Genomic DNA, 115,343 nt, shown 5'->3' on the forward strand with positions numbered 1-115,343 from the left:
AGACAGATGCCTTAACAGCGATTCAATTTCTGATGCGACAAAAGTAATTTTAGGGTCAGCAAAAAATTTACCTTTATGCAGCGTTGCCCATGTTGCCTTTAAACTCTCACTTAAAGCATTCACCGAGGGGTTTGCCGCAAGGCTGTCACTTATTTGATCGGTCAGCCCTTTAATCGTTTCGCGCTCAGCATCCCAGCGAACAGCGCGAAGTAAACGCCCTAGTAATGCATTCGCACCGTAAGTAATATGGTCAGCGGGATCGCGTCTGGCAGGCAGATAGTGTACCTGGATATGATTACGTTCAGCGCGTGGAACCTGAGCGACATTCAGAGGCAAGTCATCTCCATCAACGTCCAGGACATATACCAAAGCGTCTTCAATATCTCCATCCAGCCCTATAGTCGCATTAAGGCGAAAACGCACGCGCGGAACCCCATCCGGCTCGTCCAGTCGCATATGACTAAAGTGAGGAGCTACGGTGCTGTTGTCCTCGTCATCTTCCAATTCGGGAAATAGAAAATTAGCCTCTATCCACAGCTGGCGCTCAAGCGGAACCTCCTCCTCATCAAAGGGAACGTGGAAATCTGAACGCTGGATCCGCCTTAACGCAGGGTCGAATGCAAAAAGTCGACACAAAGCCTGAAGCACTGCGGTTTTACCTGAACCATTAGGGCCAATGATATATGTTATATCTTCAAGGCTCAGTTCGGTTGATTCTTGTCCAAACGACTGAAAACCAGATAAACGAATCGTTTCAAGCTTCATGCGCCTCCCTACACAGATTAATTAAATTTATAAATCAATTATTTAATCTACTTACCCTCTAACAGCAACATTCTGTTAAACTCAGACAGAAATATGATAATTACAGAAATTTCTTATTCCTTATGCTTAATAAATTTTAATACCAGTTTTAATGAAAACATTAAAGTCATTTTTGTTAATCCAGTCATTAGGTAATCTCGCTCCCCGACAGCAGAGCTGACACTCGGGTTAGGGCAGAACGCAAATAGGCCGAAGCCGGGGGAACTGAGTGCTAAAATTAAGCAAAGCGACTCTTGCATAAGGTCGCCCGGGTGACAGATTTCTGCACGGCTTAAGGCCGGGAAACGAAGCAGTATGCAGAGATTTCAACCATGTAAAGCCCCGGATCGCGTCAGTGTTTTGGTTCAGTCCTTAGTAGCCACTTAATTCGCTACCAGGAAGTTAGCTGCATGCGAGTTATTTACCAGCAGACGCAAGCCACTAGCCACTAGCCCCGAAATGTCGGCTCTGGGTGGTCCAGCATCGCTTACCGACTTTACGGTTAGTGGAATCGGACTGACGACTCGAAAGTTCAGGGAATCTAGGGTGGCAGAGAAAAAAGGATGTGTAACCGAGTCCCTTCTACCAAGTTCAGGTGACCTGCTCCCTATGACTCAAGACACCTTGATGTAAGTATGCATTCCGAACTTCCGCTTCTAGCTCGTTGCCGTCTATCAGGTTAAATCGTGTTCTAACAGAGAACACTGCCAGATCAAGTCTGCTCTAATGCTTCTAAAAGGAATGAGCGGGCTCTTTGCCGCCCACCCCGCAGTCTGCGAATTTTCCTGACACTGTATGCCAGGAAAATTCGCAGTGGAATTATACACCCTAACACCACTGCTACTCCTCTCACCGCTATGTAAGGTTAAAGCCACATTTCTTTGCGGCTTCTTGCCCCTGCCCTCAGGCTTTATCCATTAAATAACTATGCGCTTTTGAGGCGGCGCTGACCGCTTTGAAAACATAGCGCTTGTCGTTTTTTAGCGCCTGGAGCCATGAGGCAATATAGTTTTCATGCTGCACCTCTCCGACAATCCCCAAATCCGCCATCAGAAAAGCACTTCCCAGCTCCGCCACTAATTCCTCCTCCGCATAATCTGCACTGCCGAATTTCCCTTTCATTTCACGGTTAAGGCGTTTTTTACCACCGCTCCAGTGAACCAGCTCATGCAGGCCGGTAGCATAGAAATTAGCTGCATCAGAAAACAGATGGCGCTCTGGTAGCCATACTTCATCAGTTGAGGGTTGGAAAAAGGCGTTTTGTCCTTTCTCAATGATGTTTGCGCCGCTTTTTCGGATAAGATTTTCAGCCTCCGGCAACGGGTCAAAGGTTGCATCCGGGCTGATGGTTTCAGTTGTCAGCGGAAGACCATCAATTTGCTGAACGTTAAACACGGTGAAGGTTTTCAGCATTGGTATCTGGACAATTTCGCCGTCTTCGCTTTCCTTCTCTAAGGTTGCATAGAAAATGGCTGTCGTGCCGTGCTCCCCTTTGCGCACTTGCCCGCCTTCCGCTTGCGCCTGTTTATAGGTCATCCAGCGTGAATCGTTGAATCCTTGCTCTGACGCACTGCCCCACAACAACATGATATTCATCCCACTGTAAGCAGTACCTGTCGCGTAATTTGTAGGTAATCCTGACATACCAGGTACGCGCTGCCACGGGCATGACCACGGCTTAACTCCTGCTTCAAGTGCAGAAATGATGTTGTCAGTGACAGTCTGATAAATATCGGTTTTGGTTTTGGAAAACTTCGTTTTTGAGGAGCCTGACTGCTCCAGCGGGGATACGCTGGTCGCCGATGCGGTGCTAGGGGCGCTAGTCTGGGTATGAAGGGAAATAGTCATGGTTTTTCTCCATCAGTGGTGTGATTTTCGTCTTCGTATCGCCTGACGGTTCGCTTTCCCGGCATCGTTCCAGCCAGCAAGGGCGCAGCATGCGTGCCATTTACCCTTGCGGGACGGGTTGTGTTGGGAAACGATTAACCGGAAACAGATACGGGGAACGAAAAGCACGCAGGAGAAAAAATCAGTCCTTCATAAACGGATGTAGCGCCCCCTTGCTTCGCTGAGGTGAAAAGGGTTGAGTGCTGATGTTTAGAACTCGAATTTAGCTGTGTCAGTTCAGACATCAGTTGGCTGTAATCGAGGTAATACACGCCAAGTCTGACATTCTTATTTAGCGGAGGCGGACGTCAGAGATTACTGGCTAGGCATAAAGCTCCCCCAAAGGCTATGCCTCTTGAAGAATAGTGAGATCTGCCCAGAAAACAGATAGGTTTGCCTGTAAGTGCAAAGGTCTTGTTCGATCTGCATCTATTTAGCTAATGGCTTTATGGATAAAATCAAATGGGCAAATTTGGTCATGTTTTGGTTTTAACCCTCGCAATATAGAAGTATTATTTTAAGATTAATCTACTTCCCCTCCTTTCCCTCGCCATTCTTTCGGCGTATGCGAAAAATCATGTTTAAGGTTATTGCCCATGGAGTTATGGATATTTATAGCGGCGATTTACGTAATTTACTTATTGTTTTTCAAGAAGAAAAAGAATAAATCCGCAGGATCTTATGCCTCCAAAACCGTGAAAGCGCCACCTAAAGAATGGCTTGCTGATATCAAGAAAAAAGAGGCTGTTGTGAGAAACGATGACAGTGAAGATGATGTTCTGGCGAGCTTTACGCTGAGCGGCGATCGGAGTGTCGATTACAGAGCAGCAACGATTCAACGTCGGAGCCCTTCAAAAACGACGGGGACTTTGGCTCGATGGGTGCTACCTGGTGAGGTGACCATTGTAGGTGGTGTGGAGATCACCGGTGGTTACTTCTATTTAGGTCAGCGGATGAAGCCCACCGGGCAGAGCTTAAGCGAGTATTATGATGATGGCACTGAGGCATCATTAATTGACGACACGCTCAACATTTACCCAAAACATTATCTTTACGAAGATACTTCATTGGGATATTGGCCCAGTTATTCCTCGCTTTCACCTGATGCGCGCGGTGCGTATCTCAGTTGGCTGTCCAGCGACAGGCGTGACGCGTCATGCTCAGTAGGTTACGTTTTTATCTATCTGTATGGCCTAGAGAGAAAAGCACTGGTTGACAGCCGGGATGGTAATACACCTGACGCTGAGTTCCGCAATCTGTTTAATGAAGTCTGCCGGTTAAGATCGGTATTCATTGAGAATCGCTCCTTCCGGAATTACTCGTCCCAGTTACTTGAAGCAATGTCTATTCTGCGCCCGGACATTGGTCTGGTCGCAGATCTTGGCCAAGGTTCGAGTTTCAGCAATCTTATGCTGTTTAAGTTAGCTTTAGCAAAGGCTGTGGACGCTGGAGTTCCTGTATCAGCCGATCTGGCGCTGAGGTGGATAATAAATCATACAGAGTATGCGTTGCGAACTCCCGCCCGCCGCTGCGCGAATGAATTTGCTGCGCTTTTCAAACGGCGCTATACCCTCAAATACGGTGAGGGGATGGTTGTCAAACCTAATAAAACACGACTACGATTGGATTACACACCAGCAAGCCCCAGTCTGCGCGGCTTTCGTCTTCCTGTTCCAGACTTGCCTGATCCTAGTGCATTGAAGGGCCCAGTCCAGAAAATCATGACACTTGCAGAGATCTGTACAGATGAACTGGATGCTTACAGCCGCTACCTTGGCAGAAAAGGTACGTCAGAAAATGACACTGCTGCAATTATGTTGCTGCCAGTGGAAATCATTAACGAAAGCGCTGGAAAAGTTTTAAATACATTCAAACGCTGGGCTGATGAAGTGATCGCGAGTCGCAAGGGGTTAACCACCGCTGCTGACTTCTGGGTACACATGGGAGCCAATTGCCCGGCAAAAATTAATAAAAAAGAGGCCGACCTGATGCAAGCCTTTGCCCTGAAAATGGGCTATTGCCTGGCACCGGATCCGTTTTACCACCATGTGAAAGCAGAAGCTGACGGCGCGCTGGTTTTATTTGCCGCTAGTGAGGGTGCGCGCTTCTCACCATCTCCGGCATTTCTCTCAGCGGTAATGACACTAAGACTTGGGTCAATGGTAGCCTTAACCGACAATAGCCTTGATCAGGCCGAGCAGAAAGTGCTGGAAAATGCGATCGACCATAATTCTGGCTTTAACGAAAATGAAAAACGCTCCTTACATGCGTATTTAACGTGGCAGCTTCATACCCCGGCCAATATGACGGGAATGAAAAATAGAATAGCGCCGCTGAGTACGATGGAAAAATTAGCAGTAGGTAAGGTTATCGTCGGAGTAGCCTGCTCTGATGGGAGAATTGAGCCTGCCGAAATTAAACAGTTGGAAAAGATTTATTTGAGCCTGGGACTGGATCCATCAACTATTTCCGGCAACATCCATCAGCATTCGACGACAGAGGTAATCCCGCAATCGTCCGCATCAGCAAGTCTTGGGGCCACTGAATTCACGCTGGACGCCAACGTACTGGCCCACCATGAATCGGCTACAAACGATGTTCGTAAATTACTTAGCGCAATTTTTACCGAGGACGAGCCGGAATTTCGTGAGAGCGCTCCCGTAACCGGGGCGCAAGAGGGTGGCCTTGACAGTGCACATAAACAACTCTACCACAGCCTTCTGGAGAAGAAGCAATGGCCCCGGAAAGAGGCGACAGAACTTTGCGAAAATCTTAATTTGATGCTCAGCGGTGCGCTTGAGGTTATCAATGACTGGTCCTATGCAGTGGTTGATGCACCAGTAATGGACGATGCCGATGATGAGATCTGGGTAGACCTGGAAATTGCCAAAGAACTAGAGGGATAGTTGATGTCTGTGACACGCATAAGAGTTAAAGAACGGGATGCTATTATCCAATCACTGAAGTCTGGTGTAACGCCAAGAATAGGCATTCAGCACATCCAGGTGGGCCGGATGAATGAGATAACGGCCCTCCACAAGGATATTGAGCGGATAGCGGACGGCGGCGCAAGCTTCAGACTTATCATCGGTGAATACGGATCGGGCAAAACGTTCTTTCTGAGCGTGGTACGTTCTATTGCACTTGAAAAAAGGCTGGTAACAGTCAGTGCAGACCTTTCCCCCGACAGGCGCATTCACTCATCGGGAGGTCAGGCGCGCAATCTCTACTCAGAGCTTATGAAAAACATGTCCACCCGCAACAAACCTGATGGTAATGCGTTACTCAGTGTTGTGGAGCGGTTCGTCACGGAGGCGAGGAAGGAGGCTGATGCGGATGGCGCTCCAGTCTCGTCGGTTATTCACCAACGCCTGGCTGCTCTGTCAGACTTGGTGGGGGGATATGACTTTGCTAAAGTCATCGATGCCTTCTGGCGCGGACATGAACAGGATAACGAGACGTTAAAATCCAATGCCATTCGCTGGCTGCGGGGCGAATACACCACAAAAACCGATGCCCGCAACGATCTCGACGTCCGGACGATTATCTCAGATGCCTCGTTCTACGATTCACTGAAGCTGGTAAGCCTGTTTGTCCGTCAGGCAGGCTATGCCGGATTACTGGTCAACCTCGACGAGATGGTAAACCTTTATAAGCTGAACAACACTCAGGCGAGGACGGCGAACTATGAACAGATCCTGCGGATCCTGAATGACTGTCTGCAGGGTTCTGCAGAGAATATTGGTTTTGTTCTTGGAGGCACGCCAGAATTCCTGTTTGATCCGCGTAAAGGGCTTTACAGTTATGAGGCGCTGCAATCACGTCTGGCGGAAAATCGGTTCGCTCAGAAGGCAGGTGTGATTGACTACTCGTCACCCACGCTACATCTTGCCAGTCTCACCCCAGAGGAATTGTATATTTTACTGAAAAATCTTCGCCATGTTTATGCAGGCGGAGAGCCAGAGAAGTATCTGGTATCGGATGATGCACTTACCGGTTTTCTGCATCACTGCAGTAAAACCATAGGGGATGCTTACTTCCGTACCCCCCGAAATACCATCAAAGGTTTCCTGGACATGCTGGCCGTGCTTGAACAAAACAGCTCGATAAACTGGCAGACGCTAATCTCGGGTGTGGCAATTGAAGATGACAGGCCCAGCGATATGGATGACGACATTGCACAGGATGAAGATGATGATGACGGCCTGGCCAACTTCAAATTATGAGCAGCGCTTACGATAGTCTCGATCCCCGCGTTCGTAGGTGGGTTTATAAGCAGGGCTGGTCTGCATTAAGGCCCCTGCAAGAGAGCGCTATCCCGGCAGTTTTAGCCCGTGACCGGGACGTGCTAATTAGTGCAAGCACTGCAGCGGGTAAAACAGAGGCTTTCTTTCTGCCTGCCTGTTCAGCAATTGCAGGTATCACTAACGGGTTTGGTATTGTTTATATCAGCCCACTTAAGGCGCTGATTAACGACCAGTACCGTCGTCTTGAGAGCCTGGGCGAGGCGTTGGATATGCCGGTGACGCCCTGGCACGGTGATGTACCACAAAGCAAAAAGAAGAAAATCCGCACTAACCCGTCTGGCATCTTGCTTATTACACCGGAATCACTTGAGTCTTTGCTCATAAACTCATCTGGCTGGCTCAAACAGGCGTTCTCGCCAGTGGCCTACATTGTTATTGATGAGTTTCACGCTTTTATTGGTTCTGAACGCGGCATGCAACTACTCTCGCTGCTCAACAGAATTGATCATGTGCTGGGACGTCATGCGAATCCGGTTCCCCGCGTTGCATTGAGCGCTACGTTAGGAGAACTGGATAAGGTGCCTGAACTGTTGCGTCCGGATAAGCGATTGTCCTGCGAAACTGTGACAGACAATAATAGCTCGTCCACACTGCAGGTGCAGGTCAAAGGCTATCTCGAGCCAGTGACTAAAAAGGGAGAAGAACCTCAACGCTCAGCAGAAGAACAGGTCTGCGCTGACATCTTCAGACTCTGCCGTGGCGACTCCCATTTAGTCTTTGCAAACAGTCGAAAGCGCACTGAAAGCATTGCGGCGACGCTGAGCGACATGTGTGAGGAAAATGTTGTTCCAAATGAATTCTTTCCCCATCACGGATCCTTGTCCAGGGAATTACGCGAGACGCTTGAAGCCCGTCTACAGCAGGGGAATTTGCCCACAACAGCAATCTGTACTATGACGCTTGAGCTGGGTATTGATATAGGTAAGGTGCAGTCAGTTATACAGGTCACTCCTCCGCATTCCGTCTCCAGCTTGCGTCAGCGTATGGGCCGGTCAGGGCGACGCGATTCTCCATCAGTTCTGAGAATGCTGATCTCTGAACAAGAACTTACCGCAACCAGCAGCATTGTAGATCACTTGCGGCTGCAGCTTGTCCAGTCGATGGCGATGATCAGATTGATGATCTCTAAGCGATGGTTCGAACCGGCAGATACTCGCCAGATGCACTACTCCACACTGCTGCACCAGATTCTTGCGATCACCGCGCAATGGGGCGGAGTTCGAGCCGATCAACTTTGGACGCAATTATGTCAGACCGGTCCGTTCCGAAACATTGACGTAAATGATTTCAAAAATCTGCTTAAGCATATGGGGGCAAACAGCCTCCTCACACAACTTGCTAGTGGAGAAATGGTTATCGGGGCTGAGGGGGAGAAACTGACTAACCATTATACATTTTACGCGGTGTTCAATACTCCAGAAGAGTTCCGCATTGTCACAGGAAACCGCACCCTTGGCACAGTGCCTGTGGACTCCCCTCTTCTACCTGACCAGCATATAATCTTCGGTGGACGACGCTGGAAAGTGATAGAGCTCGAGGTGGAAAAAAAAGTTATCTATGTTGAGGCGACCAAAGGCGGCCAGCCTCCACAGTTTAGTGGTGGGGGTATGTCTGTACATGATGTTGTTCGCCAGGAGATGCTCGCTATCTACAAGGAACATGATTACCGCATAGCCATAGGTAGTAAGAGAGTCGATTATGCAGATGCCACCGCCAAAAGCCTTTTTGCAGAAGGGTGTAACAACTTTAACCGTTACAATCTGCAAAACTCCCATTTTATTTCCGACGGCCAGCGTAGTTACGTTCTCCCCTGGATGGGGGATAAAGTCGTTAATACGATAGCGGCCTTGCTCATGCGTAGCAGCTTCATAGCTAGTTCATTTGCCGGTGTTATAGAGATAGAACATGCAAGTTTATCCTCGATCCAATATGCGCTAAAAGAAATGCAGTTGTCGGGCTTGCCTTCAGCGTCTGAGCTCGCTGCAGATGTTCCAGAAAAATATCTGGATAAATATGACGATTATTTGCCGGAGTCCCTACTTACGAAAGGGTATGGAGCGAAGGCGTATGACATAGAAGGCACGCAGATCTGGCTACAGAACAATATGCTGTAATCTATTTTCATAATAAGGGCATAAAGAAATTATTTACACCCTAAATTATTCGCAGACTTTTTTTATTTGCCTGTGGATTTGCTAGGTTTTAGCTCCGGCGTATTACCGGGAGCACTCAACTGGTAGAAGGTCAAAACCTGTCTTTGGTATGCGTGAACAACATAATTTTGCGTCATTAGCACTTTTTTAAGAAGTGGTATCGCTCTAAGACATTGTTGTGATGGTAATGATAAATAAATTAGCCAATGGCAGGTTGAAAGGTTAATATTACTAATAACGTATCTTTAGGCTAACTACAAACTTAATGACTTTATAGCAGGTGCATAGTTAAATGTAATTTATTTTAAGTTGTTATGTAGAACTGCTATAGCTGATATAAAAGGAGAGTAAAGTTGCTAGAGTTTATCGTCTTAAATAAAAAATTAATCAGCTCAATGAAAAGTAAAAACACTGTTTACTTAACATTTTCTACTTGGAATGATTATTCTTATCGAACTCTATTTAATATGGATTACATGGATTCCAATGGTAAATTGCATGAGATTGGTCAGATTAAAATAGGATTCCGAAAACAAATTGTGGACATTCCAACTTTAGATAAAATGCAGAAAAAATTTGTAAAACTCGAACAAGACTTTTTTAGTCTTGCGGAAAGCCCCGAGTTTTACGAGAAACTTTACTCCATTGATAAAGAATTGTGCAAGGTAATATTAAAAAAATTAAACTGTGTCGTCCTGAGTAAAAAGGCTATGCAGATTGCAAAAAATGAGGATGTATTTAAAACATCCTTACTAAGGGATGTTAATATAAATACCATTCATGGCCAGTTTTTAAGGATTATAAATGGAGAGAGACTGCTTACCGAATTTGATTTTCAATTCGTTAGGAAAAATCATTTATTCTCCGATTTGAATATTGAGTTTAATGTCGAGCCCTATTCCTTGCCACCGAGTAATATACACGCAATTATCGGTAGAAATGGTCTTGGTAAGACTACTCTACTAAATGAGATGGTCGATTCTATTGTAGGAAAGGAAAAACCCAAAAATGCTTATTTCGAAGAGGCTTATGCAGGAAGGATAACAGATGGCTATTTTAGCACTGTTATTTCTGTATCTTTCAGTGCGTTTGATCCCTTTACGCCATTCAGTGAGCAAAGTGACCCCCTCCTTGGTACATGTTATTATTACATTGGCCTAAAAAAAAGTGATAGTTTTAAAGATGAGATTGGCAATCTTGAGGACATACGTAACCTCAGAAAGAAGTGTGCTACATCAGTTTACAACTGCTGTTCTGATGATTCAAAAAGAGATGCGTGGATAACTGCCATAAACAACTTAGAGTCCGATACGAATTTTCGAGATCTAAATTTAAAGGACATAGCCAATTTATCCGGTAATATATTAGTAAATGACTGCATAAATCGGATGGAAAAAATGAGTTCCGGTCATGCTATTGTTTTCATGATAATCAGTAGCCTTGTCGAGAAAGTGCAAGATAAAACATTGGTTTTATTCGATGAACCGGAAAGTCATTTGCACCCGCCACTTCTGTCAGCTTTTATACGCGCATTAAGTAATCTACTATCCAGAAGAAATGGAATCGCAATCATAGCAACTCATTCACCGGTTGTGGTACAAGAAGTTCCCAAAAACTGCTGTTGGGTCTTGACGCGTTTTGGGGATGAAATGATATATGATAGACCTTCAATAGAAACATTTGCTGAAAACGTTGGCACTTTAACTAAAGAGGTATTTAAATTAGAGATGGAGCAATCCGGCTTTCACAAACTTCTCAAAGAGCAAGTTGATGATGGGCTTTCTTTCGAAGATGTTATAATAAAATTCAAAAGAAAGATTGGCTTTGAAGGGCAGGCAATATTGATGAGCATGATTATGCTCAGGGACAAGACAGTCAACATCAAAAGTTCTGATGGAGGCGAAGATGAATAGAATTGCATACCCAAATATAAAATGTGCTGATGTTTTTAGTACATGCTTGCTGTCGGTAAGTAATAATAATCAAGATTATATAAACAGATTGCAAAACATTGCGAACACTGTATCTAGAGAATGGGTACTGTTTGATGCTCGCTGCGCTCCTAAAAACTTTCATTTACTTACGCCTTGTTCTGCCAGAAGACCTGAACAAATAATTGCAGAAAACGTCACAAAAAAAGATCTAAAGGATCTTTATACTCTTCACATGTTGAAGACAGATAGTGCGTCGAGGAAAGTTTACGATAAATTAAGAGCATGTTCGAAGGGACTTTGTCCATTGTGCGGAATACACGGTGTAGACTCACTAGATCATTATTTACCTAAAGCGCGCTATCCACTTTTATCTGTTAATCCAAAAAATCTTATACCTGCTTGTATGCACTGTAATGGGTCTAAGTCAGAAAGTATATGTGAAGTTGCCTCAGACCAAACACTTTACCCTTACAATGATGACCAAAAATTTTATCAAACAGATTGGATCTCTGCTAGTATAACAGCAAATTATGGTATTCTAACTTTCGATTTTCATGCCGATCCTCCTCAAGGATGGATGAAAGTTGAACGTGATCGTGTAACAAATCATTTTATAAAATTTGAACTGCGCCAGAAATACGTACTTAATGCAGCACAGTTTGTGTCAACAATAACTTCAGATATTAGAAGGTTACTGTTAAATGGTAATCATTTGACGGTGCAAGACCACTACGCAGATTTAGCCAGAAAACAAAAAAACAATTCTACCCTAAGAGTTGTTTATAATGCTATTGCTAAAGATGCAAATATTTGCGGCGGAAGATTTTAGTTCTAAAGTGCATTTTTAATTATGAAAACCATCAGCATGATGGCTGGTGGTTTTTCAATTTCAATATGGTGATATTTTTGTCAAACGTTATTAATTCCTCATAGCCATGATATTTAGTGCCATCATTATTTGGCTGTAATACATGAATAATTCTTTCATATTCCAGACCCAATTCGCTTTCAAGACTTTTCTTTATTCTCTTTACCCTGTCATAATCTGGTAAAGCATAACATTATCCTGATATGCTCCCCATAACTAACATGGTACGATGTTAACCACTTCCGCTTCTGGCACCGAGCCGGCTGCTGCAGCTGTGCTGGTAGGCTATGAGCCAAGAACGGACGCTCATAACATCCGTTAATGTTCGCGTTCAGAATAATGGGGGGCCAGTCCAGTAAAAAAGAAAAACTGCCTAGATATATAAGGGAAATTCATAACGAAAATTTAGAAAGTTATTTTCAAAAGAATTGATCTCCCGTTTATGAAATTGCTGGAGATTAGCTGGCACTTGGAATTAGTGCAGAACGCTCGTCAACCTCTGCATACTCGCCCGCAAACCATTCGTAATGTACTTTTGCAATAATTGAAGTTGGAGGTTCTTTGTTTTCAATAATAATAACTTGTATAGTTTCCGGTAATTGGGCCAATGAATTCCAGAATCCAGTTTCGACACCCGCAGATATTGGTTCGTCTGAGCCTGATACTTTTGCTGCCCCTTTCTTCTTATAGCTGGTTAACGGTGAGTCTATTACGACCAACCCGGGGTGCGGCCGTCCATTGTTAACACAGTACTTTAATAATCCAATGATAAAGGCCGAATAGAGAATCGCGCGGACTCCCTTGCCGTGTGACTGACGAGGCTGACCGTCAACGATGATATCGTACTCTTTCTCATCGAAGGCAACTCGAGGTTTAGAGCCCCATTTCCAGTCGGTTAAAACTGCTTCAACTTCAGTGCAAAGGCCAGTTAGTGATAGAGAAGAAAGCCCTTCCCATTCCAATTTTGGTTGGTTGTCTTGGGTAAGCGATTTTTGGATACCTAATTTGAGCTTATGTAATTCGCCCCATCTTTGAAAATCAATAATCTCGGCGTCTCTTTCGGATCGGTACTCAAGCAGTTTTTCGAGGCGCTCTAGTCTGCGAGCAAGCAGAGGTGTTAAGTTACGAGTGAGATCTCTCCGTAGATTCGCAAGCAAGTTCTGAGCATTGTCCTTCTCTTGCTCTAGTTCTTCTTTTCTTTGAACGAGATTAGCAATTGCTTTTTGGAGATCCACCAAGTACGCATGGATCTTTGCAGCTTCCGCTGTTGCAGAACGCCGAATTTTATCGCTATTCAACAGCGTCTGCGTTTTTTCGCTGTGATAATGTTCGAGAGTTATATTTTGCCCACAGAGAGAGCAAGGAACCTCTTGGAGTGATTCAAAGTAATGAGCTCCCTCCGCAAGAAAGTCTAACCGCTTCAGATCGGAGTGGTATCGCTCTCCGAGCAAGCTATATCTTATTTGGATTTCAGCGACACCCAGTAACTGAGATTCAGCTTTTAGACTCAGTGCTGTTGTTTCCTGTATTTCCTCGTGTAAGCGGGAAATATCGGTTGTTGCTTTTTTTACCTCTTCAGATAATGTTGCGATCACATCATCAAGCTCATTATCATATTCATGATCGAGCGGAGGAGTATCCGACCTGGCCCCAAAGCGTTCTTCAAGCGGTTGAATCATCTCTTGCACAATCTCAAACTTTGCTTGCAGCCGCGCTCTTACAATTTCAGTTTTTTCTTCAGCAACAATTCCATCATCATCTATGCCGGTGAGAATATACGAGAACATACGTTTTCGAGCAGTATCATCGTAACCGGAGCGACCAGTTACTGGCGAGAATTCATCGATGATGGATACTTCATCAATCAGAAATAGCGGGGCAAGCGTACGGATGGAGAGGCGTTGCGTTGCGCCACGTGCATTCTTACGCAGCTTAGCCTCCTTAATTCCTGCGAAAGGGAAAAGTATAGATGTAACATCAGGCCCTACGCTCTTGCCTTTGCGAACAGGTGCTATCGACTCTCCTTTTCCATCAATGCTGTGAATTGGAACATAATGAGCAGCTAGCTTTCCGCCATCCAGTGCACGAGTTAGCGTTAGCACCTTATTTTTGGAATTTTCTAACTCAACGAAAAGGTGTGTATAAGCAGCCGCCTCTTTAGGCTTTTTTTTAAGTTTTTCGGCACCAAGAATATAATCTAAACAGCTAATAAGGTAACTCTTTCCGGTATCAGACTCCCCCGCCAGAATGTTCGCGCCCTTATCGAAGTCCACATAAGCATCTTGAATGCCATTTCCACGTAGAAGTATTTTTCTTATCCGGAACATTTTCACAAATCCAATAAGTCTATTGCAGTCAATCGATCGAATTCAGAGCCCCATCGACCTACATTTTGTGTCATAAATGAAGCAAGTTCTTCATTTGAAAAGTGACAAAACTGTTTCGTTACCCACGTGGCACGTTCTGCAAGTTCACTTGCATAAGAAGACTCGAGGAGCTGCACAAATCTTCCAGTCAACTCGGAAGCCTGATATAGAATCCCATCAGGGGAAAAAAACACCTCGATCAATTCCCTCGATAACATGAGATTAAGCCCTGCTTGAATTGAACCACGTTTCACAAGTAGCTCAGCTCCCCTATGAGGAACAGCCGGATGAAGACTCTTCGGCCCATTTTGCACATCGCTGGTATGTACAAGAAGGTAGTCATAAGAAACTATTCTTTGTAGGTCCATAGCCATGTTACCAGCTGCGTTTAATATGAATAACACACGGAACCCATACTCCAGAGGGGAGTTGAAAGGTCTATCTTCGAAGTGTCTCTTTATTTCTAGTGTTTCAATCATGGTTTGCACCAATCAATCACCTTATTGTTGGCTAATTGATGGCACATCCCTTCACGGTCCTTACTTGTGACGTGAGCGGCAAGCGGATGTGCACCAAGCTGTAAAGTTTGAGCTGCCTTTACGGTACTTTTCAAACGGACCGATGGTGTCCCTTCGTTATCTGTGTATGTGTAGTACAACCCATTATTGAACTCATCCAGTAAGGTATTAAAGAATGTTTGATTAGCCATCTGATCTCTAGCAAGTTCCTTCAATCCTTCCGCACAATAAAAGGTAATCCGAGAACGTTCGAAAAGTTTTACGTGACTAATACTCTTTTCAAAATCAGCGAAGGTCCGAACTGGATTTGCTATATCATGGCTAATGACGGCGTACAATTGCTCAATATATGCGGTCTCTATAGGGTCAACTGCTGATGGCGGAGCCTCGGGCGGATCACGTTCAATTAGAGGTGCTCCAAAGACCGTGAGATGAAATGAGGTCTTTCTATGTTCTTCGAGTAATTCATGTGGTTGCTTTGCACGGAAAATGCTGAAATCAAATTTTTTAATATAGCTTTGGAGTTCTATTGTCAGGGGGATTTCATATTTTGATGTAATCGTTTTGGCATAAGACCTCCATCCTGAAAGAATCGCCTGCTTGAGTTTTCCTGGGTCGTCGAGAAGGTCTTGAAATGGCGACGTGACACCTTTGTGTGTAACAAAGTAGTATTCTTCAGGTACTGTGTAGTCACTAATAAAAGTATAATAAATGACTTTTGCAATTTCGACACCAGCCTTTGGAAGGCCTAAATTAGCATCATAATGTTTACATTGGTACAGGTGCCATCGCCGCGGTGAAATATTTGTTGGGTCAAGCCAAACAATTATGTCCCGTCCCTTATCCCCAGCACCACCACGCTGCTGAATTTCATTTACATATTGCTGCCTTGCAAGGTAATCAGATGCCCATTCGAGAGTGAAACGTTCAAATTCAGCGGCACTAAATTGCGACAGACGAACAAGAGGCGCGATAGGTAGTCCTACACCTAATCCAAGCAGCCGAGCATTAGCGCCTGGCCATGGTGTCGGTGCAGACAATCCGCTAAATGTAGTGCGAAGACCCTGTTTTATTTCCTCTGTCACTACACTCTCCATGCCGAAGTGATACATCAAGGTTTTTTTTAGTCAAGTTCATTTCAAAAAATTACCACACTGGTAAATGAATAGTAAGTACCTATCTCCTATTTTAGTAATGTCCGCTTCACGCCCTGAGCAGACAATCAGACTTCTTTGGACACAGTTCTCTTAGGATAGGATCTTGAATGTTCACTCTAGCTACGCTCACCCTTACAGGAAACACAATAGTAACGATCACCACATGTAGCGGAACGCTCAAACCAGCTTTATTTAACCCGCAACTATTGGTGGTCATTTTGGTGGTCTTGACAGCTTCGCAATTCAAGTTTAGCCTATTTATTAGCCATTTACTGGCAAAGGCGATCCCAGTCAGAGGAGCCATATTTAGAAAAGCCTGCTTTCGAGCGGGCTTTTTGCTTTTCTAAAAAACGATTGGTTCAAATAACGCATCGTTAACAATCGCGCTCAAACTCCACCACCTCACGTACCAACTCCAGCGCACTGCGTAAACCTGCCAGCGGCACAGATCCCAGCGCCAGCCGAATGGCCTGCGGCGTAGTGCTTGCGGCGCAAAATGGCTCCGCCGATGACACAGAAATTTGCGCATCCATCAGGCGTTTTACGATCCTGTCCGCGCGTGACGCCTCCGGGAGCGGTAGCCAAGCAAAATAGGCATTCGGATGGGCAATAAAAGGCGTATCGCCGAGAGCTTCTCGTAACACAGCCTGCCGCTGTCGGGCATCTCGCCTTTTTAGCGTTTCTAGGCGATTTACCGTGCCATTTTCGATCCACTGACATACGAGGCTGGTTATTAGCGAAGGCGTATTCCACGTTGTCGCACGGATGGCCCGCTCCACGCCGTGCCTTAACGTGGCGGGCGTAACCACCGCGCCAACCCGCAGGCCCGTGGCAACATTTTTTGAATAACCAGTGATATAGACCGTCCGTTCTGGCGCATAGCTCGCCATCGGCGGTGGCGGATTACGTACTAACCATGCATACGCTGCATCTTCCAGAATCAAGAGGTCGTGTGCCCGAGCGATTTCTGCCAGCACTAGCCGCTGACGATGAGACAGCACCCAGCCGAGCGGATTATGCAACGTCGGCATGGTGTACACCGCACGGACATGCCGCAGTTGGCAAAGCTGTTGCAGCGCAGCAAGATCCGGGCCATCGGCCAGCGTGGGGATGGCCAGCAGCTCCAGGTGATACAGTTCAGCCAGCGCCTTAAATCCTGGATAGGTGAGCGCATCCACGGCGACGACATCACCGGGCCGTAGCAGCCCCATGACCGCCACCGTCAGCCCATGCTGAGCGCCATTTACCAGAAACACATTGTCTGCCGAGGCTTTAAAGCGCTCTCGGCTGAGGTGCTCGGCCACAATCTCGCGCTCACGTTGTCTGCCAGCATGAGGCTGGTAACGCAAATGGGCATCGATATCACCCGCTGCCGCCAGTTTTCGCAGCGCGTCACGCAATAAGTCGCCCTGCCCCGCAACGGAAGGATAATTGAAGTTAAGATCGAGCACATCTGTTGCCACCGCCTGTTGGTCGATGCCATGCCCAGGAGGCAACGAAATTTCCCTGACGAAGGTTCCCCTGCCGGTCTCACCGCTCACCAGCCCCATCGCCTCAAGCTCGCTGTACACCCGCGTTGCCGTAGCCAATGAAATGCCTTCTTGTTGCGAAAGCGCGCGGTGAGTCGGCAGCCGCGTCCCCGGGGAAATCTGCCCACGGCGAATATTTTTCGCATAACGATCAACAACGGTTTTGTAGCGAGCCTTCATCAAATGTATCCATGACAATAATTTGATTGTATTAGATTGGCGAGATTACCATCCGCCCAACACATGCTCAATGACGCAGCAGACATATTCAAACGAGGCAATGATGGCAAATTCGGTGGTACATAAGTCCGGCTCAAGCGCGATGTCTGGCTGGCTCAATGGTTTACTGGGCGTGATCATTTTTAGCGGTTCCTTACCGGCTACCCGGGTGGCCGTTCTCGATATGAGTCCGTTTTTTCTGACGTTTGCACGCGCCTCCATTGCCGGGCTTCTCGCCGTGCTGCTCATCGTAGGCTTTCGGCAAAAACCACCAGCTCGCGAAAATATTTATGCATTGATCATTGTGTCACTCGGCGTAGTGGTGGGTTTTCCGCTGCTGACAGCGATGGCCTTGCAGCACATCACCTCCGCGCACTCGATTGTCTTTCTCGGCCTGTTGCCGCTTAGCACCGCACTCTTTGGCGTTCTGCGCGGCGGCGAGCGTCCCGGGGTCGCCTTTTGGATTTTCTCGGTGACCGGCAGCCTGCTGGTCGCCGGCTTTGCGCTATCGCAGCACGCTAGCGCTTCGCTCAGCGGCGATCTGCTCATGATTGCCGCCGTGATTGTTTGCGGTCTGGGCTATGCCGAAGGGGCCAAACTGACGCGCACGCTGGGCGGCTGGCAGGTGATAAGCTGGGCGTTAATTCTCGCGCTACCGATGATGCTAATGGCGGCGTTTATTACCCAGCCGGCGAGTTTCAACGCCATTCGCCCACAGGCTTGGGGCGCGCTGGGTTACGTCGCGCTATTCAGTATGCTGATTGGGTTCATTTTCTGGTACACGGGGCTCGCCAAAGGCGGCACCGCTGCCGTCGGGCAATTGCAGCTCCTACAACCGTTCTTCGGCCTTTTGCTGTCGGCCACGCTTCTTGATGAGGCCGTGAGCCCATTAATGGTGTTTATCACCCTCGGGGTTATCGCCTGCGTGGTGGGCTCACGTAAATTCGCCCGCTAAAAAGACGCGCCGATGAATATCGGAGCGTCGGGATTCGCCAGCGGATGGAAAATTGTTTATGCTTTGCATCCATTCGCTAACCGGCCGTCAGATGTCTACCCTATTTGATTCGTTTATTGCCCCGCCGTGCCTTGAGCAGATAACCACGCTGTATGTTGATGAGCACCTATTACTGATCAATAAGCCGTCCGGGCTTCTCAGCCTGTCGGGGAAAAATCCGCAAAATCTGGACTCTGTTCATTATCGGCTAGTGCAGGATTATCCCGGCTGTACGCTGGTGCATCGGCTGGATTTCGGCACCTCAGGGCTGATGGTGGTGGCGCGCAATAAAGCGATTAATGCAGCCCTGTGCCACCAGTTTAGCCGGCGTGCGGTGTTAAAACGCTACACCGCATTGTTGTGCGGCCATCTACCGCAGGATGAAGGAGTAATCGACGCCGCGATCGCCAAAGATCCCGCGCTGTTCCCGCTGATGTCGATATGCCCGATTCAAGGCAAACCGGCACGTTCACGCTATCGGGTGATGGAACGCACCTGCTACCAGTTGGACAACGGGACGCAACTGCCGATTACCCGCGTCGAACTCATCCCGGAAACCGGGCGCACCCATCAGTTACGCATTCACTGCCAACAATTGGGCCACCCAATTCTCGGCTGCGATTTATACGGTGGGCAAATGCTGCCGGGCACCGAGCTCGTCCCGCGCCTGATGCTGCACGCCAGCGAACTGCATCTGACGCATCCAGTGAGCAACGCCCCTCTTGATATCCACCAGCCTGCGCCGTTTTAACCGTTTACAGCGCCTCGCGGATCATATCCAGCACCTGCATATTCCGCACGGTTTCCGCCAGCGGGATTAAACGGGACGGCTTATTCAACACGGCGTCGGAAAAGTGGCGAATCTCCGCCTGATAACGGTCAGACTCGCTCACCGGCAGTTCCCGCACGCCTTGTGCGGTATGCAGATACAGCGTGCCAGCATCATCAAGGAACGGGTTATCAATACACAGCATGCCTTTGGTGCCGATAATTTCCGCGTAGTTACGACCAAAAGCGTTAAAACCGCAGTGAATGTTGGCAATCAGGCCATCATCGTACTGCAATAAGGCTGAGAGGTTGGTATCAACGCCCTGCTCGGTTTCGCACAGTGCTTTACAGACAACCGGCAAACGACCGGTCACCATGCCAATAAAGTTCACCGGATAACAGCCCACGTCATATAACGCGCCGCCGCCTAATGCTGGCTGCATTTTGATGGTATTTGGCCGGTCGAGAAGGAAGCGGAATGAGACATTGATATGGCGAATTTCACCCAGCTCACCGCTGTCGATGGCCTCTTTAATGACCTTCACCCGGTCGGTGTACTGATACATAAACGCTTCCATCAGCAGGCGCTGGTGTTTGTCTGCTACCTGCTGCATTTCCCGTGCTTCATCTGCCGTGAGGCCAATCGGCTTTTCACACAACACGTGCTTACCCGCTTCCAGCGCGCGGATAACCCACTCTTTATGCAGCGAGTTAGGTAACGGAATATAAACGGCATCAATTGCTTTGTCGGCAAGCAGCGCAGCATAATCGCTATAGCTTTGCTGCCACTCTCCAGACGGTAGCTCAGATGCATTGCGTGAAGCCACGCCGTAAACACGCGCATTGTCAGCACGTTCAATGGCGGGAATTACCGAATTCTTCGCGATACGGGCGTAACCCAGAACGCCCCAGTTCACCACGTCACTCATTCCATTCTCCTGATTAAGCCGGTTTAGCCAACAATAACAAAAAGCCCGCATAGCGCGGGCTTCTGGCAGAGTATCGCCTAAAATTACAAAGCGTTATGTGATGTGCTGATATTTACCGGCATGCCAGAACGACGTTCCAGCGTGGCTTTAGCACGATTCACATCGACCCCTTGCCCTTCAGTAAAGCTACGCAGCGCGGGCGTAATAGGCAACGGAACTTTGTTATCTGATTCATATTCTGCGCGGTTGCGTGATAAAGGTTCATGTACCTCAACCCAGCGACTGCCGTCCGGCTCGGCCGTGTATTTCACCGATTGGTCGATAATCTGCACCCGAGTGCCTACCGGGACATTATCAAATAGGTATTTGATATCGTCATTGCGCAGGCGAATACAGCCTTGGCTTACGCGCAGCCCAATCCCAAAGTTGGCATTCGTGCCATGAATCGCATACAGACGTCCAATATAAATGGCGTAAAGCCCCATCGGGTTATCTGGCCCTGCCGGAACAAAACCGGGCAGACTTTCCCCACGCTTTGCATACTCGCGGCGGGTATTGGCAGTTGGCGTCCACGTCGGCGCTTCCTGCTTACGTTCAACGGTAGTCACCCAGTTTCGCGGCGTCTCCCGCCCGGCCTGACCGATGCCGATTGGCAGCACCTCCACGGTGCCGCTACCCGGTGGATAGTAATAAAGGCGCATTTCAGCCACGTTGACCACTATGCCCTGACGTACGGTATTCGGCAAAATCAACTGCTGCGGGATGACCAGCGTCGAGCCCGATTTCGGCAGGAATACATCAACGCCCGGGTTGGCCTCCAGCATATTGCTTAAACCCTGACCGTACTGGGCCGCAAAGGCTTCAAGCGGCAGATGGTTATCCTTCGGCACCGTGATGTTTAGCGTGCTGCCCACCAGACGACTCCCCTCCGGGGGAAGCGGATACGTCACGGCCAGCGCGGTTTGACAGCTGAACACGACAGCAAGCATACAAAGTAGTTTTATTCGAGGTCCCATGTCCCTTTCCTCATCCACGGCAGATATCGGTTAATTATAGCTTTTTTGACCTGTCGCGCTGCATTATTCCTAAGACGGTTAAAGGTTAATCAGTTGTTATGTAAGTTCCGGCTAACACTTTTGTTTCATCATCTGCTGGCATACTATCGGGAAAAGCTGCAGACCTGACACAAGGAGCGAACGATGAGTAATACGGGCGTGAGTCTGACCCCTGAACAAGCGCTGGACCAGCTCCAGGCGCTATACGATCAATCAGTACATGCATTACGTGGTGCCATTCGCCTGTTTATTGACGACCGTTCGCTGCCTAGCGCCGAAGCGCGCGCCAGCGGATTATTTGTCTATCCCCAGCTCTCTGTCTCCTGGAGCGGCAGCGCCCATAAAGCGCAAAAAACCCGCGCCTTTGGCCGTTTTACCCACTCTGGCTGCTACACCACCACCATTACACAACCGGGTCTGTTTCGCAGTTATCTGCTGGAGCAGCTAACGCTACTACACGAAGATTATGATGCGCACATTGAAGTCAGCGCATCGCAGCATGAGATCCCATTCCCGTATGTGATTGACGGTCTGAATCTCGATCGTTCGATGAGCGCGGATCTCACCCGCTTCTTCCCCACCACGGAGCTATCGCAGATTGGCGATGAGACAGCTGACGGCCTGACCCATCCGACGGAGTTTTACCCGCTGTCGCATTTTGACGCTCGCCGGGTCGATTTTTCACTGGCACGGTTGCGTCATTACACCGGCACGCCGGTTGAGCACTTCCAGCCGTTTGTGCTGTTCACCAACTACACGCGCTATGTGGATGAATTTGTCCGCTGGGGCTGCAGCCAAATCCTCGACCCGGATAGCCCGTACGTTTCGCTCTCCTGCGCCGGGGGGATCTGGATAACCGCCGACACCGAAGCGCCGGAAGAAGCCATTTCCGATCTGGCATGGAAGAAGCATCAGATGCCGGCCTGGCACCTGATAACAAAAGACGGCCAGGGGATCACGCTTATCAATATTGGCGTCGGCCCGTCGAACGCCAAGAATATCTGCGACCATCTGGCGGTGCTGCGACCGGACGTTTGGCTGATGATTGGCCACTGCGGCGGCCTGCGTGAGAGTCAGTCGATCGGTGATTATGTACTGGCACATGCTTATCTGCGCGATGACCACGTGCTCAACGCCGTACTGCCGCCGGATATCCCAATCCCTAGCATCGCCGAGGTACAGCGCGCGCTGTATGACGCCACTAAGCAAGTGAGCGGAATGCCGGGAGAGGAAGTTAAAGAGCGTCTGCGCACCGGCACGGTGGTGACCACCGATGACCGTAACTGGGAGCTGCGTTACTCTGCTTCATCGCTGCGCTTTAACCTCAGCCGCGCGGTGGCCATTGATATGGAAAGCGCGACCATCGCCGCACAGGGCTACCGTTTCCGCGTCCCTTACGGCACGTTGCTTTGCGTATCAGACAAGCCGCTTCACGGGGAGATTAAGCTGCCCGGTCAAGCAAACCGTTTTTACGAGGGAGCAATTTCAGAGCACCTGCAGATTGGCATTCGCGCGATTGATCTCCTGCGTGCAGAAGGCGACCGCCTGCATTCACGTAAGCTGAGAACCTTTAACGAGCCGCCGTTCCGCTAGTTCCCCCGCAGCCGGGCATGTCCCGGCTGCATTTTCTAAACACCACATACAACCTCCAATTCCATTCCCATTGTAAAGCCCTGTTTTCCGCCGCTGGCCGTACAAAAGTGCAAGCCGTGTTGTCTTTTCAACAAAATCGCTGAATGTGCCTTCAGCCTGTCAAAAATCGCGCAAGCTTTTCGCCAGTGAAAGCGCCAAGATCTGCAATATAGCTTTACACCAATATAGTATTGGACCTATATTTCTCAAGGAGGTCCCGTGTGGACTATCAAAACAACGGACAGATTTGATAACTGGTTTACTCGCCTTGACGATGATGAGAGAGCCTGCGTACTTGCTGCATTGATTGTGTTACGCGAAAAAGGACCGATGTTATCTCGACCCTATGCCGACACGGTAAGGGGCTCGCACTATCGTAATATGAAAGAGCTGCGTCTTCAGAGCCGTGGCGATCCATTACGAGCGTTTTTTGCTTTCGATCCGCATCGTAGCGGCATTGTGCTATGCGCCGGAAGTAAAGTGGATAATGAAAAACGCTTTTACGCTGAGATGCTTCCGGTCGCAGACCACGAATTCGCTCACTGGCTAAAAACATTAAACAAGAAGGAGTAGCACGATGGGCAGAACGCTAGAGCAGCTTATTGCGGATGAAAAAACTGAGGTTGTCAACGAAGCGAAAGCGATGGCGACTGACATCCTGCTCAACATTCACTTGGCCGAACTGCGTGAAAAGGTGCAAAAGACGCAGGTCGAAATGGCTCATATTTTGGGGCTCAGGCAGCCAACGGTAGCCGGAATGGAAAAACCGGGTCGCGATGTGAAGCTTTCCACATTAAAGCGCTACGTCGAAGCGACAGGCGGCAAGCTACATCTGGATATAGAACTGCCGGACGGTTCTCACTATAAGGTCGCCCTGTAAGCACAGCGAGGCAGCTTGATAACATGCAAGTTCGAACGCGCCAAAGCAAAAAGCCTGCTTAAGTTTCCTTAAGCAGGCTTTTCTAATATGGCTCCTCTGACTGGACTCGAACCAGTGACATACGGATTAACAGTCCGCCGTTCTACCGACTGAACTACAGAGGAATCGTGTGAACGGGGCGAATATTAACGGCGGGCTCTCAACTTGTCAAAGCCTGTTTCGCACAAAATAATTCGTTTGCTGATTTATTCTGCAATTCGCCTAAAAACCGTCTATTGTTGCCGATTTTTACCACAATCAGACCATTAGACATCATTCGTCTTTTTCTCTGGGGCATATTTCCACGCCCAGCGGCCGGTTATCAAACGGCGGTAGAACATGACCGCACGTGTCGCCCAGTCGAGGAACATCCCCATCCAGACGCCAACCACTCCCCAGCCCAATACAATACCCAGCACGTAACCGACAACCACGCGGCAGCCCCACATACTTAGCATCGACACCCACATCGCAAATCGAACGTCACGTGCGCCTTTAAAGCCTGCCGGAAGCACCCACGAAGCGGCCCAGATAGGCATGAAGGCGGCGTTCATCCACAGCAGCACCTTAACCACCTCTTTGACGTCCTCTTCCTGGGTATAGAATGAGGCGAACAGTCCAGCAAATGGTGCGGTTCCCCACGCGATAAGCGTCAGGACAATCGTCGACATCCAGAAAACATGGCGCAGTTGCCGTTCTGCCTGAGCTAATTGCCCCGTACCCAGCCGTTTGCCGGTAATAATGGTCGAAGCAGCACCGAGGGCGTTCCCCGGCAGGTTAATCAGCGCAGCCACCGAGAAGGCGATAAAGTTACCCGCGATAACGTCAGTCCCCATTCCCGCGACGAACATCTGGGTCAACAGCTTGCCGCCGTTAAACAACACCGATTCAATACTAGCGGGAATACCAATCCCCATCACTTCCCAGATAATGCCGAAGTTCAGCGGCTTGAAGTAGCTCTTTAGAGGAATGCGCAACGCCGGGTTAAACCCAACCATCAACACAATAATGGTCAGCACTGCGCCAATATAACGGGAAATCGTGAGGCCAAGTCCGGCACCAGCAAACCCCATCCCGTCCCACGAGAAAATCCCGTAAATCAGAATGCTGCTGATAATAATATTGAGGATATTCATCCCGCCGTTAATCATCAGCGGAATTTTGGTATTCCCTGCCCCGCGCAGCGCGCCGCTGCCGATAAGCGCAATCGCCGCCGCTGGGTAACTTAACGCTGTCAGTTCTAGGTAGGTCAGCGCCAAAGCTTTGACCTCTGGGGTAGCCTCACCGGCGACGATATTGATGATCTCTGCGCCAAAATAGTGGATCACCGCCGTCAGCACGATGGCAAACAGGGTCATGATGACCAACGACTGACGAGCAGCCGCGCGGGCTTTGCGTCTATCGCGTCTACCGAGACTGAAGGCGACCACCACCGTTGTCCCAAGGTCAATCGCCGCGAAAAAGGCCATGATCACCATGTTGAAGCTATCGGCAAGGCCAACGCCTGCCATCGCCTCTTTACCCAACCAGCTCACTAGGAAGGTGCTGAGTACGCCCATCAACAAAACGCAGGTATTTTCCAGAAAAATAGGTACCGCGAGGGGGGTGATTTCACGCCAGAAGAGAACTCGATAGCTTTTGCGTTTTTTGTACCAGGGCGTGCTTGCAACAGCCTGGCGAAGGGCGGCGGTGACGTTCAAAATGGGCCTTAGATCAGAAAGTTGAAACCTCATTTCAAATGATGATGGAGAAATGCTGATCCTGCAAAACATTTTTCCGTAATTTTTGTTGGGAATCGCGACAAATTGTTGATGGATTAGGCAAATAGATCACAGGCTGACAATTGGTGTTTGACAAAAAATTTTTCGCCGCTAAGATACGACTCCACACCGATTCCTCTGTAGTTCAGTCGGTAGAACGGCGGACTGTTAATCCGTATGTCACTGGTTCGAGTCCAGTCAGAGGAGCCATATTAGAAAAGCCTGCTTAAGGAAACTTAAGCAGGATTTTTGCTTTACCGCGTTAACCTAAAGACGCCTCAAAACCGTCAGTTCAGAATAGCTTCCAGTCTCGCCCGCACTTCGTTGACAATACTCTCAGGTACATGCTCCAGACGCTTCCCATTCCGGGCATTCATATTCAGCGTTTTCACTGGCCAGGCATTTTCACCCGGCCATTGGTATTCACACCGGCAGTACGATATTACTCCCCGCCAGCGTCCCCATACGGTTATGCATAGCGCATGCGGATTCCACAATATGCATTGCCATCGCCGCCCCGCTCCCTTCCCCTAGACGCATGTCCATGTTCAGGTAAGGCACCAACTCCAAATGCTCAAGCGCAATACGTGCGCCCTTCTCTGCCGAGAAGTGCGATGGGATGAGATAAGGTTTGACGCCAGGCGCAATTCGGCAGGCCGCCAGCGCAGACGCGTAGGAGAGGAAGCCATCAAGCACAACCGGTAGGCCGCAGGACGCCGCACCAAGCATCACGCCGGTCATACCGAGCAGATCGAACCCACCCACTTTAGTCAAAACATCAAGACCATCGTTAGCGTTGGGCTGATTCAACGCGATGGCGCGGCGTACAACATCCACCTTATTGTGCAACTGAGAGTGTGGCAGGTTGGCACCTATCCCGACAACCGCTTCCGGGTCATTGCCGGTCAGCACACTGACTACAGCGGCGGCTGGCGTAGTATTGGCCATTCCAAGCTCACCGACACCAAACAGCGTCACGCCCTGCTCGGCAAGGCTGCGGGTATAGTTCATTGTCGCCAGCAGCAGTGACTGCGCCTGATCTACGGTCATCGCTGCCGTTTTAGCAATATTCGCACTGCCACGCGCGACTTTCATGTCGATGAGGCCAGGAATCGGATCGGCATCAATACCGACATCAATCACGTGAACCTGCGCGCCCGCCTGCGCCGCCAGCACACAAACACCGGTATTATGCCGGGTCATATTAGCAGCCTGAATGGCGGTAACCACCTGTGGTGACACCGCCACCCCTTCGTGCCAGACGCCGTGGTCGGCGCACATCACGAGGATGGCTTTGTTATCCACCTGAGGCACGCCATGCAGCCCCGGCATTCCCGCAAGTTGGATAGCCAGCGACTCTAGTCGCCCAAGGCTGCCCGTCGGTTTAAGTAAACCATCAATATGCTGCTGCGCCTGTGCCATCGCAGCGCTATCCATTTCAGGAATAGCCGCCAGTAGTGAAGCCAGTGTTTGCATTCTTATATTATCCGTTCGTTGTTAACTGGCTTACAAAAGCGCCAGCAAGAAAATCACTTCACCCAGTTCAATACCGGCACCCAGCGTATCACCGGTCTGTCCGCCCAGTGTGCGCTTGAGAAGCTGACCAATAATAAAGACGCCAACCAGCGCCACCAGCAACGCACGCAGGCCGTGCATCCCGAGCAGCGCAGCGATCAGCGCGCCACCAATCACTAAAGTCAGCCAGGTCTGGCGAAAGGTGATTTTACCGATAAACAGATTGCCCAGTCCCTCTTCACGCGCATAGCGATGGCGATACATCAGCAGCACCGACGCCGAGCGTCCGGCAATACAGGTCGCCGCGATGGCCGCCAGCATTGGCGTATCACGCAAAGCCAACTCGCTCATCGTCAGCACTTTTGCCAGTAGAACAAAAATCAACGCCAACCCGCCGTGGGTGCCAAGACGGCTGTCACGCATAATTTCCAACATCTTCTCGCGGCGACGCGCCGAGAAAATGCCGTCGCAGGTGTCCGCGAGGCCATCGAGGTGAAAACCGCCGGTCAGCAGCGCCAGCGCCAGCACGGCGAAGAACGCAGCCAGCGGAATACCGCACCAGGCTTGCACGACCATAAAGACCAACCCGCTAATCGCCCCCAGCAGCAGGCCAATAACCGGAAAGGTGATAACGCCGCTCACGTAGCGATCGAGATCCAGCCCCTGTGACCAGCGCTGTGGCACCGGCAGGCGGCTCATAAACGAAAGTGTGGCAAAAAACAGTCGACTCATTTTATTTTGACTCCTATCCCTGATACCACCAGCCAGACTTCATCCGCCGCCTGCGCCAGCTTTTGGTTCACTCGTCCAGCAATATCGCGAAAATGCCGGGCTAAACGATTCTCGGGCACAATGCCCATACCCACCTCATTGGTCACCAGCACGATGGGTGACGGGCAAAGCTTGCAGGCCGCGATCAGTGCGTCAATCTCGGTATCCACCTGCTTTTCTAGCGCGGAAAAATCCCAGCGTTCAATCTCCTCGTCATTGCCAGAGGCAAACAGGATATTGGTGATAAGCGTGGTGATGCACTCCAGCAAAATCGCCTCTTGGGGAGAGTTTTGTGGCGTGATGATATCGGCAAGATTTTGCCAGCGCTCTTCGGTCTGCCAATGTGCAGGACGACCGTCACGATGGTGCTGGATACGTTCGGCCATCTCGGCATCAAAAATTTGCGAGGTGGCAATATAAAGAACCCGGGGAGAATGGCTGATTAACGATTCTGCGTGACGGCTCTTTCCGCTGCGCGCGCCGCCGGTCACCAGTATCATGATTGCGTTTCCTGATGTTGCTGCATGGTTCGCAATGTCGCTTGATTGTGGAAGGACGTTCTGGAAGGTCGGGTGGCAACTGCGTCACCACCCGCTAATGACGGTTACTCGCCTTTCTGCTCGCCCATCACTTTGAGTTTTTTAGAGATGTCGCGACGTTCTTTCGACAGCTCAGCATTTTTGATGATGTAGTCATCAACGCGATCTTCATAGTCGCCCTTCATGCTGGCGATGATGCCCTGAATCGCTTCTACGCTCATGCCAGGCTTAATGTAGTCGCTGAGGTTGTCCAGCAGCAGAACACGTTTCTGGTTGTCACGGATCTTTTTCTCAACGTCCTGAATTTCACGTTGCAGCTTGTTCTTACGACGGAACAAACGTACGAACTCCAGTACGTCCTGAAACGAAGGTTTCGTGGTTTCCATTTTTATACCCCTGATAGTTGATACTCGGATTCGTTAAAACAACGGCTACACGATAAGGTACACATTACTGATATGCCCTTCAACCTGAATGATTTTGCGTAGCAACGTTGTAGCAAACACGCATTTTTGCTTTGGGTTCATCATAACTCTAAATTTGGCTGAATCGAAACAACCAGACGTAAATGGGCGCGCATCTGCCTTTTATTTACGCAATGCACGGCACATCAGGCTCGACAGCAATTCCAACTGACGCGCCAACTCCATGCTTAACCAAACGTAGCCGTGAATAGGGGTTTCCGACAGATTCTCACCCTTATACTCATTCACCAGTTGGCGTAACTCTGCCGCAATATCGTTAAGCTTTTCACTGTTAGCCTTAATCGGCTGCGGATTACCTTCATATAATGCGTGAGCAATGGCGAGCAGCGTTTGCTGAGTCATCATCTGAGTTTCCCGCAGCGTCTGGGCGTTTAGCATCAACAAGTGGCTCGGACGCGTAGCCCAGTGAGCGTTGATCTGCAGTTCCAGCATACAAACCAGGTTACGGCTCACCGTCTGAATCGCTTCGAAAATACCCTTGTGAATATGGGTTTCTTTGCTTGCAGGGGTTATCAGACCGCGCATTTTCACCACATCGTTAAGCACCTTTTGCAGGTGCTTTTCCAGACGCGGGCGTTCGATAAGATTCGGTGAAAGACCCGCCTGATAGATACGATTGAATTGAGTGACAAAACTGGCCATTTGAATACGCCAGTGGATGAATGCCCGCTGCGGCCAGATCCCGGTAAACAGCATGGCGAGCAGACAACCAAAAATCACATCGCCGCTTCGCCACAGTGCGGTGGTCATATCCCCCGGTGGTGCACCCACCACCACGCCTAAGGTGATACCAATCAGCAGCGCCTGATACGGTTTTTTGCCCAGTGCCAGCCAGCCGCAAAGGAACATCGCCCCGGCACACCACATCAGCATCAGCGGCAGAGAGATAAGCTCCAACTTCAACGCAATCAGGCCCAGCGCCGAGCCCAAGACCGTGCCGCCAATACGCTGAAAGGCGCGCGGCACGACGTTGCCCCAAAAAGAGATCGGACCCATCACCACCACCAGCGTGATGAGCGGCCACGACCCTTCCGGGATATGGAGTAGTCGGACAATGAGAAAAGTCAGAACGAAAGCCAGCGCAATCCGCGCACCGTGCACGGTACGATAATTGCGATATAAGCGAATTTCAAAAGGGCTGAGGGACTTATCCGGGCGCACACCCATTCTCCGACAAAACTAAAGGGCAAATTGTACCTGCTCCGGCAGGCGACCACCACAGCAATAAAAATGTGCCAAAGGGCTAATGCCAGTCAGCTAAGATCGAGCAGAAACTCATCGGTTCCAGCAACGTTGTTTGCTTCAGCTAGCTCAAATACCGCAGCGGTGTGAGTGGCGTCTAAATCGCCGAAGCGTTCCCTGAAGGCCGGGGCAGCCCACAGGGATGTGGGCTGAGGGCGCGGTTTTACAGGGATTTTGCCTCGCGCCCGACCCGAAAGCCGGAAGGGATAAGTTGAGGGCACCGCGTAGCGGCGATTTTGCCGCCAGAGCCTGGGGGTGCAGGGGGCGGCGGCGATTGGCCGCCCCTTGCGCGCTCCCAGCATCCGTTCGTTTTATATGGCTGAACGCTAAAAGGAGCGCAACCGGGTACTGAACCCAACCGCCTTTTCCTTATACTAGCTAGCATTCCCCCATAAGCGGCGCGCTTTCCATCATGCCTTATGATGTAAATAGTCACTCAAGCGCGAGAACATCCCACCTTTGCCAACGCTTTCCAACGTCACCAGCGGCCACTGCGCGACCACTTTGTCGCCATCAAGAAGCTGAATCTCCCCTACCCGCTGATGGGCGGCAATCGGTGCATCCAACTCCTTTTTATCGAGCACATACTTGGCCTTGATGTTCGACACTTCAGCCTTCGGCAACGCCAGCCAGAAATCCTGATCGGTCCCTAGCGCGATTTTCTCTTTATCGCCATACCAGATACGTTCAGTCCCTACCTGCTTCCCATTTTTCAGGATCTGCACGGTGTCGAAGTTTTGCTGGCCCCAGTGCAGCAACTTGCGCGCCTGGTCTTCACGACCCTTGGCGCTGTCCGCTCCCATCACCACAGCAATCAAGCGGCGCTGTCCGTCAACCGCCGAGGCGATTAGATTAAAGCCCGCACCGGAAGTGTGACCGGTTTTTAGGCCGTCGATATTCATGCTTTTTTCCCACAGTAGACCGTTACGGTTTTGCTGGGTGATCCCGTTCCACGTCAGACTCTTTTCGCTATACATATGATAAAACTCCGGCTCGCCGTGGATGATGGCACGTGAGAGCACGGCAAGGTCATAAGCTGAGCTGTGTTGGCCCGGAGCGTCCAGACCATGAACGGTTTCGAAATGCGTATCGCGTAGGTTTAGCGTTTCTACATAGTGGTTCATCATTTTGACGAACTGCGGCTGGCCGCCGGCAACATAGTCCGCCAGAGCTACGCAGGCATCGTTACCGGAGTCAACGATAAGCCCTCGGCTAAGGTCACGCACCGTCAGGCGGTCGCCGGCTTTAAGAAACATTAGCGATGACCCGTTAAATACCGGGTTACCTGCGGCCCAGGCATCACGGCCCACGGTGACCATATCGTCCGGCGTGATGTGATGGCTATCGATAGCACGGTCAACCACGTAGCCGGTCATCAGCTTGGTCAGGCTGGCAGGGTTACGCTGTTGGTGTTCGTTACCTGAGGTTAAAATCTGCCCGGTGGTGTAATCCATTAATACCCAAGAACCGGCCTGAATAGCTGGAGGGGTCACAGGAGGGATCGCGGATTGATTTGCAAATGCACACGAAACGCTCGAAGCAAGTAAAGAGACGGCAATAAGAAAACGGGCTTTCAACGGTAAATCCTCAACAATCACAATTTCGCCGTCCTTTTTACGGAAGTTCGTGCTTTCTGGCATGCTTAAATTGCAAGAAAATATGACATGTATCTAATTGCGCACGAAAAAACGCTCTGCGGTAGGGATTCCAGATCCTATGACTGCCCTTCTGATACCCAGCCAAATCGTTTACCATGGGCGTTAAACGCCACACACGGACACCATTAACGCCATGCAAGAGACTTCCAGCGCGCCGGGATTCCTGTTTCACGACTACGAAACCTTCGGAACCAGCCCTTCTCTAGACCGCCCCGCGCAGTTCGCCGCCATTCGAACCGATAACGACTTCAATATTATTGGCGAACCTGAGGTCTTTTACTGCAAACCGGCGGATGACTATCTCCCACAGCCAGAAGCCGTATTGATTACCGGCATCACGCCGCAGGAAGCGCGCAGCAAAGGCGAGAACGAAGCCGCCTTCGCCAAGCGCATCCATGATATTTTCACCGTGCCGGGAACCTGCGTGGTGGGCTACAACAATGTCCGCTTCGATGATGAAGTCACGCGTAACATCTTCTATCGTAATTTTTACGACCCTTATGCGTGGAGCTGGCAAAACCGTAATTCACGCTGGGATCTGCTGGACGTCATGCGTGCCTGCTATGCCCTGCGTCCGGAAGGGATTGCCTGGCCAGAAAACGACGATGGCCTGCCGAGCTTCCGTTTAGAGCATTTGACCAAGGCGAATGGCATTGAACACAGCAATGCCCACGATGCCATGGCCGATGTGTATGCCACCATCGCCATGGCGAAGCTGGTGAAAAGCCAGCAACCGAAACTGTTCGATTACCTCTATGCCTATCGTGGCAAGAATAAATTGATGACGCTTATCGATGTGCCGCAGATGAAACCACTGGTGCACGTTTCCGGCATGTTTGGCGCATGGCGAGGGAACACCAGTTGGGTCGCACCGCTGGCGTGGCATCCCGATAATCGCAACGCGGTTATCATGGTCGATCTTGCCGGTGACGTTACGCCACTCCTCGAACTGGATGTCGATACGCTACGTGAACGGCTCTATACCCCGAAGGCCGAGCTTGGCGACATTTCCCCGGTGCCGATAAAACTGGTGCATCTCAATAAATGTCCGGTGCTGGCACAGGCCAATACCTTGCGTCCGGAAGATGCCGACCGTCTGGGGATTAACCGCCAGCGGTGCCTTGATAACTTAAAGCTGCTGCGTGATAACCCAGTCGTGCGTGAAAAAGTGGTGGCGATTTTTGCCGAAGCGGAGCCGTTTGTGCCGTCTGAAAATGTCGATGCCCAGCTCTATAACGGTTTCTTCAGCGATGCCGACAGAGCGGCAATGAAGATTGTACTGGAGACCGAGCCACGTAACCTGCCGGCACTGGATATTACCTTTGCCGATAAACGCATAGAGAAACTGCTGTTTAACTATCGAGCCCGTAACTTCCCCGGCACGCTAGATGAAAGCGAACAACAGCGCTGGCTAGAGCACCGTCGGCAGATCTTTACACCAGAATTCTTACAGGCCTATGCGCAGGAATTGGAGATGCTGTATGGGCAATACGAAGGGAACAACGAGAAGCTGTCGCTGCTAAAAGCGCTCTATCAGTATGCGCAGGAAATAGTCTAAGCAAATATTGGTATGCCCGATAAGCATAGCGTCATCGGGCAGTACGGCGCAGATGCCCGATAGCGCTATGCTTATCGGGCCTACTCTGTAATTACTTTTGAACCGTGATGGTCCAAGCCGCATCTCCGGACTGCTGATAGTCCGTCACAATGAAGCCCTCTTCCGCCGCCCACTGAGGAATCGCTTCCGTCGCCTGCGTACAGTCGAATTCGATAACCAACTGGTCACCGCTAGCCAGATCAGCCATTGCCGCTTTAGCTTCAATTAACGGGAACGGACAAACCTGCGTTACGACATCGAGTTTTTTCACAACCATTTTAAGCTCCTTAAGCCGTTGCGGATTTCAGTTTTGCCTTCCGCTGCGGGCGAACATACAACATCCACGACGCGCTCCACACGCCGAGGATCATAAATACGAGACCAATCCAGCCCTGCCAGGTCATCATCGCCGTCATCACCAGACCATTGCCGATAGAGCAACCACCCGCGATGCTGGCGCCAAAGCCCATCAATACGCCACCGCCGGCGCTGCGTAGCGTCGTGCTGGCATCTGCTGCACGAACACGAAACTCACGGCTGCCCTTCGCTGCGATAAATGAACCGATGAAAATACCCAGCACGAGGAACACGCCCCAGTTGAGATATTTGCTGTCACCTCCGACGAGGAACTGCAGAATATTGGCGGTTGGAGAGGTGATGCCGAGGCCAAACATACGGCCGGTGGCTTCACTCAGCGGCCAGGCCAGCAGCGCAATGAGACCAATCAACGCCGCAGTCACAAACGGATGCCAGCGTTTTTCAAACAGCACATGCGCAAGGCCAGTACGGCGCGGTGGCAATGACGCCACTTTCAGCTTCGGCTTGCTGAGTTCTTTTCTAGCCAGCCAGATGGTTGCAAGCACCAGCAGAGCAATCATCGGCCAGACGGAGATATTCAGCGTCTCAGCGATACCGTTGTGCGCGGTGCTGTGCTCGCCTAAGAACTTATTCAGCCCGGCGGCGTGCGGTGAACGCATCACCGCGCTCATCACCATGTAAGTCACCAGCGCAATCCAGCTACCAATCAGACCTTCGCCAGCGCGATACCAAGTGCCGGTAGCGCAACCGCCCGCATAGACAATCCCGATACCGAATACGAAGCCCCCGACGACGGTGCCCAGCCACGGGAACACGCCCGCGTTGTATTGCACGACGCCGAGCTGGATCAGCGCAAATACGCCGACGCTCTGGATACAGATAGCAATCAGCAGCGCGTAAAACATGCGGTTGTTTTTGGTGATGTACATATCACGGAAGCCGCCCGTCAGGCAGAAGCGACCGCGCTGCATAACAAACCCCAGCAGTGCGCCGCAAACCACGCCGCTTATTATCATGTGCAACATAAGAATCAATTAACCCAGAATTATTAGTCGTGAAATTATTCCCGAGCCGCCCCGCTGTCTCCAATAACCAAAAGCTCTATATTATTCCCGATGGTTATTAATCATCATTTTTTAATTACCCAGAAAATTAAGGCAAAAAAAAACCGAAGGCCTAAGCCCCCGGTTTCTCTGCGCTATCCGCAAGGATTACGCGATATCTTCGTACTGCGGAACCGGGTTACGGAAACGCTTGGTCACACAGGCCAGGTATACCAAGCCGATGGTGCCCCAAATCAGGCCCAGTACCATGGAGCTTTGCTCCAAGTTAACCCACAGTGCACCTACGGTCAGCGCGCCACAGGTTGGCAGAACCAGATAGTTGATGTGATCTTTCAGCGTCTTGTTACGTTTCTCACGGATCCAGAACTGAGAGATAACGGACAAGTTGACGAAGGTAAATGCCACCAGCGCACCGAAGTTAATCAGCGCGGTTGCCGTCACCAGGTCAAACTTGATCGCCAGCAGGGCAATAGCACCTACCAACAGCACGTTGAATGCCGGAGTACGCCATTTCGGATGAACGTAACCAAAGAAGCTGGTTGGGAATACGCCATCGCGACCCATTACGTACATCAGACGAGAAACGCCCGCATGCGCCGCCATACCGGAAGCCAGAACGGTGACGCTGGAGAAAATCAGCACGCCCCACTGGAAAGTCTTACCGGCAACGTACAGCATGATTTCCGGCTGTGATGCATCCGGATCTTTAAAGCGAGAGATATCCGGGAAATACAGCTGCAGGAAATAAGAGGCACCGATGAAGATCATGCCGCCAATCAGCGCAGTCAGGAAAATCGCACGCGGGATCACGCGCTCTGCATCTTTGGTCTCTTCAGACAAAGAAGAGATGCCGTCAAAGCCAAGGAACGAGAAGCACAGAATCGTCGCACCGGTAATCATCGGCACCACGTGTGCGCCTTCAGACCAGAATGGACGTGTGCTGGTCAGCGTACCGGCGCCTTCACCATGCATGATGCCATAGATGATAAGGCCGACGATCACCGCCACGATACCCATCTGCAGAACCACAATCAGGGTGTTGAAGTTCGCCACCGCCTTGATGCTGCGCAGGTTGGAGACGGTCATAAACCCGACCAGTGCAACCACGAAGATCCATGACGGAACGGAAGGCATCAGCGCTTCAAAGTAAATTTTTGCCAGCAGAATGTTGATCATCGGCATGAACAGATAGTCCAGCAGCGACGACCAGCCCACCATAAAGCCAACTACCGGACTAATGGATTTCTGCGCGTAGGTATACGCGGAGCCTGCGGACGGGAAACGGCGAACCAGCTTGCCGTAACTCAACGCAGTAAAAAGAATAGCGATCAACGCAAAGGCATAAGCCGTTGCGACGTGACCGTCTGTGAGGCCAGATACGATACCGAACGTATCAAACAGCGTCATCGGCTGCATATAGGCCAAGCCCATCATAACAACCGGAATCAACGTAAGCGTTTTACGCAATTCCACGCGAGAGGTGTTTGGAGTAACGTTATTTGACACGGTCAGTCTCCATTACGGCGACGGCCGGCGCAAAAAAGAAAAATTGCCCCATTTTTTTTCTGTTTCCTCAGCGACAACAACTGTCGTTTTTTAAGTAAATATCTATCCGGTACTAAGCCCGGCCTCTTTTATTGGATGATTGTTTTGATGTAAAAAAAAATAACCAACGCGGAAACCACGTCGGTTACTTCATTTTTTACATTCGGCATATTTTGCACCAAACGGAAGCAAAAACACAAGCGAATGAGAGTACTCCTGATACATCTATTCATCTAACTGGCTGATAAACAGGCAACCATTAAATCATCAGCGTTATCAATAGCACTATTTGCTAAAACAAAGACCCTTTACTCCATAGGCATACGCAACGGGTCAGGAAATTGATACTCAAAACCCAGCTCGCGACAGATACGACTGCCGTCAATAATTTTGCCCTGTCCTGTGCCGCTATCGCTAAACAGCGGCACCGCCAGACCCAGATCTCGCGCCATTTGTGGGTAAAAAATGCGCCGTTCAGGGTGCTCTGGGGCACAGATGTTATAGATGTGCCCGCCTTTAGGTGCCTGAAGTAGCAAAGTAATAGCGGAAATGACATCTTCAAGATGCACTAGGTTAACGCCATGCTGACCGTCCGGCGCGGATTTCCCGGCAAAGAAGCGCCCGGGATGACGCCCCGGCCCCACCAGCCCCGCCAGACGCAAAATATCGACCGACGTCCCTGGCAACTGGTGCAGCCAGTCCTCCAGTTCCTTAAGCACCGTGCCGCTGGCGGTAACAGGTTCTCGCAGCGTAGTCTCTTTTACAGTCCCTTCGTCTTTACCGTAGACCGAGGTCGAGCTAGTAAAGATGATACGGGGAATATGGTGTGCCAGCGCGGAGTCGACAATTTCCTGCACCGCCTGGCGATAAAAATCCTCACCTTCGCCGCTACGGCGAGCAGGTAACGTTATCACCAGCGCATCGACATTCATTAAGGCATCAAGATCGTCCGTTTCGCACACCAGCTGTGGGTCGAGCCGCAGTGGATAGCTTTCAATGCCGCACATGCGCGCAGCCTCCACACCATCTTGCGTCGTTTTGCTGCCGGTAACCTGCCACCCTCGCGCCATCAATGACAGCGCCAACGGCATACCGAGCCACCCTAAACCGACAATTGCCACTTTCTTCATTGCGCTCTCTCCTGATTCTTGCCGCACTCCTCTTACTAAGGCTACGCCACCGTGTCAAAACTGACAATTTATAGTGGCAACATGAATTGATTTAATGAATGAAAAAAGCGCTTGCCTTCAACGACGAAAGTGGTTTAGGTTAAAAGACATCAAATGCATAGTCATTCAACGAGAATTTTATGAGCCGCGTTCAATTTAAACACCACCATCATCACCATCACCCTGACTAGTCTTTCAGGCGATGTGTGCTGGGAGACATTCAGATCTTCCAGTGGTGCAAGAACGCAAGAGAGCCCCCGGAAGATCATCTTCCGGGGGCTTTTTTTTGAACCAAATTCAGCAGGGTAATGAGGGATACAGAATGTTAGATAACAGCCGTTTACGCATAGCTATTCAGAAATCTGGCCGCCTGAGCGATGATTCACGCGAATTACTGGCCCGTTGTGGCATCAAAATCAATCTCCACACGCAGCGCCTGATTGCGATGGCAGAAAACATGCCGATTGATATTCTGCGCGTGCGTGATGACGATATCCCTGGCTTGATTATGGATGGCGTCGTTGACCTCGGCATCATCGGCGAGAACGTGCTTGAAGAAGAGCTGCTCAGCCGCCGTGCGCAGGGTGAAGACCCGCGCTACTTTACCCTGCGTCGTCTGGACTTCGGCGGCTGCCGCCTGTCACTGGCCACTCCGGCCGATGAAACGTGGAACGGCCCGGCCGCGCTTGACGGCAAACGCATCGCCACCTCTTACCCGCACCTGCTTAAACGTTACCTCGACCAGAAAGGTATTTCATTCAAATCCTGCTTGCTGAATGGCTCTGTTGAAGTCGCTCCGCGCGCCGGTCTGGCCGATGCTATTTGCGACCTGGTTTCCACCGGTGCCACTCTCGAAGCTAACGGTCTGCGCGAAGTGGAAGTGATGTTCCGCTCCAAAGCTTGCCTTATCCAGCGCGACGGTGAAATGAGCGACGCGAAACAACAGCTGGTTGATCGTCTGTTAACTCGTATTCAGGGCGTCATTCAGGCTCGCGAATCCAAATACATCATGATGCATGCACCAACCGAGCGTCTGGACGAAGTGATTGCCCTGCTGCCGGGCGCCGAACGCCCAACCATTCTGCCGCTGGCGGGCGATCAGCAGCGCGTGGCGATGCATATGGTGAGCAGCGAAACCCTGTTCTGGGAAACCATGGAAAAACTCAAAGCCCTCGGCGCCAGCTCAATTCTGGTGCTGCCAATTGAGAAAATGATGGAGTGATCGTCTGCCTGATGGCGCTGCGCTTATCAGGCCTACAAGAATTATCACAATCATTGATATTACGGCCCTTGTAGGCCGGATAAGGCACCGCCGCCATCCGGCATGGCCCCATGATGGAGTAACGACTTTGAGCTTCAATACCCTGATTGACTGGAACAGCTGTAGCCCCGAAGAGCAGCAAGCGTTGTTAATGCGCCCGGCTATTTCCGCATCTGACAGCATCACCCGTACGGTGAGCGAGATTCTGGATAACGTCAAAAACAACGGCGATACAGCACTGCGTGAATACAGCGCCAAGTTCGATAAAACCGAAGTCGGTGCGCTAAAAGTCACCGCCGAAGAAATTGAACAAGCCAGCCGCCGCCTGAGCGATGAGCTGAAGCAAGCCATGCAGGCTGCGGTGCGCAATATCGACACCTTCCACACCGCACAAATCGTGCCGCCGGTGGATATCGAAACCCAACCGGGCGTACGTTGCCAGCAGCTTACCCGCCCTATCGCCTCGGTCGGCCTTTATATTCCAGGCGGTTCGGCTCCGCTATTTTCCACCGTATTAATGCTGGCGACCCCGGCGCGTATTGCGGGCTGCAAAAAAGTCGTGCTGTGTTCCCCGCCGCCGATTGCCGATGAAATTCTCTACGCCGCGCAGCTGTGCGGGGTCAAAGATGTGTTTAACGTCGGCGGCGCGCAGGCGATTGCCGCCCTAGCGCTTGGCACCGAATCCGTGCCAAAAGTGGATAAAATCTTTGGACCGGGCAACGCTTTCGTCACCGAAGCCAAACGCCAGGTGAGCCAGCGTCTCGACGGCGCAGCTATTGATATGCCAGCAGGCCCTTCAGAAGTTCTGGTGATAGCCGATAGCGGCGCAACCCCGGACTTTATCGCCTCCGACCTATTATCTCAGGCCGAACACGGCCCGGACTCGCAGGTTATCTTGCTGACGCCTGATGCCAACATCGCGCAGGGCGTCGCCGAAGCGGTTGAGCGTCAACTCACCGAGCTTTCCCGCGCCGATACCGCGCGCCAAGCGCTTTCCGCCAGCCGCCTGATTGTGGCCAAAGATTTGGCGCAGTGCGTTGCTATCTCAAACCAGTACGGCCCGGAGCACCTGATTATTCAGACCCGCAACGCCCGTGACTTGGTAGATGAGATTACCAGCGCCGGTTCCGTCTTCCTCGGCGATTGGTCTCCAGAATCCGCCGGTGACTACGCCTCCGGCACCAACCACGTGCTGCCGACCTACGGCTACACGTCGACCTGTTCAAGTCTTGGCCTGGCCGATTTCCAGAAACGGATGACCGTGCAGGAATTATCACGTGAAGGTTTCTCAGCGCTGGCCGCCACCATTGAAACGTTGGCCGCCGCCGAGCTACTTACCGCCCACAAAAATGCCGTTACTCTGCGCGTTAACGCCCTGAAGGAGCAAGCATGAGCATTGAACAGTTAGCCCGCGATAACGTTCGCGCCCTGACCCCTTATCAGTCAGCGCGCCGCTTGGGCGGTAAAGGTGACGTTTGGCTGAACGCCAACGAGTTTCCCACTGCGGTGGCCTTCGAGTTAAGCCAGCAGACGCTAAACCGCTACCCAGAATGCCAGCCGAAAGCGGTGATTGAAAACTACGCTACCTACGCTGGCGTGAAACCTGAGCAGGTTCTGGTCAGCCGCGGCGCCGATGAAGGCATCGAACTGCTGGTGCGCGCGTTCTGCGAACCGGGCCGCGATGCCGTGTTGTTCTGCCCGCCGACCTACGGCATGTACAGCGTCAGCGCCGAAACCATCGGCGTCGAATGCCGCACCGTACCGGCGAAGGCCGATTGGCAGTTGGATATCCCAGCCATCGCCGAAAGCCTTGCCAACGTCAAAGTGGTCTACATTTGCAGCCCAAATAACCCAACCGGGCAGGTCATCAATCCGCAGGATTTCCGCACCCTGCTGGAAATGACCCGTGATAAAGCGTTAGTCGTCGCCGATGAAGCCTATATCGAGTTCTGTCCGCAGGCTACGCTGGCAGGCTGGCTTGCCGAGTATCCAAACCTGGTTATCCTGCGCACGCTGTCAAAAGCGTTTGCCCTCGCGGGACTGCGCTGTGGCTTTACCTTGGCCAATGAGGAAGTCATCGCGCTATTAATGAAGGTTATTGCGCCTTATCCGCTTTCAACACCGGTTGCCGATATTGCCGCTCAGGCGCTTAGTGCGCAGGGGATTGCAGCGATGCGTCAACGCGTGGCGCAAATTTTAGATGAGCGCCAGTACTTAGTGGATGCCCTGCGCACCATCGATTGCGTTGAGCAGGTGTTTGATTCAGAAACCAACTACGTACTGGCGCGAATCAAAGCCTCAAGTCTCGTATTTAAATCTTTATGGGATCAAGGCATTATCTTACGTGACCAGAATAAACAACCATCTTTAAGCGGCTGTTTGCGCATCACCATCGGCACTCGTGAAGAGAGCCAGCGCGTGATTGACGCTTTGAAAGCGGAGACCGTATGACCCAGAAGTTTCTCTTTATCGATCGTGACGGCACCCTGATTTCTGAACCGCCGAGCGACTATCAGGTAGACCGTTTTGACAAACTGGCCTTCGAGCCTGACGCCATTCCGGTGCTGCTTAAGCTGCAAAAAGCCGGCTTTAAGCTGGTGATGATCACCAATCAGGATGGGCTGGGGACAGACAGCTTCCCACAGGCGGATTTCGATGGCCCACACAACCTGATGATGCAGATCTTCACCTCTCAGGGCGTGGCCTTTGACGACGTGCTGATTTGCCCGCACCTGCCGGCAGACAACTGCGAATGCCGCAAGCCAAAAACCCAGATGGTCACCGCCTGGCTGGCAAGCGAAGCCATGGACACCGCCAACAGCTATGTCATCGGCGACCGCGCCACCGATCTCGAACTGGCCACCAATATGGGCATTACGGGCCTACGCTATAACCGCGACGCCTTAAACTGGGCCGCGATTGGCGAGCAGTTAACCCGCCGCGACCGCTATGCGCGGATTGAGCGTAATACGCGCGAAACGCAGATTGACGTCGAAGTCTGGCTGGACCGCGAAGGCGGCAGCAAAATCAACACCGGCGTCGGCTTCTTCGACCATATGCTCGATCAGATTGCCACCCACGGCGGTTTTCGCATGAACATCACTGTGAAAGGGGATCTGTATATTGACGATCACCACACAGTGGAAGATACCGGTCTGGCACTAGGCGAGGCGTTAAAAGCCGCGCTGGGCGACAAGCGCGGTATCAACCGTTTCGGTTTTGTGCTGCCGATGGATGAATGCCTGGCCCGCTGTGCGCTGGATATTTCCGGCCGTCCGCACCTGGAATATAAAGCCGAATTTACCTACCAGCGCGTGGGCGATCTGAGCACCGAGATGATTGAACACTTCTTCCGCTCGCTCTCCTACACCATGGGCGTCACGCTGCACCTGAAAACCAAAGGCAAAAACGATCACCACCGCGTGGAAAGCCTGTTTAAAGTCTTTGGCCGCACGCTGCGCCAGGCTATTCGCGTAGACGGCGATACCCTTCCCTCCTCAAAAGGAGTGCTGTGATGAACGTGGTGGTCCTCGATACCGGCTGTGCCAACCTTAACTCGGTAAAATCAGCCATTATTCGCCACGGCTACGAGCCGGTGGTCAGCCGCGAACCGGAAGTGGTGCTGCGCGCCGATAAGCTATTTCTGCCGGGCGTCGGTACCGCGCAGGCAGCAATGGACCAGCTTCGTGAACGCGAGTTGGTTGACCTGATTAAGGCCTGTACCCAGCCGGTGCTGGGTATTTGCCTCGGTATGCAGCTGCTGGGTCGCCGGAGTGAAGAGACCCACGGCGTCGACCTGTTGGGGATAATCGACCAAGATGTGCCTAAGATGCCCGATATGGGTCTCCCTCTGCCGCACATGGGCTGGAACCGCGTTTACCCGAAAGCGGGCGATCGTCTGTTCCGTGGTATTGAGGACGGCGCGTACTTCTATTTCGTCCACAGCTACGCGATGCCGGTCAATGAGTACACCATTGCCCAATGCCACTACGGCGAGCCGTTCACCGCCGCCGTGCAAAAAGATAACTTTTACGGCGTGCAGTTCCACCCAGAGCGCTCAGGTAGCGCCGGTGCGCTGCTGCTGAAAAACTTCCTGGAGATGTAATGATCATTCCTGCTTTAGATTTGATTAACGGCACCGTCGTGCGTCTCCATCAGGGAGATTACGCACAGCAGCGCGATTACGGCACCGATCCGCTGCCGCGCCTGCAGGACTATGCGGCGCAAGGCGCAGAAGTGCTGCACCTTGTGGATCTCACCGGCGCGAAAGATCCGGCACAGCGGCAGATCCCGCTGTTGAAAACCCTAGTCGCTGGCGTGAATGTACCGGTGCAGGTTGGTGGCGGCGTACGCACTGAAGAAGACGTAGCGGCGCTGTTGGACGCGGGCGTGGCGCGCGTGGTGGTGGGCTCCACGGCGGTAAAATCCCCGGAAGTGGTTAAAGGCTGGTTTACGCGCTTTGGCGCAGAGCACCTGGTGCTGGCGCTGGACGTGCGTATTGATGATAACGGCGCAAAACAGGTCGCGGTTAGCGGCTGGCAGGAAAACTCCGGTGTGACGCTGGAAGAATTAGTTGAAACCTATCTGCCGGTTGGCTTGCAACACGTGCTGTGCACCGATATCTCACGTGACGGTACGCTGGCAGGCTCCAACGTGTCGCTGTATGAAGAAGTCTGCGCACGTTACCCGCAGGTCGCGTTTCAGTCATCCGGCGGTATTGGCGACCTTAACGATATCGCCGCCCTACGCGGCACCGGCGTGCGCGGCGTGATTGTCGGGCGTGCGCTGCTGGAAGGTAAATTCAATGTAACGGAGGCCATCCAATGCTGGCAAAACGGATAATTCCTTGTCTCGATGTGCGGGATGGTCAGGTCGTTAAAGGGGTACAGTTTCGCAATCACGAAATCATCGGCGATATCGTGCCGCTGGCGAAACGCTATGCCGACGAAGGCGCGGACGAGCTGGTGTTCTACGATATCACCGCTTCCAGCGATGGCCGCGTGGTCGACAAAAGCTGGGTATCCCGCGTGGCGGAAGTCATCGATATTCCGTTTTGTGTAGCCGGTGGCATCAAATCCATCGACGACGCGGCGCGTATTCTCTCTTTCGGCGCGGATAAGATTTCCATCAACTCCCCGGCCTTGGCCGACCCGGAGCTTATCACCCGCCTCGCGGATCGCTTTGGCGTGCAGTGTATCGTGGTCGGGATTGATACCTGGTTTGATGACCAGAGCGGAAAATATCACGTCAATCAATATACCGGCGACGAAAGCCGTACTCGCGTCACCCAGTGGGAAACCCTCGATTGGGTGCAGGAAGTGCAAAAGCGTGGCGCGGGCGAAATCGTCCTCAACATGATGAACCAGGACGGCGTGCGTAACGGCTATGACCTAGCGCAGCTTAAAAAAGTCCGCGACGTCTGCCGCGTGCCGCTTATCGCCTCCGGCGGTGCTGGCACCATGGAGCACTTCCTTGAAGCCTTCCGCGATACCAACGTCGACGGCGCGCTGGCGGCCTCGGTATTCCATAAGCAAATTATCAATATTGGTGAATTAAAAGCGTACCTGTCAGCACAGGGCGTGGAGATACGGGTATGTTAACTGAACAACTGGACTGGCAAAAAACCGACGGACTGATGCCCGCCATTATTCAACACGCGGTTTCAGGCGAAGTCCTGATGCTGGGTTATATGAACCAAGAAGCGCTGGCGAAAACACAGGAAACGGGCAAAGTGACCTTTTTCTCGCGCACCAAGCAGCGTTTATGGACCAAGGGTGAAACGTCCGGCAACTTCCTTAACGTGGTCAGCATCGCGCCGGACTGTGATAACGACACCCTGTTGGTACTGGTGAACCCAATCGGCCCAACCTGCCATAAAGGCACATCGAGCTGCTTTGGCGACACCAGTCACCAGTGGCTGTTCCTGTACCAGTTAGAGCAACTGCTGGCCGAGCGTAAAACCGCTGACCCAGCCAGTTCCTACACGGCCAAACTGTATGCCAGCGGCACCAAGCGTATTGCGCAGAAAGTGGGCGAAGAAGGCGTGGAAACGGCGCTCGCCGCCACCGTTCACGATAAGTTTGAGCTGAAAAACGAAGCATCCGACCTGATGTATCACCTGCTGGTTCTGCTGCAGGATCAGGAACTCGATTTGACCACCGTCATCGAGAATCTACGCGAGCGTCACCAGTAATGCTCCCTTCGAACCCGGCCGCCGCGCCGGGTTCTTTGCTTTACGCCCTCACCTACTAAGCTTAATGACCTATTACGATTATATTTTTTCTCGCGTAGGCGGTATGATCGCGCCAAAAGCGATAATTGCATCTGAATTGGGTTTGAGGAAAGCTATGAAATATTTGGTCACCGGCGCCGCAGGATTTATTGGTTTTCACGTCAGCCAGCGACTGCTGGCCGCCGGGCATCAGGTTGTGGGTATCGACAACCTTAATGACTATTACGACATTAGCCTGAAAGAGGCACGCCTTGACCTGCTGTCATCCGCGCGTTTTACGTTCGTTAAACGGGATCTTGCCGATACTGCAGCAATGACTGCGCTGTTTGCCGATGAGAAATTTGACCGCGTCATCCACCTCGCCGCACAGGCAGGCGTTCGCTATTCGCTGGAAAACCCACACGCCTATGCGCAGGCTAACCTAGTCGGCCATCTAAACGTGCTTGAAGGTTGTCGCCACAACAAAGTTCAGCACCTGCTTTACGCCTCTTCAAGCTCAGTTTACGGTCTGAATCGCAAGATGCCTTTCTCCACCGACGACAGCGTTGACCATCCGGTTTCTCTGTATGCTGCGACCAAGAAAGCCAACGAGCTGATGTCGCACTCCTATTCCCATCTCTATGGTCTGCCGACAACCGGGCTACGTTTCTTCACTGTTTACGGCCCGTGGGGCCGCCCGGATATGGCACTGTTCAAGTTCACCAAAGCCATGCTGGAAGGCAAAAGCATCGATGTTTACAACTACGGCAAAATGAAGCGCGACTTCACCTACATTGATGACATCGTCGAAGCCATTATTCGCCTGCAGGATATCATCCCAGAAGCCAATAGCGAGTGGACGGTAGAAACCGGCTCCCCTGCAACCAGCTCTGCGCCTTACCGCGTTTACAACATCGGTAACAGCTCCCCGGTTGAGCTGATGGACTACATTACCGCACTGGAAGAAGCCACGGGCATTGAAGCACAAAAGAACATGATGCCAATGCAGCCGGGCGACGTGCTGGAGACCAGCGCTGAAACACAACCGCTGTATGATTTAGTGGGATTCAGACCGCAGACTTCGGTGAAAGATGGGGTGAAAAACTTCGTGGATTGGTATCGCGAGTTTTATAAGGTCTAGATAGCAAAAAATGATAATGTCCATCCTGCTCTAAATAGTTTGGACAATTATTCGCTTCAAAAACATAGACAGCCCCTGATTGTTCAAGTGTGATCCTCCAAAAAAGTATAAACATTCACCAGCCTCGAAAAAATAAGCAAATCAAGGGCTGGTGAGTAGTCAATTACGGATATCATCCTTTTCTACAACCATTCGTCTAGGAAATGGTATGGCCAAAAAACATACTTGTGAATAAATTTTTCATTGCCATATTTTTTTAAATAAGTCGACGAGAACTTTATTCCCAGTATTTGTCAGATGATTACTATCTCTATATATCGGCACACCATTAAGGCTGCCGTAGCAATATTCATTATCACACAAATACGCCGATGGATATAGTATATGTATTTTATTATTATTTGATGACATTAATTTCAAAGAAGCATCAATGTCTTCACTTCTTCTCCTGTACGTAGATATATCTACTTTTATAAGAATCGGTGAGCCAACCATAGCATAACGACTCGACATAAATACAACATCATATGGATAATCTGGGATTGGAGATAATATATACACATCCTTATTAGGACCCAACATCAATAATCCCCGAGTGAAGTGTTCAAAAAAATCAGCCTCGTTTGAATCACTATCTTTGAAGTAAAATTGCGGCTGAATTCTTTTATCTCCATTTTCGCCATGAATATACTGAGAAAACCTATTAACAATGAGCACTTTAGCATTTTTATACTTTGTTTTTATAGCGCTAAATCCGTTACGCATAAATGAACCACAGTGAGGCCTACCGATCCTGACAATATCAGGAACTGCGGGGCAACTTGATTGAGCGATAAATACAACGGAGGCATTTTCATTTGATGCCAATACTGCTGAAAGCGTTGCATATGCATGACTATCACCTATAACAACCAAATCAACATCTTCATCATCTTTACTTACACCAAACTTACACTCTGGTGAATTAGCGCCATCAAGTACAAAACATTTCTCAGCCTTATAATAAAAATCCTTAGATAACGATGATATGTAATTCACATTTTCATTTACACGACCAGGCATTCCTGACATAAGAAAGAAAGCAACACTTATAATAACCACTCCAATATAGAATGGTATGATATATAAAGCCTTTGAAACTAAGACATAGACCTTACTATTTTTATCCTCCACACACCGATATGACACCCACCCTAGGAAGATAGAACAAAATATCAATGCCATCCTCATTTCAATATCTATCACTGTATAAAACACACCAACAAGCACGATTAATGGCCAATGATATAAATAAATAGAGTAAGACCAACTCCCTATTTTTTGTACTACTTTATTTTCTAACAGGATGAATTTGGTATTCATCATTAATATTGCCGACGCTGCTAATACTGGGATTAAAGTCAATATGCCCGGCCATGTAGTTGACTCATCCATAAGAACGGAACTAGATATTATTGCCATCAGACTTAAAAATACAATTACGTATTTACGCTTACAATTTGTAAATTTATCTTTAAAGTAAAAAGCACATCCTCCACAAAGCATTTCCCAACACCTTGATAAAAATAAAAAATATGAAAGCGATAAATTTTTCTTAGATAGATATAATGAAAAAACAAACGATAATATGGTGAATAATAAGATAATCAACTTGCAATATTTACTTGAAAATTTATGTATTGCAACCAACGCCAATGGGAATATAATATAAAATTGCCACTCTACTGATAAAGACCAGGTATGGAGTAACCATTTATAATCTGACGACAAATCAAAGTATCCAGACTCTTTATAATAGGTTAAATTAGAAATAAAAAAAAGTGAAGTGAAAACATGCTTTGATAGTTTTTTGTATTCATCTGGAGGGATAATAAAAAAACACAAAGCCATTAAAATACAACACAGCACAACCAATGGTGGGACTATTCTTTTACATCTTGATAAATAAAATCCATATAGCGAAAACCTTTTACTCTCTAATCCCAAAGTAATTATTGATGTCATTAGATAGCCAGATATAACAAAAAAAACATCAACACCTATAAACCCTCCAGAAAATGGAGGTATATTTAAATGAAATAGCACAACAATTATTACGGCTATTGCTCGCAACCCATTTATATCAAGCCGGAAATTCATCTTCCACCCTAACCCATATGATAAATAAAATAAAGCAAAACTAACTACGACTTAAATATTTCCACTGCCAACACCACCCTGAAATATATCATAACATTGGCCGCAATTACAACCGCACCAATAGTCTCTGATGCCACGCAGACAATAAATAAAAAATTAAGGACATTATTTCAATACACAATTAAAATTAGCATTATCGGTGATGAGTAGCATTAAATGCATGCAGACCCTTGCGATCTCTAATAAAGCATCAAACTGTCTATAGTAAATAAATGCAAATGACATATTTTATTTGGTAAAGCCCCCAATACCAAGCAAAAAAACAGGATCCTAAATTTTATATACATTAACTCTGATACATTGAATTTTTAATACAAACAACATGCTGAATCTTAATTAAAAACCACATAATGCATTACTTTTTTAAGAGGTTACTATACTCGTGAACTTTGAAGATGTTTTATTTCTAAAAAATGAAGAACATGCTCAACTTTATAAATCTATATCTGACTGCTGAACAACGGACTGTCATGAAAAGGCTGTACAAAAGCAGCAAGGATTTGCGCGTTTGTGACAGAATAAGATGCATTCTCCTTGCCAATTAAGGCTGGACCGCTACCATGACCGCCAAATCTCTGTTTATTAATGAAACAGCGGTTCGTCGCCATCTCAATACCTAGATGAATGAACAAAAACTGGTACCAGAAAATGGGGACTCTCAGAGTAATATCAGCGGAGAACTGGCCCAAATACTGCAGTTTCATCTTACTCATAATATTCTTCAAACCACATAGAGCATAATTGAGTTAGTTGACGAATGGAACGGCATCCGATATACCGTTCTAGGCATGAATAAGTGGTTGCACCGCAACGGCTTCAGTTACAGGAAACCGGCTGGCATAACGCATGATGCAGTGCATAAGCTCAACCGGCTTTCGTGGAAAACCACACCACGATGGATCTGTCCTGTTCATTGTGGCGTGGCTCATGTCGTAGCAACTACCGGAATCTGCACCAGTCTGTACCTTATGGAAGCCCTGAATCATAACGATATGAGGAAAACGGCCATCCAAGAATACGACAATATCAACAGTCATAGCGTCGACCGGTTATTCATTGCTATCCGTGAAACCTATCCGATTACTCAGATAATGCATATTATCTCCGACGGTGTAGGATATCACCGGGCGGGACAGCAAAAGAAGTAGCTTTATGCTGAATACAGAGTTTCACTATCTGCCAGCTTACAGCCCTAATTTGAATCCATAGAAAGGTTGTGGCAAGTGAGGCATGAAGAGGCGTGAAATAACCGTTACTTCGCATCACCAAAGATGTTCTGGGAGGAAATGCACCACTTCTTCAACGAAAGATTACCGGGACTTGCCGGGGCTATGGCGTCTCGAATTAATGACAACTTGCAGATGCTGAAAAATGCAACTTCAAGTTAATCGAGTATAGAAAGTAGCAAATACTCAGATAGCGTAGTTGAGGTTACCTTGCGAGCAATAAATATATTCGGATAATCACGCACACTCATTAGCTCACTAATGCTTAAATAAGAAGGACTATTAGCACCTTCAGCAAATTTTATATGCCGAAAGTTGTAAGTTTCATATTCATCTGCATTAATGCATTGTTTAAATAACATCTGAAAAAAATGTTCATCACTGCAGGATGTATAATTGAATTTTTTAAGGTATTTATCATCGATAAAATCGAGTAGAATATCCATATGTTGGCGAGATATTGTCACCCATTGACTACCTAGATAAATATCTTCATCTCTGAAATTATTTCTTTTGATATTCAATACACGCTGAGATCTTACAAAAACAGAAGAAATAGCTCTCGTCATCCAAGACTGTGACAAATGGCAATCTCGAAATATATTATATCTATTGATGCGCCAGTAATATTTAGCATGATCAGATCTAAACTCTATGAATGATTTATTACTTGATATACCGAGAAAGTCTTTTAATTTATTAGGGTTAAGTACAACATCTTCGCCGCTAATTAATAGACAATAATCATAAGCCATATTATTGGAATACAAATAGTCAATCATTTTTAAAGTTGCGTAGATTTGTGATTTGCCGGACCAGTTAACCGTAACAGAGTGTGGTACAACATGTACATTTTTATATCCCATGCTTAATATTTTTATTTTTTCCTGGGTATCATTACATTTAGCGTCAACGTGTATTATAACATTATCGTCAATGTCCAGATCAAGCGACTCTATAAGCATTTCTATTTGCTCTGGATTTTTATGACATTGAATCAAATATGCTAATTTCATGCCGCCTCCTTTCAATTCAAAATACCACTTTAAAAACCATCCGTATTTTAATTATGAAGATGGTCATCCTATTATTAATAACCGGAATACAATAACTTTATTGATATTTACTGACCCCGGTATAATTAATGATATCTATACTCGCATTTTAGTCATTACCAAACAGATCGCGGGTATACACCTTCTCTTCCACGTCCGCCAACTCTTCCGCCATGCGGTTAGAGATGATGACGTCCGCTTCTTGCTTGAACGCATCCAAATCACGAACAACGCGAGAATTGAAGAACTCATCTTCTTGCATCACCGGCTCATAAATGATGACCGGAATACCTTTCGCCTTGATACGCTTCATAATCCCCTGGATAGAGGATGCGCGAAAGTTATCAGAGCCAGACTTCATGATCAGACGGTAAACGCCCACCACCTTCGGTTTGCGCGCCAGAATAGAGTCGGCGATAAAGTCTTTTCGCGTGCGGTTGGCATCAACGATAGCGCCAATGATGTTATTCGGCACAGATTCGTAGTTCGCTAGCAGCTGCTTGGTGTCTTTCGGCAGACAATAGCCGCCGTAGCCAAATGACGGGTTGTTGTAGTGGTTACCGATACGCGGATCCAGGCACACCCCTTCGATAATCTGCCGTGAGTTCAGTCCCAGGCTTTCGGCGTAGCTGTCCAGCTCGTTGAAGTAGGCCACGCGCAGGGCCAGATAGGTGTTCGCGAACAGCTTGATAGCTTCTGCTTCGGTGGAGTCAGTGAACAACGTCGGGATATCTTTTTTGACCGCCCCTTCCTGCAGCAGCGCGGCAAAACGCTCGGCGCGCTCGGAACGTTCACCGATAACAATACGTGATGGGTGCAGGTTGTCGTACAGCGCGCGCCCTTCACGTAAAAACTCCGGCGAGAAGAAGATGTTATCGACACCCAGCTCTTCTTTGATGGAATTGGTGAACCCGACCGGAATGGTCGATTTGATAATCATCACCGCGTTCGGGTTAATTTCAACCACGTCACGGATAACTGACTCAACGCTTGAAGTGTTGAAATAGTTAGTTTTTGGGTCGTAGTCCGTTGGGGTCGCAATGATAACGTAGTCTGCATCACGGTAGGCGTCGTGCTTATCGGTTGTCGCCCGGAAATTCAGCGGTTTTGTCGCCAGATATTCTTCGATTTCTTTGTCCACGATCGGCGATTGTTTCTGATTCAGCATGTCGACTTTGGACTGAATGATATCAAGCGCAACGACTTCATGGTTCTGAGCTATCAAAATGCCGTTTGACAGGCCAACGTACCCTGTTCCTGAGATAGTTATCTTCATCAGTTGTGTAACTTCTTCCGGTTAAACATTTGAAGGTGAACACGTCACCACCGTAGGACCCAACGTTGTCGTATCGGGTAAGCGTGCTGCCAGTATATCGCGATTTACTGCAACGGCGCCTATCAGACCTGACTGAATGCTGTTTTCCGCGCATAAAAAAGCCCGGAGGAGCGCTCCGGGCCTGTATTCACGGTTGGACTAATTCAGATTAATCCAGCCATTCGGTGTGGAACACACCTTCTTTGTCAGTGCGTTTGTAAGTATGCGCACCGAAGTAGTCACGCTGAGCCTGGATCAGGTTAGCTGGCAGTACCGCTGCGCGGTAGCTGTCGTAGTAAGCGACAGCGGCAGAGAACGTTGGTACCGGAATACCGTTCTGTACAGCGTATGCCACAACGTCACGCAGCGCCTGCTGGTATTCGTCAGCGATGTTTTTGAAGTACGGTGCCAGCAGCAGGTTCGCGATGCCCGCATTTTCAGCGTAAGCGTCGGTGATTTTCTGCAGGAACTGAGCGCGGATGATACAACCTGCACGGAAGATCTTCGCGATTTCACCGTAGTTCAGATCCCAGTTGTATTCGTCAGACGCGGCACGCAGCTGAGAGAAGCCCTGTGCGTAGGAGACGATTTTACCCAAGTACAGTGCACGACGTACTTTTTCAACGAACTCTGCTTTATCGCCAGCCAGTTTAGCCTGTGGGCCAGACAGTACTTTTGATGCCGCAACGCGCTGCTCTTTAAGGGAAGAGATATAGCGAGCAAATACGGATTCGGTGATCAGAGACAGCGGTTCGCCGAGATCCAGGGAGCTCTGGCTAGTCCATTTACCCGTGCCTTTGTTTGCTGCTTCATCCAGAATCACATCAACCAGATATTTACCTTCTTCGTCTTTCTTAGTGAAGATATCTTTGGTGATGTCGATGAGGTAGCTGCTCAGCTCGCCTTCATTCCATTCGGTGAAGGTGGTCGCCAGCTCTTCGTTAGACAGGTTCAGGCCGCCTTTCAGCAGTGAATAGGCTTCAGCAATCAGCTGCATATCGCCGTATTCGATACCGTTGTGAACCATCTTCACATAGTGACCAGCACCATCAGCACCGATATAAGTGACGCATGGCTCGCCATCTTCGGCAACCGCAGCAATCTTAGTCAGGATTGGTGCAACCAGTTCGTACGCTTCTTTCTGACCGCCAGGCATGATAGACGGGCCTTTCAGCGCACCTTCTTCACCACCGGAAACACCGGTACCGATGAAGTTAAAGCCTTCCGCAGACAGTTCACGGTTACGACGAATAGTGTCCTGGAAGAAGGTATTACCACCATCAATGATGATGTCGCCTTTATCAAGGTACGGCTTCAGGGAATCGATGGCAGCATCGGTGCCAGCGCCCGCTTTCACCATTAACAGGATACGACGTGGGGTTTCAAGAGACTCGACGAACTCCTTCACCGTGTAGTGCGGAACCAGTTTCTTACCTGGGTTCTCGGCAACTACTTCTTCGGTCTTTTCACGGGAGCGGTTGAAGATGGAGACGGTATAACCACGGCTTTCGATGTTGAGCGCCAGGTTGCGCCCCATCACTGCCATACCGACAACGCCGATCTGTTGCTTGGACATTACATACTCCTGTCAGGGGATGGTCACCGTGCGAGTGGTGCACGGCTTGAAATGTGGGGTAGATGTTAACTCAGTTTAAGTAATGGTGGAAGGATAGGAAGATACTAAGTCTAACTACCTTTTGACATTCAGCACATATGTATAAATTACGCTCTAAGCTTTTTATAGATAACTGATAAAATTGAAACAGGCATCAACCTAGTTATCAAACGCAAAATTGATGTCAGAACTATTGTCATTTTTTTATTTGGAAATATATTTAATTTTAAATAGAGTAACTTAATCTCGCTATTAATATAAGAGATACCTCTCCGTCTTGACAACATGCCCGAACCTACCCGGGCTTTAACTAATACATCATTTATATTATGACACTTGGCACCATTATCAATACATCGTAGCCAGAGATTATAGTCCTCCATGAACAAATGATGCTTATAGTTACCCACGCGAATAATTAGTTCTTTCTTAAACATCATTGTCATATGATTAAATGGATTTCTTTTAATGCTATACTCAATAATATCTTGATGTTCAGAACATGAGAATTTTTTGCGTTCAATAGAATTCAATTCGTTCTCAAACTCAGCAATAGCGCCCCCAAGAAGATCCGTATCAGGAAAGGTCTCAAAATACTTTACTTGCTTTTCAAATCGATCATGCAAACAAATATCATCAGAATCCATCCTAGCAATAAAATTATATTTGGCGCGACTCACTCCAATATTAAGAGCATTACCTAAGCCAACATTATCAGGTAAATAAATGACGTTCATTGGCAACAAGGAACTCCATTTATCAATAACAGATATTAGAGATTCAGGAATTTCACCATCAACAACCAAAATGATCTCATCTGCTAATAACGTTTGTTCCGCAAGGCTAGATAAAGCTTGATCAAAGTGTTCCGTGAGCTCTTTTGCATATACGGATATCAAAACAGAAAACTTAATCATACAAGAATCCAAATATATAATGTGAGCAGTTATTTGTATAGTTCTCTATATTGCGTTATGGCAAAGACTCACCTGATGATACCTTTTTTATTTTTAAGGCCATCAACAAAACCTTTAATCATATAGTTACGTCTTTCTGCCGAATCATCCCTAAAAGCAGAAAAAATACTAAAACGAAAAACAATTCCAATCAAACATCTTATCTTCCAGTAAAACGGAACATAAGATCGTCGACATAGAATAATGACATTTCTGAACTGGTAATACAAACGAATTGGAGATCCTATTTTATATGTTACGCCTATAAATTTCCCACGGGCATCCCCCAAGCGATGTGCCATGACAGCATCATCAATAATAGCAATTTTATAGCCTAATTTTCCAGCACGCCAGCACCATTCATGATCAACACCATCAATAAAAAGATCTTCTTCCATCATGCCAACAATATCTAAGGCATTAATATCAATAAGTTTACCCGATGCTATTATTTGCTTAGTAAACGACCATTTATCAGTTATTTTTTTCTCTCGTTGAATAAGTGGCGTCATATTTTTTTGTTCAAATAGATCATACGGCCTAGGCCCTACCGCAGCCATTTTATAGCCAGAAACTGTCAACTCATTAAAGCCATGTACCAACTTGCCTATTAGGGATTCTTCAATATCTGAATCTTGATCAAATAAAATGGCGAAGTCTACATTTGATTCTTTTACATAGCGAAGACCTATATTTTGTGCTGCTGCAATCCCCTTGTTCTCGCCAAGCGAGATTATCGTTAATCTCTCGACGTCATAGAAATTATCAAGCTGAGATGTTGAACTATTATCAACAACAATAACTTCCTTCACAAATGGCGATTGAAGAATATTTAAAATATTATTCCTTAAAACACCCACATTTGGATTATACGCTATAATTATAGCTGACACATTAGGATTCACTTTATGCCCACCAGACAATTAATTGTTGCAATAAAAAATGATAATAATCACTAAAATAACTAGATCACCCTATCCTTCAGACGCGATTAGTACAGACAAATAAAATTTATAAAACACTATTACTCTATAAATATATCCTATTTAGTTACTTTTCACATCTTAGCATTATAATGATAGGGATAAGATGATTGTCGTGATTGAAAGGTTAATATCTTTTTATTTAAAATATCACCCATAAGGATTTCTGTTGCATTTTTTAGCGTATCATTTTTTAACCAGTCATTTGTTGAAAATAACGCAATAAAATCAATAACCGACTTACTTATTTCATATGATGCCGAATTCCAATATAAATTTGGCGTATGATCTACACTATAATAATTAACGAAACTAGTAGGCTTTATTAATGGGCTTTCAAATGTTGTTGGAACGGCAAATTCAAACCCCATACCTTTATCGCAGCTAATATCAACAATATCAAGTTGCTTGTTTATATTAGAAAGGTCATTCTGGTTCATAAAAACTAAAGGATTTATCGGATCTTGAAGCACGCAGTTAACTATCACGTCATAAGTTGATAATACTATTGCAGATTCTAAATAAGCATTATCCTTTGATAGATAGCATTCACCATCTATGATTTTAAGATTTTGATAATCAATATTTTGGATGGGAGCACTTATTAAATAACTGGGTCTTTTACTATAGACAGTTACATCATCTATCCCCAACGATTTTAAACTACTAATAGCCCCTCTAGCAGATGCACCGAATCCTAAAACAGCAGCCTTTAATTTATTTCCAAAATATCCATTCCGACCAACTAGCATCATCATATGCTGAATAGCAGCGTAACCTGCCAGCTCATTGTTTCTATAGAATATATGGCAATTATCATTCCCGCCATACATAGCTTCCCATGCCACTATAGTCATTTTATTATTAATTGCCGCTTGGGTAATGTTGTTTCCTTGCACACAATGAGACCAACCCCATAGAATTTTTCCTGGAGAAAAATATCTATAGTCCTCGTCATCTGGCTTAGGCAATACCCACACATCTCCTTTAGAAAAAAGCTCCTCTCTTGGTAAGATACCACCAAAATCATTTTGAAGGGAATCATTTGTAATTCCAAGCTCTTTACCATAATCTTCTTCAAAAAAAATACTCCTCTTTAAGTCTTCATCCAAACGATTAAACATCGATGGATGCAAAGGTATTCTCTTTTCGGATTTTTTCTTAGATGTTCCAAATATAGATATTTTGTTTTTCATTTGATAAAAGATTCCATGAACTAAATATTTAATCTAGCGCTGCTATATTTTTGCCAAATTTAACCATCTAAATTCCATTACTAATATGAGAGAACTAGTTATAACGAGAAGTTATTTTATATTTTAAATTATTTTAAATGGTTAACACAATTGCTTTTTATATCATATAAAAACAGTAAGCGCTTGCGCTTGGCGTTTCTCAACGCCATTTCCTCCAGTTACAATCGGTAAATAGCATTACCCGTGAAAATAAATACGAATTTAATAATACCAATCTTTAAAAATCAATTTCAATTAACCATCATGCTAAACTAAGTGTAAAAACACCACATAAAAATAGAATATCATTATTACATGTATCTTTAGTACTTGCAGTCTAAAAATATTAACCTTGCAATGCATCATTATAATTTTGAATATTTTCATTTCGGCAATTTATTAACAATCTTTAAATTAGAAATTTTTTATATTATATTTAAAATATAATAATGAATTGTTAAAATACGCATAGTAAGAATAGTAAGAATAGTAAGAATAGTAAGAATAGTAAGAATAGTAAGAATAGTAAGAATAGTAAGAATAGTAAAATGAATTAAACATTAAGAGATAACATATAATACAATCTATTTATTCAATTAATGACCGTTAGCGTTCTGACTAAAATAAGTCTCATCAAGCAATTAGGTTTAGGTATAAAAAATAACCATTATCTACTACTTTCATGACCAGACCTACGCCATACTAAATATCCAATTTATCACCAAGCCCTATATCTGTTTGTTCCAATCGATCAACATCTAGCCCGGCAGATGGAGTAAATGTCAACTCACCAAATAAAACCTTTGCATTAAGTAGATAAAAATCCGCCCGAACAAACTTAAAATCTGTTGATAACTGCTTAGCGTACGATTTCATCGCATCGAAACCATCAGGCTTTTCTATATGATAATTATTATTAATGGCATCTAGAGAATCAATACTGTACGGGAGAAGATTCCAGCCCATATCGAAATAATAAAATTTAGGGATTCCATTCTCTCTTCCTTGACAAACCATTACTGCATGTGGTTCGCCATTGAAACAATAGAATTTATAATCATCTGGATAACCGCCATTTTTATTTTCTATATATTTTTCGCATATTATCTTACGTTCGATATTTTTATATTGGGGTTCAACAGATAAAGAAGAAAAGTCCTGCTTCATCCATTTACTTAGCAAGTGATTAGTATTATCCCTGTCTAATTTATTTTTGTCATCACATATAATATTATAACCTGCGCCATGATTACACTTCAGTGCAAACCTTTCCGGTAACTTGTCATAGTCAATCTCGTTAACACTCTCATACGTGCCATAGAGTTCATTTAATATCTCACCACAACCTTTACTCCGGACATACTCTCTGACTTTGTATTTGTCAGCACATTGCGTGTATATGTCCTTGTGCAGTTCATGTAGTTTTAACCATTGAATTTTTTCATTGAGTGTTTTTATATTATTAAAATCAATTCCTTTTTTAAAGCAAATGAGATAATGAAGCTTAATACATTGCTTTGGAAAACGATGGGCATTAGCTCTTAATATCTTACTGACTATTTTTTTTATCATAACATCCTCAATTCAAAAACTTAAAAATACTTAGGTGCATTTTTAAAACGACCCCGCAGTGGAAGAAATAATTAAATATTGTACAAGATACAATCTCAATTATTAAAAAGCAATAAGCGGCCCCCATGACACCGTAATTATTAATCATATAGTATGATAGTGGGATACTAAGTACGCAGGTAAAAGACATTTTGTATGAAAGGTAACGATAACCTGAGTATTTAATCATATATCTATAACAAATAGTGCCTAACGCTGAAAACATGGTAGCCACTATAATAATTGGAACGATTTTTTCTGCTTCAATGTAAGAAACTCCATAAAGGGTCTTTATGAAAAAATGACCAAAAATAATAAAGCCTATCAATGCAAATAGTGAAATAACTATAACCAACTGATTAACTATTTTTAATAAACGAGCCACTTCCTTAGGATCATTCGCTTCGTAAATTTTTGTGAAGAAACTAGTTATCAATGCTATAACAACAAAAGACCATGCTGTGCCAATGGTCATTGCAATGTTATATATCCCAAGCTGTGTGAAAGAAAGAATACGAGCCAAGAAAATATTCGATATTTGACTATATATAACAATAGATAAGGTAGACAATATTAACGCGCAACCCGTAGTAACCAAATACCTTCTGTATCGCCTAATGTTTTTATAGAGTATTCTTCGTTTTCCTATTTCTCTATGAAAGTATGCCTTTCTCATAAAATAAGGTATAGCAGGAATTAAAAACACAGGGATTGAAAAGAAAACAACCGGCAATTTGTAGTACGTTATGATAAAACGTGCACTAAAAGCGACAAGTAGCCCTACTATATTTGTTAGCGTATTTAACTTTGATTTTAATTGTGTATTATTATATGTTGCAAAAAAATCCATTACCATAAAATATGTAGCCGCACAGTTGGCAACGCCAAACACAAAGGTAATTGTATCAGCGCAAAAATAAAGATACACCAATGCCACTAGTGAAGAAAAAATAAATAAAGTTCGTCTTAGGTGTTGAGTGCTCAATGCCATTGCTATGCCTGAACATCTTTTCTCGCTCATCCTTTTAAATAACACGTTCTGACCACCAAACCATGATAAGGTTTGAACAAAAGTAAAAATGGTTGCAGCGAAAGTTATTCTCCCAAAATCATATGGACCTATATATTTAGCCATATATGAGTTAACAAAAATCAGGCCTATTATACTAACAAACTTTTCAGCCATCATCCAAAATGCATTGGAATACATATCAGTTCTCTTTAAGCATTTATTAAACGTTACTCTTGTTGTTCTTCAATCTTCGCACATTAGTTTATGACCACATAAATTAACAAGAAGTATTAACATTCTAGTTTTAACTTACCTTGTGGGAACAGAGCCTATTGTAGCATCCACTGAACTCAGAACTAATTAAATAACAGCCATCATTTTATCTTTAAGTTTTTATTGAATACTATAATAACAAATTTTTCCTTTTTGGTTCGGCCACTACCCAAGGAAAACATATAAAATACAGCCTATTTAGAACTATTTTTAAAAACTGATGCCATGGTCTTTTTTTTGTATGTTCTGAATAATCAAAGTATTTTTTCAAAATACGTGGATCATGCATACCTAGAGAGTGTATATTCACATTGGATTTGAATGCTGAATATGTAAACGAGTACTGATCGCGCTTGCCCCCACTGAGATATTCTTTCCACCACAGATTCTGCATATTGATAATATTCTTGCTCATATGATTGCGGAAGAGTACATTATTTTCGTAAAAATTTGTTGAATAATAGCCATCTTCTTTGTAGCGCGAATACTGATGCTTTAGATTCCAAGCAAGATCAAATCCTTGAATTGCACAGACATAAAATTCTTGTTCAGTCTGATCCCGCCACCAGTGATCATAAGAGGCAATGTCATAATTTTCGAGTATATTCTGAACGTAGTCATAGAGATCACTTTTAATTCTAATATTCCCATCAATCCAGATACTAAAATCATAATTGGGAAGTAATAAGTGAGGATTTAATTTACAATATCTTGCTAGATCTTTATTGTTTAACCTAGACGGCGGAAGTCTAACATGCAGCCAAGGAGAGGGAATTACACCTGAATATTCATAATCAGTAAAACATATATAGTCAAATTGTTCATTTTCATGATGTTTTTTAAAATCATCATACCCTCCAGTTACTGCAGTATACACTACTCCTTTTTTCATAAAACCACCTAATTATTAAATTCCATGACCAGATATAATCATATCAAATGACATTTGGTTGGCATCTTTTTCAGAAAGGATCAATGTTGCAATATTCGGCCACTGAATTCCAAGAGCTCGATCGTTCCATTTTATCCCACGATCACTGCCCGGATGATAATATTTTGTTGTCTTATACACAAACTCAGCTGTTTCGCTAACGACTAAAAAACCATGGGCAAATCCTTCTGGGATCCAAAGTTGGCGTTTATTCTCTGCAGATAAACTCACGCCAACCCATTTACCAAAGGTTGAAGACTCTTTCCTGATATCAACTGCAACATCAAATACTTCACCAACGACGCATCTCACAAGTTTACCCTGAGCATATGGTTCTTTTTGATAATGCAATCCACGTAAAACGCCTTTACATGATCTTGAATGATTATCCTGTACAAAATTAACTTCATGACCAACTATTTTCTCGAACTCTGCGTGATTAAAACTTTCATAAAAATAACCACGATCATCACCAAACACTTTTGGTTCCAAGATAAGAACATCAGGAATATCTGTTTTAATTATATGCATAGTCAATAACCCTTAATAATCTTCAATAAATACTGACCATATGCATTTTTCTTTAATGGTTCAGCTAATATCCGAACTTGTTCTGCATCAATGAAGCCTTTTCTATACGCAATTTCTTCCGGGCAAGAGACTTTTAAGCCCTGACGATCTTCTATAGTCGAGATAAAATTACTCGCTTCAATGAGGCTTTGATGCGTTCCAGTATCGAGCCATGCATAACCACGCCCCATCATGGCAACAGATAGTTTACCTCGTTCAAGATATATCCTATTAATATCTGTAATCTCTAACTCTCCCCTCGATGAGGGAACTAATTCTTTAGCAATGGATATAACATCATTATCATAAAAATAGAGGCCAGTTACTGCGTAATTACTTTTAGGTTCAAGAGGTTTTTCTTCAAGACTTATCGCACTGCCGCTTCTATCAAACTCAACTACTCCATATCTTTCAGGGTCATTGACATGATAAGCAAAAACAGTTGCACCGTTTTCTTGATTAACTGCATTATCCATTAATCTTGGCAGATCATGTCCGTAAAATATGTTATCCCCCAATACTAATGCGCAATCATCATCACCAATAAACTCTTCACCTATAATGAATGCTTGTGCTAAACCATCAGGGCTTGGTTGGACCTTATACTGGAGATTTAAGCCCCATTGACTCCCATCACCTAACAACTGTTCAAAACGTGGTGTATCTTGTGGAGTACTGATCACAAGGACATCACGAATCCCTGCCAACATTAATGTTGAGAGCGGGTAATAGATCATTGGCTTATCATAAATCGGCAATAATTGCTTACTAACAGCCATTGTCACAGGATAAAGTCGAGTTCCAGAACCACCGGCTAAAATAATGCCTTTACGTTTTTTCATTATAAATTCTCAGACAGAATTCTAATTCACAAATCATTATGAATTGATTAAAATAATTATTTAGTAAGTAATTCATCCAACATACGCCTTACCCCTGACTGCCATTCAGGTAGGGTAAGGCCAAATGTATTTTGGAATTTATCGGTGCTTAATCGAGAGTTTCGTGGTCGCTTAGCAGGAGCATGGTATGCTACTGTAGGTATCGCCTCTAATGTATTTAACCTTAACTCTACACCGGCCTTGCGAGCTTCATCAAATACAAATTCAGCGTAGCCATGCCACGTTGTAACTCCATTGGCGACCAAATGATATAAACCTGAAACTTCATGGTTACTAATTGCAACTCGTATGGCATGCGCGGTGCAGTCAGCAAGAAGTTCGGCTCCTGTAGGTGCACCGTACTGATCGCTAATAATAGACAACGACGTTTTGTCTTTGGCTAACCGCAACATTGTTTTCGCAAAATTATTTCCCTTACATGCGAAAACCCAACTTGTCCGAAAAATCAGGTGTTTTGAACAATGCTTTTGAATTGCAATTTCACCATCTAATTTGCTTCGCCCATAAACATTCAAGGGATTCGGTCTATCGGTTTCGCACCAAGGAATCAATCCTGTCCCTGGGAAAACATAATCCGTAGAATAATGAACGAACCATGCATCAATTTTTTCAGCTTCTTTGGCTATTGCCTCAACGCTCGTGGCATTGAGGATTTGCGCAAACTCAGGCTCAGACTCAGCTTTATCAACCGCAGTATGTGCGGCTGCATTCACAATTATGTCAGGTTTAATTTTCCGTACTGTTTCAGCGACCCCTTTTGGGTCGCTGAAATCACCGCAATATTCCGTTGAACCTACATCAACTGCGATGATGTTTCCTAACGGTGCAAGTGAACGTTGTAGTTCCCACCCGACTTGCCCGTTTTTGCCAAAAAGTAGAATGTTCATTATTATTCCCTACTGCACCGCTTGCACTCCAAGCTGATGTTTTATATTACTTAAACAATTCTTACTAACTTCCAAAAAATAAGTCAGCCGTAATCATATTGAATTTATTAACAAACTTATGCCAATCATCTAAGATAGACGAATATCTCTTTATTATAATTTAAGAAATTGAATTAGAAACGCCTTTAATTTCACCAGGTTAATATAGGAAACATTTTTGTGCAATATACCGAGTCAAATTAGGAAAAGAATCACTAGACAATTTTCATTACATCCATAAGGTGTTATATATACACATTGTCAAATATGTTTATGTGTTAGCATATAACAACATTGATATTACTCATTAGGAAAAATATAAATCTATTTTTAGTTACTAATTAGAAAATATGAACATTGCCTTAAATTATTAATCAGACTACAATCTAGTTTGCAATGGATAAATTTTGATGTAGCGTTAAATTTCAGCACTTTATATTTTCTTACTTGTTCACATAATAATCATGCAATAATTTTGGCACGCTACCGCCCCTAGCTCCGCAGCTACTAGCACACTGAACATTTAACCAGCTATATGTTAAGGTCTTAACTCTATCCAGATCAAACAATCAGGCAACATTTTGATCTTAATCACCCACTAAGACAAGGTGATTCTCAACCATCTTAATGTGACAACTCACACTTACCGTTTGAATATCTAATTCATAAAACGACAGTCATAATTATGAAATTACATTCTCATTCTGACTGTCGTTTTACGCTTAATTATTGAACAGCCTTTGCCTACTCAGCCAGCAACTTCTCAATACTCTTGCGGAACTTAGCCCCTTCCTTCAAATTCCGCAGCCCGTACTGAACAAACGCCTGCATGTAACCAAACTTCTTACCGCAGTCGTAGCTCTCACCGGTCATCAGCATTGCATCAACCGACTGTTTCTTCGCCAATTCAGCAATCGCATCGGTCAATTGAATACGACCCCACGCACCTGGAACGGTTTTTTCCAGCTCTGCCCAGATATCGGCGGACAGAACGTAGCGGCCTACGGCCATCAGGTCAGATTCTAGCGTCTGTGGCTGATCCGGTTTTTCAATAAAATCAACGATGCGACTGACTTTACCTTCGCTATCCAGCGGATCTTTGGTTTTGATAACAGAGTAATCAGACAGGTCGCCCGGCATACGTTTTGCCAGCACCTGGCTACGGCCAGTTTCGTTAAAGCGAGCCACCATAGCAGCAAGATTATAGCGCAGCGGATCGGCAGAGGCGTTATCCAAGATAATATCCGGCAGCACCACTACAAATGGATTGTCGCCCACAATCGGGTGCGCACAAAGAATGGAGTGACCCAGCCCCAGCGGTTGCGCCTGGCGGACGTTCATAATCGTGACGCCCGGAGGACAGATAGACTGCACTTCCGCCAGCAGCTGACGTTTAACGCGCTGCTCCAGCAAGGCTTCCAGCTCGTAGGAAGTATCGAAGTGGTTTTCCACCGCATTCTTTGATGCGTGGGTGACCAGGACAATTTCTTTGATCCCTGCAGCAACGACTTCATCGACGATGTATTGAATCATCGGCTTGTCGACGATCGGCAGCATCTCTTTTGGAATGGCTTTCGTGGCGGGCAACATGTACATACCCAAGCCTGCTACCGGAATGACTGCTTTCAAATTAACCATGGTATTGTCCACTTTTAATCAGTTGAAAAAGTATAGTCGCTCAGACCACTATGATCCGCGTTCGTGTTCTAATTCGTTGAAACTAATAAATATATGAAAACGAATAGCACTACTACACCCTATCATCCGACAATTTTGACTCAGAGGATTCGGAAATGTCACGCCCAGCCGTGAGGCCGACGCCATTTCCGAATATTCGCAGTAAAAATCACTCTGTCACAAACGTAATATCGTCTTTTTTTGCATGGACGAATTCGTACTGTAACGTTCGGTCTAACCCTTGAGACAAAGAGTACGGCGCAACAAAGCCCGAACTGTGCACCTTCGTCGCATCAAACTGAGTCGTCGCGCAGAACTTTTTCACCCGCACAGCGCTTATCGCATATTTTTTCCCCGTCGCCTTGCTTAACAGATCAAAGCAAACACCGCCCAGCATGCCGGCAGCGTAAGGAAGATGGACTGAAGGGATTTTTTTGTTGAGACTTTTTTCGACTTCAGCGACCAGCTGGTTCATGTTCAGATCGGGCTTATCAACGTAATTGTAAACCTCATATCCCGTTTGAACATTGCTCAGCTTATACTTGATAAACTCAACAATATTACCAACATAGGCCATTGATTTATAGTTAGTGCCTGCGCCAACCATCGCGAACTTCCCGCCCGCAATCTGTTTGAGCAGATTGTAAACATTGCCACGGTTACGCTCACCGAAAATCACCGTTGGGCGAACAATCGTTAATGAGCGCTCTGTCGGAGCCTTGTTAAACCACTCGCGCAGCACTTCTTCGGCCTGCCATTTACTTTTGCCATAATGGTTAAAAGGATCCTCAGGATGCGTTTCATCCGGATTGACCTTGTTCAAGCCATACACCGCTACCGAGCTGGCAAAGATAATGTTTTTAACGCCGCTTTTGTCCATCGCCGCGAGTACATTGCGCGTGCCCTGCACGTTCACATCGTAGTATAGGGAAGTTGGACTTACGTCATCGCGGTGTTCTGCGGCAAGCAGCACGACGGTATCAAATCCGGTAAATGCTGTATCCATGCTCTCCTGGTCACGAACATCACCAATTTCAGTGACCTCAGGGAAGAAATGACTCTGCTGCTTGTCTACGTTTTTGATGTGGAAATCATCTTTAACCAACTCGATCAAGCGAGTGCCGACAAATCCTGACGCACCCACAAAGCAAACTTTATCATTCATAATCATTTAACGAGTTTCATGCCGTATGCATTAAAAGGACAAACACCCGTCCTTCACTGCGCCGGGTGTTAATTTCTATCAATCAGACAATTATAATCTTTTGATAAATGATATCCAGTATAGAAATGTCAGACAAAGCCCAACGCCACTTTCTCAACGCTTATGTGGTAAAGCAAAGTTCACTTTTTCAACATTCACCACCCGCTGATCAACATGGTCAATATCCACCGACGCCTGCCCCTTCTCATTCACCGCTGTCACATTAGCCATCGACAGCAGCGTATCATCGCGGGCCATGAACTTCCCGCGTACGTCTTTGCGCAGGTCAAAGTTAATCTGCAGCGCAGCGCCACGAGATGACTCCTGCATCACGTTGATATTGCGTAAGAAAAAATGTTGTGGCTTGTTATGAATTTCAAGCGACGCACGCTGCATATTGAGGTTGGTGATAGAGACAAACGACGGATTATTGCCCGAGGAAATCTGAATCCCGCGCACGCTATAGGCCAAATTTCGATTATCCAGCTGTATATTATTCAGGCGGAAATTTTGCGGAATAGACAGATAGTTACCTTTGATAACACCGTAGCCAATTAACATACCCGCGCTATTAACCATATCAACGCCATCAATAACGAAATTATCACAACCATATATGGCGATCGTGGCGTTATCTATTCCCGCCTTCTTACTGAAATCGGGGGTGATATTGCTGGCCTTCACATTACGGATAATAAAGTGTTTACCGTTTTCCACGTGCACCAGCTGTCGGCAGTTGCTGCCGGTGATGTTGGCGACGACAAAATTTTTCACCGCCTGCTCTTCCGGGTAGCCATTGTCGTAGGTGCTGCCCGCAAGGCCGATGCCGATGCCCCAGTTCACCTTCCCGTTGGTGCAATCAATATGGTCGATGACATGATCCGAGATCAGAATATTGCGGTCGTTAATCGCCACGTTCCACTCAATGGCATCACCCTGCAGATAGCTGAAGTGGCAGTGGGTAATGTTGACGTCAACCCACTGATTATGGAATCCCTGCCGCAAGATACCGTAGTTGGCTTTGGTGATGGTCAACCGCGTAATGGTCAGATTACGCATCTGATTTTTATCTTTGCCGCCAATAAAAATCTGCGCCACCGGGCCATAACCGCTCATGGTCAGCCCGGCGATAGTGCAGTCCGCGCCGCGTACATCAAGGGTGATGTTGTACAAGCTCGCCGTGCCGCTGCCGATAACCTGACATCCCTTTTGTAAGATAAATCGCCCGCGGCCGTTGCCCTTGAGCCCGCCGGCGACATGCAAGGTTTTTCCCGGCGGCAGGGTAATCGCCGCATTAATATTGTCGCAGACCACCTCCGCAGGAACGGTAACGCTGTCTACTTCTTGAAAGGCATCATTGAATGCGCGGATCCAATCGCTATTGCGCACATAGTTGCGAATATCTGCGGGGTGACTCTTTCCGGCCGCCCGCGCGCTGGCGACAGGCAGAACGGGTAAAGCGGCGGCAAGCGTTGCGCCTGCGGTCAGAAAGTAACGTCGAGTTAAGGTATGCATCAAGCCTCCTTAGCAAAGCGTGTGCAGCAGGCCCGCGAGCTGGCGGTTAATCACCTGCTGATTAAAATCGGTTTCGACTTTTGCGCGCGCACGCGCCAACACCGGTTGAAGGCTCTGTTCATCCATGCCTCCTAATGCCTGTAGCTTATCGGCAAGTCCCTTGGCATCGTTCTCAGCCACCAGCCAGCCGGAGTGGCCGGAGTCAATCAGCTCCGGGATCCCGCTGTGTACGGTGGAAAGTACCGGGATCCCCACCGCCATTGCCTCCATCAGCGCCACCGGAATGCCTTCCATATCACCATCGCTGCCGGTAATTGACGGCAGTAAAAAGACATCCGCGTCATCGAGCATCGCTTTCACTTCATGGCTCGGTTTGAAGCCGGGCATCTCAACCCGATCTTCCAACTGATATTGCTCGATTAGCGTACGCAGACGCCGCTCCCACGGGCCAATACCGAGGATGCGATAGCGAAAATTCACACCCTGCTCTTTTAGCTGGCGGCAGGCTTCAATCGCCACATGCAGCCCCTTTTTCTCGGTTAGGCGTGCAACGGAGATAATTTGCAGGCAGCCACCCGGCGCTTTGGACGGACGCTGCGTGAAGCTATCCATATTGACTCCCATACGCGAAACGGCGATTTTGTCCGCCGGGCAGCCCATCGCTTGCAGACGGTCGGCCCACAGCTGGCTGATGGGCAGCATCATGTCGCCACGCCGGAAAAGCTGCTGATACTCGCCGGTGTAATGGTTCAACACTTCGCGGCTGGAAATATCAATACCGTGGAAGATAGTCACGATTTTTCCGCGGATAACCTCCAGTTCGCGTAGCTTCGCCGCCGTTACTCCTGCGGGACCAAAGTGAGCGATGAAGACATCGGCCACTATCGGTGATGGGTTACGGCTGCAAATGGATGACAGGATCAGGTTGCGGGCCTCCTGCCCGTAGCGCCGCGTATTCAGCGCCCGCCAGACAGCGGGACGATGAAATCCGCGCAGAGTGTGGAACGCACGGTAACGTAGTTTCTCAAGCCCGCTTGCCGGCTCGTCCTGCAGCCAGCGGACTTTGTCCGCTAGCTGATATTGGCTATAGGCCGCGTGGGTATTGGTTAGGTCACCCTTCTGTAGCGCGACAATCTCCACCTCATGACCCATCTCAATAAACGCAACTATCTGATTTAACACGAACGTTTCAGACGATAAGGGGAATTTCAGCAGAAAGAAGCTGACTTTCATCGGCCCTCCCGGATGCGGTTTAGCACTGACTCAATCATGGAAAAACCTTTTTGGCGCTCGCCTTCAACCGCCGTTGCCACACGCTCACCCAGCGCAGGTAGCTGATTTAACATATCCGCCACCACGCCCTGCATAGAACCATCCAGCAGATGACGAATATCAATCGCCATCTCAGGCATGCCCAACTGTTGCATGATGCCGGCCGATTTGTGCTCATAGTTGATGGCGATTGCCGGAGTGCCAAAGTTCATCGAAATAATGGCAGAGTGCAGACGAGTACCGATGGTCAGCGCGCAGGAGGCGAGGATTTTGCCAATCTCGACATCGTTAAGTTCGTCCATCGCAATATGGAAGTGCTCGCGATTTTTCACATGCTGCGACATCCGCAGCGCCACCATTCGGTCGTCGCGATTATAGCGATCGATGCTGGTGCAGGTGGACAGCGCCAGCACCTGATAACCGTCATCAATCATACGGTTAACCACGTCGGCAAAGGCTTTCTCATAGGCCTGTTGGGTAGTGCCCAAACGTTTATCGAACGGCTCCAGCTCACGTAAAGTGATCGCTACCGTTTTGCGCTGTGCCGTCAGGTTCAGCCAGTGCTGCACCGCATAGCTAGCTTCAAAGCTGTCGTTGCGATGCTCCACCAGCCAAGCCGTATCCACGCCCTGCTCTACTTTGCTGGTATCAATCTGCGCCTTTGCCATCAGCTCACGGCTGACGGTTTCCCGCAAAATTAACGCATTGGTGCGGCCAAAAGCGTAGTTCGCCAGCTGGTTAAAGTCCGGGTTTTGGAACGGGCCAACGCTGTGGCCGACCATGTAGATAGGCTTGTTTGCCATAAACGCGCACAGGGGATATTCAAAGTGCGTCAGGCCGTACAGGTCGACGTAGTTCGACCCACCAACCTGGATAATCGCATCATAGTTGCCGAGAAAACGCACAAAATCATGGAACTCCGGCGCAATATCAAAATTGCGCAGCTTGCCTTCGCCGGTCACTTTCGCCAGCAAGATCTTATGCTGGAAGCGGCGACGCAGCACTTTTTTCACGCGCCCACTCACACCGGGAGCAGCCTGCTGCTTCTGGCTAAGTTGATACAACGGATCGGCAATAATCTCACGCCCCTGCAACCAGGAGGAACTGGTCGGGAAACGACTCATCACATCCATCTCAACGTCAGGCTGTTGGCGGAGTATCGCATCGAGCAGCCCACGCATAATGGCGCTATCGCCGCGGTTGCCGCAGGTGTGGTTTCCCAAAATTAATAATTTCATCATGGCCTCATCAAAGGGGTTTCAAGCAAATCAATTAGGAACGCGTAATAACGTCTTGAGTTTTTCGCTCCGACAGAGCGTTTTTTTTAGTTCAATCAGCAAACTGTTGCGGGAAAGCGCGACGACCAGCGCAAAGCTCAGCACGCCGGTAAGCACCTGTAGCCCCAGCAACATCGGCAACGACAGGCTGCCTTCAAACAGCCGCCCGACCGCATAGCTGGTCAACAGCGTAGGCAACGACAGCCGCAGCGGCAGCCATAGACTGCGCAAATAGTCACGGTAGCTAGGTCCTAAAATGGGCTTAATCATCACGAAGTAGCTAAGAATGGTGTTGATGATCTGCACCAGCAAGAAGCCGAGCGTCACGCCAATCGCACCGCCGAGCTGCCCGCCGATAATCACCGCTGGAATAAACAGGAAGGTTTTAAACACATTGAATTTAAAGCTGATATCCACCCGCGCTTTCGCCATCAGCAGCGAGCCAATCGGATTACCGACCGAACGCAGTAGCCCTACCACACACAGCAATTGCAGAATTGGCACGATGTGTAGCCACTTTTCACCGAACACCAGCGGGACAAAGTTGTTGCTCACCACCATCAACCCCAACAGCGCCGGGAAGTTAATGATGCCCACAACCGACAGCAGCTTGTAGAAATTCACCCGCAGCTTTTCCGTGTCATCCTGAATTTTGGCGAATGCCGGAAACAACACGCGGGTAATAATCGGATTGAGCTTCATCGGTGGCACCACCGCCACGTTGTAGGCCAGGTTGTACCCACCGGCCACGCTGGCGCCGAGAATGCGTGCCAACGTCAGCGTCGAAAGGTTGGTGTTGATGTAGTTAACAATGCTGTCGGCGGTCAGCCATGCGCCAAAACGGAGGTTCGACATGACGGTCGCCAGCGAAAAGTGCAGCCCTGGACGATAGATTTTGCGGCCAAAGTAGCCAAACAGCAGCGTACGTACCGCACTGTTGACCAGATACCCGAGAATGGCGGTCATCGCCAATGGCCAGTAGTAGGCGCTAATCACCGTAAAAGTAAAACCGCTCAGCACCGCCGCCGTTTCAATGGAGCCAATCTTGTTGAACTCCAGTTCCTTTTGCATTAATGCACGAAACTGCTGACCGTGGGGGATCACCACAAACGCCAGCGACAGCGTCTTAATCATCGGGGCCAGATCCGGATTGTGTAAGACCTGGGCGATGGTATCGCTAAGCAGATACACCGCCGCACACACCACCAGCCCCAGTCCGACGTTCAGCCAGTACAACGTCGTCAGCTCAAGATGGCTTATCGCTTTGCGTTGGATAATCGAGTTGGCGATGCCGAAATCCGACAGCGTATCCGCCAGCGCAATAATGACCAGCGAGACGGTCAATAAACCAAACTGGTGGCCGTCAAACAGGCGCGCCAGCACAGTCATCTGCGCTAGCCCCAGACCGATAATCACCACCGTCGCCATCGCCGACCACTTCGCGCCGCTGATGGTTTTTTCTCTCAGGCTCATGTCAATTCCTCAATAGGCTGCTTTGTTGACAAAGCCTTTGAATACCGTCAGAAAAACAATGCGGATATCGAGCCACAGGCTCCATTCGCGGATGTATTCGAGATCGAACTCCACCCGCTTCTCCATTTTTTCCAAGGTATCTGTTTCACCGCGCCAGCCGTTGATCTGCGCCCAGCCGGTGATTCCAGGTTTCACCTTATGGCGCAGCATGTAGCCCTCAATCAATTGACGATACTGCTCGTTATGCGCCACCGCGTGCGGACGCGGGCCAACGATGGACATGCCGCCGGTCAGCACGTTAATAAACTGCGGCAGTTCGTCGAGCGAGGTACGGCGCAGGAAGTTGCCAACGCGGGTTACGCGCGGATCGTTCTGTGTCGCCTGTGTCACAACCGCGTCGTTTTCCATCACCCTCATTGAACGGAACTTCCACACCTTGATAGGCTTGCCGTCCATGCCATAGCGGGTTTGGCGAAAGATAATCGGCCCTGGAGAAGTCAGCTTCACCGCCAGCGCGATGCAGCACAGCGCCGGCGAAATCAGCAGCAGAATGCCCAGCGCCAGCACAATATCTTCCAAGCGTTTGATGATACGGTTAACGCCGGAAAGCGGCGTGTCGTACAGCGGTACCAGCGGAATGCCGTTCACCACTTCCACGCGGGAATGGAGAATGTTGAAGGTGAACACGTCGGGGATCAGCAGCACCGAACAGGTGGTGTCAGCCAAATCACGTACCAGATTTTTGATATCACCTTCTTCCTGCATCGTCATGGAGATATAGATATTATGAATTTTGCCGCTGCGGGCGTCGTCGCGAAGTTGCTCAAGATTACCCATCCAGTCGGCGTTAACACCGCCGGGTTTGGCATCGTAGTAACTACCCACCACTTCATAGCCCAGCCATGGCTGGTTGCGAAAACTTTCCAGCAGTTCCTGTCCTTCCGGCATATCACCGGCAACCGCAACGTAGCGGGTGTTATAACCACGATGGCGCAGCACGCCCGCGCCATAGCGAATGAACGCCCGGCTCGCCAGCATGCCGATGGTGCTCAACAGATACCACGCCAGCCAGATGCCGAAGTTGGTATTAAAATCATCATTGAACGCCAGCAGTCCGGCGGCAAACACAAGACTCAGCGTCCAGTTTTGCAGCAGCAACAGGAGCTCAGTGGTAATGCGTACACCGCGCCACGAACGATAAAAATCGGTGATCCCGCCGATCATCTGGAATACCACCAGCGTGACCAGCGCCATCAGCAGATGCAGGTACAAAAACGGCAACGCGACGGCCTGACACACCAGCCACAGCCCACCTAACATGATGGTGATGTCAGAAAAACGCTGCACCATTGAAATTAACGATGCATTCGTTTTGGCTCGTTCGCGCTTTCTTAGAGTCGTCATCGTCGGTCCTATTTAATGGTTTCCCCTCACCCCGGCCCTCTCCCCAAAGGGGCGAGGGAGAAAACCGGGCCTTTCCCTCTCCCGATAGCTAGGGAGAAAACCGGACTGTTCCCTCTCCCCTCTGGAGAGAGGGCTAGGGTGAGGGGCAATAATTACTGATTAAGTAACGCCAAAATGTCCTGCGTTCGCGCCTGCATCAGCGGCGTATTGCCGCGTGATTCGACGTTCAGCCGCACCACCGGTTCGGTGTTGGAGGAGCGCAGATTGAAGCGCCAGTCGGCAAACGCCAGGCTGATACCATCGGTGCGGTCAATCGACAGCGCGCTACCGGCGAAATGGGCCTCAACGCGAGCAATGGCCGCCGAGGGCTCAGCCAGTTGGCTGTTGATTTCACCGCTGGCCGGGAAGGCCGCCATCCGGTCGCAAACCAGCTCACCCAAGGTTTTGCCCTTCAGGCACAGCAGTTCGCTGACCAAAAGCCAAGGGATCATGCCGCTATCGCAGTAGGCAAAATCGCGGAAGTAGTGATGGGCGCTCATCTCGCCGCCGTACACCGCATCCTCTTGGCGCATACGTTCTTTGATGAATGCATGGCCGGTTTTTGACATCACCGGCGTGCCGCCCACCGCCGTGACGACATCCACGGTGTTCCAAGACAGACGCGGATCATGAATGATGCGCGCACCGGGATTCTTCTCGAGGAACGCTTCCGCCAGCAGGCCAACAATGTAATAGCCCTCGATAAACTGCCCTTTTTCGTCGAACAGGAAGCAGCGGTCGAAATCGCCGTCAAAAGCGATCCCCATATCGGCTCCGTATTTGAGCACCGCATCGCGGGTATCATCACGGCACTCCGGCAGCAGTGGGTTAGGAATACCGTGTGGGAAAGTACCGTCCGGGGTGTTATGTACCTTAATCAGGTTCACCGGCACGTTCAGCGCCTTAAAGCGCGCTTCCAGCGCATCCACCACCGGCCCTGCGGCACCGTTGCCGGAGTTCACAACCAGCTTCAACGGCTTGAGATTTTTGACGTCGATATAGCCCAGCAAATGGTCGACGTAGGCCTCTTGGAGATTGATTTTTTGGTAGCTGCCGCGCTGGTTTTCATCGACCGGTGGGAAGTCGTTGGCTTCCGCCAGCCGCTGGATATCGCGCAGGCCGGTGTCGCCGCTAATTGGACGCGCGCCTTCACGCACCAGCTTCATACCGTTGTAGTCAAGCGGGTTATGGCTGGCGGTCACTTCAATGCCGCCGTCAACGCCAAGATGGAAGGTCGCAAAGTAGATCTCTTCCGTGCCGGAAAGCCCAATATCCAGCACGTCCACGCCCGCATCTCGCAGGCCGCGCGCCAGCGCCATCTTCAGCGCTTCACTGGTCAGGCGTACATCGCCGCCCAACACAAGGGTTTTCGGCTTGAGGTATTCACCGTAGGCGCGACCAATGCGCCACGCGATATCTTCATTGAGCTCTTCGCCGAGCTTGCCGCGAATGTCGTAGGCTTTAAAACAGGTTAATTTTTTCATGTTTTACCTTTCTTCAGGCAACGGTTGGCCCTGACCTGTGAGGGTCATCAGTTTCAGTGTTATGAGTTGCCGGATGGCGCTTCGCTTATCCGGCCTACGGTTTGGCTTTTGTAGGCCCGGTAAGCGCAGCGCCACCGGGCGCGATACGCTGGCTACACGCGCCCGTAACGATCTTGGAAGCGCACCACATCATCCTCTTCCAGATAGGCGCCAGAGCGCACTTCAATCAGGTCAAGCGGGATCTTCCCCGGGTTTTCCAAGCAGTGGGTGACGCCAAGCGGAATATAAATTGATTCATTTTCGCCCAGCAGTTTGGTCTCATCATTGAGGGTGACTTTGGCGGTCCCAGCGACCACTATCCAGTGTTCAGCTCGGTGGTGATGCATTTGCAGCGACAATCCTTCACCCGGCTTCACGCTTATTCTCTTCACCTGATAGCGTTCGCCCGAATCGATGGAGTCATATTTGCCCCAAGGACGATAAACTTCGCGGTGAATATGGTGTTCATGACGGCCATCGGCCTTAATTTTCTCGACCACCTTTTTGACGTCCTGCACCGAATTGCGGTCGGCGATAAGCACCGCGTCTTTGGTTTGCACCACCACCAAATCCTTTACCCCGACGGTCGTCACTAATCCCGATTCGGCGTAAACGTAGCTGTTTTCCGTTTTGTGGCTAATAACGTCGCCATGATGCACGTTGCCTTCCGGCGTGCGGTTGCTGATTTCCCACAGCGACGACCACGAGCCCACATCGCTCCAGCCAGCATCCATCGGCACCACCACCGCATCGGCGGTGCGTTCCATCACCGCATAGTCGATTGACTCGTCCGGGCAGCTCAGGAACGCCTCTTCGTCGACGCGGATAAAATCGAGATCCGGGTCGGTGATATCCATCGCTTTTTCACAGGCGCTGAGAATATCCGGGCGATATTTCCCCAGCTCCTCCAAATAACGTCCGGCGCGGAACAAGAACATGCCACTGTTCCAGTAGTACTCACCGCAGGCCACATACGCTTGCGCGGTTTCCAGATTCGGTTTTTCCACAAACTGCGCCACTTCAAAGGCCAGCGCATCTGTATTACCGGGGCTCACCTCGCCGCGACGGATATAGCCGTAGCCGGTTTCCGGTAACGAAGGAACGATGCCGAAAGTCACCAGCTTGCCGCTTTGCGCAAACTCAGTGGCCTCACGTACAGCGGTGCGGAAAGCGTCTTCATCTTGGATGACGTGATCCGCCGCCAGCACCAGCATCAGCGGATCGTTGTCCGGCTCACGACGTTTTGCCGCCAGCGCCGCCAGCGCAATCGCCGGAGCGGTATTGCGCCCAACCGGTTCCAGAATGATATTTTCCGTCAGCTTGTTGAGCTGGCGCAGCTGTTCAGCAACGATGAAACGATGCTGTTCGTTGCAAATGACCACTGGACTGGCGCACTTCACGCCCTGCAGACGATTTACCGTGGCCTGCAGCATGGTCATCTCGCCTTTCAGGCACAGAAACTGCTTAGGGTAAAGCACTCGGGACAACGGCCACAGGCGGCTGCCCGAGCCACCGGCCATCACGACCGGGAAAAGCGTAGATTGACTCATCGTTTAACCCCGAATATCAGCAATAAATTGGTTAAGCACGTGCTCTTTATCGAGCGAGCGTTCGGCCCAAGCGCGGGCGACAACATTGTGTTTTGGCATCATCAGCGCCTGGGTAATGCCTTCCACCAGCGCAGGAACCGATTCTGGCGTCACGCACACCGCAATGCCCGGATTGTCCTGACACAGCTGACCCAGCTCGGTTGTCGCTTCTGCCGTGATCACCGCGGTGCCGCCAACAGCCAGAATATTGGTCAGTTTGGAAGGCAAAACGGCATCCGCCGCGCCGCGTTTTTGAATCACCAGATGGCAGTCGCCAATCGCCAGCAGCGCGGGTAAATCTTCATATGATTGCAGCGGCAGAAACGTCACGTTATCCAGCCCGCGTTCAGCGGCCAGTTTTTCTAAACGCGCCTTGCCGCCACCCTGGCCGACAATCACAAACTGCCACGGCTGTTCGCGGAGCCGGTCGGCGGCATCAATCACGCTCTCCAGCCCCTGTTTTTCCCCGATGTTGCCGGAGTAGAGAATAATTTTGCGCGCGTCATCAAGCCCCAAGCGGTGACGCAGGGCGATAACCAGAGTTTGCGGAACATCGCGAAAACGGGCGACTTCCGACCAGTTGGGGAAGAAAATCACCTTCTCTGCCGGCACGCCTTTTTCACAGGCTTTGTTCATCATCGAACGCGAAATCGTCGACACGTTATCGACGTTATGCAGGCCGTTGCGCTCAAAGGCGCTGGCCAGTTTTGCCACCCGGCCACCGTTGCCCTTGCCGGCCATGCCCAGTCCAAGCATGGCATCCACTTCATAATCCTGGATATGCAGCAGAGTGCGTGCACCGGACAGTTTCGCCAGTAGGCGCATGCCCGGCGTGCAAAACAGCGTCGGCACCACGCCGATAATGCGATCCGGCTTCCAGCGACGCTGTGCCATCAGCGGGAAAAAGCTGCTTAACGCAAAGCTGCCAAGATGAATCAAACGCTTTAACGTTGACGGCTGCTTTGGTACATACAGCGGACAGCGCCAAACGGTGGCAGCGCCCTCTTCCCGGCGGTAGCTCCAGCTTTTGTAGTTCACGCCGACCTGCCATTGCGGATAGTAAGGCGGCGCGGTGATCACCCGTACCTCGTGCCCCTGTTGCGCCATCCACTCAACCATTTCGCCGGTGTACTTGCCGATGCCGGTGAGCTCCGGTGAGTAGTTAATGCCGTACACCAGAATTTTCATAAACCCGGTACCTCGGCCATTTTGTCAACGCGGAAATAGGCGCGACTGTTGTCATGAACGTTGTCCGCCGCCAGCAGCGCCTGCGGGCTCAGCCAGCGATATTCGTTATGCTGAGCCACCGGCAGTGCGAGCGTGTCGGCGTCCACCTGAAGGCGGAAGCCCAGCACGATGTAGTGGGTGGAAAAATCCTTGCCCGAGAAATTATCGTCATAGAAATGCTGCCACACGCCGTGGAAATGACCTGCCGTCATGGGCAGACGCAGTCCTAGCTCAGCTTCCGTCAGACGAGCAAACGCCTCGGCCAGCGATTCATCCTTCTGCACACGTCCCCCCGGCACAAACCAGAAGCCCTGTGCCGGACGGTTGTTGCGCAGCCCCAGCAGGATCTCACCCTGCGCGTTCTCAACGATCAAATCGATGGAGATAAGCGGCGTAGACTGCACCACGGTGGCAAACGCCTGCTGGCTTAAAAACATCGGTTACCCCCGGAAGCGGTGCTGGTTTTCTAAAAACCACTGGTAGGTGCTAGCAAGGCCAGCCTCCAGCGAGATTTCGTGATACCAGCCCAACTGATGCAGACGTGACACGTCCAGCAGCTTGCGCGGCGTGCCGTCCGGTTTGGTGGCGTCAAACACCACGCGGCCTTTGAAGCCCACCACCTTCGCCAGCGTCTGCGCCAGTTCACGAATGGTGCAGTCAACCCCGGTGCCGACGTTGATGTGCGACAGCATCGGCTGGGTGTTTTCGAGCCACACGCTGCGATCCAACTCCATCACGTGAATGCTGGCGGCCGCCATATCATCCACATGCAGGAACTCGCGCATCGGCGTACCGCTGCCCCATACCACCACATCGGCGGCGTTTTGCTGTGCCGCCTCGTGGAAGCGGCGCAGTAGCGCCGGGATAACGTGCGAATTACTCGGATGGAAGTTATCGTTCGGCCCATACAGGTTGGTTGGCATTACCGAGCGATAATCACGGTTATGCTGGCGGTTGTAGGACTCACACAGTTTGATCCCCGCTATCTTGGCAATCGCATACGGCTCGTTAGTGGCCTCCAGCGTCCCCTGCAGCAGTTCACTTTCATGCATTGGCTGATTCGCCATCTTCGGATAGATGCACGATGAGCCGAGGAACAGCAGCTTATTCACGTTGTGGCTGTGTGCCGCATGAATGATGTTGCTTTCAATCATCATGTTTTCGTAGATGAAATCCGCCGGGAAGGTGTTGTTGGCAACGATGCCGCCTACCTTCGCCGCTGCCAGATACACCTGGTCGATGTTCTCGCGGGCAAAGAAGTCATTCACCTCGCGACCGTCCAGCAGGTTTAGCTCCTCACGGCTACGCAGCACTAAATCGACGTTGCCGCGCGCCGTAAGCTGGCGGACGATAGCGGAGCCGACCATCCCTCGATGGCCCGCAACAAAAATACGTTGTCGGCTCATACTTAGGACTCCAGCGCGATCGCCACTTCGTAGCCGTGGGATTTCAGCAGGGAATGTTTCTTCGCCGCTTCCAGATCTTTGGCGACCATTTCAGAGACCATTTCTTTCAAGGTGATTTCAGGCTTCCAGCCCAGTTTTTCGTGCGCTTTGGTTGGGTCACCCAGCAGGGTTTCCACTTCCGCCGGACGGAAGTAGCGCGGATCAACGGCGACCATCACATCGCCCGGTGCAACGCCTGGCGCGTCGTGACCGGTGACGGAGACCACAATCCCCTTCTCTTCCACACCGGTACCTTCAAAGCGCAGTTTGATACCGAGCTGTGCCGCCGCCATTTCAACGAACTGGCGAACCGAATACTGCACGCCGGTAGCAATAACGAAGTCTTCCGGATTTTCTTGTTGCAGCATCATCCACTGCATTTTTACGTAATCTTTGGCGTGGCCCCAGTCACGCAGCGAATCCATATTGCCGAGGTACAGGCACTTCTCTAGGCCTTGGGCAATGTTAGCAATCGCGCGGGTGATTTTGCGGGTCACGAAGGTCTCGCCGCGACGCGGGGACTCGTGGTTAAACAGAATGCCGTTACAGGCGAACATACCGTAGGATTCACGGTAGTTGACGGTTATCCAGTAGGCGTACAGTTTCGCCACCGCATACGGTGAGCGCGGGTAGAAAGGCGTAGTCTCTTTCTGTGGGATTTCCTGCACCAAGCCGTACAGCTCGGAAGTCGAAGCCTGATAGAAACGGGTTTTCTTCTCAAGGCCTAAGAAGCGAATGGCCTCCAGCAGGCGCAGCGTCCCCATCGCATCAACGTCGGCGGTGTATTCCGGCGATTCAAAAGAGACCGCTACGTGGCTCATTGCGCCGAGGTTGTAGACTTCATCCGGCTGCACTTCCTGTAAAATACGGGTCAAGTTGGAGCTGTCGGTCAAATCGCCGTAGTGCAGGTGAAACTTCGGGTTTGCCGCGTGAGGATCTTGGTAGATGTGATCCACACGTTCGGTGTTAAAGGAGGAAGCACGACGTTTGATCCCGTGAACTTCGTATCCTTTTTCCAGCAGCAGTTCTGCCAGGTAAGAACCATCCTGCCCGGTTACGCCGGTAATAAGTGCGACTTTCGACATTATATTTTCCTCAAATAGTCCCGTTTAGGGAGTAACGTTCTCTACGCGTTGACGCGTGACCACTGCGGGATTGCCACGGCAAATCATATTTGCCGGTAGCGACTTAAATACGCTGCTGCGGGCGCCGACAATCGTGCCGGCACCAATCGTGATACCGGGAGCAACAAACACATCGGTTGCCAACCAGCATTTTTCACCGACCACAATCGGCGCGGCATTGATATCAAAATGCGCGCTCTGATAATCGTGGCTACCGGTGCATAAATAACATTTCTGCGAGACCACTGAATTGGCACCAAGGGTAATATCCCCAAGGGTATAAAGCACCGCGTCATCGCCCACCCAAGCGTAATCACCAATCGTTAATTTCCATGGATAGGTAATTTTTACCGATGGACGAATGACTACGTTTTTTCCTATTTTTGCGCCAAACAGACGTAATAAAAATACGCGCCAGCGGTACAGTATTTGCGGCGACCAAGCGAATAACGTGGCCTGTACTGCCCACCAAAGTTGAACTTTTATTCCACCGGCGCCACGAAAACCATTGGGTACTCTGAAGCCAGATAATTCCTGCATCCTATTTCCTTAGGCTTTGTTATATAGCGCCTTTGCTTTGCCGGTTGTTCGCAAGCGTAATAAATAAGACAATTCTGTTAGCAAGGCTGGCATGCGTAATATTTCACGCTGGACTTTTTTAGCATCCTGGCACAGCTGAATATTGTTGGTGGTGGATACACCGCCCATTGAGAATTCAGACACCAAGCCTTTTATTCGTTTGAATCGGAAACCCGATTTATACATTTTAGCGGTCAGCGCATAATCTGAAGAAACCCGATACTGAACGTCATAAGGATAATTTTTCAACCCGCGAAGTGGGAAGAAAATTGCCTGATGACTCGCCGGCAGGCTGTGGTAAATATACCACCCCTGCTTGGCGCTACGGCGGATCTGATTACCATCGCCAAAGTCGAGCATCGCATCACCCAGAAACATTGAATCGTCTTGGCATCCGCGCAGCTTACGCACAAACTGGGCGACCTCAGGGTGGAAACCGTCGCCGGAATTGAGAAACAGCACGAACTTGCCGTTGGCCATGTTAATGCCTTTATTCATCGCATCGTACAGGCCGTTATCCGGTTCGCTAACGTAGCGTAACTGGTACTGTCCATTACGTTTTTCGAGAAATTCAGCGGTACCGTCATTCGAGCCACCATCAACCACAATCCACTCAAAGGTCAGGCTCGGATCGCGTGCCAGATGAGCCAGCGAACGCCACGTTTTCACCACGCCTTCATAGTTGCGAAAGGCTACGGTAATCACACTTAACAACATGTTGCACCTCATCTGCTGTCGGTAATATTCAGCGCTTTACGCAGAATAAAAGGACAGACAATTAAAAACGCATATTCTGGGCTAAATATCGAGCCGGTGAAAAACAATGAAATCGGCGTAAAAAGATACAGTTGCACGGCGAAATTTCGATTATTCCCAAAAGCGTTAATGAACAATTTAAAAACGTAATACAGATAGCCTGCGGTTAATATCACAGCAAACCATGAAAAATAAATCATTAACAGGTACAGACCATTGTCTATGGTTTTTCCGACATCCGCACCGTTAAATATTCCGAATGATGCAACATATTCGTAAAGAGATCCAAAGCGAATCACCCCATCAATACTTGTCAATGAGTAACCGACCATCACCAACGGACCAATAATACGGTAGTAGGATGATGATCCCTCTGTCCCCAAATCACCCAAGCGTGTTGTAATATACGGAAAAGCAAATACTAGGCCGACTAAAAAAACGCCCAGCGAGATAATTGCCAATGGCAGTTTTTTCTTAATCGCCTCTTTGTTCAGATACTGGAAAGCCCACTCCAGCAGATAGAACAGGATAAATGTCATTACCCCAGAGAACGATCCAGAAAGAATTATCCCTGCCAGAATCATAGCATCAGACTTCGGCGTTTTGATACCAAACTGTTTGATGCAAAGCCAAATTGAGATTAATGCCAGAGCAAAGAATGCCGGTTCGAAATAAAGCGCGGTAGTACGCTTGCCACCGAACTTGATAAAGTTCAGTACATAGCTATTACTGTATATAAGATATTTCGAAATTATCTCAATCAGACTGCTGCCGCCAAACAGAATAATCTGCGCCATTTCGAGGGCAGCTAGCAGCACAATAATGGTTATCACCACGTAGAAGAAGCGCAGGATCTTGCGATGGTTGTGCGCAGAAATAGTTTTGAAGCGAATGCTCCAGACCATGCCGATAATAATCACGATATAGACAAACAGCATCGTCGAGGTGACGTACTTGCTGGGGTCTAACGACTGACCAAACACGTAGTTAAACAGCGTCAGCCCCACGCCCAGCCCGAGGGCAATCATCAACTTTTTGAGATTGATGCGTTCAACAAACAGCAACAGCAGGACAGGCAAAAAGGTCACGATGGTAATCGGGAAACTCTCACCCAGTTGCGCCAGTTTGACGTTAACCAACAGGTAGATTAACGGCAGCAGCAGATAGCTACAGACTTTGATAGAACGAGACATATTCCTCCAGCATCTGTTGCCCGCTGTAGGCTTGGCGGCTGCGCGCGCTAAAGCGTTCGAGCGTGGTGCCAAATACCGCCTGCGCAATCTGCGCTTTTGGTAGTTGGGCCAGCGCCAGCGCGTCATGCTCAGTGACCGTGCGACCGCCGGATTTTTCCAGCACCTCTTTTGCCGCATCACTATGGGTAGCAATCACCGGCACACCGATGGAGAGCGCTTCACAGAGGATCAGCGGGTAGTTATCCACTCGCGAGCTGAACAGCAGCGCATCAAGGGGATTAAGCTCACTCATCAACTGGCGTTTGTCGGTGAGGTAACCGTGGTTCACCACGTTGTCGCCGGTAAACGGCGAGAATTTGCCGAAGGTATGCACTTCAACTTTGTCGCCGAGGGCGATGATATCGCGCACCAACTGCTGATTGGTTTTACCGTCATAGCGCAGATCGTGAGCCACCACGGCAATCTTAGGCCGTGAAGCGGCGGCGTTGACTGGCGTAAGCTCGGCTAAAATTGCTTCAGTAGCGACGTCGATACCGTTATTAATAATCTGGCAACGCCCTGCCCCGTAAAGGCTATTGAAGGCATCGGCAACGTGCTGGCTTGGCGAGATAAAGCGGCAACCCAGCGCCAGCATCTGGCGGAACAGGTGACGTTTTTCATCCACTAAGCTGTGTGCGCGGTCAACTTTTACCGGCGGATAGTTGCTGAGCGTCGGACACTTCTGGCAACCGTTTTTCCAGCCTTCGCAGCCATCGAGAAACGCGCAGCGTCCGGTTACGCTCCAGTGATCGTGCAGCGTCCAGATAAAAGTGGTGTCGCTTTTATGCGCTTTTACGCGCTCACAGAAACTCACCACATCAGCGAGATTCAGCCAATAGCTGTGCATAACATGAAAATGCAGCACCACCGGCCCTTCAAGACGGGTCACCTGGCGGTAGAGATTGTTCAGATTGCCAAACAGATCGCGGTTAAACAGGCGAAACAGCGCCAAATTTGCTACCGAGGTCAGCCGGGTAGTTTGCTTTACCACCTGCGGGTAGCGGTCGTGGCTGACGCTTTTTTTGCCGCCTTTGCCATAACCGTAGACAAACGTTGAAGTCAGGCCCTGACGCAGTGCGCGCTGATGGAGATCCAGCGCCACACCTGCCGCGCCGCCCTCGGCGAGCCGAACGTTAAATTGCAGAATATTCATTTTATTACCTTCACTCGCGCCTTCTCACCCACCACCAGCGCATTATCAGGAACATCGTCCAGCACCACGCTGCCAGCGCCCACCGTCACGTTGTGACCAATGCGAATACCGCCGATGACCACCACGTTGGCACCAAGTTCTACGCCGTTGCCAAAAGTTGGACACTCCAGACTATTGGGGCCACGATTGCCCAGCGTTATGCCGTGGCGAATGGTAAAATCATCGCCCGCCACCACGTTTTTATTGATAACCACCGCGTAGCCATGGTGGATGGTGAAACGTCGGCCAATGGTTGCCGCCGCCTGAATTTCATAACCGAAAAAGCATTCGGTGAGGATGCGGTACAGCACCAGCACCGGTGCCGCCCACAGGTTGTTCAAGACGTTTTTTTTGCGCCATACCGAGCAGAAATGAGCAATCCGATAGGCCGCCACCATGCAGCAGGGGCGCAGGCTCCAGCTATTTGCGCGAAAATCTTCCAGTCGCATTATTTGCTCCGTAACCCATCAACCCAGCGTTTGCCGTTGCGTACCGACAGCAGCGTCAGCAATGTTTTCCAAGTCATATGTTTATTGCGGATCTGATAGAGCGTATACAGCTGGTACTTCTTACTGGCGCGGTCGAACTTGGCTTTGTGCTTGCGGTAGAAGCTGAAGTAGCCGGAGAATTTTTTCGGTGATGAGGTGATCTGCATTTCACCGTGGTTGATATGCAAAATTTGCGTCGCGGCATCAATCTTCCACGGCTCCCCGTAGGCCACCACCATGCGCAGGAAGATGTCGTAGTCCTGCGCCGCCTTCAGTTCGGTATCAAACAGGCTCTCTTTAAAACGCCACGCCCAGCTAAAGACCTGATTGCCGATAATGTTGCGCTTGTAAAACAATTGGCGGGAAAACGGTGATTTCGGGTACAGCGGCAGGCTGGCGGGTTGTGAATAGACCTCGCCTTCGCAGACATAGTCGTTGGCATACAAAAATGCGTGGTTCATCAGCGCATGCTTATGTTCGAGAAAGATCGATAACCGATTCGGCGTCCACTCATCATCGTCGTCGATACCGGTAATAAACTGTCCCCTCGCCTGTAGGATGGCCTGATTGCGCACCGCACAGGCACCGGAGTTAAAGTCGTTGCGGGTGTACTGCACCCGGGGATCGTTTAACTCGGTGACGAACTGCTGCAGCTGTTCGTATTGGCTGGAGCAGTCATCAACGATGATCATCTCCCAGTGCGGATAGTCCTGGCGCAGAATGGATTTGATTGCGCGGACGGCCAGCTGCTGTCGATTCCAGGTTGGCATGTAGATGGAGATCAAAGGGTTGTCTATGGTCATTGGGTGTCTCCGAATAAGGTATTGCGCATTTCCCCTCATCCCGGCCCTCTCCCCAATGGGGCGAGGAAGAAAAGATGGTCCCTTCTCACCTTTGGAATGGGGGAGAAAAAGACGGCGCCGAGCGGTCCCCTCTCCCTTTTGGGGAGAGGGTTAGGGTGAGGGGCAAAGGTTATTTAGAATCCGACTGATATTCGTATTCGTAGTAGCCGTAATCCTGATAGCCGGTCGCGCGGCGGAAAATGGAGTTCAGAATCACCCCTTTCACCGTAATACCGTTTTGCGCAAAGCGGCTTAGGCTGGTTTCGACCTCTTTTAGGGTATTCACCGCATAGCGCGTCACCATCAGCGAGGTTCCAGCATGACGGCCGACGATGGCGGCATCGGTAACAGCCAGAATTGGCGGCGTATCAATCAACACCAAGTCATAGTTTGCAGACCCCCACTTCAGCAGTTCGCTAAAGCGTTCGTTCATCAAAAGCTCAGAGGGATTCGGTGGGATCTGCCCGCGTGGAATCAAATCAAAGTTAGGAATGGAGGTGCGTTTCGCGCAGCTTTCAACCGGCGTTTTGCCCACCAGCACATCGGAAAGGCCGTTGTCGTTAGTGGTGCCCAGCAGTTCGTGGGAGTAGCCTTTACGCATATCGCAGTCGATCATCAGCACCCGTTTGTGGGTCTGGCTTATCACTGCCGCGAGGTTGGCGCAGACGAAGGTTTTACCGATAGACGGGCTGACCCCGGTCATCATCAGCACGTTATTCTCCGCCTGCATCATGGCAAAGTGCAGGCTGGTGCGCAGGCTGCGAATCGCTTCAATCGCCAGATCGGTTGGATTCCCCACCGCCAGCAGTTGGCTCTGTTTGTAGCGCTTGACGCCGTTCACGCTCTTGACGCTGTCATGGGATTTTTGCCACTCGGACAGCGGAATGCTGGCATAGACATTGATTCCATGCTCTTCCAGCACCTGTGGGCTTTCAATGCCGCGGTTAAACAACGAGCGCAACAGGACGCCGACAATCGACAACATCAGGCCCAGAATAATGCTGCCGAGAATAATCAGCGCTTTCTTCGGTTTTACTACGCCCGGCTGGGCAATCGCGGGGTCAACAATGCGCACGTCACCGACGGTGCTGGCTTTGGTGATTTTCAGCTCCTGCTGTTTGTTAAGCAGTTGCATATAGACCTGCTGACCGGATTCCACATCGCGGGTCAGACGCACTATCTCCTGCTGAGTTTTCGGCATCGCCGTCACGCGCTGGCTGAGCTTCGCTTTCTCATCTTCCAGCGCCCGACGTTTTTCCAGCAGCGTGCGGTACGCCGGGTGGATACGGGTGTAGAGTTTGGATATTTCCGCTTCGCGGAAGGTCAGTTCGTTGAGCTGGGCATCAATGTTAACCATTGAATCGAGCACCGATTTCGCTTCCAGCGGCAGATCAACGGAGTCCTTTTGCTGGCGATAGGCGTTGAGTTTATTCTCAGCAACATCAAGCTGGCTGCGCACCTGAGGCAGCTGAACTTCCAAGAACTCAAGACTCTTCGCCGCTTCTTCTGATTTACGCGCCACATTCTGCGCCACATAGTTGTGGGCAATGCTGTTGAGAATATCGCGGATCTGGTCTTTATCTTCGCCGACCATCGTCAACGTCAGTACGCCAGAGTCTTTGCCGTCTTCGGTGACGCTCAGGCTGTTTTGCAGATTATTGATCATCCCCAGCGTCGAGTATTTGGTCAGAGTAAAGCTGGCACCGTCGCGGGCAGCAATCCCGGCTACCACCAGCGATACGCCGCCGTGGTTAACCGCCTCACCCACTTTGCCTTCCACGCTGAAACCCTCGTCGTTGCTCAGGCGGTAAGTCGTTGGGCTCAGCACATCCAAGGTAAAGGTGCTGTCCGCCATCGCCGCCGGGCGATTAAAGGTCGTGACTTTCACCGTCTCATTCTGACGTCCCATCAGCCGTTCCCACCCGGTCCCGAGAATCGGGAAGGTGTTCTTGCTAACGGCGATATCAAGATCCAAATCGTCAACGGTTTTGCCCAGCACCAGGCGGGAGGTGATCATTTGGATTTCCGCCTCAGACGCTGGCGGTTTACTGGTCAGCGCATTGCTGATGTCCTGTACCAGCGCGCTGCCTTGGTTTTGCTCTATCCGCACCAGCGCATCGGCGCTGTAGATTGGCGTGGCGAACAGGGTGTAGACAACGGCGGCGGCGGCAAACACGGCGGTAATGCCGATTATCCACCACTTCGCTTCAATGACCGTGCCAACAAGTCGGCCAATATCAATCTCATCGCCGCCCGAGGCCGCCGGGCTTATCTGTTTTACTTTATCTGTCATGATTATCCCTGCTGTGCTTTCAGTGCCTGCGCCCACTGGGTCGCTGACCTGTCGAGTAACTGGTACACCGCTTCAAAAGCCTCACGGCTTTTACGATACGGATCGGGAATATCGCGTTCGTTATCCCAATGACCAAAAAGCATGACCTTGCCGCGCATCTCCGGCGCCATTTCATGCAGGGTGGCGATATGGCGTTTTTCCATCGCCAGAATCAGATCGTACTCCCGGCACATGCGCCCGGAGAGCTGGCGCGCACAATGTCCTTCGAGCGAAATATCATGAACCGCCGCCACGCTGGCGGCGCGTTCGTCCGCCGCTTTTCCGACCAATGCACCTAGCCCCGCCGACTCAACGGTCATCTGCGGCAAATGGCTTCTCAGCAGACGTTCAGCCGTAGGGGAACGGCAAATGTTCCCCACGCAAACCACAAGAATTTTGTTAAACATGTCGGTTACCACGTATGAATGTCTTTCGCCGAATCGGTCATGTAGCGAACGCCACTGATGGTCGGCAACAGTTGGTTGATCAGACGGTTCCAGCGGGCAACCGGCGCGGTAGTGACATACACCACGTCATACGGCTGGAGGATAAAGTTGGTTGCCATGACCAGCGATGTCGCATCGGACATATCCAGCTGATAGATGTTGGCCATCTTGCCGCTGTTGCCGTTTTTGGTTGGGCGAATAACGAAGATGCCGCTGGCGTCGGAGGTGGTCAGATCGATACCTTCTGCCTGGCCCAGCGCTTCGGTCAGGGTCATGCCGCTGAAGTCCATCTTGAGGGTGCTCTGTTTTTTCACTTCACCCATCACGAAGACTTTCAGGTCGTCGTTGCGCGGCACAAACAGAATGTCGCCCGGATAGAGCAAGCGGTTCTGGCTGAGATCGCCATTTTGCATCAGCGCCTGTACGGAAATGCGCTGCTCGCGGCCATCGTGGGTCAGCACCACATTGCGCCAGTCGGCAAGTTCACCAAGGCCGCCGGCGGCGTTGAGCGCATCCAGTACGGTGAGCGGGACGTTGGTGATCGCCTGTTGGCCGGATTTATTGACCTGTCCGGACACATAGACTTTCTGCGAGCGGAAGGCAGCAACGTTCACATCCACCTGCGGGTCGGTGATGTAGGCGGCAAGGCGCTGGGTGATGGTCTGGCGGATTTCCGCCAGCGTACGTCCCTTAACCTGCACTTTACCGATGTAGGGATAGAAGATAGTGCCGTCCGGCTGGACCCAGTTGCCGGTATCGCTGGAGCTACGATATTGCCCGGCTGGGGTAGTCAGTTCCGGGTGGTCCCAGACGGTTACGTTCAGCACATCGCCTGAACCCACGCGGTACTGGTAATTGCTTAACTCCTGATCCAGCGACATGTTAGGTTGCGCGACGTTAGGACGTGGGCGTAATTGTTCAATCAGTCGCGGGGTCAGCGGATAAACATTCACCATCCGGCCAATGTCATAATCAGCATCCTGCTGCTTAATCACATCTTTTCCGTAGGTAGACATATTGCTGCCTGGAAGTATGGTGCAACCACTCATCAAGCTTACCGACACCAATAATGGCATCAATTTTAGTTTGGATTTCATCATTGATTATTTATCACTTTGGCAGAAAATTATCCTGTGCGAATTAAATTAACCCGTACCATTTGATTACCAGAACATTCACCATGCATTTAATTCCCAGTGAATATAACTGGCATATATCCTAAAATAGATTAGATTCATCCGCAGGCTATTGACAGAATAATCGAGACTTTACCTCATGCCTTCAGGCACGCTACCGCCCTTGGCTTTCAGCTACCAATTCACCTTAAAATCATGTTGTTATGTAGATTCAGCCTATCCCACAAAACCTTGCAGAATATTCCTAGGTTTAAATGAATGAATATATTCTGGTATCAGAACATTTTATGACGCACAGCAATGACTATTTCATTCAATACCGGGAGAATTGTTGCAGCTAACTGAATAGCAGGCAAGGCGTGGCCGTCCTAAAGAATAATTTTAAGATTAAGTTTAAGCTTAATAAAAATTGAGTTTTAGGATTTTCTTTATATTGACAAATTACACAATGAGATTATCCCCCACTGCATATTAATAATATATTTCACCATCTCGCTGCTCATTATTTTCTGCCTACGCTGATTTTTGCCCGGAGAAATCACCGCCAGACATTGCATTTTCCTGCGCATTTATCCATGATCTATTTGTCTTGTAACATAAGGTTTTAACCAACGTATGGAATGGATTGCCGATCCGTCTATTTGGGCGGGACTCGTGACGCTGGTCGTCATCGAGCTGGTTCTCGGAATTGATAATCTGGTGTTTATCGCTATCTTGGCCGAAAAGCTGCCGCCTGCCCAACGCGACCGTGCGCGCGTCACCGGGCTGGTTTTGGCGATGGTCATGCGCCTGCTGCTGCTGGCGTCTATCTCATGGCTAGTCACTCTGACCAAACCGCTATTTAGCATCCGTGATTTTACTTTCAGCGCCCGCGACCTGATCATGCTGGTCGGCGGCTTCTTCTTGTTGTTTAAAGCGACGGTGGAACTCAACGAGCGGCTGGAGGGCAAAGACAACGACAGCCCAACCCAGCGGCGCGGTGCGCGCTTCTGGCCGGTTGTGACGCAGATAGTGGTGCTGGATGCCGTCTTCTCATTAGATTCGGTGATTACCGCCGTCGGGATGGTTGACCATCTGGCGGTGATGATGGCTGCGGTCATTATCGCCATCAGCCTGATGCTGCTTGCCAGTAAAGCGCTCACCCGCTTTGTGAACAGCCATCCGACTATTGTCATATTGTGTCTCAGCTTCCTGCTGATGATTGGCTTTAGCTTGGTGGCGGAAGGTTTTGGCGTGATCATTCCAAAAGGCTACCTGTATGCCGCTATTGGTTTCTCAGTGCTGATTGAGTTCCTCAATCAGCTCGCCATCTTCAACCGCCGGCGCTTCCTCACCGCTAACCAGTCGCTGCGTAGCCGGACCACCGACGCAGTTATGCGCTTGCTGAGCGGTAATAAAGAAGATGCCGAGCTGGATGCGGGAACGGCGTCAATGCTGGTCGATCAGGATAATCAGCAAATCTTTGACCCGCAGGAGCGGCGAATGATTGAACGCGTGCTGAATCTCAACCAGCGTACGGTGAGCAGTATCATGACCTCACGCCATGATATTGAGCATATCGACCTCAGCGCGCCGGAACACGAAGTGCGGGCGCTGCTGGAGAAAAACCAGCATACGCGGCTGGTTGTTACCGGCGGTGACGATGAAGAAGACCTGCTGGGCGTAGTGCACGTCATTGACCTGTTGCAACAGTCATTGCGCGGAGAACCGCTGAACTTACGCGTTCTTATCCGCCAGCCGTTGGTCTTCCCGGAAGCGCTACCGCTGCTGTCAGCGCTGGAGCAGTTCCGTACGGCGCGCACCCATTTTGCCTTTGTCGTGGATGAATTTGGCTCGGTGGAAGGGGTAGTGACGTTAAGTGACGTAACGGAAACCATTGCTGGTAACCTGCCGAATGAAGCCGAAGAGATCGATGCGCGCCACGATATTGCGCGTAATGCCGATGGTAGCTGGACGGCGAACGGTCATATGCCGTTGGAAGATTTGGTGCAATATATCCCGCTGCCGCTGGACGATAAGCGTGAATATCACACCATCGCTGGACTGCTAATGGAGCATCTACAGCGGGTTCCTAAAGCGGGTGAAGTGGTGCAGATTGGCCCGTGGACGCTGAAAACCTTACAGGTTGAAAGCCACCGGGTACAGAAAGTGCAGATTATCCCGCCACCGCAGGATGAGTTGGATTACGAAGTGTAGTCGTATTGCCTTGGATTGCCGGATGGCGGTGTAAACACCTTATCCGGCCTACGTGTTGGATATGTGCCTGATTGCCGGATGGCGGTGTGAACACCTTGTCCGGCCTACATGTGGGATATTTTCCTGACTGCCGGATGGCGGTGTGAACACCTTATCCGGCCTACATGTGGGGTATTTACCTGATTGCCGGATGGCGGTGTGAACACCTTATCCGGCCTACGTGTTGGATATGTGCCTGATTGCCGGATGGCGGTGTGAACACCTTATCCGGCCTACATGTGGGGTATTTACCTGATTGCCGGATGGCGGTGTTCCGATCTACTCGGTGGCTTGTAGGCCTGATAAGCGTAGCGCCATCAGGCAATTCCTTGGGCTACGGCTTATCCAACAGCTGCTTCACATCTTTGCCCGACTGCGTATTCTTGTTACGCTCGGCCCAATCGTTCAGCCTCCGTTTCGCCTCGCTTTGCAAATGACGACGCAATACTTGGTCCACCTGCAGGCTGTAGTTCAACTCGCTCCACTTACCGTAAACTCTTAACGGAATGGCGGTCGTTTTCAGGATATCCACCAGCCTACTCTGCCCCTGCCAGCCTCCGGTCACCTGAATAGCGAACTGCATATCACCCGTTTCTTTCACTAAATCTAGCGCTCCTTTACCGGTGAGCGACATCAGTGAAGAGGTACCAACCATATTGCTAAAGGTCATGGTGCCGTTATCGAGGTCGATATCTGAAGCGAATCTGTCCAAGCGTGTAGCACTGTCAAAGTTGTCCTGGCTTTGAATATCCGTACTGCGCTGCACGGCCTGCTGCACCAGCTGCTGGAAATTCAGCCCCTCGGTACGGGTATCTTTCATTTCGATGCTCGCCTGCCCCTGCCAATCGCGGCGGAAATGCTCAGCGTCAATGAGCTGTCCGCTAAAATCGCCCGCCAGCGACAGACTCCCCGTCATATCGATGGGGTAATTAAAGGCTTTCAGCAGACTATCAATGGGAATGTTGTCGAGCTTAGGTTGGAACTGGGCCAACGGCGTGCCGCTGCGAATATCGAGCGCGCCGGGCAGAGAAATCTGGCCGCCGCTAAGCGTCCCGCTAAGCTGCGGGATGCTTAACAGCCCCTGCTGGTTATTCGCCTGAACGTTGACGTCAGCAAACGTCATTCCGCGCCAGATAACCGTTTTCGCCACCATCGCCAACGTGCCGTTGAAGCTGGATAGCCCGCTATAGGGCTGCACTATAGGGCTGTTGGCAATAACTGGACGCGGACGCGAAGGTGCCGACTGCGCTTTTTGCACCCCGCTGTCACCCTTGGCGATAGCCGAGTGTAATAACAGATTATCGAGATTGAGCTTATCAGATTGCAGGTTGAGCGCCCAAACGGGGATATCCCCGAGCACCACGTCACCTTCACCGGTAAGCGTACTGTCATTAGCGGTTAGGTTGAGAGCGCTAAAACTCAGCTTTTTACCGTCTTCCTGCCAGCTGGCGTTCAAGCTACCGTTACCGGAAATCCCCTGCGCAGGGAGCTCGGCCCCCTGCAGCTGCCAGCTAAGTTGCGACAGTTCGGCATCTAGGCGACGAGGATAGCTCCCGGCCTGTACCTGCGCGGAGAAGTTGAGCGTTAAATCGCGTTGGTCGCGGTTAATACGACCGGAGAAATCGACGCTGGCCTGATGATGGTCATCTTGATCCATCTGCAGATGAATATCGCGTATCGTGAGCTGTTCATCATCTTCATGCTGGAACACCAGCACGCTATCGACAACCTGCAGCCCGGCAATATCAAACGACCAACCGCGGTCGTCCGGCTCCTGAGGCACTGAGGTGCCTTTTGGTGCGACCGGGGCGTTGACCGCGCGGGAGGCTTCGGTTTGCGGCGTGAGTTGTACCACCGCACCTTTAAGCATGACCTGCTTCACCTGTAGCTGATGCGAGAGCAATGGCAGCAGTGAAACGTCAAGACGCATGTTGTCGGCGCGAATAAGCGGCTCGCTGGCACCCGGCGCCGTTAAGGTCATTCGCCCGGACAAAATGCTCAGCCGTGGCCAGACGTGCCAGCGTAAGGAGCCATCAAGCTGCAGTTGATAACCGCTGCGGCTGGCAACCTGCTTCACCATATAGCTGCGGAAATCATTCGGATTTACCAGCAGCACCAACGATGACAGACCGGCAATCAGCACGACCAGCAGGATCATCAGCGTCGTCAATATTCGTCTCATGGCACCCTCATCAGGTTAGCGACGGTGGTCAGTCTTTATCAATACGACTGGCAACGGCGCCCTGCTGATCGCGATATTTCGCATCTTCACGACGGTTGTATGGGCGAGCTGCAGGGCCTGACAGCGGCTCGAAGCTTAATGCGCCAATCAGCATACCCGGACGGAGCGCCAGCGGCAGCTTGCCGGAGTTGTAGAACTCAAGCACGATGCAGCCCGACCAGCCCGGATCGATACGGTGAGCAGTCACGTGAACCATAAGCCCAAGACGCGCCAGAGAAGAACGCCCATCAAGCCAACCGACTAAGTCCGCAGGTAAGGTCACCGACTCCAGCGTCACCGCCAGCGCCAGTTCACCCGGATGCAGGTAGAATGCGTCGCCTTCCGCCAGCACGATTTCGTCGCTCATCACCCGGTCCAACGCCGCGCTGACTTCCGCCTTCGGCCCACTTAAATCAATATAGGCCGCCGTATGACCGCTGAAGGTGCGAAACTTGTTGCCTAAACGCACGTCAACCGTTGCGCCATTGATACGTTCAATGGGCGGACGCGGATTGATCGACAGTCGCCCATCGTCCAGCCAGGCTTCTATATCTCGGTCACACAGACGCATATTACTCTCCTGTTTTACTGCCCACTCTCATCCCGCATGGTTAAGAGTCTTTAAGTTCACGTTACACAATTAACGTGACTTATTCAAAAAACTGACTAATTTTCGCTTTCAGGATATCGATGGCGATGCGGTTTTTGCCCCCACGCGGCACGATAATGTCGGCATACTGCTTGGAAGGCTCAATAAACTGCAGGAACATTGGGCGTACCGTTTTCTGATACTGCGCCATAACTGAATCCATCGAACGACCGCGTTCGTTAACGTCACGCTTGATACGACGCATCAGGCAAATATCCAGCGGCGTATCGACAAAGATGGAGAAATTCATCTCATCGCGCAGACGCGCATCGGTCAACAGCAGAATACCTTCAAGAATAATGACTTTTTTAGGTTCGATATGAATCGTTTCCTGCTTGCGGGTATGTTCGACATAGCTGTAAACCGGCAGTTCGATAGGATTTCCACGTTTGAGGGTCTGCAGATGCTGGAACAACAGGCTGTGATCCATCGCGTTTGGATGGTCATAGTTAGTTTTAACCCGATCTTCCATGGACAGATGACTTTGGTCTTTATAATAACTATCTTCAGGAATAACACCGATATGCTCATCGCCTACCTGTTCGCGCAACTCGCGATAAAGCGTACTAGCAATGAGACTTTTACCTGAAGCCGATGCGCCGGCGATACCTACAATGACGCACTGATGAGACTTATCAGTCATAAATTTTGCGACCCGATTAACCTGGATGAAAGGAAGGACGGCGCGAACAGAGATGGTGACTCAACTGGAATGTGTTGCCAATCATCCTGCGTATTAGCGCCAAACGCGGCAATTATAGGGATTTCAACGCGACGATACCAGTCGTATACATCGATCTAAGGCGACAAAAGGGGAATCACGTCGGGAATGATTCTGAGCCACACAATCATTCACCTGCCAAATATTAGTAATGGCACTTATTATCGATTATTGTCAATTAGTGTCATCGATCCGCTAATCTTCCCCACCGTTGATGCATAATCGAGATTAATCTTGGTATGGCCGAGGAGAGAATTCCCCGGAAAATGTGGTAATGAAGAACGACAATCAACGTATCCCCTTAACCCCAACATCCGTGTTTCGCTCAGTACAGATCCTCATTGGCCTGGGAAGTGTGACCTTTTTATTCACGCTTTTTTCATTCTTACTGATGCATAAACCTAGCGAACTGTCTCCAGTATGGTTCCCTACGGCCATCATGATGGCTGGCTTCTACCGTTTTGACATCAAGCTCTGGCCGGGCATTGCCATCGCCGGGGTACTGGCCATTATCTCAGCCACCTGCGTATTCTCAACGTCAGAAGTCACTTTGCTCTACCCGCTTATCAACGTTCTAGAAGCCCTGACGGGTGCCCTGCTGCTGCGCCGCTGGTTGTCTTTTGAAAGCCCAATCCGCAATCTGCACGACTGGACGCGCATGGCCATTGCATCCGCGCTAATCCCCTCGCTGCTCGGTAGCGCGCTGATTAGCAGTCTAGCGCCGGGGGAAAATGCGCTGCAGACGTTTGTCGTGTGGATGGTTGCCGAAGCCACCGGTGCGCTGGCGCTGGTGCCGTTAGGCATATTGCTCAACAGGAAATTTTTCCAGCGTAACAGTGGCCCACGGCAGTTGCTGAATACTTTGCTGACCACCCTTTTCACGCTCACCCTGAGCGTGGTGTCTATGCTCTACATGCCTTGGCCGTTTACCTTCATCATGGTGCTTCTGATGTGGAGCGCGGTGCGCCTGCCGCGCGTCGAGGCATTCCTAATCACCCTGATAACTATCATGACCGTGCTCGCATTAACCGCGCTGCATCCGGTGGTTAAAGAGATGATGGAAACCACCCTGAACATTTATAAGCTGACCAATATGCCAGGGTTGCCCTTCCTGTTGGTGCTCCTGCCGACCGAAGCCATGAGCATTGCCATGTATGCGGTCTATAGCGAGCGGCGACACATTGCCGAAAGCGAAACCCGCTTTCGCAACGCCATGGAGTATTCCGCCATTGGCATGGCAGTGGTGGGTACCCACGGGCAGTGGCTACAGGTTAACAAGTCACTGAGTACCTTCCTCGGCTATAGCCAACAAGAGTTGCAGCAAATGACCGTTCAACAGGTCACTTGGCATGAAGATTTGGCTGAAGACCTGAGTCATCTTAATCAGTTGGTTGAGGGCGACATTGACAGCTACTCGCGAGAAAAACGTTACTGTACGCGCACCGGCGAGGTCGTCTGGGCATTGCTCGCCGTTTCACTGGTCCGCCAGGATGACGGCACACCGCTCTATTTTATCGAACAAATCGAAGACATAAACGACCTTAAAAAAAGCCGCGAAGCCAACAAACAGCTGATGGCGGGAATTACCCAAGCCAACGAGGCGCTGTTCCAAGAAAAAGAGCGGCTGCACATCACGCTGGACTCTATCCGCGAAGCGGTAATCAGCACCGATACTCAGCAGAACATTATCTTTATGAACCCGGTCGCCGAGAAGCTGAGCGGCTGGAAGCAGGAAGAAGCGCAAGGGAAGCCGCTGCTTGACGTTCTGCGAATCACCTATGGAAGTGACGGTTTCATACTCAAACACTTCAACACGGAAGACAAACCGAACGGCGAAACGGAGCACGATAAAATCCTGCAAAACCGCTACGGCGGGATTTTCGATATTCATTACACCATGACGCCGCTAAAAACGCAGGAAGGCGAGCGTATTGGCTTCGTGCTGGTCATTCAGGATGTTACCGAGTCGCGAAAACTGCTGCGTCAGTTGAGTTACAGCGCCACGCACGATGCGCTAACCGGTCTGCCTAACCGTTCAAGCTTCGAAAGCCAGCTTAAAGGACTGCTGAAATTGCTGCCGGGCAGCCATCAATCACACGCGCTGGTGATGCTCGATCTCGATTTCTTTAAAGCGGTAAACGACAGCGCCGGTCACGCCGCCGGCGATGCTCTGCTACACGAAATTGCCACCTTGATGCGGGCAATATTGAGACCCAGCGATATTTTGGCGCGCTTAGGCGGTGATGAATTTGGCTTTATTATTCGCCACTGCACCACCGAGCAAGCGCTAAGCGCCGCCGAGCGGGTGGTCGATGCCATCAACCATTACGAATTTACCTGGGCCGGACGGCTGCATAGAGTGGGTGCCAGCGCGGGGCTAACGTTGATTCATGAACATAACGCCAGCCTCGCTGAAACGCTGGTACAGGCTGACGCCGCCTGTTATGCCTCAAAAAACAACGGGCGCGGTATCGTCACGATTTACACGTCTGCGCTGCAATCAGGCGACCAAGTGTCTGAATACCAGATATGCAATAACGCGTAAGAGCGCCAGGGCTGCCAGCGCTCAGCATAGCGGCGTATCTGCGCGGGTGTCATGCCGGGGAAACGCTGCTTTATTAGGTAGTCATCCGGCAGGAAAATATCTTTCGCCTGCCAGCCGCGCAGGGCGAAATAGTTGGCCGTCCAACGGCCAATGCCCGGATACTGCTGAAGCGCTTTCAACGCCTGTTCGACGTCATCTGGCAGCGTGCTTGCTAACTCACCGTTAGCCATCGCTTGGGCGAAATGGATTAACGACTCTGCGCGCTTGAGCGGCATGCCCAGCGTTTTTAATTCAGCCGGGTTGGCAGCAGCCAATTGCTCCGGCGTCGGGAACAGATAAAACCCCTCGCCTTCCGCCAACGGTTCGCCATATCGCGCCACCACTTTTCCCGTCAACCGTGCGGCCATCGCCACGCTGACTAATTGCCCGAGAATGGCGCGAATTCCTTGCTCAAATACGCCAAGCGATCCCGGCAGTCGAAGCCCCGGCCTGGCGGCGGCAAGGGGGCCCAAAGCATGTTGGATGGGTTGCGGATCGCAGGCTAAATCCAGCAGTTTAATGACGGCGTCTTGCGCCTGCGCTTTCACCGGCAGGAGTCCAGGACTAAGCTTGACCTTCAGCACCTGCCGAGTCTCATCTGGGGTCATGGTAAGCAGCCCACAGTGCGGCCCGCAGCGCCAGCTACGCAGATAGCTCCCGTCCTCGAAACGTTCAATTCCCGCCACGCTACGCGCCTGTAGAAAATTGAACATCCAGTGCCAGTCGTACGGAGGAAGCCACGGCAGCTCAAACATCGTCAGTCCTTATGTGCAAAAATCGTAAGAGGTTACAGCATAGCGGTTAATCAACGTTAAGGCCTTGCTTTCATATTCCAGTTGCCGCCCCCCCGACATTCCGCTAAAGTCGCCCCCTTTTCTTCACTGGCATGGGGATGATTGACGTGTTTATTGGTTTTGACTACGGAACAGCGAACTGTTCTATCGCCGTGATGCAAGATGGCGTACCGCGCATGCTGACGATGGAAAACGGCAGCACGCTGCTGCCTTCGATGCTCTGTGCGCCGACGCGTGAATCGGTGAGCGAATGGCTGTACCGCCATCATCAGGTGCCAGCGTCTGGCGATGAAACCCAGGCGTTGCTCCGTCGCGCGATTAACTATAACCGCGATGAAGATATCGATGTGCTGAGCAACAGCGTGCAATTTGGCCTCGCCTCGCTCAAGCAATACATCACCGACCCGGAAGAGGTTTACTTCGTCAAGTCGCCGAAATCCTTCCTCGGCGCCAGCGGACTTAAACCGCAACAGGTAGCGGTATTCGAAGATTTAGTGTGTTCCATGATGCTGCATATTCGCCAGCAGGCGCAGTCGCAGCTGACGGATAGCCTTGATCAAGCGGTGATTGGCCGTCCGATTAACTTCCAAGGGCTCGGGGGCGATGAAGCCAACGCGCAGGCAATTGGAATTCTCGAACGCGCCGCGAAACGTGCGGGATTCCGCGAAGTTGTCTTCCAGTACGAACCGGTTGCCGCAGGCCTTGATTTTGAAGCAACCTTGAGCGAAGAAAAACGCGTGCTGGTGGTGGATATTGGCGGCGGGACCACCGACTGTTCCGTACTGCTGATGGGGCCGCAATGGCGTACCCGTCAAGACCGCGAACAGAGTCTGCTTGGTCACAGTGGCTGCCGCGTCGGCGGTAACGATCTCGACATCGCGCTGGCCTTTAAGAGCCTGATGCCGCTGCTGGGCATGGGTGGCGAGACGGAAAAAGGGATTGCCTTGCCGATTCTCCCGTGGTGGAACGCCGTGGCGATTAACGACGTACCGGCCCAAACCGATTTTTATAGCACCGCCAACGGCCGTCTGCTGCGCGATCTGGCGCGTGATGCTCGTGACACCGAGAAGGTAAACCTGCTCTATAAAGTCTGGCAGCAGCGTTTAAGCTATCGTCTGGTGCGCTGTGCTGAAGAGAGCAAAATTGCTCTGTCCGAAAGCACACAAACCGATACCGCTTTGCCATTCATCAGCGAAGCGTTAGCCACCGCTATCAGCCAGGATGGGCTGGAAGCTGCGCTAAACCAACCGCTGACCCGCATTCTCGAACAGGTGCAACTGGCGCTGGAAAACAGCAGCGAAAAACCGGACGTTATCTACTTAACCGGCGGCAGCGCACGCTCGCCGCTGATTAAGAAAGCACTGGCCGCGCAGTTGCCCGGTATCCCGATTGCCGGTGGCGATGATTTTGGCTCGGTCACTGCCGGGCTAGCACGCTGGGCGCAGGTGGTTTTTGCCTGAGTCGGCGTCGTTGACTTCGCTGCTTTTTCAACCTATGGTGAAGGAATGAGGGTAAGGGAGGATTGCTCCTCCCCCTGGTGTCTTAGTAAGCTGGCCAGCTCAACACTAAGAGGATCACCAGTATGATGACTAACTTCATCATAACCCTTTCCTTATAAAGGCCCCATCGTCAGGTGGGGCTTTCCTGTTTTAGCCCCTTAGCTAAACGCCGCTGACGTTAGCACGCGCGACGATGGCGCGCTTTTTCATCCCCACGTATTGCGAGCCTACTCGTAAAGCCGCTTGCGATTCAGACGATTCCCGCCGTCTTTCATATTTCCTCCATTTTTCCTGAGCGTTCCGTTACTAAACTAGTATCATTTCGTGGAATGATTCAGGACGAGACACGTATAACGATGAAAGGCAGTCATAACACTCGCTGGCGGATTGCGCTGGCGGTGCTGGTAGTTATCGCGGGGGCGGTAGCCATTTGGCACTTCAGCAGCAATTCTCAGACCTCCGATTCGGCTTCCGCAAAACCAGCAGGCGCCCCTGCCGGTGGCGGACGTCATGGTGGTCGTTTCGGCGGCACGCTGGCGCCGGTTCAGGCCGCCACCGCCACCAGTGAAGCCGTACCGCGCTATTTAAGCGGACTAGGCACCATCACCGCCGCCAATACGGTCACCGTCAGAAGCCGCGTGGATGGCCAGCTCATGGCGATTCACTTCCAGGAAGGTCAGCAGGTTAAAGCCGGCGATCTCTTAGCGGAAATTGACCCAAGCCAATTCAAAGTTGCATTGGCCCAAGCACAGGGGCAGTTAGCTAAAGATAAAGCGACGCTTGCTAATGCGCGTCGCGATCTGGCGCGCTATCAGCAGTTGGTAAAAACCAATCTCGTTTCTCGTCAGGAACTTGATACCCAACAGTCGCTGGTTAGTGAAACCGAAGGCACTATCAAGGCCGATGAGGCCTCGGTCGCCAGCGCGCAATTGCAGCTCAATTGGAGCCGGATCACCGCACCCATCGATGGTCGCGTGGGGTTAAAACAAGTCGATATCGGCAACCAGATATCCAGCGGTGACACCACCGGCATTGTGGTGCTGACGCAAACACACCCTATTGACCTCGTTTTCACGCTGCCTGAGAACGACATCGCCACCGTGGTTGCCGCACAAAAAGCAGGCAAAACCCTCGCAGTTGAAGCCTGGGACCGCACCAATAAGAAAAAGCTCAGCGATGGCATGCTGTTAAGCCTCGATAACCAGATTGATGCCACCACCGGCACCATCAAGTTAAAAGCGCGATTTAATAATCAAGATGACGCGCTGTTCCCTAACCAGTTCGTCAACGCCCGCATGCTGGTTGATACCCAGCAAAATGCAGTCGTGATCCCAACCGCCGCGCTGCAAATGGGCAACGACGGTCACTTCGTTTGGGTGCTCAATAGCGATAATAAAGTCAGCACACACACCGTGGTACCGGGTATCCAAGATAGCCTGAAAGTGGTTATCGATGGTGGCCTCTCCGCAGGAGACCGCGTGGTCACCGATGGCATCGACCGCTTAACCGAAGGGGCAAAAGTGGAAGTGGTGACCGCACATGACGCCAGCGCCGCCAGTGCCGAGAAACCGGCAGCGGAGCAAGCGCATTCCGCCGGTCATAAAGGAGCCCGCGGCTGATGCAAGTGTTACCGCCGAGCAATACAGGCGGCCCGTCACGCCTGTTTATTATGCGTCCTGTCGCCACCACGCTGTTGATGGTGGCGATTCTGCTGGCCGGGATTATCGGCTACCGTTTTCTGCCCGTTTCCGCCCTGCCTGAGGTTGATTATCCAACCATTCAGGTCGTTACGCTTTATCCGGGTGCTAGCCCGGATGTCATGACCTCCGCGGTCACAGCGCCGCTGGAACGCCAATTTGGTCAGATGTCCGGCTTAAAACAGATGTCGTCGCAAAGCTCCGGCGGCGCGTCGGTGGTCACGTTGCAGTTCCAGCTTACTCTGCCACTGGACGTTGCCGAGCAGGAAGTGCAGGCGGCGATTAACGCCGCCACTAACCTGCTACCAAGCGACCTGCCAAACCCGCCGGTTTACAGTAAGGTCAACCCGGCTGATCCGCCGATTATGACCCTTGCCGTCACCTCCACCGCCACGCCAATGACGGAAGTGGAAGATATGGTGGAAACCCGCGTGGCGCAGAAAATTTCCCAGGTTTCCGGCGTCGGTTTAGTGACGCTGGCAGGCGGTCAGCGCCCTGCCGTACGCGTAAAACTCAACGCCCAAGCCATTGCGGCGCTGGGGCTAACCAGTGAAGACATTCGCACCGCCATCACCAGCGCCAACGTCAACTCGGCCAAAGGTAGCCTCGATGGCCCGACGCGTGCGGTCACGCTCTCAGCCAACGACCAGATGCAATCGGCGCTGGAGTACCGCCAACTGATTATTGCCTATAAAAACGGCGCGCCGATTCGCTTAGGCGACGTCGCTACCGTCGAGCAAGGGGCTGAAAATACCTGGCTTGGCGCATGGGCCAATAAAAAACAGGCCATTGTGATGAACGTACAACGCCAGCCTGGCGCCAACATCATCTCAACCGCCGATAGCATTCGTCAGATGCTGCCGCAACTCACCGAAAGCCTGCCGAAATCGGTCAAGGTTGAAGTGCTTTCTGACCGTACCACCAATATTCGCGCTTCCGTTTCCGATACCCAGTTTGAGTTGATGCTGGCGATTGCGCTGGTGGTGATGATCATCTATCTGTTCTTGCGCAACGTTCCGGCCACCATCATTCCCGGCGTCGCCGTCCCGCTGTCGCTGGTTGGCACCTTCGCGGTGATGGTGTTCCTCGACTTTTCCATCAATAACCTGACGCTAATGGCGTTAACCATCGCCACCGGGTTTGTGGTCGATGACGCTATCGTGGTTATCGAGAACATCTCGCGCTATATCGAAAAAGGCGAGAAACCGATGGCAGCGGCGCTGAAAGGCGCCGGCGAGATTGGCTTTACCATTATCTCCCTGACCCTATCGCTGATTGCCGTGCTGATCCCACTGCTGTTTATGGGCGATATTATTGGCCGTCTCTTCCGCGAGTTTGCCGTCACGCTGGCGGTGGCGATACTGATCTCCGCCATCGTCTCGCTGACCCTGACACCAATGATGTGCGCGCGCATGTTAAGCCATGAGTCGCTGCGTAAACAAAACCGCTTCTCACGTGCCAGCGAACGCTTCTTTGACCGCGTTATTGCCGGTTACGGCCATCTGCTGGCCCGCGTGTTGAATCATCCGTGGCTCACGTTAAGCGTTGCGTTAGGGACGCTCGCGCTGTCGATGATCCTGTGGGTGACCATTCCCAAAGGCTTCTTCCCGATTCAGGATAACGGCATCATTCAGGGCACGCTTCAGGCTCCACAGTCGGTGTCATTCACCAGCATGGCGCAGCGTCAGCAAACGGTAGCCGACGCTATTTTGAAAGATCCGGCGGTAGCCAGCCTGACCTCTTTTGTTGGCGTTGACGGCACCAACCCGGCGCTTAACAGCGCGCGTCTGCAAATTAACCTCAAGCCGCTCAGCGATCGTGACGATCGTGTTCAGGTGGTGATTAACCGCTTGCAGCAGGCGGTGGCACGGATCCCGGGTGTAGAACTGTATTTGCAGCCGACGCAGGACTTAACCATCGACACCACCGTCAGCCGCACCCAGTACCAGTTTACACTGCAGGCCAACTCGCTGGATGCGCTAAGCCAGTGGGTGCCACAGCTGATGAACCAACTGCAAGCGCAGCCACAGCTCTCTGACGTCAGCAGCGACTGGCAGGATCAAGGACTGGTGGCCTTTGTTAATGTTGATCGCGACAGCGCCAGCCGTCTTGGTATTTCGATGGCTGATGTCGATAACGCGCTGTACAACGCCTTCGGCCAGCGCTTGATTTCCACCATCTACACCCAAGCGAACCAGTATCGCGTGGTGCTGGAGCACGATACCCGGGCGACTCCCGGCCTTGCCGCGCTGGATAACATCCGTCTGACTAGCAGCGACGGCGGCATTGTTCCGCTCACCGCGATTGCCAAAATCGAACAGCGCTTTGCCCCACTGTCGATTAACCATCTCGATCAGTTCCCGGTCACCACCATTTCGTTCAACGTGCCGAACGGCTACTCGCTGGGCGATGCGGTGCAATCGATTCAGGATGCCGAAAAATCGCTGAACTTCCCTACTGATATTCGCACCGAGTTCCAAGGCAGCACCCTCGCCTTCCAGTCGGCGCTGAGCAGCACCATCTGGCTGGTGGTGGCCGCCATCGTCGCGATGTATATCGTGCTGGGCGTACTGTACGAAAGCTTTATTCACCCGATAACCATTCTGTCGACGCTGCCGACGGCGGGCGTCGGCGCACTGCTGGCACTGATGATTTCCGGCAGTGAGCTGGATGTGATTGCCATTATCGGCATCATTTTGCTTATCGGCATCGTGAAGAAGAACGCCATCATGATGATCGACTTTGCGTTGGCGGCAGAACGCGAGCAAGGCATGGCGCCACGCGAGGCGATTTATCAGGCCTGTTTACTGCGTTTTCGCCCGATTCTGATGACGACGCTGGCGGCGCTGCTGGGTGCATTACCGCTGATGCTAAGCACCGGGGTGGGCGCGGAGCTTAGACGTCCGCTGGGTATTGGCATGGTGGGCGGTCTGTTGGTCAGTCAAGTACTGACCCTGTTCACCACGCCGGTTATCTATCTGCTGTTCGACCGTTTGTCGCTGTACCTGAAAAGCCGGTTCCCGCACCGTGAAGAGGAAGCGTAAGTGAAATTTTTTGCGCTCTTTATCTACCGCCCGGTGGCGACGATCCTCATTTCGCTCGCCATCACCCTGTGCGGTGTGCTGGGTTTCCGGCTGCTGCCGGTCGCCCCGCTGCCGCAGGTAGATTTCCCGGTTATCATGGTCAGTGCTTCACTGCCGGGCGCATCGCCGGAAACCATGGCGTCATCCGTTGCCACACCGCTGGAACGTTCGCTCGGACGCATTGCCGGGGTCAACGAAATGACCTCCAGCAGTTCGCTGGGCAGTACGCGTATCATTCTCGAATTTAACTTCGACCGCGATATCAACGGCGCGGCGCGTGATGTACAAGCGGCGATAAATGCCGCGCAAAACCTGCTTCCCAGCGGGATGCCAAGCCGCCCGACTTACCGTAAAGCCAATCCGTCGGACTCACCGATCATGATCCTGACGCTCACCTCGGATACCTATTCCCAAGGTGAGTTGTATGATTTCGCGTCTACCCAACTGGCGCAGAATATCGCGCAAATTGACGGCGTCGGTGACGTAGACGTCGGCGGTAGCTCCCTGCCCGCCGTGCGCGTCGACCTCAACCCACAGGCGCTGTTTAACCAGGGCGTATCGCTGGATGCGGTGCGCAGCGCCATCAGCAATGCCAACGTGCGTAAACCTCAGGGGGCGATTGAAGATGTCGCACACCGCTGGCAGGTGCAGACCAACGATGAGTTGAAAAAAGCGGCGGAATACGAGCCGTTGATTATTCACTACAACAACGGTGCGGCGGTGCGGCTTGGTGACGTCGCCAACGTGACCGACTCGGTGCAGGATGTACGTAATGCCGGGATGACCAATGCCAAACCGGCCATTTTGCTGATGATCCGCAAACTGCCGGAAGCCAACATCATCCAAACCGTCGACAGCATTCGCGCCGAACTCCCGGCACTGCAGCAAACCATCCCGGCGGCAATCGATCTGCAAATTGCCCAAGATCGCTCGCCGACCATCCGCGCTTCGCTTGAGGAAGTCGAGCAAACGCTGGTGATTTCAGTGGCGCTAGTCATCCTGGTGGTGTTTTTGTTCCTGCGCTCAGGCCGAGCGACGCTGATCCCGGCAGTGGCGGTGCCTGTCTCGCTCATCGGGACCTTCGCCGCCATGTATCTGTGCGGGTTTAGCCTCAATAACCTGTCGCTGATGGCGCTCACCATCGCCACCGGCTTTGTGGTCGATGACGCCATCGTGGTGCTGGAGAACATCTCCCGCCATTTGGAGGCGGGCATGAAGCCGCTTCAGGCCGCCTTACAGGGCAGCCGTGAGGTCGGCTTTACCGTCTTATCGATGAGCGTCTCGCTGGTGGCGGTGTTCTTGCCGCTTCTGTTAATGGGCGGTCTTCCGGGCAGATTGCTGCGGGAGTTTGCGGTGACCCTTTCGGTGGCGATTGGTATTTCGTTGGCGGTATCGCTAACGCTCACGCCGATGATGTGCGGCTGGATGCTCAAATCTAGCCGTCCGCATACGCCAACCCGTACCAAAGGTTTGGGCCGTTTGCTGGTCGCCATGCAGCAAGGCTACGGCAAATCGCTACGCTGGGTGCTAAATCACGCGAGGCTGGTTGGCGTGGTGTTCCTTGGGACCATCGCCCTAAACGTCTGGCTGTATATTTCTATCCCCAAAACCTTCTTCCCGGAGCAGGATACCGGAGTGTTGATGGGCGGCATTCAGGCTGACCAAAGCATTTCGTTCCAGGCAATGCGTGGAAAACTGCAGGACTTTATGCAGATCATTCGTGACGATCCGGCGGTGGATAACGTTACTGGCTTTACCGGCGGTTCCCGTGTGAATAGCGGGATGATGTTTATCACCCTCAAATCTCGCGACCAGCGTCATGAATCGGCACAGCAGATAATCGACCGGCTGCGCAAAAAACTCGCCAAAGAGCCCGGTGCTAACCTGTTCTTAATGGCGGTGCAGGATATCCGCGTCGGCGGGCGTCAGGCTAACGCCAGCTATCAGTACACGCTGCTGTCCGATAGTTTGGCCGACCTCAGAGAGTGGGAGCCGAAAATTCGCAAAGCGCTGGCTGCATTGCCGGAACTGGCTGACGTCAACTCGGACCAACAGGATAACGGCGCGGAGATGAGTTTGGTCTACGACCGTGAAACCATGTCGCGGCTGGGTATCAGCGTTGAAGAGGCCAACAGCCTGCTCAATAACGCCTTCGGCCAACGGCAGATTTCTACTATCTATCAGCCGCTTAACCAGTACAAAGTGGTAATGGAAGTGGATCCTGTTTACACCCAGGATGTCAGCGCGCTGGACAAAATGTTCGTGATTAATAGCGACGGCAAAGCCATCCCGCTCTCCTATTTTGCCAAATGGCAGCCGGCTAACGCCCCGCTTTCCGTGAACCATCAGGGACTGTCTGCCGCGTCCACGGTCTCCTTTAACCTGCCAACCGGCAAATCGTTATCGGAAGCCAGCGACGCCATCACCCGAACCATGACGCAGCTTGGCGTGCCTTCCACGGTACGCGGCTCTTTCGCCGGAACGGCGCAGGTGTTCCAAGAGACCATGAATTCGCAGGTGATTTTGATTCTCGCCGCCATCGCTACGGTCTATATCGTGTTGGGTGTGCTGTATGAAAGCTACGTCCATCCATTGACCATTCTCTCCACCCTGCCCTCGGCGGGCGTGGGTGCCCTATTAGCGCTGGAGCTGTTCGATGCCCCATTCAGCCTAATTGCCCTTATTGGGATCATGCTATTAATCGGCATTGTGAAGAAAAACGCCATCATGATGGTCGACTTCGCCCTTGAAGCGCAGCGCAATGGCAATCTGCCGCCGGAAGAGGCTATTTTCCAAGCCTGTCTGCTGCGTTTCCGTCCGATTATGATGACTACGCTGGCGGCGCTATTTGGTGCGCTGCCGCTGGTTATCTCCGGGGGCGATGGTTCAGAACTGCGTCAACCGCTGGGGATCACGATTGTCGGCGGGCTGGCAATGAGTCAATTGCTGACGCTTTACACCACGCCGGTGGTTTATCTGTTCTTCGACCGTTTGCGTCTGCGTTTTTCGCGTCAATCCCGACAATCGGTAACTGAATAACCATGACTGAACTCCCCGCCAACGTTCGCTGGCAACTGTGGATCGTGGCGTTTGGCTTTTTTATGCAATCGCTGGACACCACGATAGTCAACACCGCCCTCCCCTCCATGGCGCTGAGCCTGGGGGAAAGCCCGCTGCACATGCATATGGTGGTGGTCTCTTACGTGTTGACCGTCGCCGTAATGCTACCCGCTAGCGGTTGGCTGGCTGACCGGGTCGGCGTGCGAAATATCTTTTTCACCGCCATTATCCTGTTCACCCTCGGTTCGCTGTTCTGCTCGCTCTCCAGTACGCTCAACGAACTGGTGATGGCCCGCGTATTACAGGGCGTTGGCGGCGCGATGATGGTACCGGTCGGCAGGCTGACGGTGATGAAAATCGTCCCCCGCTCGCAGTATATGGCGGCGATGACCTTCGTCACCCTGCCAGGTCAGATTGGGCCGCTGCTGGGCCCCGCGCTGGGCGGGATCCTCGTGGAATACGCCTCTTGGCACTGGATTTTCCTGATTAATATTCCCGTCGGTATTATCGGCTGTATCGCCACCCTAATGCTGATGCCCAACTACACGGTGCAAACCCGACGTTTTGATGTTTCGGGTTTTATCGTGCTGGCACTGGGCATGGCAACGCTAACATTGGCGCTCGATGGGCAAAAAGGTTTAGGGATTTCACCGTTAATGATGGGCGCGCTGGTGACCATTGGCGTCGCTTCTATCTTGATGTATCTGTGGCACGCGCGCGGCAACGATAGCGCGCTATTTAGCCTGACGCTGTTTCGTACGCCAACCTTTTCGCTGGGACTAGCCGGCAGCTTCGCCGGACGCATCGGCAGCGGCATGTTGCCGTTTATGACCCCGGTATTTTTACAAATAGGCCTCGGCTTCACCCCGTTCCACGCGGGGCTGATGATGATCCCAATGGTACTGGGCAGTATGGGTATGAAGCGGATCGTCGTGCAGGTGGTCAACCGTTTTGGCTATCGCCACGTGCTGGTCTTTAGCACTTTGGCCCTTGCACTTATTAGCCTGCTGTTTATGTTTACCGCGCTGGCCGGTTGGTACTACGCTCTGCCAGTGGTGCTGTTTATTCAGGGCATGGTGAACTCCAGCCGCTTCTCATCGATGAATACGCTGACGTTAAAAGACCTGCCGGATGAGCAGGCCAGTAGCGGCAACAGTCTGCTGTCGATGGTTATGCAATTGTCGATGAGTATTGGCGTCACCATTGCCGGGATTTTGCTGGGCATGTTCGGCCATGCGCATATCGCAATCGGCAGCGACGTCACGCATCACGTCTTTATGTACACCTATTTATGTATAGCCGCGATTATTGCCCTACCGGCATTGGTGTTCGCCCGCGTACCGAACGACACCAGCAAGAACGTGGTTATCGCCCGACGCAAGTTGAAGGAGTAAATCGTGAAATTATGGCGCCCGGGCATCTCCGGCAAACTGTTTCTGGTCATTCTGACCACCTGCATTGTGCTGCTTATCAGTATGCATTGGGCCGTGCGCGTCAGTTTCGAACGGGGCTTTATCGACTACATCAAGCGCGGCAACGAGCAGCGCTTACAGCTGTTAAGCGATGCGCTGGCGGAACAGTACGCGCAGCATGGAAACTGGCGTTTCTTACGCAATAATGACCGCTTTATTTTCCAGATCCTGCGTTCATTTGAACATGACAACAATGAAGACAAAATGCCACCAGGCCCGCCCGGCCCGGACGGTGGAATGGATCGCGGCCCAGGTCCCGATCGCGGCGGTATGCCGCCACATGGCTGGCGCACGCAGTTTTGGGTTATTGACCAAAACGCCCGCGTGCTGGTTGGCCCACGCGAAGCGGTACCGCACGATGGCACCCGCCGCGGCATCATTGTCAACGGCATGGAGGTCGGCGCGGTCATTGCGTCACCGGTCGAGCGGCTGACCCGCAATACCGATATCAATTTTGATCAGCAGCAGCGGCGCACCAGCTGGCTTATCGTCGGCCTGGCAACGCTTCTTGCCGCTCTTGCTACCTTCCCGCTGGCGCGCGGGCTCATTGCCCCGGTTAGGCGTCTGGTGGAAGGCACTCATAAACTGGCCGCCGGGGATTTCTCAACCCGCGTTCCCGTCACCAGTGGCGATGAGCTAGGCAAGCTGGCGCAGGACTTTAACCAGCTCGCCAGTACGCTTGAAAAAAACCAGCAGATGCGCCGCGATTTGATGGCCGATATTTCCCACGAGCTGCGTACGCCGCTCGCCGTTCTACGCGGTGAGCTGGAGGCGATTCAGGACGGCGTGCGCAAATTCACCCCGGAATCGGTCACTTCATTACAGGCGGAAGTCGCCACGCTCACCAAGCTGGTAAACGATTTACACCAGCTTTCCATGTCTGATGAAGGTGCGCTGGCCTATCAAAAATCCTCGGTGGATCTCATCTCACTGCTGGAAATTGCCGCCGACGCCTTCCGTGAGCGTCTTGCGAGCCGAGGATTAACGCTGAATCTGGCGTTGTCGAGCAATGCCACGGTATTTGGCGATCCGGACCGTTTAATGCAGCTCTTTAATAATCTGCTGGAAAACAGCCTGCGCTATACCGACAGCGGTGGTCAGGTCCTTATTCGCACCACCCTTTCCCCCCTGAACATCGTGATGGAATTTGCCGACAGCAGCCCGGGCGTCACCGATGAACAGCTGACTAAACTGTGCGAGCGCTTTTATCGCACCGAAGGTTCACGCAACCGCGCCAGCGGTGGTTCCGGTCTAGGATTGGCCATCTGCGCCAATATCGTGACCGCCCACGGTGGCCGTCTTGACGTCGGCCATTCGCCTTTTGGCGGGGTTAGCATTAAAGTAGAGTTACCGCTGGAACGCGCAATACCGAGAGAGATATGACCGAGTTACCGATTGATGAAAACGCCCCACGCATTTTAATCGTGGAAGATGAACCCAAACTGGGGCAATTGCTCATCGACTATCTGCTGGCAGCGCACTACGCACCGACACTGATTAGCCACGGCGATAAAGTGCTGCCGTATGTCCATCAGTCGCCCCCCAATTTGATCCTGCTGGATTTAATGCTGCCAGGCACCGACGGCCTGACACTGTGCCGGGAGATCCGCCGCTTCTCCGATGTTCCTATCGTTATGGTGACGGCAAAAATTGAAGAGATCGACCGCCTGCTGGGTCTGGAAATCGGCGCCGACGACTACATCTGTAAACCGTACAGCCCTCGTGAAGTGGTGGCACGGGTGAAAACCATCCTGCGCCGCTGTAAGCCTCGCCAGGAGCTCCAGGCACTCGACGCGCAGAGCCCGCTTATCGTCGATGAGAATCGTTTCCAGGCATCATGGCGCGATCGTCTACTGGATCTGACCCCAGCAGAATTTCGCCTATTGAAAACCCTGTCACAGGAACCGGGAAAAGTGTTCTCCCGCGAACAGTTGCTCAATCATCTGTACGATGACTATCGTGTGGTTACCGATCGCACTATCGACAGCCATATTAAAAACCTGCGCCGTAAGCTGGAATCGCTTGATGCTGAACAGTCGTTTATCCGTGCCGTATACGGCGTAGGCTATCGCTGGGAGGCCGACGCCTGCCGGATGGCGTAACCGCACGCGGAGCGGCCAAGCCGCCGCTCCGTTCTTTCCCTGCCGTATTATTCGCATCCCTGCTAATTTCTCCCATACTCATACAGTCAGCCAATACCTTTAACTACTTCAATTTCATAAAGGAGTCACCATGGCGGGTTGGTTTGAGTTAAGCAAAAGCAGTAACGATCAGTTTAAATTCGTGCTGAAAGCGGGCAACGGGGAAGTGATCCTGACCAGCGAGCTGTACACCACCAAAGCGGCGGCAGAAAACGGCATCGCCTCGGTGCGCACCAACAGTCCGCTGGATGAGCGCTATGAGAAGAAGACGGCAAGCAACGGCAAATTCCACTTCAACCTGAAGGCCGGAAACCATCAGGTGATTGGCAGCAGCCAGCTGTATGCCAGCGAAGCTGCCCGCGATAAAGGCATCGCCTCGGTAAAAATTAACGGTGCCAGCGAGACCGTAAAAGATAACACCTGATAGGTAAACTCCCCGCCGGGTGGCCGTCAACACCCACCTGGCACTTTACCTCCCCCCTTCGCAGCGCTACAATGCCCGCCCTTAATGTGGGGGCACTCCCCAACTCGCCGCATCAGGTGTGGCGAATCTGACCTGTCATCAGAACGAGAAAATCATGTTTAAACCGGAACTCCTTTCCCCGGCGGGAACGCTGAAAAATATGCGTTACGCTTTCGCTTACGGTGCCGATGCTGTCTATGCCGGCCAACCGCGCTACTCGCTGCGCGTGCGTAACAACGAATTCAATCACGAAAATCTGCAGCTTGGCATCAATGAAGCCCACTCACTGGGCAAAAAATTCTATGTGGTCGTGAACATCGCTCCGCATAACGCCAAGCTGAAAACCTTCATTCGCGATCTGAAGCCGGTAGTGGATATGGGGCCGGATGCACTGATTATGTCCGATCCAGGTCTGATTATGCTGGTGCGTGAAAACTTCCCAGAGATGGACATTCACCTGTCAGTACAGGCCAACGCCGTCAACTGGGCGACGGTGAAGTTTTGGAAACAGATGGGTCTGACCCGCGTGATCCTCTCCCGCGAGCTGTCTTTGGAAGAAATTGAAGAGATCCGCAGCCAGGTGCCGGATATGGAGATTGAAATCTTCGTGCACGGCGCGCTGTGCATGGCCTACTCTGGCCGCTGCCTGCTGTCCGGTTACATCAACAAGCGTGACCCAAACCAAGGCACGTGCACCAACGCCTGCCGCTGGGAATATAACGTCCAGGAAGGCAAGGAAGACGACGTCGGCAATATCGTCCATAAATACGAACCTATTCCGGTACAAAACGTTGAGCCAACCCTCGGCGTCGGTGCACCTACCGACCAGGTCTTTATGCTGGAAGAAGCCAAACGTCCTGGCGAGTACATGACCGCCTTTGAAGACGAACACGGCACCTACATCATGAACTCCAAAGATCTGCGCGCCGTGGCCCACGTCGAACGCCTGACCCAGATGGGCGTGCACTCGCTGAAAATCGAAGGCCGTACCAAATCGCATTACTACTGCGCACGTACCGCCCAGGTTTACCGCAAAGCCATCGACGACGCCGCTGAAGGCAAACCGTTCGACTCAAACCTGTTGGAAACGCTGGAAAACCTCGCCCACCGCGGCTACACCGAAGGTTTCTTGCGTCGCCATACGCATGACGACTATCAGAACTACGAATACGGTTTCTCTGTCTCAGAGCGTCAGCAGTTCGTCGGTGAATTTACCGGCAAGCGCCAAGGGCCATTGGCCGAAGTATTGGTGAAAAACAAATTTGCCCTCGGCGATAACCTGGAACTGATGACCCCACAGGGCAATGTTAACTTCACCCTCGAGCAAATGGTTGATGCCAAAGGTGAAGCAAAACCTGTCGCGCCGGGCGATGGGCATACCGTATGGTTACCCGTGCCGGAAGATATCGCAGTCGAGTTTGGCCTGCTGATGCGCAATTTCGCAGGAGAATCGACTCGGAATCCGCACAACAGCTAGTACATATAGATTGTTTTTCAATAGCAAAGATTCTTAGAAATGGATCACAGACGGAATTATCCAAAACGGATACTATCTCCCTCGCTGAAAAACATAATCCATAAATGCTAGCTGTACCCAAGAACCACCTCCTTAGCCTGCGTAATCTCCCTTACGCGGGCTTATTTTTTTGCACTTCACTCCTAAAGCACATCTGACCGTCCTTTGTTACACTCTTTGCATACCCCATAAAGAGGTACCACGATGTCAGATTTTCCAGCCAGTCTATTGATCCTTAACGGCAAAGGTGCCAACAACCCTGAACTACGCGAAGCGGTCACGTTGCTGCGCGAAGAAGGTATTGCTATCCACGTGCGCGTGACGTGGGAGAAAGGCGACGCCGTGCGCTATGTCGAAGAGGCATTAGCCCTCAAGGTCGCGACGGTGATTGCCGGCGGCGGCGACGGTACCATCAACGAAATCGCCACGGCGCTGATTCAGTGCGAGGACAGCCAGGTTCCGGCACTCGGAATATTACCGCTCGGTACGGCCAATGATTTTGCCACCAGCGTCAATATTCCTGCGGATATGGCCAATGCGCTGAAGCTGGCCATTGCCGGGCGCGCCGTGCCGGTTGATATAGCTCAGGTGAACGGTGAAACCTGCTTTATTAATATGGCCACCGGCGGCTTCGGCACGCGGATCACCACCGAGACCCCGGAGAAGCTCAAAGCCGCATTGGGCGGCGTGTCGTATCTTATCCACGGACTGATGCGCATGGACACGCTGAAACCCGACCGCTGCAAAATTCAGGGCGAGAACTTTAGCTGGCAGGGCGATGCGCTGGTGATTGGTATTGGCAACGGACGTCAGGCCGGTGGCGGGCAGCAGCTGTGCCCGGAGGCGCTGATTGACGACGGCCTGCTGCACCTGCGTATTTTTACCGGAGAAGAACTGCTGCCTGCGCTGTTTAATACGCTCGCCAGCAGCGATGGTAAAGAAAACCTCGTCGACAGCGTGTCGCCGTGGTTTGAGGTCACCGCCGCACACGAGATGACCTTTAATCTCGACGGCGAACCGCTGAGCGGTAAATCCTTCCGCATGGAGATATTGCCGGCGGCGCTGCGCTGTCGCCTGCCGCCGGACTGCCCACTACTGCGTTAGCGCATGGCGCGTTTTAAAATACGCTCAGACTGACGTTTGAAATCCGTCGCCGCTTCGGTGACGGTTTTCTTACCGTAGTCAATCGACTGCAGCGCACTGTCAAACTCCTGCACCAGCTGCGGATCTTCGAGATATGGCGACACCGAGAGCGTCGTCGGTAACGCCAGCGCCTGCTTGATCCCAGCAACCGACGGATCGCTATCGTTAATCACGCCGGCCGCAGTCAGCGTTTCCACCGCGCTCTTACTGAGCGGCACGCCGCGCTCCAGCCCCAACAACGTAACGCCTTCTTTGCTGTTAAGCAGGAAGTTAATCAGCTTTGCCGCCGCCTGCGGGTTCTGACTCGTTTTACCAATCGACAGCATCATCGACGGCTTCATAAACAGCCCCGCGTCGGTTGCGCCCGGAAGCATCGGATAATCGCCCAGCACCAGCTTGGCTGGGGGTTTGAGGTTATCGGAATATTTGGTGACGGCGGTGTTCCACATATACACGCCCCCCCACTCCCCCTCAATCCACGGCTTCATTTCATACATATTGCCCTTGCCGAAAGAGGCGTAATACTTCATATCCGGGATCACGTGGTTGCCAACCAGGTCTTTATACAGCTGGAAAAACTCAACCCATTGCGCATCACTGTAGGAGAATTTCTTCGCTTTCTCATCGATGGCCGGAATATTGTATTTCTGCACCATATAAGAGTTCAGCAGCGCCAGCACGCCTAGGCTTTCCGGCGCAACAGGGTAATACTGTTTGCCCAACTTGCTCTCAAACGTTTTCCCAGCGTTCATCAACTCGTCCCAGTTTTTCGGGTAATTCAGCCCCGCTTTTTCCCAGGTCTTGTCGTTGAAATAGAAAATACGCGCGGTCATTGCCACCGGAATACCGTTGAGTTTGCCTTTTACCGTCACCGGCAGAAGATCCTTGGCGGTAAAATTATCGAGGCCAATCTCCTCTTTGACCTGGTTTAGATCATAAAAACCGTTGCCGTCCTTGGAAAACAGCGTCAGCCAGTTCCAGTTGGTTTGCATGACATCCGGTTCCGTGCCGCCCGCCAACTGCGTCGTCAGGCGCGAAGTATGACCGTCCCAGCCGGTGTATTCGGCCTTGACGTTAATATCCGGGTACTGCTGATGAAACGCTTCCAGCGCCTTCAGCGTCACCTGATGGCGGCCGTTACCTCCCCACCACGACATACGTAGGTCAAC

95 protein-coding genes, 2 tRNA genes, 2 pseudogenes and 1 other annotated feature (1 of these 100 running past the window's edge) are annotated in these 115,343 nt (G+C 50.4%); of the genes and pseudogenes, 36 read left to right on the plus strand and 63 right to left on the minus strand.

What is annotated here, in order from left to right; genetic code table 11:
• Positions 1-765, minus strand: a 765-nt coding sequence (locus tag AB4K05_RS09435; protein WP_368479745.1) for a DUF2813 domain-containing protein, incomplete at its 3' end; no start/stop codon positions are given.
• Positions 766-1,707: 942 nt separating this feature from the next.
• Entirely contained in the window at positions 1,708-2,652 is a 945-nt protein-coding gene (locus tag AB4K05_RS09440; RefSeq protein WP_117341835.1) for an ArdC family protein, read from the minus strand.
• A 635-nt stretch (positions 2,653-3,287) separates the two neighbouring features.
• Between AB4K05_RS09440 and AB4K05_RS09445 the strand changes: the two genes are divergently transcribed.
• The 5 genes from AB4K05_RS09445 to AB4K05_RS09465 all read left to right on the plus strand — a co-directional run bounded on the left by AB4K05_RS09445 (position 3,288) and on the right by AB4K05_RS09465 (position 11,914).
• Positions 3,288-5,597, plus strand: a complete 2,310-nt coding sequence (locus AB4K05_RS09445; protein WP_117341834.1) for a TerB N-terminal domain-containing protein — start codon at positions 3,288-3,290, stop codon at positions 5,595-5,597.
• A gap of 3 nt (positions 5,598-5,600) precedes the next feature.
• Positions 5,601-6,917: an ATP-binding protein gene (locus AB4K05_RS09450; protein ID WP_117341833.1), complete on the plus strand. Its 1,317-nt coding sequence runs from the start codon at positions 5,601-5,603 to the stop codon at positions 6,915-6,917.
• Positions 6,914-9,112, plus strand: coding sequence for a DEAD/DEAH box helicase (locus AB4K05_RS09455; protein WP_117341832.1), 2,199 nt, complete (start codon positions 6,914-6,916; stop codon positions 9,110-9,112). Before AB4K05_RS09450 ends, AB4K05_RS09455 begins: the two co-directional genes overlap by 4 nt.
• A 392-nt stretch (positions 9,113-9,504) precedes the next feature.
• Entirely contained in the window at positions 9,505-11,064 is a 1,560-nt protein-coding gene (locus tag AB4K05_RS09460) for an AAA family ATPase (protein ID WP_117341831.1), read from the plus strand.
• Positions 11,057-11,914 carry an HNH endonuclease gene (locus AB4K05_RS09465; protein WP_135953031.1) on the plus strand — a complete coding sequence of 286 codons (858 nt, stop codon included), beginning with the start codon at positions 11,057-11,059 and terminating at the stop codon, positions 11,912-11,914. Before AB4K05_RS09460 ends, AB4K05_RS09465 begins: the two co-directional genes overlap by 8 nt.
• A gap of 497 nt (positions 11,915-12,411) precedes the next feature.
• On the opposite strand, the gene AB4K05_RS09470 is transcribed toward AB4K05_RS09465, so the two are convergent.
• From AB4K05_RS09470 to AB4K05_RS09480, 3 genes are read right to left on the minus strand one after another with little or no spacing between them, the layout of a single operon-like run.
• A complete protein-coding gene (locus tag AB4K05_RS09470) occupies positions 12,412-14,226 on the minus strand; it encodes a hypothetical protein (protein WP_244207855.1) in 1,815 nt (604 codons plus the stop codon).
• Positions 14,227-14,282: 56 nt separating this feature from the next.
• On the minus strand, positions 14,283-14,798 hold the full coding sequence (locus tag AB4K05_RS09475; RefSeq protein WP_117341829.1) for an ABC-three component system middle component 2: 516 nt from the start codon (positions 14,796-14,798) through the stop codon (positions 14,283-14,285).
• Positions 14,795-15,922: an ABC-three component system protein gene (locus AB4K05_RS09480; RefSeq protein ID WP_244207854.1), complete on the minus strand. Its 1,128-nt coding sequence runs from the start codon at positions 15,920-15,922 to the stop codon at positions 14,795-14,797. The genes AB4K05_RS09475 and AB4K05_RS09480 overlap by 4 nt, the downstream gene beginning before the upstream one ends.
• 227 nt (positions 15,923-16,149) lie before the next feature.
• Here AB4K05_RS09480 and AB4K05_RS09485 point away from each other — a divergent pair, with 227 nt between their 5' ends.
• The gene (locus tag AB4K05_RS09485; protein WP_368480146.1) at positions 16,150-16,341 is read left to right on the plus strand and encodes a hypothetical protein; all 192 of its coding nucleotides are present in this window, start codon (positions 16,150-16,152) and stop codon (positions 16,339-16,341) included.
• A 27-nt stretch (positions 16,342-16,368) separates the two neighbouring features.
• Here AB4K05_RS09485 and AB4K05_RS09490 read toward each other — a convergent pair whose 3' ends face one another.
• Complete coding sequence (locus AB4K05_RS09490; RefSeq protein WP_368479746.1) at positions 16,369-17,703, minus strand: PLP-dependent aminotransferase family protein; 1,335 nt, start codon at positions 17,701-17,703, stop codon at positions 16,369-16,371.
• 142 nt (positions 17,704-17,845) lie between these two features.
• On the opposite strand from AB4K05_RS09490, the gene AB4K05_RS09495 reads away from it, so the two are divergent.
• Complete coding sequence (locus tag AB4K05_RS09495; RefSeq protein ID WP_368480147.1) at positions 17,846-18,697, plus strand: DMT family transporter; 852 nt, start codon at positions 17,846-17,848, stop codon at positions 18,695-18,697.
• A gap of 91 nt (positions 18,698-18,788) precedes the next feature.
• Complete coding sequence (locus AB4K05_RS09500; protein WP_368479747.1) at positions 18,789-19,487, plus strand: RluA family pseudouridine synthase; 699 nt, start codon at positions 18,789-18,791, stop codon at positions 19,485-19,487.
• A gap of 4 nt (positions 19,488-19,491) precedes the next feature.
• Here the strand turns inward: AB4K05_RS09500 and AB4K05_RS09505 are convergent, their stop codons facing one another.
• Both AB4K05_RS09505 and ldtA read right to left on the minus strand, forming a co-directional pair.
• Positions 19,492-20,433, minus strand: coding sequence for a Gfo/Idh/MocA family protein (locus AB4K05_RS09505; protein WP_368479748.1), 942 nt, complete (start codon positions 20,431-20,433; stop codon positions 19,492-19,494).
• A gap of 83 nt (positions 20,434-20,516) precedes the next feature.
• Positions 20,517-21,449, minus strand: coding sequence for a L,D-transpeptidase (ldtA, locus tag AB4K05_RS09510; RefSeq protein ID WP_368479749.1), 933 nt, complete (start codon positions 21,447-21,449; stop codon positions 20,517-20,519).
• Between the two features lie 183 nt (positions 21,450-21,632).
• Here ldtA and AB4K05_RS09515 point away from each other — a divergent pair, with 183 nt between their 5' ends.
• The 3 genes from AB4K05_RS09515 to AB4K05_RS09525 all read left to right on the plus strand — a co-directional run bounded on the left by AB4K05_RS09515 (position 21,633) and on the right by AB4K05_RS09525 (position 24,000).
• Positions 21,633-23,081 carry an AMP nucleosidase gene (locus AB4K05_RS09515; protein ID WP_368479750.1) on the plus strand — a complete coding sequence of 483 codons (1,449 nt, stop codon included), beginning with the start codon at positions 21,633-21,635 and terminating at the stop codon, positions 23,079-23,081.
• Positions 23,082-23,339: 258 nt separating this feature from the next.
• The gene (locus AB4K05_RS09520; RefSeq protein WP_368479751.1) at positions 23,340-23,693 is read left to right on the plus strand and encodes a type II toxin-antitoxin system RelE/ParE family toxin; all 354 of its coding nucleotides are present in this window, start codon (positions 23,340-23,342) and stop codon (positions 23,691-23,693) included.
• A gap of 4 nt (positions 23,694-23,697) precedes the next feature.
• Entirely contained in the window at positions 23,698-24,000 is a 303-nt protein-coding gene (locus AB4K05_RS09525) for a helix-turn-helix domain-containing protein (RefSeq protein WP_368479752.1), read from the plus strand.
• A gap of 88 nt (positions 24,001-24,088) precedes the next feature.
• Here AB4K05_RS09525 and AB4K05_RS09530 read toward each other — a convergent pair.
• From AB4K05_RS09530 to AB4K05_RS09540, 3 genes and pseudogenes are all read right to left on the minus strand, one after another.
• Positions 24,089-24,164: transfer RNA gene (locus AB4K05_RS09530), tRNA-Asn, on the minus strand.
• A gap of 141 nt (positions 24,165-24,305) precedes the next feature.
• Positions 24,306-25,772 carry an EmmdR/YeeO family multidrug/toxin efflux MATE transporter gene (locus tag AB4K05_RS09535; RefSeq protein WP_368479753.1) on the minus strand — a complete coding sequence of 489 codons (1,467 nt, stop codon included), beginning with the start codon at positions 25,770-25,772 and terminating at the stop codon, positions 24,306-24,308.
• A pseudogene (locus AB4K05_RS09540) lies at positions 25,769-25,855 on the minus strand (DUF5951 family protein); the annotation flags it as partial. The gene AB4K05_RS09535 and the pseudogene AB4K05_RS09540, both read right to left, overlap by 4 nt.
• Before the next feature lie 78 nt (positions 25,856-25,933).
• On the opposite strand from AB4K05_RS09540, the gene AB4K05_RS09545 reads away from it, so the two are divergent.
• A tRNA-Asn gene (locus AB4K05_RS09545) sits at positions 25,934-26,009 on the plus strand.
• A 77-nt stretch (positions 26,010-26,086) separates the two neighbouring features.
• On the opposite strand, the pseudogene AB4K05_RS09550 reads toward AB4K05_RS09545, so the two are convergent.
• From AB4K05_RS09550 to dacD, 7 genes and pseudogenes are all read right to left on the minus strand, one after another.
• Positions 26,087-26,188 (minus strand): annotated as a pseudogene (locus AB4K05_RS09550) (type II toxin-antitoxin system PemK/MazF family toxin); the annotation flags it as partial.
• A gap of 34 nt (positions 26,189-26,222) precedes the next feature.
• On the minus strand, positions 26,223-27,275 hold the full coding sequence (cobT, locus tag AB4K05_RS09555; RefSeq protein ID WP_368479754.1) for a nicotinate-nucleotide--dimethylbenzimidazole phosphoribosyltransferase: 1,053 nt from the start codon (positions 27,273-27,275) through the stop codon (positions 26,223-26,225).
• Positions 27,276-27,305: 30 nt separating this feature from the next.
• Positions 27,306-28,046, minus strand: coding sequence for an adenosylcobinamide-GDP ribazoletransferase (gene cobS / locus AB4K05_RS09560; RefSeq protein WP_368479755.1), 741 nt, complete (start codon positions 28,044-28,046; stop codon positions 27,306-27,308).
• Complete coding sequence (cobU, locus tag AB4K05_RS09565; RefSeq protein WP_368480148.1) at positions 28,043-28,588, minus strand: bifunctional adenosylcobinamide kinase/adenosylcobinamide-phosphate guanylyltransferase; 546 nt, start codon at positions 28,586-28,588, stop codon at positions 28,043-28,045. The genes cobS and cobU overlap by 4 nt, the downstream gene beginning before the upstream one ends.
• A gap of 101 nt (positions 28,589-28,689) precedes the next feature.
• Complete coding sequence (locus AB4K05_RS09570) at positions 28,690-29,010, minus strand: DUF496 family protein (RefSeq protein ID WP_035894853.1); 321 nt, start codon at positions 29,008-29,010, stop codon at positions 28,690-28,692.
• A gap of 201 nt (positions 29,011-29,211) precedes the next feature.
• Positions 29,212-30,270 (minus strand): FUSC family protein, encoded by a 1,059-nt coding sequence (locus tag AB4K05_RS09575; RefSeq protein WP_368479756.1) that lies wholly within the window; start codon positions 30,268-30,270, stop codon positions 29,212-29,214.
• A gap of 491 nt (positions 30,271-30,761) precedes the next feature.
• Entirely contained in the window at positions 30,762-31,928 is a 1,167-nt protein-coding gene (gene dacD, locus AB4K05_RS09580; RefSeq protein WP_368480149.1) for a serine-type D-Ala-D-Ala carboxypeptidase DacD, read from the minus strand.
• Between the two features lie 214 nt (positions 31,929-32,142).
• Between dacD and sbcB the strand changes: the two genes are divergently transcribed.
• On the plus strand, positions 32,143-33,567 hold the full coding sequence (gene sbcB / locus AB4K05_RS09585) for an exodeoxyribonuclease I (protein ID WP_368479757.1): 1,425 nt from the start codon (positions 32,143-32,145) through the stop codon (positions 33,565-33,567).
• A gap of 91 nt (positions 33,568-33,658) precedes the next feature.
• Here the strand turns inward: sbcB and tsuB are convergent, their stop codons facing one another.
• The 4 genes from tsuB to AB4K05_RS09605 form a co-directional block, all read right to left on the minus strand.
• Positions 33,659-33,883, minus strand: a complete 225-nt coding sequence (tsuB, locus tag AB4K05_RS09590; RefSeq protein ID WP_368479758.1) for a thiosulfate utilization sulfurtransferase TsuB/YeeD — start codon at positions 33,881-33,883, stop codon at positions 33,659-33,661.
• 10 nt (positions 33,884-33,893) lie between these two features.
• On the minus strand, positions 33,894-34,949 hold the full coding sequence (tsuA, locus tag AB4K05_RS09595) for a thiosulfate utilization transporter TsuA/YeeE (RefSeq protein ID WP_368479759.1): 1,056 nt from the start codon (positions 34,947-34,949) through the stop codon (positions 33,894-33,896).
• A 186-nt stretch (positions 34,950-35,135) separates the two neighbouring features.
• A complete protein-coding gene (locus AB4K05_RS09600; RefSeq protein ID WP_368479760.1) occupies positions 35,136-36,494 on the minus strand; it encodes an APC family permease in 1,359 nt (452 codons plus the stop codon).
• A gap of 347 nt (positions 36,495-36,841) precedes the next feature.
• The gene (locus tag AB4K05_RS09605) at positions 36,842-37,663 is read right to left on the minus strand and encodes an SDR family oxidoreductase (RefSeq protein WP_368479761.1); all 822 of its coding nucleotides are present in this window, start codon (positions 37,661-37,663) and stop codon (positions 36,842-36,844) included.
• Between the two features lie 179 nt (positions 37,664-37,842).
• Here AB4K05_RS09605 and hisL point away from each other — a divergent pair, with 179 nt between their 5' ends.
• From hisL to AB4K05_RS09655, 10 genes are all read left to right on the plus strand, one after another.
• Positions 37,843-37,893: a his operon leader peptide gene (gene hisL, locus AB4K05_RS09610; RefSeq protein ID WP_071594744.1), complete on the plus strand. Its 51-nt coding sequence runs from the start codon at positions 37,843-37,845 to the stop codon at positions 37,891-37,893.
• Positions 37,869-37,990 (plus strand) — a sequence feature (His leader region). (Overlaps the previous gene by 25 nt.)
• Before the next feature lie 34 nt (positions 37,991-38,024).
• Positions 38,025-38,924 (plus strand): ATP phosphoribosyltransferase, encoded by a 900-nt coding sequence (gene hisG / locus AB4K05_RS09615; protein WP_368479762.1) that lies wholly within the window; start codon positions 38,025-38,027, stop codon positions 38,922-38,924.
• Positions 38,925-39,051: 127 nt separating this feature from the next.
• Positions 39,052-40,356 (plus strand): histidinol dehydrogenase, encoded by a 1,305-nt coding sequence (gene hisD, locus AB4K05_RS09620; protein WP_368479763.1) that lies wholly within the window; start codon positions 39,052-39,054, stop codon positions 40,354-40,356.
• Positions 40,353-41,414, plus strand: a complete 1,062-nt coding sequence (gene hisC, locus AB4K05_RS09625; RefSeq protein ID WP_368479764.1) for a histidinol-phosphate transaminase — start codon at positions 40,353-40,355, stop codon at positions 41,412-41,414. Before hisD ends, hisC begins: the two co-directional genes overlap by 4 nt.
• Positions 41,411-42,478, plus strand: coding sequence for a bifunctional histidinol-phosphatase/imidazoleglycerol-phosphate dehydratase HisB (hisB, locus tag AB4K05_RS09630; RefSeq protein ID WP_368479765.1), 1,068 nt, complete (start codon positions 41,411-41,413; stop codon positions 42,476-42,478). The genes hisC and hisB overlap by 4 nt, the downstream gene beginning before the upstream one ends.
• Entirely contained in the window at positions 42,478-43,068 is a 591-nt protein-coding gene (gene hisH, locus AB4K05_RS09635; RefSeq protein ID WP_368479766.1) for an imidazole glycerol phosphate synthase subunit HisH, read from the plus strand. The genes hisB and hisH overlap by 1 nt, the downstream gene beginning before the upstream one ends.
• The gene (gene hisA, locus AB4K05_RS09640; RefSeq protein WP_368479767.1) at positions 43,068-43,805 is read left to right on the plus strand and encodes a 1-(5-phosphoribosyl)-5-[(5-phosphoribosylamino)methylideneamino]imidazole-4-carboxamide isomerase; all 738 of its coding nucleotides are present in this window, start codon (positions 43,068-43,070) and stop codon (positions 43,803-43,805) included. The genes hisH and hisA overlap by 1 nt, the downstream gene beginning before the upstream one ends.
• Entirely contained in the window at positions 43,787-44,563 is a 777-nt protein-coding gene (gene hisF, locus AB4K05_RS09645) for an imidazole glycerol phosphate synthase subunit HisF (RefSeq protein ID WP_368479768.1), read from the plus strand. Before hisA ends, hisF begins: the two co-directional genes overlap by 19 nt.
• Positions 44,557-45,156 (plus strand): bifunctional phosphoribosyl-AMP cyclohydrolase/phosphoribosyl-ATP diphosphatase HisIE, encoded by a 600-nt coding sequence (gene hisIE / locus AB4K05_RS09650; protein WP_368479769.1) that lies wholly within the window; start codon positions 44,557-44,559, stop codon positions 45,154-45,156. Before hisF ends, hisIE begins: the two co-directional genes overlap by 7 nt.
• Positions 45,157-45,310: 154 nt before the next feature.
• Positions 45,311-46,315, plus strand: a complete 1,005-nt coding sequence (locus AB4K05_RS09655; RefSeq protein ID WP_368479770.1) for an NAD-dependent epimerase — start codon at positions 45,311-45,313, stop codon at positions 46,313-46,315.
• 240 nt (positions 46,316-46,555) lie between these two features.
• On the opposite strand, the gene AB4K05_RS09660 is transcribed toward AB4K05_RS09655, so the two are convergent.
• A complete protein-coding gene (locus tag AB4K05_RS09660; protein WP_368479771.1) occupies positions 46,556-48,454 on the minus strand; it encodes an acyltransferase family protein in 1,899 nt (632 codons plus the stop codon).
• Positions 48,455-49,254: 800 nt separating this feature from the next.
• Here AB4K05_RS09660 and AB4K05_RS09665 point away from each other — a divergent pair.
• Complete coding sequence (locus tag AB4K05_RS09665; protein ID WP_368480150.1) at positions 49,255-49,662, plus strand: winged helix-turn-helix domain-containing protein; 408 nt, start codon at positions 49,255-49,257, stop codon at positions 49,660-49,662.
• A 236-nt stretch (positions 49,663-49,898) separates the two neighbouring features.
• Here AB4K05_RS09665 and AB4K05_RS09670 read toward each other — a convergent pair whose 3' ends face one another.
• The 34 genes from AB4K05_RS09670 to AB4K05_RS09835 all read right to left on the minus strand — a co-directional run bounded on the left by AB4K05_RS09670 (position 49,899) and on the right by AB4K05_RS09835 (position 88,860).
• Complete coding sequence (locus tag AB4K05_RS09670; RefSeq protein WP_368479772.1) at positions 49,899-50,756, minus strand: beta-1,6-N-acetylglucosaminyltransferase; 858 nt, start codon at positions 50,754-50,756, stop codon at positions 49,899-49,901.
• Between the two features lie 148 nt (positions 50,757-50,904).
• Positions 50,905-52,071 carry a UDP-glucose 6-dehydrogenase gene (gene ugd / locus AB4K05_RS09675; protein ID WP_368479773.1) on the minus strand — a complete coding sequence of 389 codons (1,167 nt, stop codon included), beginning with the start codon at positions 52,069-52,071 and terminating at the stop codon, positions 50,905-50,907.
• 208 nt (positions 52,072-52,279) lie between these two features.
• Positions 52,280-53,686: an NADP-dependent phosphogluconate dehydrogenase gene (gene gndA, locus AB4K05_RS09680; protein WP_368479774.1), complete on the minus strand. Its 1,407-nt coding sequence runs from the start codon at positions 53,684-53,686 to the stop codon at positions 52,280-52,282.
• Positions 53,687-53,832: 146 nt separating this feature from the next.
• Positions 53,833-54,642 (minus strand): glycosyltransferase, encoded by an 810-nt coding sequence (locus AB4K05_RS09685; RefSeq protein ID WP_368479775.1) that lies wholly within the window; start codon positions 54,640-54,642, stop codon positions 53,833-53,835.
• A 68-nt stretch (positions 54,643-54,710) separates the two neighbouring features.
• A complete protein-coding gene (locus AB4K05_RS09690) occupies positions 54,711-55,586 on the minus strand; it encodes a glycosyltransferase family 2 protein (RefSeq protein WP_368479776.1) in 876 nt (291 codons plus the stop codon).
• A 152-nt stretch (positions 55,587-55,738) separates the two neighbouring features.
• Positions 55,739-56,860: a hypothetical protein gene (locus AB4K05_RS09695; RefSeq protein ID WP_368479777.1), complete on the minus strand. Its 1,122-nt coding sequence runs from the start codon at positions 56,858-56,860 to the stop codon at positions 55,739-55,741.
• Between the two features lie 741 nt (positions 56,861-57,601).
• The gene (locus AB4K05_RS09700) at positions 57,602-58,471 is read right to left on the minus strand and encodes an ATP-grasp fold amidoligase family protein (protein WP_368479778.1); all 870 of its coding nucleotides are present in this window, start codon (positions 58,469-58,471) and stop codon (positions 57,602-57,604) included.
• Positions 58,472-58,478: 7 nt separating this feature from the next.
• Complete coding sequence (locus AB4K05_RS09705) at positions 58,479-59,720, minus strand: oligosaccharide flippase family protein (protein WP_368479779.1); 1,242 nt, start codon at positions 59,718-59,720, stop codon at positions 58,479-58,481.
• A 205-nt stretch (positions 59,721-59,925) separates the two neighbouring features.
• On the minus strand, positions 59,926-60,687 hold the full coding sequence (locus tag AB4K05_RS09710; protein ID WP_368479780.1) for a glycosyltransferase domain-containing protein: 762 nt from the start codon (positions 60,685-60,687) through the stop codon (positions 59,926-59,928).
• Positions 60,688-60,702: 15 nt separating this feature from the next.
• Complete coding sequence (gene rfbC / locus AB4K05_RS09715) at positions 60,703-61,257, minus strand: dTDP-4-dehydrorhamnose 3,5-epimerase (RefSeq protein WP_368479781.1); 555 nt, start codon at positions 61,255-61,257, stop codon at positions 60,703-60,705.
• 2 nt (positions 61,258-61,259) lie between these two features.
• Positions 61,260-62,138: a glucose-1-phosphate thymidylyltransferase RfbA gene (gene rfbA / locus AB4K05_RS09720; protein ID WP_368479782.1), complete on the minus strand. Its 879-nt coding sequence runs from the start codon at positions 62,136-62,138 to the stop codon at positions 61,260-61,262.
• Between the two features lie 56 nt (positions 62,139-62,194).
• On the minus strand, positions 62,195-63,085 hold the full coding sequence (gene rfbD / locus AB4K05_RS09725; protein WP_368479783.1) for a dTDP-4-dehydrorhamnose reductase: 891 nt from the start codon (positions 63,083-63,085) through the stop codon (positions 62,195-62,197).
• 783 nt (positions 63,086-63,868) lie between these two features.
• Entirely contained in the window at positions 63,869-64,762 is an 894-nt protein-coding gene (gene galF / locus AB4K05_RS09730; protein ID WP_368479784.1) for a UTP--glucose-1-phosphate uridylyltransferase GalF, read from the minus strand.
• Positions 64,763-64,970: 208 nt separating this feature from the next.
• A complete protein-coding gene (locus AB4K05_RS09735; protein WP_368480151.1) occupies positions 64,971-65,966 on the minus strand; it encodes an NAD-dependent epimerase/dehydratase family protein in 996 nt (331 codons plus the stop codon).
• A gap of 153 nt (positions 65,967-66,119) precedes the next feature.
• A complete protein-coding gene (gene wcaM / locus AB4K05_RS09740; RefSeq protein WP_368479785.1) occupies positions 66,120-67,523 on the minus strand; it encodes a colanic acid biosynthesis protein WcaM in 1,404 nt (467 codons plus the stop codon).
• A 6-nt stretch (positions 67,524-67,529) separates the two neighbouring features.
• On the minus strand, positions 67,530-68,753 hold the full coding sequence (wcaL, locus tag AB4K05_RS09745; protein WP_368479786.1) for a colanic acid biosynthesis glycosyltransferase WcaL: 1,224 nt from the start codon (positions 68,751-68,753) through the stop codon (positions 67,530-67,532).
• Positions 68,750-70,030: a colanic acid biosynthesis pyruvyl transferase WcaK gene (gene wcaK, locus AB4K05_RS09750; protein ID WP_368480152.1), complete on the minus strand. Its 1,281-nt coding sequence runs from the start codon at positions 70,028-70,030 to the stop codon at positions 68,750-68,752. Before wcaK ends, wcaL begins: the two co-directional genes overlap by 4 nt.
• A gap of 30 nt (positions 70,031-70,060) precedes the next feature.
• Positions 70,061-71,542, minus strand: a complete 1,482-nt coding sequence (locus AB4K05_RS09755) for an MOP flippase family protein (protein ID WP_368479787.1) — start codon at positions 71,540-71,542, stop codon at positions 70,061-70,063.
• 9 nt (positions 71,543-71,551) lie between these two features.
• Positions 71,552-72,946 carry an undecaprenyl-phosphate glucose phosphotransferase gene (wcaJ, locus tag AB4K05_RS09760; RefSeq protein WP_368479788.1) on the minus strand — a complete coding sequence of 465 codons (1,395 nt, stop codon included), beginning with the start codon at positions 72,944-72,946 and terminating at the stop codon, positions 71,552-71,554.
• A gap of 152 nt (positions 72,947-73,098) precedes the next feature.
• Entirely contained in the window at positions 73,099-74,469 is a 1,371-nt protein-coding gene (cpsG, locus tag AB4K05_RS09765) for a colanic acid biosynthesis phosphomannomutase CpsG (protein ID WP_368479789.1), read from the minus strand.
• 152 nt (positions 74,470-74,621) lie between these two features.
• Positions 74,622-76,058 carry a mannose-1-phosphate guanyltransferase gene (cpsB, locus tag AB4K05_RS09770; RefSeq protein WP_368479790.1) on the minus strand — a complete coding sequence of 479 codons (1,437 nt, stop codon included), beginning with the start codon at positions 76,056-76,058 and terminating at the stop codon, positions 74,622-74,624.
• Positions 76,059-76,061: 3 nt separating this feature from the next.
• Positions 76,062-77,285 (minus strand): colanic acid biosynthesis fucosyltransferase WcaI, encoded by a 1,224-nt coding sequence (wcaI, locus tag AB4K05_RS09775; protein WP_368479791.1) that lies wholly within the window; start codon positions 77,283-77,285, stop codon positions 76,062-76,064.
• A complete protein-coding gene (locus tag AB4K05_RS09780) occupies positions 77,282-77,761 on the minus strand; it encodes a GDP-mannose mannosyl hydrolase (RefSeq protein WP_368479792.1) in 480 nt (159 codons plus the stop codon). Before AB4K05_RS09780 ends, wcaI begins: the two co-directional genes overlap by 4 nt.
• A 3-nt stretch (positions 77,762-77,764) precedes the next feature.
• On the minus strand, positions 77,765-78,730 hold the full coding sequence (locus AB4K05_RS09785) for a GDP-L-fucose synthase family protein (protein ID WP_368479793.1): 966 nt from the start codon (positions 78,728-78,730) through the stop codon (positions 77,765-77,767).
• 2 nt (positions 78,731-78,732) lie between these two features.
• The gene (gmd, locus tag AB4K05_RS09790) at positions 78,733-79,854 is read right to left on the minus strand and encodes a GDP-mannose 4,6-dehydratase (RefSeq protein WP_368479794.1); all 1,122 of its coding nucleotides are present in this window, start codon (positions 79,852-79,854) and stop codon (positions 78,733-78,735) included.
• Between the two features lie 24 nt (positions 79,855-79,878).
• Complete coding sequence (wcaF, locus tag AB4K05_RS09795) at positions 79,879-80,433, minus strand: colanic acid biosynthesis acetyltransferase WcaF (protein WP_368479795.1); 555 nt, start codon at positions 80,431-80,433, stop codon at positions 79,879-79,881.
• Between the two features lie 9 nt (positions 80,434-80,442).
• Positions 80,443-81,189 (minus strand): colanic acid biosynthesis glycosyltransferase WcaE, encoded by a 747-nt coding sequence (gene wcaE / locus AB4K05_RS09800; RefSeq protein ID WP_368479796.1) that lies wholly within the window; start codon positions 81,187-81,189, stop codon positions 80,443-80,445.
• Positions 81,190-81,197: 8 nt separating this feature from the next.
• Entirely contained in the window at positions 81,198-82,421 is a 1,224-nt protein-coding gene (gene wcaD, locus AB4K05_RS09805) for a colanic acid polymerase WcaD (RefSeq protein WP_368479797.1), read from the minus strand.
• Positions 82,396-83,613: a colanic acid biosynthesis glycosyltransferase WcaC gene (wcaC, locus tag AB4K05_RS09810; RefSeq protein WP_368479798.1), complete on the minus strand. Its 1,218-nt coding sequence runs from the start codon at positions 83,611-83,613 to the stop codon at positions 82,396-82,398. Before wcaC ends, wcaD begins: the two co-directional genes overlap by 26 nt.
• Positions 83,610-84,101: a colanic acid biosynthesis acetyltransferase WcaB gene (gene wcaB / locus AB4K05_RS09815; RefSeq protein WP_368479799.1), complete on the minus strand. Its 492-nt coding sequence runs from the start codon at positions 84,099-84,101 to the stop codon at positions 83,610-83,612. The genes wcaC and wcaB overlap by 4 nt, the downstream gene beginning before the upstream one ends.
• A complete protein-coding gene (gene wcaA / locus AB4K05_RS09820; protein WP_368479800.1) occupies positions 84,101-84,943 on the minus strand; it encodes a colanic acid biosynthesis glycosyltransferase WcaA in 843 nt (280 codons plus the stop codon). Before wcaA ends, wcaB begins: the two co-directional genes overlap by 1 nt.
• A 169-nt stretch (positions 84,944-85,112) precedes the next feature.
• A complete protein-coding gene (gene wzc / locus AB4K05_RS09825; protein WP_368479801.1) occupies positions 85,113-87,275 on the minus strand; it encodes a tyrosine-protein kinase Wzc in 2,163 nt (720 codons plus the stop codon).
• A gap of 2 nt (positions 87,276-87,277) precedes the next feature.
• Positions 87,278-87,721, minus strand: coding sequence for a low molecular weight protein-tyrosine-phosphatase Wzb (wzb, locus tag AB4K05_RS09830; protein ID WP_368479802.1), 444 nt, complete (start codon positions 87,719-87,721; stop codon positions 87,278-87,280).
• A gap of 5 nt (positions 87,722-87,726) precedes the next feature.
• On the minus strand, positions 87,727-88,860 hold the full coding sequence (locus AB4K05_RS09835; protein WP_368479803.1) for a polysaccharide export protein: 1,134 nt from the start codon (positions 88,858-88,860) through the stop codon (positions 87,727-87,729).
• Between the two features lie 651 nt (positions 88,861-89,511).
• Between AB4K05_RS09835 and AB4K05_RS09840 the strand changes: the two genes are divergently transcribed.
• The gene (locus AB4K05_RS09840) at positions 89,512-91,092 is read left to right on the plus strand and encodes a TerC family protein (protein ID WP_368479804.1); all 1,581 of its coding nucleotides are present in this window, start codon (positions 89,512-89,514) and stop codon (positions 91,090-91,092) included.
• Positions 91,093-91,465: 373 nt separating this feature from the next.
• Here the strand turns inward: AB4K05_RS09840 and asmA are convergent, their stop codons facing one another.
• From asmA to udk, 3 genes are all read right to left on the minus strand, one after another.
• Complete coding sequence (gene asmA / locus AB4K05_RS09845; protein ID WP_368479805.1) at positions 91,466-93,313, minus strand: outer membrane assembly protein AsmA; 1,848 nt, start codon at positions 93,311-93,313, stop codon at positions 91,466-91,468.
• Positions 93,314-93,341: 28 nt separating this feature from the next.
• Positions 93,342-93,923: a dCTP deaminase gene (dcd, locus tag AB4K05_RS09850; RefSeq protein ID WP_368479806.1), complete on the minus strand. Its 582-nt coding sequence runs from the start codon at positions 93,921-93,923 to the stop codon at positions 93,342-93,344.
• Positions 93,924-94,002: 79 nt separating this feature from the next.
• On the minus strand, positions 94,003-94,644 hold the full coding sequence (udk, locus tag AB4K05_RS09855; protein WP_052285230.1) for a uridine kinase: 642 nt from the start codon (positions 94,642-94,644) through the stop codon (positions 94,003-94,005).
• Positions 94,645-94,996: 352 nt separating this feature from the next.
• Here udk and AB4K05_RS09860 point away from each other — a divergent pair, with 352 nt between their 5' ends.
• Entirely contained in the window at positions 94,997-97,267 is a 2,271-nt protein-coding gene (locus AB4K05_RS09860; protein WP_368479807.1) for a PAS domain S-box protein, read from the plus strand.
• Here the strand turns inward: AB4K05_RS09860 and alkA are convergent.
• Complete coding sequence (gene alkA, locus AB4K05_RS09865; RefSeq protein ID WP_368479808.1) at positions 97,204-98,061, minus strand: DNA-3-methyladenine glycosylase 2; 858 nt, start codon at positions 98,059-98,061, stop codon at positions 97,204-97,206. The two genes, AB4K05_RS09860 and alkA, sit on opposite strands and share 64 nt — an antisense overlap.
• A gap of 146 nt (positions 98,062-98,207) precedes the next feature.
• Here alkA and yegD point away from each other — a divergent pair, with 146 nt between their 5' ends.
• Positions 98,208-99,560: a molecular chaperone gene (yegD, locus tag AB4K05_RS09870; protein WP_368480153.1), complete on the plus strand. Its 1,353-nt coding sequence runs from the start codon at positions 98,208-98,210 to the stop codon at positions 99,558-99,560.
• Between the two features lie 82 nt (positions 99,561-99,642).
• Here the strand turns inward: yegD and AB4K05_RS09875 are convergent, their stop codons facing one another.
• Positions 99,643-99,702 (minus strand): type I toxin-antitoxin system Ibs family toxin, encoded by a 60-nt coding sequence (locus AB4K05_RS09875; protein WP_368480154.1) that lies wholly within the window; start codon positions 99,700-99,702, stop codon positions 99,643-99,645.
• Between the two features lie 253 nt (positions 99,703-99,955).
• Here AB4K05_RS09875 and AB4K05_RS09880 point away from each other — a divergent pair, with 253 nt between their 5' ends.
• The 9 genes from AB4K05_RS09880 (at position 99,956) to yegS (ending at position 114,135) form a co-directional block, all read left to right on the plus strand.
• A complete protein-coding gene (locus AB4K05_RS09880; protein WP_368479809.1) occupies positions 99,956-101,218 on the plus strand; it encodes an MdtA/MuxA family multidrug efflux RND transporter periplasmic adaptor subunit in 1,263 nt (420 codons plus the stop codon).
• Positions 101,218-104,340, plus strand: coding sequence for an MdtB/MuxB family multidrug efflux RND transporter permease subunit (locus tag AB4K05_RS09885; RefSeq protein WP_368479810.1), 3,123 nt, complete (start codon positions 101,218-101,220; stop codon positions 104,338-104,340). The genes AB4K05_RS09880 and AB4K05_RS09885 overlap by 1 nt, the downstream gene beginning before the upstream one ends.
• Positions 104,341-107,418, plus strand: coding sequence for a multidrug efflux RND transporter permease subunit MdtC (mdtC, locus tag AB4K05_RS09890; protein WP_368479811.1), 3,078 nt, complete (start codon positions 104,341-104,343; stop codon positions 107,416-107,418).
• A 2-nt stretch (positions 107,419-107,420) separates the two neighbouring features.
• Positions 107,421-108,833, plus strand: coding sequence for an MFS transporter (locus AB4K05_RS09895; RefSeq protein ID WP_368479812.1), 1,413 nt, complete (start codon positions 107,421-107,423; stop codon positions 108,831-108,833).
• A 3-nt stretch (positions 108,834-108,836) separates the two neighbouring features.
• Entirely contained in the window at positions 108,837-110,294 is a 1,458-nt protein-coding gene (gene baeS / locus AB4K05_RS09900) for a two-component system sensor histidine kinase BaeS (RefSeq protein WP_368479813.1), read from the plus strand.
• Positions 110,291-111,013, plus strand: a complete 723-nt coding sequence (gene baeR / locus AB4K05_RS09905; protein WP_368479814.1) for a two-component system response regulator BaeR — start codon at positions 110,291-110,293, stop codon at positions 111,011-111,013. Before baeS ends, baeR begins: the two co-directional genes overlap by 4 nt.
• Positions 111,014-111,143: 130 nt before the next feature.
• A complete protein-coding gene (locus AB4K05_RS09910) occupies positions 111,144-111,476 on the plus strand; it encodes a YegP family protein (RefSeq protein ID WP_368479815.1) in 333 nt (110 codons plus the stop codon).
• Positions 111,477-111,630: 154 nt separating this feature from the next.
• Positions 111,631-112,992: a tRNA 5-hydroxyuridine modification protein YegQ gene (gene yegQ, locus AB4K05_RS09915; protein ID WP_368479816.1), complete on the plus strand. Its 1,362-nt coding sequence runs from the start codon at positions 111,631-111,633 to the stop codon at positions 112,990-112,992.
• A 243-nt stretch (positions 112,993-113,235) separates the two neighbouring features.
• Positions 113,236-114,135 carry a lipid kinase YegS gene (gene yegS, locus AB4K05_RS09920; protein ID WP_368479817.1) on the plus strand — a complete coding sequence of 300 codons (900 nt, stop codon included), beginning with the start codon at positions 113,236-113,238 and terminating at the stop codon, positions 114,133-114,135.
• On the opposite strand, the gene AB4K05_RS09925 is transcribed toward yegS, so the two are convergent.
• A protein-coding gene (locus tag AB4K05_RS09925; protein WP_368479818.1) for an ABC transporter substrate-binding protein crosses the window boundary here: on the minus strand, positions 114,132-115,343 show its 3' portion. The gene runs 78 nt beyond the window's last position; the window shows 1,212 of its 1,290 coding nt (coding positions 79-1,290); its start codon lies off the right edge, out of view; it ends in the stop codon at positions 114,132-114,134. The genes yegS and AB4K05_RS09925 overlap by 4 nt on opposite strands.

It is taken from the genome of Kluyvera sp. STS39-E, assembly GCF_040932435.1.
Classification (GTDB): Bacteria; Pseudomonadota; Gammaproteobacteria; order Enterobacterales; family Enterobacteriaceae; genus Kluyvera.

What these genes read in the sequence shown, in the direction of transcription:
- AB4K05_RS09440 (WP_117341835.1), bottom strand. Translation starts at nt 2,652, where the DNA reads ATGACTATTTCCCTTCATACCCAGACTAGCGCCCCTAGCACCGCATCG.
- AB4K05_RS09445 (WP_117341834.1), top strand. Translation starts at nt 3,288, where the DNA reads ATGGAGTTATGGATATTTATAGCGGCGATTTACGTAATTTACTTATTG.
- AB4K05_RS09450 (WP_117341833.1), top strand. Translation starts at nt 5,601, where the DNA reads ATGTCTGTGACACGCATAAGAGTTAAAGAACGGGATGCTATTATCCAA.
- AB4K05_RS09455 (WP_117341832.1), top strand. Translation starts at nt 6,914, where the DNA reads ATGAGCAGCGCTTACGATAGTCTCGATCCCCGCGTTCGTAGGTGGGTT.
- AB4K05_RS09465 (WP_135953031.1), top strand. Translation starts at nt 11,057, where the DNA reads ATGAATAGAATTGCATACCCAAATATAAAATGTGCTGATGTTTTTAGT.
- AB4K05_RS09475 (WP_117341829.1), bottom strand. Translation starts at nt 14,798, where the DNA reads ATGATTGAAACACTAGAAATAAAGAGACACTTCGAAGATAGACCTTTC.
- AB4K05_RS09490 (WP_368479746.1), bottom strand. Translation starts at nt 17,703, where the DNA reads ATGAAGGCTCGCTACAAAACCGTTGTTGATCGTTATGCGAAAAATATT.
- AB4K05_RS09495 (WP_368480147.1), top strand. Translation starts at nt 17,846, where the DNA reads ATGTCTGGCTGGCTCAATGGTTTACTGGGCGTGATCATTTTTAGCGGT.
- AB4K05_RS09500 (WP_368479747.1), top strand. Translation starts at nt 18,789, where the DNA reads ATGTCTACCCTATTTGATTCGTTTATTGCCCCGCCGTGCCTTGAGCAG.
- AB4K05_RS09505 (WP_368479748.1), bottom strand. Translation starts at nt 20,433, where the DNA reads ATGAGTGACGTGGTGAACTGGGGCGTTCTGGGTTACGCCCGTATCGCG.
- ldtA (WP_368479749.1), bottom strand. Translation starts at nt 21,449, where the DNA reads ATGGGACCTCGAATAAAACTACTTTGTATGCTTGCTGTCGTGTTCAGC.
- AB4K05_RS09515 (WP_368479750.1), top strand. Translation starts at nt 21,633, where the DNA reads ATGAGTAATACGGGCGTGAGTCTGACCCCTGAACAAGCGCTGGACCAG.
- AB4K05_RS09525 (WP_368479752.1), top strand. Translation starts at nt 23,698, where the DNA reads ATGGGCAGAACGCTAGAGCAGCTTATTGCGGATGAAAAAACTGAGGTT.
- AB4K05_RS09535 (WP_368479753.1), bottom strand. Translation starts at nt 25,772, where the DNA reads ATGAGGTTTCAACTTTCTGATCTAAGGCCCATTTTGAACGTCACCGCC.
- cobT (WP_368479754.1), bottom strand. Translation starts at nt 27,275, where the DNA reads ATGCAAACACTGGCTTCACTACTGGCGGCTATTCCTGAAATGGATAGC.
- cobS (WP_368479755.1), bottom strand. Translation starts at nt 28,046, where the DNA reads ATGAGTCGACTGTTTTTTGCCACACTTTCGTTTATGAGCCGCCTGCCG.
- AB4K05_RS09570 (WP_035894853.1), bottom strand. Translation starts at nt 29,010, where the DNA reads ATGGAAACCACGAAACCTTCGTTTCAGGACGTACTGGAGTTCGTACGT.
- sbcB (WP_368479757.1), top strand. Translation starts at nt 32,143, where the DNA reads ATGCAAGAGACTTCCAGCGCGCCGGGATTCCTGTTTCACGACTACGAA.
- tsuB (WP_368479758.1), bottom strand. Translation starts at nt 33,883, where the DNA reads ATGGTTGTGAAAAAACTCGATGTCGTAACGCAGGTTTGTCCGTTCCCG.
- tsuA (WP_368479759.1), bottom strand. Translation starts at nt 34,949, where the DNA reads ATGTTGCACATGATAATAAGCGGCGTGGTTTGCGGCGCACTGCTGGGG.
- AB4K05_RS09605 (WP_368479761.1), bottom strand. Translation starts at nt 37,663, where the DNA reads ATGAAGAAAGTGGCAATTGTCGGTTTAGGGTGGCTCGGTATGCCGTTG.
- hisG (WP_368479762.1), top strand. Translation starts at nt 38,025, where the DNA reads ATGTTAGATAACAGCCGTTTACGCATAGCTATTCAGAAATCTGGCCGC.
- hisC (WP_368479764.1), top strand. Translation starts at nt 40,353, where the DNA reads ATGAGCATTGAACAGTTAGCCCGCGATAACGTTCGCGCCCTGACCCCT.
- hisB (WP_368479765.1), top strand. Translation starts at nt 41,411, where the DNA reads ATGACCCAGAAGTTTCTCTTTATCGATCGTGACGGCACCCTGATTTCT.
- hisH (WP_368479766.1), top strand. Translation starts at nt 42,478, where the DNA reads ATGAACGTGGTGGTCCTCGATACCGGCTGTGCCAACCTTAACTCGGTA.
- hisA (WP_368479767.1), top strand. Translation starts at nt 43,068, where the DNA reads ATGATCATTCCTGCTTTAGATTTGATTAACGGCACCGTCGTGCGTCTC.
- hisF (WP_368479768.1), top strand. Translation starts at nt 43,787, where the DNA reads ATGCTGGCAAAACGGATAATTCCTTGTCTCGATGTGCGGGATGGTCAG.
- hisIE (WP_368479769.1), top strand. Translation starts at nt 44,557, where the DNA reads ATGTTAACTGAACAACTGGACTGGCAAAAAACCGACGGACTGATGCCC.
- AB4K05_RS09655 (WP_368479770.1), top strand. Translation starts at nt 45,311, where the DNA reads ATGAAATATTTGGTCACCGGCGCCGCAGGATTTATTGGTTTTCACGTC.
- AB4K05_RS09660 (WP_368479771.1), bottom strand. Translation starts at nt 48,454, where the DNA reads ATGAATTTCCGGCTTGATATAAATGGGTTGCGAGCAATAGCCGTAATA.
- AB4K05_RS09670 (WP_368479772.1), bottom strand. Translation starts at nt 50,756, where the DNA reads ATGAAATTAGCATATTTGATTCAATGTCATAAAAATCCAGAGCAAATA.
- ugd (WP_368479773.1), bottom strand. Translation starts at nt 52,071, where the DNA reads ATGAAGATAACTATCTCAGGAACAGGGTACGTTGGCCTGTCAAACGGC.
- gndA (WP_368479774.1), bottom strand. Translation starts at nt 53,686, where the DNA reads ATGTCCAAGCAACAGATCGGCGTTGTCGGTATGGCAGTGATGGGGCGC.
- AB4K05_RS09685 (WP_368479775.1), bottom strand. Translation starts at nt 54,642, where the DNA reads ATGATTAAGTTTTCTGTTTTGATATCCGTATATGCAAAAGAGCTCACG.
- AB4K05_RS09695 (WP_368479777.1), bottom strand. Translation starts at nt 56,860, where the DNA reads ATGAAAAACAAAATATCTATATTTGGAACATCTAAGAAAAAATCCGAA.
- AB4K05_RS09700 (WP_368479778.1), bottom strand. Translation starts at nt 58,471, where the DNA reads ATGATAAAAAAAATAGTCAGTAAGATATTAAGAGCTAATGCCCATCGT.
- AB4K05_RS09705 (WP_368479779.1), bottom strand. Translation starts at nt 59,720, where the DNA reads ATGTATTCCAATGCATTTTGGATGATGGCTGAAAAGTTTGTTAGTATA.
- AB4K05_RS09710 (WP_368479780.1), bottom strand. Translation starts at nt 60,687, where the DNA reads ATGAAAAAAGGAGTAGTGTATACTGCAGTAACTGGAGGGTATGATGAT.
- rfbC (WP_368479781.1), bottom strand. Translation starts at nt 61,257, where the DNA reads ATGCATATAATTAAAACAGATATTCCTGATGTTCTTATCTTGGAACCA.
- rfbA (WP_368479782.1), bottom strand. Translation starts at nt 62,138, where the DNA reads ATGAAAAAACGTAAAGGCATTATTTTAGCCGGTGGTTCTGGAACTCGA.
- rfbD (WP_368479783.1), bottom strand. Translation starts at nt 63,085, where the DNA reads ATGAACATTCTACTTTTTGGCAAAAACGGGCAAGTCGGGTGGGAACTA.
- galF (WP_368479784.1), bottom strand. Translation starts at nt 64,762, where the DNA reads ATGGTTAATTTGAAAGCAGTCATTCCGGTAGCAGGCTTGGGTATGTAC.
- AB4K05_RS09735 (WP_368480151.1), bottom strand. Translation starts at nt 65,966, where the DNA reads ATGAATGATAAAGTTTGCTTTGTGGGTGCGTCAGGATTTGTCGGCACT.
- wcaL (WP_368479786.1), bottom strand. Translation starts at nt 68,753, where the DNA reads ATGAAAGTCAGCTTCTTTCTGCTGAAATTCCCCTTATCGTCTGAAACG.
- wcaK (WP_368480152.1), bottom strand. Translation starts at nt 70,030, where the DNA reads ATGAAATTATTAATTTTGGGAAACCACACCTGCGGCAACCGCGGCGAT.
- AB4K05_RS09755 (WP_368479787.1), bottom strand. Translation starts at nt 71,542, where the DNA reads ATGAGCCTGAGAGAAAAAACCATCAGCGGCGCGAAGTGGTCGGCGATG.
- wcaJ (WP_368479788.1), bottom strand. Translation starts at nt 72,946, where the DNA reads ATGACGACTCTAAGAAAGCGCGAACGAGCCAAAACGAATGCATCGTTA.
- cpsG (WP_368479789.1), bottom strand. Translation starts at nt 74,469, where the DNA reads ATGAAAAAATTAACCTGTTTTAAAGCCTACGACATTCGCGGCAAGCTC.
- cpsB (WP_368479790.1), bottom strand. Translation starts at nt 76,058, where the DNA reads ATGAGTCAATCTACGCTTTTCCCGGTCGTGATGGCCGGTGGCTCGGGC.
- wcaI (WP_368479791.1), bottom strand. Translation starts at nt 77,285, where the DNA reads ATGAAAATTCTGGTGTACGGCATTAACTACTCACCGGAGCTCACCGGC.
- AB4K05_RS09780 (WP_368479792.1), bottom strand. Translation starts at nt 77,761, where the DNA reads ATGTTTTTAAGCCAGCAGGCGTTTGCCACCGTGGTGCAGTCTACGCCG.
- AB4K05_RS09785 (WP_368479793.1), bottom strand. Translation starts at nt 78,730, where the DNA reads ATGAGCCGACAACGTATTTTTGTTGCGGGCCATCGAGGGATGGTCGGC.
- gmd (WP_368479794.1), bottom strand. Translation starts at nt 79,854, where the DNA reads ATGTCGAAAGTCGCACTTATTACCGGCGTAACCGGGCAGGATGGTTCT.
- wcaF (WP_368479795.1), bottom strand. Translation starts at nt 80,433, where the DNA reads ATGCAGGAATTATCTGGCTTCAGAGTACCCAATGGTTTTCGTGGCGCC.
- wcaE (WP_368479796.1), bottom strand. Translation starts at nt 81,189, where the DNA reads ATGTTGTTAAGTGTGATTACCGTAGCCTTTCGCAACTATGAAGGCGTG.
- wcaD (WP_368479797.1), bottom strand. Translation starts at nt 82,421, where the DNA reads ATGTCTCGTTCTATCAAAGTCTGTAGCTATCTGCTGCTGCCGTTAATC.
- wcaC (WP_368479798.1), bottom strand. Translation starts at nt 83,613, where the DNA reads ATGAATATTCTGCAATTTAACGTTCGGCTCGCCGAGGGCGGCGCGGCA.
- wcaB (WP_368479799.1), bottom strand. Translation starts at nt 84,101, where the DNA reads ATGCGACTGGAAGATTTTCGCGCAAATAGCTGGAGCCTGCGCCCCTGC.
- wcaA (WP_368479800.1), bottom strand. Translation starts at nt 84,943, where the DNA reads ATGACCATAGACAACCCTTTGATCTCCATCTACATGCCAACCTGGAAT.
- wzc (WP_368479801.1), bottom strand. Translation starts at nt 87,275, where the DNA reads ATGACAGATAAAGTAAAACAGATAAGCCCGGCGGCCTCGGGCGGCGAT.
- wzb (WP_368479802.1), bottom strand. Translation starts at nt 87,721, where the DNA reads ATGTTTAACAAAATTCTTGTGGTTTGCGTGGGGAACATTTGCCGTTCC.
- AB4K05_RS09835 (WP_368479803.1), bottom strand. Translation starts at nt 88,860, where the DNA reads ATGATGAAATCCAAACTAAAATTGATGCCATTATTGGTGTCGGTAAGC.
- AB4K05_RS09840 (WP_368479804.1), top strand. Translation starts at nt 89,512, where the DNA reads ATGGAATGGATTGCCGATCCGTCTATTTGGGCGGGACTCGTGACGCTG.
- asmA (WP_368479805.1), bottom strand. Translation starts at nt 93,313, where the DNA reads ATGAGACGAATATTGACGACGCTGATGATCCTGCTGGTCGTGCTGATT.
- dcd (WP_368479806.1), bottom strand. Translation starts at nt 93,923, where the DNA reads ATGCGTCTGTGTGACCGAGATATAGAAGCCTGGCTGGACGATGGGCGA.
- udk (WP_052285230.1), bottom strand. Translation starts at nt 94,644, where the DNA reads ATGACTGATAAGTCTCATCAGTGCGTCATTGTAGGTATCGCCGGCGCA.
- AB4K05_RS09860 (WP_368479807.1), top strand. Translation starts at nt 94,997, where the DNA reads ATGAAGAACGACAATCAACGTATCCCCTTAACCCCAACATCCGTGTTT.
- alkA (WP_368479808.1), bottom strand. Translation starts at nt 98,061, where the DNA reads ATGTTTGAGCTGCCGTGGCTTCCTCCGTACGACTGGCACTGGATGTTC.
- AB4K05_RS09880 (WP_368479809.1), top strand. Translation starts at nt 99,956, where the DNA reads ATGAAAGGCAGTCATAACACTCGCTGGCGGATTGCGCTGGCGGTGCTG.
- AB4K05_RS09885 (WP_368479810.1), top strand. Translation starts at nt 101,218, where the DNA reads ATGCAAGTGTTACCGCCGAGCAATACAGGCGGCCCGTCACGCCTGTTT.
- AB4K05_RS09895 (WP_368479812.1), top strand. Translation starts at nt 107,421, where the DNA reads ATGACTGAACTCCCCGCCAACGTTCGCTGGCAACTGTGGATCGTGGCG.
- baeR (WP_368479814.1), top strand. Translation starts at nt 110,291, where the DNA reads ATGACCGAGTTACCGATTGATGAAAACGCCCCACGCATTTTAATCGTG.
- AB4K05_RS09910 (WP_368479815.1), top strand. Translation starts at nt 111,144, where the DNA reads ATGGCGGGTTGGTTTGAGTTAAGCAAAAGCAGTAACGATCAGTTTAAA.
- yegQ (WP_368479816.1), top strand. Translation starts at nt 111,631, where the DNA reads ATGTTTAAACCGGAACTCCTTTCCCCGGCGGGAACGCTGAAAAATATG.
- yegS (WP_368479817.1), top strand. Translation starts at nt 113,236, where the DNA reads ATGTCAGATTTTCCAGCCAGTCTATTGATCCTTAACGGCAAAGGTGCC.